Annotated in this window: 85 protein-coding genes and 1 tRNA gene (1 of these 86 running past the window's edge); 34 read left to right on the top strand and 52 right to left on the bottom strand. The window is 50.7% G+C overall.

All coding sequences use genetic code 11. The features are described from left to right. A protein-coding gene (gene thrC / locus ACYVJM_RS22885; protein ID WP_461150551.1) for a threonine synthase crosses the window boundary here: on the top strand, positions 1 to 1,004 show its 3' portion. The gene continues 304 nt to the left of window position 1, outside the view; only the last 1,004 of its 1,308 coding nucleotides appear in the window; its start codon lies beyond the left edge, outside the window; the stop codon is at positions 1,002 to 1,004. A gap of 68 nt (positions 1,005 to 1,072) precedes the next feature. Here the strand turns inward: thrC and ACYVJM_RS22880 are convergent, their stop codons facing one another. From ACYVJM_RS22880 to ACYVJM_RS22860, 5 genes are all read right to left on the bottom strand, one after another. Beyond that, positions 1,073 to 2,896 carry a tetratricopeptide repeat protein gene (locus tag ACYVJM_RS22880; protein WP_461150550.1) on the bottom strand — a complete coding sequence of 608 codons (1,824 nt, stop codon included), beginning with the start codon at positions 2,894 to 2,896 and terminating at the stop codon, positions 1,073 to 1,075. A 487-nt stretch (positions 2,897 to 3,383) separates the two neighbouring features. Continuing rightward, a complete protein-coding gene (locus ACYVJM_RS22875; protein WP_461150549.1) occupies positions 3,384 to 4,265 on the bottom strand; it encodes a class I SAM-dependent methyltransferase in 882 nt (293 codons plus the stop codon). 70 nt (positions 4,266 to 4,335) lie between these two features. Further along, positions 4,336 to 6,198 (bottom strand): tRNA uridine-5-carboxymethylaminomethyl(34) synthesis enzyme MnmG, encoded by a 1,863-nt coding sequence (mnmG, locus tag ACYVJM_RS22870; protein WP_461150563.1) that lies wholly within the window; start codon positions 6,196 to 6,198, stop codon positions 4,336 to 4,338. Between the two features lie 153 nt (positions 6,199 to 6,351). After that, on the bottom strand, positions 6,352 to 9,654 hold the full coding sequence (locus tag ACYVJM_RS22865; protein WP_461150548.1) for a DUF4175 family protein: 3,303 nt from the start codon (positions 9,652 to 9,654) through the stop codon (positions 6,352 to 6,354). 18 nt (positions 9,655 to 9,672) lie between these two features. Continuing rightward, a complete protein-coding gene (locus ACYVJM_RS22860) occupies positions 9,673 to 10,026 on the bottom strand; it encodes a hypothetical protein (protein WP_461150547.1) in 354 nt (117 codons plus the stop codon). Between the two features lie 48 nt (positions 10,027 to 10,074). On the opposite strand from ACYVJM_RS22860, the gene ACYVJM_RS22855 reads away from it, so the two are divergent. Continuing rightward, on the top strand, positions 10,075 to 10,794 hold the full coding sequence (locus ACYVJM_RS22855; RefSeq protein ID WP_461150546.1) for a ComF family protein: 720 nt from the start codon (positions 10,075 to 10,077) through the stop codon (positions 10,792 to 10,794). Between the two features lie 89 nt (positions 10,795 to 10,883). On the opposite strand, the gene ACYVJM_RS22850 is transcribed toward ACYVJM_RS22855, so the two are convergent. The 7 genes from ACYVJM_RS22850 to pdhA all read right to left on the bottom strand — a co-directional run bounded on the left by ACYVJM_RS22850 (position 10,884) and on the right by pdhA (position 19,523). Then, positions 10,884 to 12,146, bottom strand: coding sequence for an SUMF1/EgtB/PvdO family nonheme iron enzyme (locus ACYVJM_RS22850; protein ID WP_461150545.1), 1,263 nt, complete (start codon positions 12,144 to 12,146; stop codon positions 10,884 to 10,886). Positions 12,147 to 12,185: 39 nt separating this feature from the next. Continuing rightward, positions 12,186 to 15,539: a transcription-repair coupling factor gene (mfd, locus tag ACYVJM_RS22845; RefSeq protein WP_461150544.1), complete on the bottom strand. Its 3,354-nt coding sequence runs from the start codon at positions 15,537 to 15,539 to the stop codon at positions 12,186 to 12,188. Between the two features lie 99 nt (positions 15,540 to 15,638). Next, positions 15,639 to 16,085 carry a barstar family protein gene (locus ACYVJM_RS22840; RefSeq protein ID WP_461150543.1) on the bottom strand — a complete coding sequence of 149 codons (447 nt, stop codon included), beginning with the start codon at positions 16,083 to 16,085 and terminating at the stop codon, positions 15,639 to 15,641. 192 nt (positions 16,086 to 16,277) lie between these two features. Continuing rightward, complete coding sequence (locus ACYVJM_RS22835) at positions 16,278 to 16,574, bottom strand: muconolactone Delta-isomerase family protein (RefSeq protein WP_461150542.1); 297 nt, start codon at positions 16,572 to 16,574, stop codon at positions 16,278 to 16,280. Between the two features lie 11 nt (positions 16,575 to 16,585). After that, a complete protein-coding gene (locus ACYVJM_RS22830; RefSeq protein ID WP_461150541.1) occupies positions 16,586 to 17,236 on the bottom strand; it encodes an alpha/beta hydrolase in 651 nt (216 codons plus the stop codon). Between the two features lie 79 nt (positions 17,237 to 17,315). Further along, positions 17,316 to 18,260 carry a ring-cleaving dioxygenase gene (locus ACYVJM_RS22825; protein ID WP_461150540.1) on the bottom strand — a complete coding sequence of 315 codons (945 nt, stop codon included), beginning with the start codon at positions 18,258 to 18,260 and terminating at the stop codon, positions 17,316 to 17,318. Positions 18,261 to 18,464: 204 nt separating this feature from the next. Continuing rightward, a complete protein-coding gene (gene pdhA, locus ACYVJM_RS22820) occupies positions 18,465 to 19,523 on the bottom strand; it encodes a pyruvate dehydrogenase (acetyl-transferring) E1 component subunit alpha (protein WP_461150539.1) in 1,059 nt (352 codons plus the stop codon). Positions 19,524 to 19,711: 188 nt separating this feature from the next. Here pdhA and recF point away from each other — a divergent pair, with 188 nt between their 5' ends. From recF to ACYVJM_RS22795, 5 genes are all read left to right on the top strand, one after another. Beyond that, positions 19,712 to 20,818, top strand: a complete 1,107-nt coding sequence (gene recF, locus ACYVJM_RS22815) for a DNA replication/repair protein RecF (protein WP_461150538.1) — start codon at positions 19,712 to 19,714, stop codon at positions 20,816 to 20,818. A gap of 267 nt (positions 20,819 to 21,085) precedes the next feature. Next, on the top strand, positions 21,086 to 21,712 hold the full coding sequence (locus tag ACYVJM_RS22810) for a TetR/AcrR family transcriptional regulator (protein ID WP_461150537.1): 627 nt from the start codon (positions 21,086 to 21,088) through the stop codon (positions 21,710 to 21,712). Continuing rightward, on the top strand, positions 21,699 to 23,357 hold the full coding sequence (locus ACYVJM_RS22805; RefSeq protein WP_461150536.1) for a TolC family protein: 1,659 nt from the start codon (positions 21,699 to 21,701) through the stop codon (positions 23,355 to 23,357). Before ACYVJM_RS22810 ends, ACYVJM_RS22805 begins: the two co-directional genes overlap by 14 nt. A gap of 18 nt (positions 23,358 to 23,375) precedes the next feature. Continuing rightward, the gene (locus tag ACYVJM_RS22800) at positions 23,376 to 24,503 is read left to right on the top strand and encodes an efflux RND transporter periplasmic adaptor subunit (RefSeq protein ID WP_461150535.1); all 1,128 of its coding nucleotides are present in this window, start codon (positions 23,376 to 23,378) and stop codon (positions 24,501 to 24,503) included. Between the two features lie 87 nt (positions 24,504 to 24,590). After that, positions 24,591 to 28,025 carry an efflux RND transporter permease subunit gene (locus ACYVJM_RS22795; protein WP_461150534.1) on the top strand — a complete coding sequence of 1,145 codons (3,435 nt, stop codon included), beginning with the start codon at positions 24,591 to 24,593 and terminating at the stop codon, positions 28,023 to 28,025. Positions 28,026 to 28,105: 80 nt separating this feature from the next. Here the strand turns inward: ACYVJM_RS22795 and ACYVJM_RS22790 are convergent, their stop codons facing one another. Then, positions 28,106 to 28,897, bottom strand: a complete 792-nt coding sequence (locus ACYVJM_RS22790) for a carbohydrate-binding family 9-like protein (protein ID WP_461150533.1) — start codon at positions 28,895 to 28,897, stop codon at positions 28,106 to 28,108. A gap of 195 nt (positions 28,898 to 29,092) precedes the next feature. Between ACYVJM_RS22790 and ACYVJM_RS22785 the strand changes: the two genes are divergently transcribed. From ACYVJM_RS22785 to ACYVJM_RS22765, 5 genes are all read left to right on the top strand, one after another. Next, positions 29,093 to 30,427 (top strand): hypothetical protein, encoded by a 1,335-nt coding sequence (locus tag ACYVJM_RS22785; protein ID WP_461150532.1) that lies wholly within the window; start codon positions 29,093 to 29,095, stop codon positions 30,425 to 30,427. A gap of 6 nt (positions 30,428 to 30,433) precedes the next feature. Then, positions 30,434 to 31,714, top strand: a complete 1,281-nt coding sequence (locus ACYVJM_RS22780) for a metallophosphoesterase (RefSeq protein WP_461150531.1) — start codon at positions 30,434 to 30,436, stop codon at positions 31,712 to 31,714. Between the two features lie 132 nt (positions 31,715 to 31,846). Beyond that, positions 31,847 to 32,725, top strand: a complete 879-nt coding sequence (locus ACYVJM_RS22775; protein ID WP_461150530.1) for a dienelactone hydrolase family protein — start codon at positions 31,847 to 31,849, stop codon at positions 32,723 to 32,725. Positions 32,726 to 32,877: 152 nt separating this feature from the next. Further along, positions 32,878 to 33,303, top strand: a complete 426-nt coding sequence (locus tag ACYVJM_RS22770; protein ID WP_461150529.1) for a hypothetical protein — start codon at positions 32,878 to 32,880, stop codon at positions 33,301 to 33,303. A 71-nt stretch (positions 33,304 to 33,374) separates the two neighbouring features. After that, positions 33,375 to 33,689, top strand: a complete 315-nt coding sequence (locus tag ACYVJM_RS22765) for a hypothetical protein (protein WP_461150528.1) — start codon at positions 33,375 to 33,377, stop codon at positions 33,687 to 33,689. Between the two features lie 106 nt (positions 33,690 to 33,795). Here the strand turns inward: ACYVJM_RS22765 and ACYVJM_RS22760 are convergent, their stop codons facing one another. Then, a complete protein-coding gene (locus ACYVJM_RS22760; protein WP_461150527.1) occupies positions 33,796 to 34,227 on the bottom strand; it encodes a gamma-glutamylcyclotransferase family protein in 432 nt (143 codons plus the stop codon). A gap of 68 nt (positions 34,228 to 34,295) precedes the next feature. Here ACYVJM_RS22760 and ACYVJM_RS22755 point away from each other — a divergent pair, with 68 nt between their 5' ends. Both ACYVJM_RS22755 and typA read left to right on the top strand, forming a co-directional pair. Next, positions 34,296 to 34,496 (top strand): hypothetical protein, encoded by a 201-nt coding sequence (locus ACYVJM_RS22755; RefSeq protein WP_461150526.1) that lies wholly within the window; start codon positions 34,296 to 34,298, stop codon positions 34,494 to 34,496. A gap of 260 nt (positions 34,497 to 34,756) precedes the next feature. Continuing rightward, positions 34,757 to 36,571, top strand: coding sequence for a translational GTPase TypA (typA, locus tag ACYVJM_RS22750; RefSeq protein ID WP_461150525.1), 1,815 nt, complete (start codon positions 34,757 to 34,759; stop codon positions 36,569 to 36,571). Positions 36,572 to 36,674: 103 nt separating this feature from the next. On the opposite strand, the gene ACYVJM_RS22745 is transcribed toward typA, so the two are convergent. The 7 genes from ACYVJM_RS22745 to ACYVJM_RS22715 form a co-directional block, all read right to left on the bottom strand. Beyond that, positions 36,675 to 36,869, bottom strand: coding sequence for a hypothetical protein (locus ACYVJM_RS22745; RefSeq protein WP_461150524.1), 195 nt, complete (start codon positions 36,867 to 36,869; stop codon positions 36,675 to 36,677). A 73-nt stretch (positions 36,870 to 36,942) separates the two neighbouring features. Further along, on the bottom strand, positions 36,943 to 37,521 hold the full coding sequence (locus ACYVJM_RS22740) for a hypothetical protein (RefSeq protein WP_461150523.1): 579 nt from the start codon (positions 37,519 to 37,521) through the stop codon (positions 36,943 to 36,945). Between the two features lie 7 nt (positions 37,522 to 37,528). Continuing rightward, complete coding sequence (locus ACYVJM_RS22735; protein WP_461150522.1) at positions 37,529 to 38,815, bottom strand: LVIVD repeat-containing protein; 1,287 nt, start codon at positions 38,813 to 38,815, stop codon at positions 37,529 to 37,531. Between the two features lie 155 nt (positions 38,816 to 38,970). Beyond that, a complete protein-coding gene (locus tag ACYVJM_RS22730) occupies positions 38,971 to 40,209 on the bottom strand; it encodes a serpin family protein (protein WP_461150521.1) in 1,239 nt (412 codons plus the stop codon). 55 nt (positions 40,210 to 40,264) lie between these two features. Further along, the gene (locus ACYVJM_RS22725) at positions 40,265 to 40,744 is read right to left on the bottom strand and encodes a hypothetical protein (RefSeq protein WP_461150520.1); all 480 of its coding nucleotides are present in this window, start codon (positions 40,742 to 40,744) and stop codon (positions 40,265 to 40,267) included. Between the two features lie 12 nt (positions 40,745 to 40,756). After that, positions 40,757 to 42,364 (bottom strand): hypothetical protein, encoded by a 1,608-nt coding sequence (locus ACYVJM_RS22720; protein ID WP_461150519.1) that lies wholly within the window; start codon positions 42,362 to 42,364, stop codon positions 40,757 to 40,759. Continuing rightward, positions 42,361 to 42,915 carry an RNA polymerase sigma factor gene (locus tag ACYVJM_RS22715; RefSeq protein WP_461150518.1) on the bottom strand — a complete coding sequence of 185 codons (555 nt, stop codon included), beginning with the start codon at positions 42,913 to 42,915 and terminating at the stop codon, positions 42,361 to 42,363. Before ACYVJM_RS22715 ends, ACYVJM_RS22720 begins: the two co-directional genes overlap by 4 nt. A gap of 210 nt (positions 42,916 to 43,125) precedes the next feature. Here ACYVJM_RS22715 and ACYVJM_RS22710 point away from each other — a divergent pair, with 210 nt between their 5' ends. Then, on the top strand, positions 43,126 to 43,983 hold the full coding sequence (locus tag ACYVJM_RS22710; RefSeq protein WP_461150517.1) for a sugar phosphate isomerase/epimerase family protein: 858 nt from the start codon (positions 43,126 to 43,128) through the stop codon (positions 43,981 to 43,983). Between the two features lie 122 nt (positions 43,984 to 44,105). Beyond that, on the top strand, positions 44,106 to 47,159 hold the full coding sequence (locus ACYVJM_RS22705; RefSeq protein WP_461150516.1) for a PVC-type heme-binding CxxCH protein: 3,054 nt from the start codon (positions 44,106 to 44,108) through the stop codon (positions 47,157 to 47,159). Between the two features lie 50 nt (positions 47,160 to 47,209). Here the strand turns inward: ACYVJM_RS22705 and ACYVJM_RS22700 are convergent, their stop codons facing one another. Together ACYVJM_RS22700 and ACYVJM_RS22695 are read right to left on the bottom strand one after the other, a co-directional pair. Continuing rightward, a complete protein-coding gene (locus ACYVJM_RS22700; protein ID WP_461150515.1) occupies positions 47,210 to 47,794 on the bottom strand; it encodes a peptidylprolyl isomerase in 585 nt (194 codons plus the stop codon). A gap of 55 nt (positions 47,795 to 47,849) precedes the next feature. Further along, a complete protein-coding gene (locus tag ACYVJM_RS22695; protein ID WP_461150514.1) occupies positions 47,850 to 49,535 on the bottom strand; it encodes a PQQ-dependent sugar dehydrogenase in 1,686 nt (561 codons plus the stop codon). Between the two features lie 486 nt (positions 49,536 to 50,021). On the opposite strand from ACYVJM_RS22695, the gene ACYVJM_RS22690 reads away from it, so the two are divergent. Further along, positions 50,022 to 56,516: an alpha-2-macroglobulin family protein gene (locus tag ACYVJM_RS22690; protein WP_461150513.1), complete on the top strand. Its 6,495-nt coding sequence runs from the start codon at positions 50,022 to 50,024 to the stop codon at positions 56,514 to 56,516. A gap of 5 nt (positions 56,517 to 56,521) precedes the next feature. Here the strand turns inward: ACYVJM_RS22690 and ACYVJM_RS22685 are convergent, their stop codons facing one another. The 20 genes from ACYVJM_RS22685 to ACYVJM_RS22590 all read right to left on the bottom strand — a co-directional run bounded on the left by ACYVJM_RS22685 (position 56,522) and on the right by ACYVJM_RS22590 (position 74,275). Next, the gene (locus ACYVJM_RS22685; RefSeq protein WP_461150512.1) at positions 56,522 to 56,899 is read right to left on the bottom strand and encodes a RidA family protein; all 378 of its coding nucleotides are present in this window, start codon (positions 56,897 to 56,899) and stop codon (positions 56,522 to 56,524) included. Positions 56,900 to 56,988: 89 nt separating this feature from the next. After that, positions 56,989 to 57,324: a phage holin family protein gene (locus ACYVJM_RS22680; protein ID WP_461150511.1), complete on the bottom strand. Its 336-nt coding sequence runs from the start codon at positions 57,322 to 57,324 to the stop codon at positions 56,989 to 56,991. A gap of 97 nt (positions 57,325 to 57,421) precedes the next feature. After that, positions 57,422 to 58,030 carry a bifunctional phosphoribosyl-AMP cyclohydrolase/phosphoribosyl-ATP diphosphatase HisIE gene (gene hisIE, locus ACYVJM_RS22675; protein WP_461150510.1) on the bottom strand — a complete coding sequence of 203 codons (609 nt, stop codon included), beginning with the start codon at positions 58,028 to 58,030 and terminating at the stop codon, positions 57,422 to 57,424. A gap of 16 nt (positions 58,031 to 58,046) precedes the next feature. Next, the gene (gene trpA, locus ACYVJM_RS22670; RefSeq protein ID WP_461150509.1) at positions 58,047 to 58,853 is read right to left on the bottom strand and encodes a tryptophan synthase subunit alpha; all 807 of its coding nucleotides are present in this window, start codon (positions 58,851 to 58,853) and stop codon (positions 58,047 to 58,049) included. A gap of 315 nt (positions 58,854 to 59,168) precedes the next feature. After that, entirely contained in the window at positions 59,169 to 60,368 is a 1,200-nt protein-coding gene (gene trpB, locus ACYVJM_RS22665) for a tryptophan synthase subunit beta (protein ID WP_461150508.1), read from the bottom strand. A gap of 106 nt (positions 60,369 to 60,474) precedes the next feature. Beyond that, a complete protein-coding gene (locus ACYVJM_RS22660) occupies positions 60,475 to 60,645 on the bottom strand; it encodes a hypothetical protein (RefSeq protein WP_461150507.1) in 171 nt (56 codons plus the stop codon). Between the two features lie 2 nt (positions 60,646 to 60,647). After that, on the bottom strand, positions 60,648 to 61,103 hold the full coding sequence (locus ACYVJM_RS22655; protein ID WP_461150506.1) for a DUF6934 family protein: 456 nt from the start codon (positions 61,101 to 61,103) through the stop codon (positions 60,648 to 60,650). Positions 61,104 to 61,138: 35 nt separating this feature from the next. Continuing rightward, positions 61,139 to 61,780, bottom strand: coding sequence for a phosphoribosylanthranilate isomerase (locus tag ACYVJM_RS22650; RefSeq protein WP_461150505.1), 642 nt, complete (start codon positions 61,778 to 61,780; stop codon positions 61,139 to 61,141). Positions 61,781 to 61,791: 11 nt separating this feature from the next. Next, a complete protein-coding gene (gene trpC, locus ACYVJM_RS22645; protein WP_461150504.1) occupies positions 61,792 to 62,601 on the bottom strand; it encodes an indole-3-glycerol phosphate synthase TrpC in 810 nt (269 codons plus the stop codon). Beyond that, complete coding sequence (trpD, locus tag ACYVJM_RS22640; protein WP_461150503.1) at positions 62,598 to 63,584, bottom strand: anthranilate phosphoribosyltransferase; 987 nt, start codon at positions 63,582 to 63,584, stop codon at positions 62,598 to 62,600. The genes trpC and trpD overlap by 4 nt, the downstream gene beginning before the upstream one ends. Before the next feature lie 130 nt (positions 63,585 to 63,714). Then, a complete protein-coding gene (locus ACYVJM_RS22635; RefSeq protein WP_297368005.1) occupies positions 63,715 to 64,281 on the bottom strand; it encodes an anthranilate synthase component II in 567 nt (188 codons plus the stop codon). Positions 64,282 to 64,381: 100 nt separating this feature from the next. After that, entirely contained in the window at positions 64,382 to 65,818 is a 1,437-nt protein-coding gene (locus ACYVJM_RS22630; protein WP_461150502.1) for an anthranilate synthase component I family protein, read from the bottom strand. Positions 65,819 to 65,992: 174 nt separating this feature from the next. Next, a tRNA-Pro gene (locus ACYVJM_RS22625) sits at positions 65,993 to 66,066 on the bottom strand. A 45-nt stretch (positions 66,067 to 66,111) separates the two neighbouring features. Then, entirely contained in the window at positions 66,112 to 66,879 is a 768-nt protein-coding gene (locus ACYVJM_RS22620; protein WP_461150501.1) for an alpha/beta fold hydrolase, read from the bottom strand. Further along, positions 66,879 to 68,219 carry a family 1 glycosylhydrolase gene (locus tag ACYVJM_RS22615; RefSeq protein WP_461150500.1) on the bottom strand — a complete coding sequence of 447 codons (1,341 nt, stop codon included), beginning with the start codon at positions 68,217 to 68,219 and terminating at the stop codon, positions 66,879 to 66,881. Before ACYVJM_RS22615 ends, ACYVJM_RS22620 begins: the two co-directional genes overlap by 1 nt. 190 nt (positions 68,220 to 68,409) lie before the next feature. Then, positions 68,410 to 69,963, bottom strand: a complete 1,554-nt coding sequence (locus tag ACYVJM_RS22610; protein WP_461150499.1) for a GMC family oxidoreductase — start codon at positions 69,961 to 69,963, stop codon at positions 68,410 to 68,412. Next, positions 69,963 to 70,553, bottom strand: a complete 591-nt coding sequence (locus ACYVJM_RS22605) for a gluconate 2-dehydrogenase subunit 3 family protein (RefSeq protein ID WP_461150498.1) — start codon at positions 70,551 to 70,553, stop codon at positions 69,963 to 69,965. Before ACYVJM_RS22605 ends, ACYVJM_RS22610 begins: the two co-directional genes overlap by 1 nt. A gap of 156 nt (positions 70,554 to 70,709) precedes the next feature. Continuing rightward, entirely contained in the window at positions 70,710 to 71,576 is an 867-nt protein-coding gene (locus ACYVJM_RS22600) for an SDR family oxidoreductase (RefSeq protein ID WP_461150497.1), read from the bottom strand. A 150-nt stretch (positions 71,577 to 71,726) separates the two neighbouring features. Beyond that, entirely contained in the window at positions 71,727 to 72,197 is a 471-nt protein-coding gene (locus ACYVJM_RS22595) for a DUF2141 domain-containing protein (RefSeq protein ID WP_461150496.1), read from the bottom strand. Positions 72,198 to 72,361: 164 nt separating this feature from the next. Then, entirely contained in the window at positions 72,362 to 74,275 is a 1,914-nt protein-coding gene (locus tag ACYVJM_RS22590) for a RecQ family ATP-dependent DNA helicase (RefSeq protein ID WP_461150495.1), read from the bottom strand. A 172-nt stretch (positions 74,276 to 74,447) separates the two neighbouring features. Between ACYVJM_RS22590 and msrB the strand changes: the two genes are divergently transcribed. Together msrB and ACYVJM_RS22580 are read left to right on the top strand one after the other, a co-directional pair. Then, positions 74,448 to 74,855 (top strand): peptide-methionine (R)-S-oxide reductase MsrB, encoded by a 408-nt coding sequence (gene msrB / locus ACYVJM_RS22585; RefSeq protein WP_461150494.1) that lies wholly within the window; start codon positions 74,448 to 74,450, stop codon positions 74,853 to 74,855. A gap of 133 nt (positions 74,856 to 74,988) precedes the next feature. After that, complete coding sequence (locus ACYVJM_RS22580) at positions 74,989 to 77,628, top strand: T9SS type A sorting domain-containing protein (protein WP_461150493.1); 2,640 nt, start codon at positions 74,989 to 74,991, stop codon at positions 77,626 to 77,628. 31 nt (positions 77,629 to 77,659) lie between these two features. On the opposite strand, the gene ACYVJM_RS22575 is transcribed toward ACYVJM_RS22580, so the two are convergent. Continuing rightward, complete coding sequence (locus ACYVJM_RS22575; protein ID WP_461150492.1) at positions 77,660 to 78,760, bottom strand: alginate O-acetyltransferase AlgX-related protein; 1,101 nt, start codon at positions 78,758 to 78,760, stop codon at positions 77,660 to 77,662. 29 nt (positions 78,761 to 78,789) lie between these two features. Then, complete coding sequence (locus ACYVJM_RS22570; RefSeq protein ID WP_461150491.1) at positions 78,790 to 80,229, bottom strand: MBOAT family O-acyltransferase; 1,440 nt, start codon at positions 80,227 to 80,229, stop codon at positions 78,790 to 78,792. Between the two features lie 326 nt (positions 80,230 to 80,555). On the opposite strand from ACYVJM_RS22570, the gene ACYVJM_RS22565 reads away from it, so the two are divergent. After that, positions 80,556 to 81,584, top strand: coding sequence for an SGNH/GDSL hydrolase family protein (locus ACYVJM_RS22565; RefSeq protein WP_461150490.1), 1,029 nt, complete (start codon positions 80,556 to 80,558; stop codon positions 81,582 to 81,584). 158 nt (positions 81,585 to 81,742) lie between these two features. Here ACYVJM_RS22565 and ACYVJM_RS22560 read toward each other — a convergent pair whose 3' ends face one another. Then, positions 81,743 to 82,381, bottom strand: coding sequence for a hypothetical protein (locus tag ACYVJM_RS22560; RefSeq protein WP_461150489.1), 639 nt, complete (start codon positions 82,379 to 82,381; stop codon positions 81,743 to 81,745). Between the two features lie 41 nt (positions 82,382 to 82,422). Further along, positions 82,423 to 83,052, bottom strand: a complete 630-nt coding sequence (locus ACYVJM_RS22555; protein ID WP_461150488.1) for an MgtC/SapB family protein — start codon at positions 83,050 to 83,052, stop codon at positions 82,423 to 82,425. 150 nt (positions 83,053 to 83,202) lie between these two features. Between ACYVJM_RS22555 and ACYVJM_RS22550 the strand changes: the two genes are divergently transcribed. The 6 genes from ACYVJM_RS22550 (at position 83,203) to ACYVJM_RS22525 (ending at position 94,465) form a co-directional block, all read left to right on the top strand. After that, positions 83,203 to 86,202 (top strand): excinuclease ABC subunit UvrA, encoded by a 3,000-nt coding sequence (locus tag ACYVJM_RS22550; RefSeq protein WP_461150487.1) that lies wholly within the window; start codon positions 83,203 to 83,205, stop codon positions 86,200 to 86,202. A gap of 344 nt (positions 86,203 to 86,546) precedes the next feature. Further along, entirely contained in the window at positions 86,547 to 88,925 is a 2,379-nt protein-coding gene (locus ACYVJM_RS22545) for a sialate O-acetylesterase (RefSeq protein ID WP_461150486.1), read from the top strand. 139 nt (positions 88,926 to 89,064) lie between these two features. Continuing rightward, a complete protein-coding gene (locus ACYVJM_RS22540) occupies positions 89,065 to 91,839 on the top strand; it encodes a DUF1553 domain-containing protein (RefSeq protein WP_461150485.1) in 2,775 nt (924 codons plus the stop codon). 135 nt (positions 91,840 to 91,974) lie between these two features. Then, entirely contained in the window at positions 91,975 to 92,310 is a 336-nt protein-coding gene (locus tag ACYVJM_RS22535) for an endonuclease domain-containing protein (RefSeq protein WP_461150484.1), read from the top strand. 135 nt (positions 92,311 to 92,445) lie between these two features. Continuing rightward, positions 92,446 to 93,948 carry a DUF1501 domain-containing protein gene (locus ACYVJM_RS22530; protein ID WP_461150483.1) on the top strand — a complete coding sequence of 501 codons (1,503 nt, stop codon included), beginning with the start codon at positions 92,446 to 92,448 and terminating at the stop codon, positions 93,946 to 93,948. Between the two features lie 64 nt (positions 93,949 to 94,012). Next, positions 94,013 to 94,465, top strand: a complete 453-nt coding sequence (locus ACYVJM_RS22525) for a DMT family transporter (protein WP_461150482.1) — start codon at positions 94,013 to 94,015, stop codon at positions 94,463 to 94,465. A 113-nt stretch (positions 94,466 to 94,578) separates the two neighbouring features. On the opposite strand, the gene gatC is transcribed toward ACYVJM_RS22525, so the two are convergent. From gatC to purH, 3 genes are all read right to left on the bottom strand, one after another. After that, positions 94,579 to 94,866 (bottom strand): Asp-tRNA(Asn)/Glu-tRNA(Gln) amidotransferase subunit GatC, encoded by a 288-nt coding sequence (gatC, locus tag ACYVJM_RS22520; protein ID WP_461150481.1) that lies wholly within the window; start codon positions 94,864 to 94,866, stop codon positions 94,579 to 94,581. Positions 94,867 to 94,901: 35 nt separating this feature from the next. Further along, positions 94,902 to 95,633, bottom strand: a complete 732-nt coding sequence (locus ACYVJM_RS22515; protein ID WP_461150562.1) for a lysophospholipid acyltransferase family protein — start codon at positions 95,631 to 95,633, stop codon at positions 94,902 to 94,904. Positions 95,634 to 95,734: 101 nt separating this feature from the next. Then, positions 95,735 to 97,282: a bifunctional phosphoribosylaminoimidazolecarboxamide formyltransferase/IMP cyclohydrolase gene (gene purH, locus ACYVJM_RS22510; RefSeq protein WP_461150561.1), complete on the bottom strand. Its 1,548-nt coding sequence runs from the start codon at positions 97,280 to 97,282 to the stop codon at positions 95,735 to 95,737. Positions 97,283 to 97,443: 161 nt separating this feature from the next. Here purH and ACYVJM_RS22505 point away from each other — a divergent pair, with 161 nt between their 5' ends. From ACYVJM_RS22505 to ACYVJM_RS22495, 3 genes are all read left to right on the top strand, one after another. After that, complete coding sequence (locus ACYVJM_RS22505; protein ID WP_461150480.1) at positions 97,444 to 98,979, top strand: lipopolysaccharide biosynthesis protein; 1,536 nt, start codon at positions 97,444 to 97,446, stop codon at positions 98,977 to 98,979. 193 nt (positions 98,980 to 99,172) lie between these two features. Beyond that, positions 99,173 to 102,739 (top strand): CRTAC1 family protein, encoded by a 3,567-nt coding sequence (locus tag ACYVJM_RS22500; protein WP_461150479.1) that lies wholly within the window; start codon positions 99,173 to 99,175, stop codon positions 102,737 to 102,739. Positions 102,740 to 102,824: 85 nt separating this feature from the next. Further along, positions 102,825 to 104,090, top strand: a complete 1,266-nt coding sequence (locus ACYVJM_RS22495; RefSeq protein ID WP_461150478.1) for a D-alanyl-D-alanine carboxypeptidase — start codon at positions 102,825 to 102,827, stop codon at positions 104,088 to 104,090. A 191-nt stretch (positions 104,091 to 104,281) separates the two neighbouring features. On the opposite strand, the gene ACYVJM_RS22490 is transcribed toward ACYVJM_RS22495, so the two are convergent. Together ACYVJM_RS22490 and ACYVJM_RS22485 are read right to left on the bottom strand one after the other, a co-directional pair. After that, positions 104,282 to 104,680 (bottom strand): PEGA domain-containing protein, encoded by a 399-nt coding sequence (locus ACYVJM_RS22490; RefSeq protein WP_461150477.1) that lies wholly within the window; start codon positions 104,678 to 104,680, stop codon positions 104,282 to 104,284. Positions 104,681 to 104,746: 66 nt separating this feature from the next. Then, on the bottom strand, positions 104,747 to 106,051 hold the full coding sequence (locus ACYVJM_RS22485) for an APC family permease (RefSeq protein WP_461150476.1): 1,305 nt from the start codon (positions 106,049 to 106,051) through the stop codon (positions 104,747 to 104,749). A gap of 255 nt (positions 106,052 to 106,306) precedes the next feature. Here ACYVJM_RS22485 and crcB point away from each other — a divergent pair, with 255 nt between their 5' ends. From crcB to ACYVJM_RS22460, 5 genes are all read left to right on the top strand, one after another. Then, entirely contained in the window at positions 106,307 to 106,699 is a 393-nt protein-coding gene (crcB, locus tag ACYVJM_RS22480; RefSeq protein ID WP_461150475.1) for a fluoride efflux transporter CrcB, read from the top strand. 29 nt (positions 106,700 to 106,728) lie between these two features. After that, complete coding sequence (locus tag ACYVJM_RS22475; RefSeq protein ID WP_461150474.1) at positions 106,729 to 108,147, top strand: M14 family zinc carboxypeptidase; 1,419 nt, start codon at positions 106,729 to 106,731, stop codon at positions 108,145 to 108,147. Between the two features lie 405 nt (positions 108,148 to 108,552). Further along, positions 108,553 to 109,776 carry a GAF domain-containing sensor histidine kinase gene (locus ACYVJM_RS22470; RefSeq protein ID WP_461150473.1) on the top strand — a complete coding sequence of 408 codons (1,224 nt, stop codon included), beginning with the start codon at positions 108,553 to 108,555 and terminating at the stop codon, positions 109,774 to 109,776. Between the two features lie 566 nt (positions 109,777 to 110,342). Beyond that, positions 110,343 to 113,231 carry a TonB-dependent receptor gene (locus ACYVJM_RS22465; RefSeq protein WP_461150472.1) on the top strand — a complete coding sequence of 963 codons (2,889 nt, stop codon included), beginning with the start codon at positions 110,343 to 110,345 and terminating at the stop codon, positions 113,229 to 113,231. Positions 113,232 to 113,258: 27 nt separating this feature from the next. After that, the gene (locus ACYVJM_RS22460) at positions 113,259 to 114,947 is read left to right on the top strand and encodes an IPT/TIG domain-containing protein (RefSeq protein WP_461150471.1); all 1,689 of its coding nucleotides are present in this window, start codon (positions 113,259 to 113,261) and stop codon (positions 114,945 to 114,947) included. Positions 114,948 to 115,343 lie beyond the last annotated feature (396 nt).

Raw genomic sequence — 115,343 nt, 5'->3', positions numbered from 1 at the left:
GTCCTTCGCTTGCGTTTAAAGATGTGGGAGCCCGCTATATGGCTGGCCTGATGTCTTACTTTTCTAAACAGGCCGAACAGGAAGTAAATATTTTAGTTGCAACATCGGGTGATACCGGTGGTGCCGTTGCGATGGGCTTCCATAATGTGCCGGGCGTTCGGGTTTCTATTCTTTATCCCAGCGGTCGCGTAAGTGAATTACAGGAAAAGCAATTGACCACTCTTGGTGGAAATATTCAGGCTTTTGAAGTTAATGGTTCTTTCGATGATTGTCAGTCCATCGTGAAACAGGCTTTCGTTGATGCAGAATTGAACGCGCACCTTGCTCTTTCTTCGGCAAATTCAATCAATATCTTTCGCCTTATTCCCCAAAGCTTTTATTACGTAAGTGCTTTCGGTCAAGTGCACTCATCTGGACAACCGGTTGTTTTCTCAACCCCAAGCGGAAACTTCGGAAACTTAAGCGCTGGTGCTCTCGTGCAGAAAATGGGATTACCAGTGGCCCATTTTGTCGCTGCTACCAATCTTAATCAAGTTGTTCCCAACTACCTCAACACCGGGGATTACCTTCCAAAGCCCTCAATAGCTACTATTTCGAATGCGATGGATGTAGGAAGTCCAAGTAATTTTATCCGGCTTGCCCATTTGTATGGTGATAGCTATGATCAATTCAAAGCGAATATGTCCGGCTACTACTTTGATGATGAAGAAACTCGGGCAGGAATGAAACGCATTTACCACGATTATAATTATGTGTCCTGTCCACACACGGCAATTGGTATAATGGGTTTAGAGCAGTATTTGAGTTCTATAAAACAGGATGTAACCGGTGTTGCTTTAGCTACAGCTCACCCATCGAAGTTCAAGCCCTTAGTCGAAGAAGTCCTTAACATAGCTGTTGATGTTCCAGATCGGCTTTCTATTTTATCAGAACGTACCAAAATGAGTATACAAATTCCTGCTACTTACGATGCTTTTAAAGAGTCTTTTTTACAAACTGTTTAGCATAGTTATCCACAAAAAAAGGCCTATTCACATGAATAGGCCTTTTTTTGTGGATAACTATGCTCCTGTTAATTCACAGTATCTCCCCGTAACGCTCTAAATCGTTTGCGAGCTTCAGCCCCATATATACTTCCTGGATACTGAGTTAATACTTTTTGATAAGCCTCCATAGCTGCCTGTTTATCTTTCAAACGCTCCTCATAGATTTTGCCCAAGGTGAATTGTGCATCATCACCCAGAATATCTTTAGGATACGACGTTACTATTTTTTTTAAATCATCCAGTGCCTCTGCGTTCTTTCCTTGCTTCATGTAGGTATTAGCCCGGAGCCAGAGTATTTCATCGACCAGACTATGATCGGCATAGGTTTTAAGCATACCATTCAGCGCTTGAACGGCTTCGTCTGTTTTGTTTTGAAATAACATTAGATCGATGTCAGCATACTCCCGCATTGCTGCTTCAGTACTGTCCATACCGGTATTATCTACAATCAATAAGCTCAATTGCTCAGCATCGTTAGCAATTTCACGTGAGGTTGCCAGCTTCAATACATCCAGCAAATCCTTCGCTACTGCCATATTACCCCGATAATATTGCAGTTTGGCATTCTTTAATTTGGCTTCATATCCCAATAACTCTTCCTTTTGAGACTTCTCTACTTGTGAGTATAGCAATGTCGATTCCCAGGGTTCACCTTTCAGGAGGTAGATGTCTCCTTTATCCAGTTTGCAGCGATCGACGAAGTTTTTATCAGTTTTCCCCAGATCAATTGCTAAATCTAAAACTGTAAGCGCTGTGTCTTTACTATCCAGGTAATTTCCATACAGGTTTGCTGTACTTCGTAATGCTTCGAGTGTTTTCAGGTTCGTGCCAATTTCCTGAAGCATTTTCTGGTAATCAGTAATCAATTTTCTTATTTCAAGTTTATCAACTGGATAAGTGTTCTTTACCTGTTCCTCTCTGGCACTAATTACCAGTCGGCGTGCAAAGGGGTATAGCTGTCCTTGTGGATATGTTGTGCATACATACTCAAACGACTCGGCCGCTGTTTTGTATTCTTTGTTATTCATGGCCAGCATACCTAGATCGTACACCCGGCTTCCGTTTAACTTAAGGCGTTTATCCGTTGCTTTTTCCTGGAGCAGTGCACGGCTAAATTTTTGTTTTTGGACAAAGTACCAAATCAAAAGTTCATTGTAGGATAACTCGTTCGGCTCCTGTTGAATTTTGGAATAAAGCGCTTTTTCTACAAGTGGTTCATCTTTAGTGTTTATAAACCCTTGTAAAGCGGCTAACACAGCTTCTTTCTTTTCAGGTTGTTTACCCGTTAGAATTATTTCGTCGATGGCTTTTTCAATTTGGCCTGTCGATCGATACAGCGTCATTAATTCTTCACTGTAGGCCGTTGGGTCCTTACTTACTTCACGGGCCATTTCCAGAGATCGGATAGCCCAGCGGCTCTCTCCTGCTTCGCTAAAGGCAGATGCCAGCTTTTCCAGCTTGGCAATCGATGACTTACTCGATTGCACTGCGGCTGCGAACTGGTTTTTAGCTTGGGTCGTATCGCCCTGCTGGCTGGCCAGTTGCCCACTTATCAGTTCGTAATACGATTTGTTGGCCTCATCGCTCCGTTGTTGTTTGCGCAGGTACTTTACAGCTTCCTCGGTCTTTTTTGTTTTTTGGAGACTATTTACATACCTCGATAGTCTTGGCCATGTCACTTCAGCTTTCAGCAGCTTTGCATACTCGTTCGCGGCCTTTTCAAATTCGCCAGCTTTATAGTATTCATCAGCCAGCGTCGCTCCGCTTGATGTGATTCCAACCTGTGCATACGCTACCCCAGCAGATAGCACCCACAATAATGCAATAATGACTTTTGACCTTATTAACATTTTATAAAAAGGCTTTTTAAAAAGAACGTTGTTTCAACTATTAGTGATGTGGAAATGTGCATAAACAAGTTGTCCACTAATCAATTTACTCAATGTGGATAAAACGATCAAGATATCCACTCTTTTAACTTTAATTATCCACGTATAATCTGTTAGTATTTAGATAATTAACACTTTATCCACAATATGTGTGTTGAAATCGTGTGGATTTGTTTATAAACTTAATGCACAACTTCAACTGGGGAAAATGTGTGGAGCTAACGGGTATATGTTGTAGTTTCTCCACACTTGATCCCTTTCTTTTTGCTTCTGTGGATTACTTCATAAGTCGTCCACACTCATTATTCCCTTTGTGAACATATTATCCACCTGTGTGGATGAGTTATTCACATGGTTATTCACATAAAAGTTTAACTTTTTTTATTTAGAATAGACCTTTCCCTGAATCAAGAAAAGATGCCTGTTTACACGTCTGGTATTACAATAATTATGCCTTCTTGAAGAGGTAGATCAGGCTGGAGTAATTGCCCGTCTTTCCAGCCTCTGCGTTTGATGATAATCCGATTTGTACGCTTTTTAGGTAATCGGTCTTTCCTGTTTTGTAGCGGGTGCTTAACATGGCAATGTAAAATGCATCGAATACCATGGGTAATTGCTTAACTAGTTTGAAACCGTATTTGTTAAATAGTGGCTGTATAGTTGAAGGAGTAAAATGATGTAAGTGACGGGGTACATCATATGCTGCCCAGTATTCTTTAAAAAATTGGGCATCGTAGGAGTCAGAATTTGGCACAGCAATGATTAACGTCCCCTGCTCGGCCAATAAATAATGGAGTTGATTTATTGATTCGTTAAGATTTGGAATATGTTCGAGTACATGCCAGAGTGAAATAATATCGAAGGGCTCTGTTCCTTTTAAAGCTTCCAGATTTGGTTTAACATTTCCTTTTAATTTCTTTTCAGCTAAAACTCGTGCGTCTGGATCTGGCTCCATGCCAGTTACCGACCAACCACTCTTCTGGCAGCTTTCCAGGAAAGCGCCTGTTCCACAGCCAACGTCTAATATTCTTCCCTGTTTGCCATTAAGCTCGCTGATCAAGTTTACCTTCGATCGTAAGGTGTAATTTCTCACCATTCGGTAAGCCGTATTGACTAACCCACCACCCTGATCATTATGTGAAACATACTGGTCTGATTTATAATATGCACCTATCGAATTGCCGTCTGGTCTGGGATTCGTTAATCGAAATCCACACTGCTGACACTGCTGGATATCAAAATTTTGGTTGCTCACTAGGTAGTCTTCACAAACTAGATAAGGGCTAAAGGTGCTGTTTTCGCAGACCGGGCATTGTGTTACTGTTTCCAAAGCAGGTATCAGAAATGAGTGAATACAATTCGGGTGTCAATTTTCTAATAAAACTGACACCCGTAATTTTTTAGCGGCCCATGTAGACCAATAGAATTGAGACATCTGACGGACTGACTCCACTAATTCGAGAAGCCTGACCAATCGTTGATGGCCGGAGACGTTTAAGCTTTTCTTTACCTTCGAATGAAAGTGCTTTCAACCGGTCATAATCGAAGGTTGGATTAATTACAAGACTCTCCCATTTGTCGAGTTTATCCGCATTTTGCTTTTCCCGATTTAGGTAATCTTCGTATTTTATTTCAATGACTGTTTGTTCAATCGTCTCCTCTCCTACCCCACTCGGCATATCCGGAAGAGTGTTTAAGATACCTTTTACGTCTGATTGATCAATTTCAGGGCGCTTTAATAAGGTATATAAACTGCCTTTTTCTCGAAGTAGCGCACTGCCTTTTGATTCTAAAAAGCCATTTATTTCTTCAGGCTTTACTTTAGTTAAACGAATAGCTTCTGTTAATTGGGCGATTCCTTCCCGCTTTGCAACCATTGTATCATAGCGTTCCTGCGAAGCCAGACCAATAGCATAACCTTTTTCGGTAAGTCGCAAATCTGCATTATCCTGCCTCAACAGTGTTCGATACTCCGCCCTTGACGTGAACATTCGGTAAGGTTCTTCAGTACCTTTTGTGATCAAATCGTCGATCAACACGCCTATATAACCTTCCGATCGCTTGATCGTAAATTCAGCTTCTTCGTTGCTATTTCTGTGTGCGTTAATGCCGGCCATCAGTCCCTGACATGCGGCTTCTTCGTACCCGGTCGTCCCGTTTATTTGTCCTGCGAAGAAAAGATTATGAACTAATTGAGTTTCAAGTGTAGGCTTTAATTGAGTTGGCGGAAAGAAGTCATATTCAACAGCGTAGCCTGGACGAAACATCCGCACGTTCTCAAAACCCTGAATTTTGCGGAGGGCGTTGTATTGTACGGTTTCGGGCAATGAAGTTGAAAACCCATTAACATACACTTCTACCGTGTCCCATCCTTCGGGTTCCACAAAAATCTGGTGTCGATCTTTATCAGCAAACCGATTTATTTTGTCCTCTACTGATGGGCAGTATCTTGGTCCAAGCCCTTTAATCCGACCTGTAAACATTGGTGATTTATCGAAGCCAGTTTTCAGTTCATCATGTACAGCCTGGTTTGTATACGTAATCCAGCAACTCCTTTGCGTTGTTAATGCAGGTGTATTTGTGTAGGAAAACTTACCAGGGTTTTCGTCCCCAAGTTGTTCTTCCATCAACTTATAGTTAAGGCTTCGACCATCAACACGGGGTGGAGTACCGGTTTTCATTCGGCCAGCCTCAAAGCCTAATTGTACTAGTTGTTCTGTTAATCCAGTGGCCGAACGTTCAGCTGTACGCCCACCGCCAAAAACTTTCTCGCCTATAAACATCTGGCCGTTCAGGAATGTACCATTTGTCAATACCACCGCTTTTGCGTTGAACTCAACACCTAAACTTGTTTTAACTCCCCTCACACGATCACCTTTTACAATAACTTCATTGACGGTGTCCTGCCAAAAATCGACATTTTGGTTCTCTTCTAACGCTTTTCGCCACTCCCATGCAAACACATTTCGATCACTTTGACATCGTGGGCTCCACATGGCCGGGCCTTTTGAGCGATTTAGCATTCTGAATTGAATCATGCTTTTATCACTTATTATTCCCGATAAACCTCCGAGTGCGTCAACTTCACGCACAATTTGCCCCTTTGCAACCCCGCCCATTGCCGGGTTACAAGACATCTGTGCAATGGTTTGCATATTCATTGTAATCAGTAAAACCTTGGAGCCCATGGTTGCCGCAGCATTTGCTGCCTCGCATCCGGCATGGCCTGCCCCTACTACAATGACATCGTATGAAGAATACATTTTTGTGTTTTTTGAAAAATGTTTCACGTGGAAACTTTTCACAAAATTGTTGAAAGTTGTTGAAAAGGTAAAACGTGACAATGATTTGATAAAAAAGCAACAAAAAACCGCCGACCTTAGTGCAAAGTCGGCGGTTTAAAAAGAGTCTTCAGATTACTTACTTACCTTCTGTAAATACTGATTAGCTTCTTTTTTGTAAAAAAGGTTATAATTAGGGGTTACAGAGCGTAAAACTTCAACTTGCTTCGTTTTTTGCTGAAAATTTGTAGAATCAAAGAAAGAGGGCGTACTTTTCTTCGTCGTCTTAGCGGCTTCTGCCTGACGTTTAGGATCTTCTTCCTGTTGTTTCAAAGCTTTTTCAGATTCAAGCAGACGCGTCAGGATTTCATTCTGGCGATTAATGGTATTCGGGTTCACACGCTTATTGACAAGGTCTGTTTCAGCTTCATCCATTTTTTCCATTAACTCTTTCACTTGTTTCTCTTGCTGCTTGCCAGCTTCAGTGCCTTTAGCATTTTCTTCAAGCTTTTTAAGCATACTGCGGATCATCGCCTGTTCCGCAGCCATCTGCGAAAGTTCTTCAGAGAGCCCCCTGCCTGTCTTACCTTCCTTCTGCATTTGCTGCATTTTTGCATTTAACTGCTTTTGCATTTCCCCCATTCCACTAGGTTTTTCGCCTTTTTTACCCCCTTTTCCTTTACCAGGCATTGCCATAGCATTCATTTGCTGCTGCATATTTTTCAATACATCACTTAGCATAAGCGCTAAATTATTGATTGATGTCATAGCAAATTGCTGTTTGGAAGATGCCATACTTAACCGACGATCTTTCAACTGCTGAACACTTTCGTCCATATAAAACTTCATATTCGTTAACTCCCGGGTTACGAACGATTGTATTTGCACGACCCGACTAGCAAGGGCATTTAAGCTATCTTCAATAATTTTAGCATCATCCTGTAGCTTCAATTGTTCCTGCGATAATTTAGTAACGCGTGGGTCCTGAAGACTCATACCACGAAAATCTTTCATGACACGTTCCTGGCCAAAAGATAGAGTAATCAGGTTATCTAAAATGTTTCTAAGATCGTCCATGTTTTCCTGCATCTCTTCCATCTCGGATGACTGCATGGATTCTTTCATAGATTTGCTCATCTGTTTCATGGCCTTCGCCGACTTTTTTTGTTTCGAAGCAGCCTGTTTTCCCTGGTTACTCTTCATGTCTTTAGCCGCATCATCCATCTCTTTATCAATTTCCTGCTGCTCCTTTTCAGTTGATTCGGGCTTATTGAGATCATCCTTCTCGGCTTCTTTCTCAAGTTCTTTTATCTGTTCTTTCGTGTTTTTAAAGTCTTCCTGAGACTTCTCTTGTTGTTTCTGCTGCTCTTGTGTCGTCTCGTTTTTCTTGGCGTTCTCCTCAGCTTGCTTCTCCAATTGTTCAGCTTGCTTCTCCAAATTTTCCGCAACATTGTTAACTTTTTGCTCAAGCTGCATCTGCTTAAAAAGCTTGAGTGCCCGGTCTAGATCACGCTCCAAATTCTTCTCTTTACGAGTTAAACGGTCAAGCATATCAGATGCTTTTTCATCCTGCTTACGTTCCAGGAGTTGCTTCAACTGCTCATACAATTGCTTCGATTCCGGATCTAACAAGTCTTTAAACAGCTTTTGAAGCTGCTCCATCTTGTCTTGTAAGGCCTGATTTTTTTCGGCGAAACGTTGCTGAGTGTCATTCGTTTTCTGCATCTGCTCCTGCAGTTTCTGAACCTCTTTCATCAACTCTTCCCGCTTTTGCAGAATTTCCTGTAGCTGCTTCTTGTCCTGAAAATCGGATGACTTCTTTGTCCGCATCCGGTCTTCCATAGTCTGAAGCTCTTTTTTGATCTCCTGCGTTTTGCTCAGTGCGTTATCAATCTGCTGCTCCGTTTTTTCAGCCGATTTGTCAACTTGCTTTTGAATCTCTGCATTAGAAGGAATGACAAAATTGAGCTGATTCGATCGGATGGACTTTGCACCATTGACACCGTCATTATCCCAAACTTGTACGAAATACTCCAGCCGATCCTCCTGACCAAGTTTAAGGCTATCGAGCGACCAGTTATATACGAAGTTCTGTGAGGTAGTTGATCTGTTTACCGGAATGTCCTTCACATACGTTTGAGACACCTTGCCATTACGGTTAATTTTATAATTCAGTTTCAGTTTAGAAAAGCCATAATCGTCTGATATTAAGCCGGAAAGAGCTATATAATTATAGGTTACGGTATCCTGAATTCGATCGACGGAGATTTGCGGATAACGGTCTGGAATCACCTGAACGTTATATTGGATAGTGGACGGAGATGCAACTTGTCCATTTTTTAAAGACACCGTATACGCTGCATTTTGCATTAGGCGTCGATTTAAAATGAAAGTATTATCATCAACTAGTCGAGCAGGAGTTTGCTTGTTTTCGGTATTGAACTTAAATAAAAGTGAATCTGTATGATCGGCTGCAAACTCCCAATTAACAACAGTTCCCTGCGGAACAAGCAGGTTACCGACGTTTGAAAGCTGCTCAGAAGGTTTGTTCAGATAAGCGGGATAATCGAGCTTAACATTGAATGAAAGGACAGCCGGCCGGTCAATAAGGGATACTTTATACGCTGGAGAGTTATAACCGGAAGCCTCTAACCGAAAGTCCAGATCGCGCTGAAGATTATCAAAATTATAAGAATATTGATTGCCTGACTGTTCGAGCTTAAACCGAGTTCCGTTAGCCACAACGTAGACGGACTGCGGTAATACATCGCCTACCAGTTTGACCGAAAGAGGAAAGTCTTCGTTCCGGAAAGCTTTAAGCTCCTTATTCTGAACGACGAACTGGAAAGGAGCCTCTTCTACAAATTCTTTATTGTAGTTAACCAGCCGAGTCGATGACTTTGCAAAAAAAGCCGGATTGAGAATCAGAATTAGCAGTATAATTGCTAATGGTGGAATGGCATACTTTAAAAACTGCCGGTTCCGACTAATTTGAATAGCATTAGCGAATCGGTTGATTAGGAGCTGCTGTGACCGCTGATTCAAACTAGCTTGTAGCAAATCACTTTGATCATTTGATATACGCTGTAATTGAAGTGTATTCAACAACTTATCCCCTACTTCAGGAAAAAACATACCAATCTGACGAGCAGCTTCATCATTAGACAATGGTTTGTTCAACCCATACAGATTAAATAATGGCCGTAGAACCAGAAGATAGAGTCCAACCAAAACCGTGAGTAAAAAGCCGAAAAACAACGCGCCCCGACCCACTGAGTTAAAACGGCCGACAAACTCAGCCGTGTTTATAAACAGGTAACCAGTACAAAGCAGTGCTATAAAGAAGAGACTGCCCTTTACTAACTGATTCTGAAAATAACGTTTTTTATACTCATCAATTCGCTGAAGCAGCGTGGTATAAGCAGATGAAGCTTGCATAAAATTCAGATTGAGCAGTTAAAATAATAGAGACTCGAAGTACTGAATGACGTGTTGTTTTAAGAAATTCTCCTGCGCTAATAAATCCCCGTGAGGAATTGGCTTTACCAAATTCCACTGGGGCCATCCGTCCTTGTCCTGACCTTCAAACACATAATAACCATCTATACTCAGTACCCGGCAAACGGCAATATGCATTAAGTCTTGTTTCGCTTCTTTAGAAAAACGTTTAGGACCTGTACCCAACTCCTGCACGCCAATCAGAAAGAGCACAGCATTGAGATCGGCAGGACGTTTTCCTACAAGAGCCTGTAACTGATCCAGTAATTCTTCCCACCGTTTATCGAGACTATTTTCCGTTTCTGAAAGCATAAATTTTATTCTTCTTCCTAAATTACAACGTTTTATCTTATCAAACGAATGCATGCCATCGTTCAAAGAATATATCTAATCATAGCAGATTTTGTTGATCTGCTCTACCCTTCTCTATGTGTTGGCTGTGCTAAATCTTTAGGATTTAACGAAAAGATTTTATGTACCAAATGCCGGATTAATCTTCCTGAAACGAATCAACACAAGGAGCCGTATGATGAAAGTCTCCTCAATAAGTTTGCCGGAAAATTGCCGGTTCAGTTTTTAGCTTCGTTTGTGTATTTTAAAAAAGGTGGAATTGTCCAGAAACTAATCCATACAATTAAGTACAAAGGACAAAAGGAAGCTGCTAAAGAATTAGGTAACTGGTACGGTTATCAATTAGCAACTGAAAGTACTTTATTAACAGAAATAGACGTATTAATAAGTGTTCCGTTGCATAAGAGCCGTCTTCGACAACGTGGTTACAACCAGGCAGATTGGATTGCAAAAGGGCTCTCTGAAGCCCTTAACATACCAGTAGCAGAAGATGTTTTGGTTTGTTGGAAAATGAAGGATTCGCAGACTCGAAAAAATAGAATGGAGCGTTGGGAAAATGTTAAAACGGTCTTTTCAGTGCAGCAATCCGACGAAGTGCTAGGTAAAAATATTGTGCTTGTTGATGATGTGCTAACTACCGGCGCTACCCTCGAAGCCTGTGCCGGCGAACTACTGAGATCTGGCTGTAAGACTGTTGGAATTCTAACACTGGCTACAGTAAATCGGTAACGCAACACTTTGGTTGCCAATCTGATAAGGTTATAAATAAAATAGCGGGCAATCTTTACAGATTGCCCGCTATTAATAAAATGGTTCGCTTATTTGTTTCGGCCAACTCCAATCATAGCACAGCGGAAACCAATCATAGCCGTAGCAGAATCCTGATCCAGGAAACGGCGAGTACCCGGCGACAACCAGTAAGCAACATCGTTCCAGGAGCCACCTTTGTAGACCCGCAGTTTATCGTCGATCAGTGATTGCTTGTTCTTTGTGTCATAGTTTTTGGAATCATCCAGATAACCATTCCGACGAATTGGGTTCAGGTCGTTCACATCCTGATAAGACAATGGACGGTATACGTCATATACCCATTCATTCACGTTACCTGCCATGTTGTACAAACCAAAATCGTTGGCTGGATATGCGTAAATTTCAGCAGTGATGATGGCACCATCGTTTGAACGACCGGCGATACCGGCATAGTCACCACGGCCACGCTTGAAGTTTGCCAGCATTTGGCCCTGTTTGCGGCCTTTCTTGGGGTTACGTACCGAAGAACCATCCCACGGATAGATTCGCTGATTGATTTGATTCTCGTCCATGTACTGCGTTCCTATGAGCGCTTTAGCAGCATATTCCCATTCGGCTTCAGTTGGTAGACGGTAATCTGGCAGTATAAGTCCGCTTTCCAGACTTGGTTTAGTTGGAGTTGTAGAAGCGGTTGCTTCTGCCAAAGCCGGTTCAGCCGGGGCTTTAGATTTACGCTTTAGGGAGAAGCCGCCACCTTTTGCCTTGGGAGCACCTCCTTTGGCTAGTTCATTATTAACGGCATTTGACCGCCATACTGCATAATCACTAGCCTGTACCCACGATACACCCACGACCGGATAATACCGGAAGGCAGGGTAACGGAGGTATTGAGTTACGTAAGAGTCATTAAACGAAAGCGGATTCGCCCAAACGGTTGTATCTGGCAAGGCTGCCTTAACAACTTCTTCAGATGAATCGCGAGTAATGGCGTTCAGATATTCAAGGTAGTGAACGTTAGCCATTTCGGTTTCATCCATGTAGAACGATTGAATGGAAACCGTGCGCTCCCGGTTGTCCCGGCTGTTCATCACGTCCTCTTCGAGGGCGCCCATAGTAAAACGGCCTCCCTCAATAAAAACAAGGTTTGGACCTGCTTTCTGTCCTGCAAATTTCTTTACCTGGAAACCTTCTTTCTGGTTGTAAGCAATTCCCGTCGCCGTACTCTTTTTACCGGGCTGCACACTGGTCGGGTGCTTGGACTTACAAGATGCCAGGGCCGCCGTTGCCAGGAGCACAAAAGCCGCTCGCTGCAGGTGATACTTTTGAATCATTGCTCTTATTTGTGTAAAACGTAGGTGCAAAAATCGTAATTAATTTGTCAATGCGCCCATTATTTCGTCTAATTGCTCGACTGAATAAACGTCGGAGTGCGTTATAATTGGCCTTCCCTTTGACTCCTTTAATGAACCTTTGGTTGGGTTTCGCTTGATGTGCTCAATTACCTTGCCAAACTGGTCGGATTTAAAGAACTCATCGTTCCCGTTAAAAACGAAGTATCCTTTCATGATATTATTCTTAAGCGTCAGTTTTTCAAGGTATAATTGCTCTGCCTTCCAGCGAACATTTACCATTTTGATCAGGTTTTCTACTTCTTCTGGCATTGGCCCGAACCGGTCGATCACTTCCTGCCGGAATGCCTGAACTTCATCATTATTCTGCAAACTGTCCAGGCGAGTATATAACGCCAATCGCTCCGAAATATTCGATACGTACTTTTCCGGAATAACAACTTGTAAATCAGTTTCTATAACCGTGTCTGGCAGGGATAGTTTCAGATCGCCTGGCTTTGTTTCAAACAGGTCTTTAAATTCATTTTCCCGCAGTTCCTGAACGGCTTCGTCGAGTACTTTGTGGTACATCTCGAAGCCAAGATCATTAACGAAACCACTCTGCTCAGCTCCCAGTAAATTTCCAGCCCCCCGTATGTCCAGATCGCGCATGGCTATCTTGAATCCTTCGCCTAAATCAGAGAAATCCTCAAGGGTCTGCAGGCGTTTGCGGGCATCGGCCGTCAGGACTGATGGTGGTGGGGTTAAGAGATAACAAAACGCCTTACGATTTGACCGCCCTACCCTGCCGCGCATCTGGTGAAGGTCTGATAAACCAAAGTAATGTGCGTTGTTGATCAGAATTGTGTTCGCATTGGGTATATCAAGACCTGATTCGATGATATTCGTTGAGATCAGCACATCATAATCACCTTCAATGAATCGGGTCATCATTCGCTCCAGCCGATCGCCTTCCATCTGGCCGTGTGCTACCCCAATACGGGCTTCCGGAACAAGGCGCATGATCAGGTTGCCAATCGACTCGATGTCATTGACCCGATTGTGGACGAAAAACACTTGTCCACCACGACGAATTTCATAACTCACTGCATCCCTGATCGTTGCTTCGTTAAACGCGTGTACCTCTGTTGTAACAGGCTGGCGGTTGGGTGGAGGTGTGGCGATCACCGATAGATCCCGTGCCCCCATGAGTGAAAAGTGCAGCGTGCGAGGTATAGGCGTGGCGGTGAGCGTAAGTACGTCGACCTCCACACGCATCTCTTTCAACCGGTCTTTGGTTTTTACCCCAAATTTCTGTTCCTCATCAATGACCAGAAGGCCCAAATCTTTAAATTTTATGTCTTTGTTAACGATGCGATGAGTACCAATCAGAATACCAATTTCGCCAGACGCTACACCTTTTAATATCTCCTTGATCTGTCCGGCCGATCTAAACCGATTGATGTACTCAATTTTAACCGGAAAGTCGGCCATACGCTCCGAGAACGTCTTGAAGTGCTGCATGGCCAGAATGGTCGTCGGGACAAGAACAGCCACCTGTTTATTATCCGTTACGGCCTTAAAGGCGGCCCGTATGGCTATCTCTGTTTTACCAAAGCCAACGTCGCCACAAACCAGGCGGTCCATTGGGTGCGGACGTTCCATGTCATCCTTAACGTCGTTGGTCGCTTTGGCTTGATCTGGGGTATCCTCGTAAAGAAATGACGATTCGAGTTCGGCTTGTAGGAAACTATCGCGGCTGTAGGCATAACCGGGGGCTGTACGGCGCTTGGCATACAGGGCAATCAGCTCACGCGCAATGTCTTTTACCTGCTTTCTGATGCGGGATTTCTTCTGCTCCCATTCCTGAGAGCCAAGCTTACTCATGGTTGGTGGGCCACCCTCCCGACCGCTGTACTTTGCTATCTTATGAAGGCTGTGAATACTGACCAGCAAGATGTCATTATCACGGTAGATCAGTCGGATTGCTTCCTGTTCATTACCCGAATGATCTACTTTTTCCAAGCCCGCAAACCGACCGATTCCATAATCAACGTGCGTAACGTAATCGCCCGGTTGAAGGGTTTTCAGCTCACGAAGTGTTAAGGCTTTAGATTTCGAGAATTTGTCCTGAACGCGGTATTTGTAGTAGCGGTCGAAGATCTGGTGATCGGTGAAGCAGGCGATTTTTAAGGCCTCATCCATGAAGCCTTCACGTAACCCAATATTCATGGGTTGAAACTTCACGAACGGATCGAGTTCTTCAAAAATCGTACGCAAACGGTCAAGTTGTTTGTACGATTCACCCGCAATAATGTTGGTAAACCCTTTGGCTTGGTTTTCGCCCAAGGTATCGATCAACCGCCTGAAATCTTTATTGAAAGACGGCTGAGGTTTCGAATTATACTGTTGACGTCCCTCGGTTTTGAAGTAAAATTTACGGCCAAACTCAACCGTTCTGAAGCGTTTTAACTCATTCAAAAAACTGCGACGCGTTTCAAAAAGAGCGTTTGGATCAGACACAACCTGGATTCCACCGCTATTGGCCAGCACAGTGGCAAAACTCTGCTCTGCTTTTTCGAAGCATTTCTCGATGATCTCAAGTGTAAACTCAACATCCTTTGCCCAGATGTTTGTGGCTTCGGGCAAAAAGTCAAAGAAAGGCTCCCGGGTTTCCTGAACCAGTTTTGTCTGAATGTTCGGGATGATGTTGATAAACTCAACCGGGTCTGTTGATAACTGCGACTCCGGGTTGAATTTTCGAATGCTTTCTACTTCATCGTCGAACAGATCGATTCTAAACGGAAATTCGCTGGCAAACGAAAAGACATCAATAATACCCCCACGTACGGAGAACTGACCGGCTTCGTATACGAAATCTGTCTTCTCAAATTCATATGTCTGCAGTAGTTCTGAGACGAAATGGGTATCCAGCTTCTCTCCTACCCGTATGGTTAAGGTGTTGGCCTGTAATGAGCGTTTATTGATTACTTTTTCCGACAGTGCTTCGGGATAGGTAACCATCAATAAGCCATCCTTTGGTGCCGGGTTCAGTTTGTTTAATACTTCAGCCCGCATCAACACGTTGGCATTTTCAATCTCCTCGTACTGGTACGGCTTTTTGTACGACATCGGGAACAGCAGCACTTCCCGCCCCAACAAGTTTTGCAGATCGTTGAAGAAGTAAGCCGCTTCGTCTCTATCGGTCAAAATATACAGGTGATTCCCGCCAACCGACTTAAAGATTGCCGATGCCAGTACAGCGTCCAGACTTCCGGCCAGGCCTTTGATTTGTAACCGTTGTGGGTCACTGGACGGTTTATGACCGAACGGTTCTGCCAGTAGTTTAATAAAACTATCGTCGGCATACAGGCCGAGTAATTCGTCAGGTTTCAAGCGCAAGTCAGGTTGTATGACACACAAATAGCCGCTGGAAGGTCTTTCCGGCGGCTATTTGTGTAACAGCAGGTTTTGAAATTTTGTTGCGTTCGGTGGTTATTTAGGCGTTGATAATTGGGCATAGGCTATGCTCTCAGCATCCAGCATCTTACTGATTCTTGGACTGTCTTCAAATACTATAATTATTTCCTTTTTCTCAAGTCCTTCGTCCTCATCCACCCATTTCCAATCTTCAGCGGTAGCATCCAGGATACTGAGTACACTGCCTATTTTGGCGGGGTCGCGCTCTTTATTGATGAATTCACTCGTGTTAGTGAAGTACAGAACTACTCGTTCATCCTCCAGCCATTGCAAATCATTCAGTGCGTCATTTAGGGCTTCCAGTGTAAAACCAAAGTTTGGAATCTCCAGTAAATCAGCCATTTCTTCGTAAAACTGACGTAGTGTTACAGCGTGTTTACCATCGATGTTAGCGATGAAATCGTTAGCAAAATGGGCTTCAAGTTCACGTTCGCTCTGGCAAATGAGGATATTGGGTGTCATGAGATCGTTATAAAGAAACGCTTGAAATGATGTTGAAGAGAAGTTTCACGTGGAACTGAAAATCAAGCAGTTATGCAGCTAAGTAACCAGTTTTACCCTGGTTACTTAAGTGAATCAGGATACAAAGTACTTACAAAAGTACAATTTTAGTAAATAAAAAACCCTCCATGTTGAGAGGGTTTTTCGGGATACTTAGTTAAGAGAAAAAAGCGGAATTCGAGCGGCCACCATATTGTGAAACATCAGTTCCGTGATCATGGGTGTCATATACTTGATAAGGGGAAATTCAGATATAGATTCAATGACTTCCAATTCTGAATCCGCTTTACAAATGCACCAAAGTTTATGTCGGTCGATAGAGAGTGAATATGACAGTAAAAAACCCTTCTCCATCAACTCATCCACTTTGAGCCGTTGGGCAGGAATTCGATTCTCGAATCCTTCATCAAGCACGGTCGGAAGATCAAATTCAACCATATATTGGCTCATAGGCATTATCGTTAGGTAGCAGCCAGGCTAGGACGTTCACCGGCTATTAGCAAATTAACAATGTTTAGCTCATCTTCGTTAATAGTGTGCGGAAAATTTGGATACAATTTAGTCGTCACGTCAGCACCAAGGTTCTGAAAAACGATCTCAGATTCCAGAACCCGCTTTTTAGGAACGTGAGAATCTGCATCGCTGCACCCTAAAAAAATCAGTGTTTTATCTAATGAACCCCCATATTGGCGAGGGGTATCGTCCGGACCGATCAACCCGCCACTCAACCCGAATACACCGCCATATTCCGATGCATGGCGGGCAACGAATTCGAGCATCAGGCAAGCTCCCTGCGAAAACCCAAGCCAGTATATCTGAGGCAGTTTAAAATTAAAGTCAGCCTGAAGTCTGCCGCGTAAGCTTGCCAGCACTTCGAGAGCAGAGGATAAGTAAGGCTCGTTTTCGTTCATGGGCCGTAGAAACGAGTACGGATACCAGGTGTTTCCCTGAGCTTCGGGCGCAATAAATGCAAAGTCCTTATCCTGTATATGGTTGGATAAGGACAAGATATCCTTTGCTGAACCACCACGTCCATGCACCATAACCATAACTTTAGTGGCTTCTTCCAGCGGTTTACCAGCCGTAAGAATGTTATTTGGATTGTGTATCATAAGAGGATGAACACAAAGTCATGGAGAACACAAAGTTTAAATAAATATCAATTATGTGTGTTCTCCATGACTCTATGTATTAAAATCTGTTCAGACTAATTAAGGGCAACTCAGCTTCAATTTTGGCCCGTCGGGGTTCGTATTGTGAGGGCAGTTTTAAGGCTGTACCCAACTCAGCCAGCGGCTCATCAACGGTAAATCCGGGAGGATTGGTAGCTATTTCGAACAGAATTCCGCCCGGCTCCCGGAAATAAATACTGTTAAAATAATTTCGGTCCTGAACGGGAGTAACATGATAACCGGATTCGGATAACTGCTGTTGAATAATCAACTGCGTTTCATCGGAGTCCGTCGAAAAAGCAACGTGGTGAACCGAACCAGCCCCTTGCAAGGCATGCACATCTTTAGGCGAATGCAGTACGTCAACGAAGTTACCGGAACCACCAACACCCGCTTTAAACCGTAAACGTCCTTCCTCCTCACCTACCAGCGTATGCTGCATTGTTTCCGTTAACAGTTTAACCGTCCGGTCGGGGTTGAGTTCGTTCAGTGTAACGGTGTGAAAACCCCGAACGGCATACTCGGCAGGGATACGGCCATTGTCCCAACCCGGGCGATTGTCATCATCCGTAAAGACGAGTTCGATGCCCATGCCGTCGAAATCCTCAAAACGCACGTAGGTTTCCGAAAACCGTTTATACGGACCAGCGTATGGAATATTCCGCTCGTGCAATCGATCCATCCAGAAGCTGAGGGCCGCAATAGGAGCCGAAAACGCCGTGTAGGTTAGCTGACCAACTCCTTTCCGACCACGGGGCAAATTACCATAAGGGAAAAATGTTAGTATGGTGCCGGGCGAACCCGTTTCATTTCCATAATACAAATGGTAAACATCCGGGGCATCGAAATTGACGGTCTTTTTTACCAGACGTAAGCCAAGTATGTCTGTATAATAGTCAACATTGCGTTGTGTATCGCCAGCAAGGGTAGTGACGTGATGTAAGCCGTTTATGAGCGTTTCCATATGTGTTGAATGTTTTTAACTGGTTAAAAGGATTTAAATGTTTCTACATTTGATGTATATACATTTAATTTTGATAAAATGTTCAAAACTAGTGAAGCAAAAATACAAGTAGTTGAGAAATAGCTATTATCAGGCAAAAAACAAAAATGAGAGCGTTCGGAAGATCATCCAAACGCTCTCATTAACCTTAATTTCAGAAAGGTTCTATTCCATCAGGAATGGATAATCTTCCTGCATATAAACGTCTTTAAATGCTTCTTCAGGCGCCGGATAAGGAGACTCTTCGGCAAACTTGACGGATTCATCAACAATGACTTTTATTTTCTGATCAATGGCATTCAAATCATCTTCCGTAGCAAGACCTTTTTCGAGGATAGCGGCTTTTACCTGCTCAATTGGATCGCGGAGTTTGTATTCTTCCACTTCTTCCTTCTTGCGGTATTTCTGGGGGTCAGACATCGAGTGACCACGATACCGGTACGTCCGAAACTCCAGGAACGTTGGGCCCTCTCCGGCGCGCGCGCGCTCGGCGGCACGACTTACTGCTTCGTGAACCGCTTCAACGCTCATCGCGTCGACCGGCTCGGATGGCATGTCGTAAGCCTCTGCCAGAGTATACAGATCGGTTACGTTCGACGTACGTGCAACGGAGGTTCCCATGGCGTATCCGTTATTCTCAACCACGAAAATTACGGGTAGCTTCCACAGCATGGCCATGTTGAAGGCCTCGTGCAAGGCACCCTGACGAACGGCACCATCGCCCATGAAGGTGATGCAAAGATTACCGGTCTTGTTATATTTTTCAGAGAAGGCAATACCCGCTCCCATTGGAATCTGAGCACCTACGATGCCGTGACCGCCAATGAAATTGACTGATTTATCGAAGATGTGCATCGAACCACCTTTCCCTTTCGATGAACCGGTTTGTTTGGCAAACAACTCGGCCATAATTGCTTTCGGGTCGGAGCCCAGGGCAATTGGGATACCATGGTCGCGGTAAGCGGTAATCCACTTGTCATCTTTGGTCAGGGCCGTAAAAGAACCTGACGAGCAGGCTTCCTGACCAATGTAAAGATGGCAAAACCCACGAATTTTCTGTTGACCGTACAGTTGACCGGCTTTCTCTTCAAATTTCCGCTGCAACTGCATGGATTCATACCAATACATGTACCGCTCTTTGGGGTGCTGTATTTTCTCGGCTACGGCTGCCGGAGCTGCCGGAGCTTTACCATTCTGTTTGGATTTCTCTTTGACGCTTGCCATGAGGAATGTGTTCGATAAAATGAGCTATCGCAGGCGCTCTGCCGTACCTGGCTAACCGGCTAAGGGTCTGTTAACCTAACAAACCGACCGTATCTTTGTTGCCAAATTGATTGCGCACGCGGTTATAGTGACCAAAAGCGCAACTAATTCCCGCGAAATTACGCATTATCGCGTTATCTGCTACTCTCATGCATCTTGAAAAGCTAAGCCTGACCAATTTTAAGAACTATGAAGATGTTCGGTACACCTTTAGCAGGCAGGTAAATGTGCTGGTAGGGCCTAATGGAAGCGGAAAAACCAACTTACTGGATGCCGTCTATTTCCTGTCGCTGAGCAAGAGTGCTTTCCAAAGCCAGGATGCAATGAGCATTTTGCACGATACGGACTACTTTATCATCGACGGAATATTTGAAGAACACGACGACCGCACCGTTCAGATTACCATCAGTCTGCAAAGAGGACAGCGCAAGGTGCTGATGGCCGACAAGAAACCGTATGAGCGAATAAGTGAGCATATTGGCCGGTTTCCGGTTGTGCTGGTTGCGCCCAACGATACAGACCTTGTTCGGGAACATAGCGAAGATCGACGGCACTTTTTCGATGGGGTCCTCTCCCAGCTCGACCCGGAGTACCTCCGTAATTACCTCATGTACCAGCAGATACTGAAACAGCGAAACAGTCTGCTCAAGCTTTTTGCGGAGCGAAATCAGGTGGATAATGACTTGCTGGATACGTACGACGAACCCCTGCTGGACCTGGGACAGAAGATTCACGACCGTCGGCGTCTGTTCATAGACGAGTTTTTGCCCGGTTTCCGGTCGCATTACGCTTACCTGAGCGACGACCGGGAAGAGGTAACGATCCTGTACGAGTCGGAGGTGAGTAACCCTGCCTTTGCCGACGAGTTCAGGCACTTTCGTCGGCGCGATACCGTGCTCCAGCGAACAACGATGGGGATTCATAAGGATGATTACTCATTCATTATTGAATCAGGAAATGGCCGGCCGCCCGTACCGCTAAAGAAGTTTGGGTCGCAGGGGCAGCAGAAAACGTTTGTTATTGCCCTCAAACTAGCCCAGTTTGCTCAATTAGAGGCTGAGAAAGGAATAAAGCCCATTCTGTTGCTGGATGATATTTTCGACAAACTGGACGACCGGCGTATTGGTAAACTGATTCAGCAAATGGACGAAGGCGTATTTGGACAACTCTTCATCACCGACGCTCGCCCCGAGCGCACACGCGAACTGCTTACGAATGTCAAGGCTGATATCAAGTTCTTTGAGATTGGCAGTTGAACAGGTCGAAGCACGAAAATTATTCATAGGTTAACTAAAGGTGAGTAACGGCCAGGCGTCGTAACTCGGTCATTGGTCAGGTTAGATCACGCAAACAGCTGGAAACAGTCAGGTACTAAAAAAGCCCGGAGCCGGAGAGGTTCGTCGGGCTTTTTGGTTGTTTCACTCTGTCATTTCGGCCGTTCATCATATTCTCCAAACTTACTTCGGAAACTGCGAACTATATTTGAGTTTCCGGAGTTCATCCAGCAAAAGTTCTATTCATTGATGAAAGAAAGAATTCTGGAAGAGGCTGAGCGATTGTTTTGGAAGTACGGCGTCCGGTCGGTAACGATGGAGGATATTGCCCGAAATCTGGGTATATCCAAGAGAACAATTTACCAGCATTTTTCTGATAAAGAACAGATTCTGTATCAGGTTATTGAGAGTAAAATTGGCCGAAATCTCTCAGAAATGAACTGTATGGTGGTTGAGACGGCAAATCCGGTGGAGGAGCTTCTGAGTGTTTTGAACATGATGCAGCGAAACGCCGACCATGTGAGCCCAAACTTACTTATTGATGTAAAACGATACTATCCCCAGGCATTCACACTATTCAGTAAGTATAAAGAGGATGCGATAATGCGATCTATTCTTGAAAATATCCAAAAAGGTATTTCTCAAGGACTATACCGCGCCGACATAAGCCCGGCTATTTTAGCCCGTTTGCGGGTCGAACAAATTGAGCTGGCTTTCAATGACGAGATTTTCCCCACCGACCAGTACACTATGCACGACATACAGTACGAACTGATTCATCACTTCGTGCGCGGCATGCTTACCGAAAAAGGCTTCACCATTTACAATCAGTTTTTGAATAAAGGAGTACAACCGATTATTTATGAAGACAAATAGTATACTTTTTGTGGCTGCACTTTGGCTACCTAGCGTCTGGCTTGGGGCTGGAGCCAGGGCGCAAGTGCCTACACAGCCTTCTGTTGGGCAGCAGCCAACCGGGGCTGCAGCAAGCGGCCAGCAACCGGGAGCACAGCAACCTGCAGGTACCGGAGCTATAGTAGCTCAACCAGGCACTACACCGGGTACGGGTGTGTCGGTCCCGTCGCAGCCAGGGATCAATTCGCAGACCGAAGGACCTTCCATAAATTCGTCAAACGGCCCCGTAAATCTTCAGCCTAACGTAATTACAACATTTAACTCTGGCTTGGGACTGTCTCCAACTGGCTTAACGCCATCGGGTCAGCAAGGTGCGGGTAAATCATTTACCTTACAGGAAGCAATAGATTTCGCTATTAACCAGAACATCAATGTCCGGAATAGTAAACTTGATGGAGCCAGTGCGGAAGCACGCATTCGGGAGATTAAGGCATCGGCATTACCGCAGGTATCGATTAGTTCCTCGCTGACCGATAATGTAATTATTCAGAAAGCATTCTTACCTGCCAACACGTTTGATCCGACGGCACCAGCTGATCTTTCCATTCCGGTAAAGTTTGGTGTTAATTACTCGGCTAATGCCACGGCTAGTGTGAATCAGGTTATTTACAGCGCCAGTCTGAATGTTGGGCTGCGAGCCGCTGCCACGTATCGTGAACTGGCTCAGCGGAACTTACAGTCTAGCAAAGTAACTGTGGCAGAGCAAGTTGCCAAAGCTTACTATGGCGTGCTGGTTGCGTTGGAACGAGCCAAATTGCTCGATTACAACATAGGTCGCCTGGATACACTGCTGAAGGAAACCGGTGCCATGAATAAGCAGGGTTTTGTAGAACGGCTAGATGTACAACGTCTGGAGGTACAGGCGAACAATCTACAGGCCGAGCGACAGAATGTGCAGAACCTCATTGAATTAAGCTACACCTTATTGAAATACCAGATGGGGTTGGGCATTAACGACGAGATTACACTCGCCGAGCAGTTGCAGGATCGTAATATAGAGGACCTCCGGCTCTTAGTTTCGCCTGATCCAACCTTCAGATATAGTAGCCGTATTGAATATTCGACCTTGGAAACACAAATCAAACTGGCTGAGCAGGATGTTGAATTAACACAAAAAGGCTACTTCCCTTCTCTTTCTGCTTTTGCTAACTATGGTTACAATAGTGGTCGAAATACGTTTGGTCAGCTCATCACAGCGCCCTGGCTTAACTTTTCGACTATTGGGCTGAGTTTACAGGTTCCTATTTTCGACGGTTTTCAGAAGAAGTATCAGATTGTTCAGAAACGGATTACGTTGCAAAAAGCCCAGAATAGCGGTGAGTTGCTTCGTAACTCAATTGATCTACAGATCCGGCAATCAAGTATCACGTTGAAAAATAGTTTACAGACGCTTCAGACCCAGCAACGTAACCGCGACCTGGCTCAGGAGATTGTTCGGGTAACACAGATCAAGTACAAAGAAGGCGTTGGATCGAGTATCGAAGTTCTCAACGCCGAATCGTCACTTCGCGAAGCACAGACCAATTACTTCGCATCTTTATACGATTTTCTAATCACAAAGGTTGACCAGGACAGATCCTTAGGTCGGCTTTATATAGGAAACTAAAACTTTAAAACACCTGAAATGAAATCATACTACGCAATTGCCCTGGTGAGCTTATTAGCGGCCTGCTCGGGAGAAAAGAAAACAGATGTACAGGGTAAACGGGAGGAACTGACCGAGCTGAAATCCCAGCAAACGGAGTTGACTACCAAAATCAAGACGCTGGAGGCCGAACTGGCAAAACTGGAACCAAAAAAGAAAGAAGACGAGCGGGTCAAAGACGTAACGGTATCGCCGGTTGCTGCCACAACGTTTAAGCACTTTGTGGAATTACAGGGTACGATTGATGCAAAAAACAACGTGCAGGTATCGCCCAAATCGGGGGGTGTCGTCACGGCGGTTTATGTGAAAGAAGGGGATCAGGTACGGGCCGGACAGGCGATCGCCAAAATTGATGATCAACTGCTGCGGGAGTCGATGGCCGAGGTGAAAACCCAGCTATCACTGGTAAACACGGTTTATGAAAAACAGGCGGCTTTGTGGAATCAGCAGATCGGTACGGAAATTCAGTACCTGCAGGCGAAAAACAACAAAGAATCGCTCGAGCGCCGATTGGCCACCCTCAACGCGCAACTGGGCCAGTCAACGGTAACAGCACCGATATCCGGCGTTGTGGATCAGGTAATGGTCAAGATTGGTCAGTCGGCAGCACCCGGCATGGGACTTGTTCGAGTGGTGAATTTGTCCCAGCTGAAAGTGGTAGCCAAAGTATCGGATAACTATTCGGGCAGCGTTCACAAAGGGGATGCTGTGCTAATCGACTTTCCGGACTTACAGAGAAGCCTGAACTCGCGTATCTCGTTTGTGGCAACAACGGTAGACCCGCTGACCCGGACGTTCACCATTGAGGCCCCTCTCCCATCCGACAATGCGCTCAAACCAAACATGCTGGCGCGCATCAAGATCAACGACGACACAAAAGCCAACGCCATTGTGATCAACCAGAACCTGATTCAAAGCACAGAAAACGGGCAACTGGTGTATGTAGCCGTGAGCGAAGGCGGTAAGAAAGTAGCCAAAGCGCGGACCATTAAAACGGGACCATCGTACGGCGGTCAGATTGCCATCACGCAGGGATTACAGGCCGGTGACCAGATCGTGACCACGGGCTACCAGGATTTGGTTGACGGACAGGCGATCAATTTTTAATCAGGTTTTGGTTGTTGATTTCGGATGGCTCATCCACAGATTAGTACACCCGAAAATCAACAACCATAGACCGAAAACTCCTTCTTTATGAAATTTGAACAGTACAAAACCCTCGGATTCACCAACTGGTGCGTGGAGAACCGAACGGCGATTTACATCTTCACCTTCCTGATTACCATTGGTGGGCTGTTCGTTTATAACAACCTGCCGAAAGAGCAGTTTCCGGACATCAAGGTGCCGCAGGTGTACATCAACACGGTGTATGTAGGAACGGCACCGGCCGATATTGAAAATACCATCAATAAGCAGATCGAGAAGCAGCTGAAGTCCATTTCGGGCGTTAAGCGCATTAAATCGAATGCCTTACAGGACGTTTCGGTTATTCTAATCGAATTTAACCCGGATGTCAATTCGGCGGAGGCCCTGCAACGGGTTCGCGATGCCATTGACAAAGCAAAGCCCGATCTGCCGCAAAAGCTCGATGCCGGTCCAACGGCGCAGGATGTTGACTTCTCCGAAATGGCGATCATGAACATAAACATGGCCGGTAATTTCTCGCTGAAACAACTGAAAGAGTACGCCGAGGATTTACAGGACGTCATTGAAGGGATGCCCGAAATTCGGCGAGTCGACATCGTTGGGGCACTGGATCGCGAAATTCAGATCAACGTCGATCTTCCCCGCATGCAGTCGGCGGGTCTGGCATTCTCGGACATTCAACAGGCGATACAAGGCGAAAACGTGAACGTATCGGGCGGGGAACTGCCCATTGACGGCGTTCGTCGGACGGTGCGCGTGAAAGGTGAATTTACCGATGTTACCCAGCTACAGAATCTGCAGATTCGGACGGCAACGGGTGCTACGGTACGGCTCGGCGACATTGCTGATGTTCGTGATAACTTCGAAGAACAGCAGAACTTCGCCCGGTTGAACAACAAATCGGTTGTTACGTTGAACGTGATCAAACGCGCCGGAGCCAACCTGATTTCAGCCGCCGACCGGATCGAGAAAACAATTGAAGACTATAAAGAGACCCGTTTCCCTGAAGGTCTGGAAGTGAAAATCACCGCTGACCAATCAGAGCGGACGCGCGAAAACGTCAATGACCTGATTAACACTGTCGTATTGGGCTTCATTTTCGTGGTATTGATTCTGATGTTCTTCATGGGCGTTCGGGATGCCATCTTCGTGGGTCTGTCAGTACCGCTGTCGGCCCTGGTGGCTTTCGTCCTGATGCCGATTTTGGGACCAGCGGTTGGTGCTTCGTTTACACTGAACACCATGGTGCTCTTTGCCTTCCTGCTTGGATTGGGGCTCGTGGTCGATGATGCCATTGTGGTTATCGAAAACTCGCACCGACTTTTCAACGAGAACAAAGACTGGAACATCAAACAGGCCGTAAAAGCGGCTGCGGGTGAGGTATTCGTGCCGGTTTTATCGGGAACACTAACGACCATTGCGCCGTTCTTTCCGCTGCTGTTCTGGCCGGGTATCGTGGGCGAGTTCATGAAATTCCTACCCCTGACGCTTATCCTAACACTGTTCGCTTCCCTTTTCGTTGCCTACGTGATCAACCCGGTATTTGCCGTAACGTTCATGAAACGGCATGACGACGACAACCACGAAGACAAGCAGACCTTCCAGGAAATTAAGCGACCGCTCATGATCATGACGGTGCTGGCGGGTGTTGGCTACGTCGTTGACCGGGGTATTGGCAACCTGTTCGTGCTGTTCATCATTCTGTATGTGTTCAACCACTACGTACTGACGCCGAAACTGATTGTGCCTTTCCAGGAGCGGTTATTACCCGCGCTCAAGAATGGATATCGTCGGTTGATTTCGTGGATATTGACGGGATGGCGTCCGGTTGGGGCTATTGGTGCGGCTTTTGGTTTGCTGATACTGACCTTCATCATCGTCGGTATCGCCAAGCCTAAAGTGCTATTCTTCCCGAGTGGTGAGCCCGATTACATTTACGTGTACAACGTAATGCCCATTGGTACGGATGCCCGCGTAACCGATTCCATCACAAGGGTTATTGAGAAGCGCGTCTTTAAGGTACTGGAAGAGAACAAGGCAACCGATATTGTTAACTCCGTTATTTCTAACGTGGGTAAGAATGCCGGTGACCCAATGAACCCCGACCGTTCGGCTACGCCACAAAAGTCGAAAGTGACGATTGCGTTCAAGCCAAACGAAGAACGGAATGGTATTTCGACGGACTCGCTGCTGGCCAAAGTACGGGTGGCGGTGAGTGGTTTGCCGGGTACGGAGCTATCCGTAGAGCGGGAATCGAACGGACCGCCAACGGGTAAACCAATTGCCATTGAAATTGCCGGTGAGGAATTTGATGAACTTCAGAAACTCGAAAAACAGGTTCGGCAGAAGATTTCTCAGGCCGGCATTAAGGGAATTGATCAGCTGAAATCGGATCTGATCACGAACAAACCCGAAATCGTTATCAACATCGACCGGGAAAAAGCAGAGCGTGAAGGCATTTCGTCGGGCCAGGTGGCGCTGGCCATCCGGACTGCCCTATTTGGTTTAGAGGTGTCGAAGTTCCGCGATGCGAAGGACGAATACCCGATCATGGTGCGTTTGAAATCCGACGACCGGAGCCAGATCGACAAGTTGTTAAGTCTGAATGTGGTCTATCGGGACATGGTTATGGGCGGGCAACTGCGTCAGGTGCCGATTACGTCGGTCGCTAACATCAGCTATTCGACAACCTTTAGCCAGATCAACCGGAAAAACCAGCAGCGCCTTGTTACGTTAAGTTCCGACGTAGTGCCGGGCTATAACGCTAACCAGATTGTGGCTCAGATTCAGGAAGTCATCAAAGAAATTGACGTTCCGAATGGCTATACGCTCAAAATGGGTGGCGAACAGGAAGACCAGCAGGAGTCGATGAACTTCCTGGTGTCAGCTTTCGGCATTGCCATGATGCTTATCTACCTGATTATGGCAACCCAGTTCAACTCGGTGGTGAAACCGCTGATTATCTTCGTAACTATTCTCTTCTCGCTGATTGGCGTACTGCTCGGGTTCGTGATTTTCAATAAGGAGTTCTCCGTCATCATGTCGGGTGTAGGTATTATCGCCCTCGCCGGAATTGTGGTGAAAAACGGGATTCTGCTGATCGAATTCATCGAAGAGCTGCGTGGACGGGGCGTTCCCTTACGTGAGGCCATTATCGAAGCGGGCGGTATTCGTCTGACGCCGGTATTGCTAACCGCTTCGGCCGCCGTACTGGGTCTGATTCCGTTAGCCCTGGGCATCACGGTCGATTTCGTGGGCCTGTTCCGTGATTTCGATCCGCACATCATTGTTGGTGGCGACAGTTCCGTGTTCTGGAACATCCTGGCCTGGACCATCATCTTCGGCTTGACGTTCTCTACCATTCTAACACTGGTCATTGTGCCCTGTATGTATTGGGTCAACGAGCGCATCCGGATGAAGTGGTTCGGCAAAAAGGACCCGGCTCTGGAACGTAAGGAGGAGTTGGAAGAAGAGTTGGTTTAATTGGTTTAGCTTTATAAAGAGTGAAAGGCGAAAGAGCGATGAGTCCCGTGGGGATTTATCGCTCTTTCGCCTTTCACTCTTTATTTAAACACAACTCGGCTCCATTTCTCAGGCTGATGGGTGTCGTAAACGCCGTGGGGCGTCATAACCATGGCCGGATGCGGCTGCACTTCGCTGCCTGACGCCATCAATTTCTGGAATCGGCCCAGAAACATGCGCCATTCATCGCCGGGTTGAGGAGGCAGGTTACGACCGTTAGCCAGCCACGTTAGGCTGTCCCACGGAATAGCTATTTCCAGCGACCAGCCTTTGTCAATGTCGCTGTTGTCGTTCAGGGTGCCATCAATCTGAACGGCCGTTTCCAGGCCGGGCATGTCGTAGTTCAGGAATGCCCAGCGCAGGCCGCGCGGGTGCGTGCCGTACCAGAAGGAGGGGCCGCTGCGGTCGAGGTCACCGCCGAAGGTGAGCGCCTGCGGGGCGAATACATCGAATTGAGGAGTGTCGAACCGGCTGCCACGCTGGTAGGCATCTTTCCAGATGAAAAATACTTCGTACACCGTGTTTCGGGCATTCACTTCCAGTTCGTAATAACAGTCGCTCCCATCAATGAAGAGTTCGAGGTCGCTTTCCAGAAAGATGATGGAATCCCGTTCGGTCAAGTGCGCTTCCACGAAAGGCTCTTCGGCCTGAAAGGCAACGTACAGGTGCGTGTTGTTCCAGACGATAGCCGCTTTGGTGTCGTACATGCCCGGCGCTCCCGAGGCCATATCTACAAAGCGGGGGCTCCAGACGGCCTGTTTCCAGATCTGTTTTGATAAATCCCCGTCGACTGTTATTGACTCCGTTATTTTGGTGGCAGTGTATGAATCCATATAGAGTTAAAGGGCTTACAGTGTAAACCGGATAGTTCACATGACAAACGGACTATTGAACTATTAAACATAACGCATTTTTGTCATCCCGGCGCCAGAAGGAAATCTTCGTTCGGGCCTGCGTTTCTCCTGCCGTCGGAATGACAAAAATACGATTGTGTAATTACAGTGAACCGCCTACCTTTAGCAACTATCATGGAGACACAAAATCACATCGTAACTACACTGATTGTAGGGGCTTTAGCCGCTCTATCGTTCATTGGCTGTTCCGGCAAAAAAGAGGCTGATCAGCAAACCATCGCTGTGCCGGCGTACAAACTCATTCCCGCCAAACGGGTATTATTCAACTCCTTCGTGGACTGTAACATGGCCGAAGCCTGGGTGGGAGATACGTTCCGGATTTTTCCGGGCAAGTACGGCGAAGACCCGCTTTGGGGCAACGCCCGCGACCTGAAATATGCCGATGGGAAAAACGCTGAGGAAGCCTTTGCCCGCCAGGGAAAAGATTTCACAGAACCCCAAATGCCCTCGAACGTACCGATTGGGCAGACAGGGTTACACGGTGCCGTCTGGTTCGAGACCGTTTATCAGGACACTACCGACACGTCCGGCAAAACACTTTACGCTGTTTACCACAACGAAAACTACCCGGCTACCCTTCCCTACGACCCGAAAACCGGCGAAGGGTATATCGACAAAAAATGGCCGCAGGGCCTGACCGGTCCAAAGTCGCCCGCTGCGGTTTGCCGGATCGGTATCATGAAATCGACTAATGGCGGGAAAGCCTGGGAAAACAAAGGACTCTTTATCGAAGACCTGCAGCCCCGCATGATTCTTAAGCCACATAATACCTCTAAAACCTTCGCTGGGGGTGTTGGCGATCCCTCTGCCGTAGCCAGTGGCGGCTATCTGTACTTGTTTTACGGGGAGTATGGTTATCCCGGCCAATATGACGAGGCAACTTACGACCGGAAGAAAGAATGGAGCGGACAGTGCATCAGCGTGGCCCGCATTAAACTGAGCGATCTGGATAACCCCGTTGGTAAAGCCCGACGGTGGGATGGCAAAGGCTTCAATGCGCCTTACAATGGTGTGGGCGCACCTATTGCCTCCCTGCAAATTCCGGAAGGTGAAGGCGGTGGGGCCGCTTCCTCGCCAACGGGCGGCTTTCACTGGGGGCCATCCGTAAGTTGGAACACCTATCTTAATTGTTGGGTTATGCTCATGGGCAAAGTTGTAGGGCAGTCGTGGGCAGGAAGCAGCATTCACATTTCGTTCAATCAAAACCGTGATCTGGGCGAAGCTCTTCAATCGCAGGCCTGGTCGAAACCGAAGTTATTGCTCGATAAACCGGGCTTTTTCCTGTGGTATCCATCCCTGCAACCCATGAATACGCCGGACGATATTACCCATAAACATACCTGCCTGCGATTAGGCCGGCGGGCGCGGTTGTTCGTTAAAAATATCAAGCCCGAAAAAAGCGAATACCTGTCCGAATACATCCTTGAATTCAGCAAGAGCACTAACTAAACATTCATGAATCGTACTGCCTTATTTTTCATTCTTCCCGCTATTCTGCTGCTGATCGACTGGTACGTTTTTCAGGCCGTCAAGACCCTCAGCCGGTCGGCTACAGAAAGCACCCAACGGATCATTACTATTGCCTTCTGGGGGTTTACAGCGCTATCGCTGGTGTTGTACGTCATTATGCAGCTGCTCCCCCCCGACTCCATCAGCCGCAACACGCGCACGTTTTTGTGGGCGGCTATTGCCATTCCGTACTTCTCGAAAATTTTCGCCGTACTCATTATCCTGATCGACGACATTGGTCGGTTTTTCCGGTGGATTGTTTCGCTCTTCTACAAGCCTGAGGTTCGGGAAGCGGTTGAAGATTCAACCCGTCAGACGATGCCCGCTACGGACACCATTACCCGCTCCGATTTTCTGATGAAAACGGCGTTGGTAGTCAGTGCTGTGCCGCTGGTTGGTTTTACGTGGGGTATCGTTTCGGGGGCGCACGATTATCGAATTAGGCGCATTAAACTACCGCTGAAGAACCTTCCCTCCGGCTTCAACGGCATGACCATCGCTCAGATATCAGATATTCATTCGGGTAGCTTTTTTAATAAAACAGCTGTGAAAGGGGGTGTCGATATGCTCCTCGGCCAGAAACCGGATATGGTATTCTTCACCGGCGATCTGGTCAACAGCCATGCCGAAGAGGTGAATAGCTACATTGATATTTTCAATAAGGTAAAGGCCCCGTTGGGTGTATACTCCACGCTGGGAAATCACGATTATGGGAAATACGTACAATGGCCAAGCGCGCAGGCCGAACGGCAGAACGTAATGAACGTGGTGGCGGCACACAAGCAGATGGGCTGGAATATTATGCTGGACGAGAATAAAATTCTGGAGCAGAACGGCGATAAGATTGCGCTGATTGGTGTACAGAATCTTGGCTTTGGTCCGGCGGCCTTGCGAGCGGGCAATCTGGCTAAAGCTTACGAAGGCACGCAGGATTACCCCGTCAAGCTGCTCCTATCTCACGACCCCACACACTGGGATGCCGAAGTTCGGCCGAAGTACCCGGACATCGACGTACAGTTCAGCGGCCACACGCACGGCGCTCAGTTTGGCGTCGACCTGGGCGATGTGCGGTGGAGTCCGGCCCAGTATTTCTACAAACAATGGGCGGGCTTGTACCAGGATGGCGACCAACGCTTGTACGTGAACCGTGGCTACGGCTATATCGGCTATCCCGGCCGCGTGGGCATCCTACCCGAAATCACCATTTTCGAGCTGGTGAAAGCCTGATACATGAGCCAATCGCATGTATCGACATCAATTAATAAAAAGCTTGTATTAAATTGCCGTAGCCAATACAATATCGGCCAACTTATTCCCTACTCATTCAGTTACCCTTATCAATTAACCATCATATACTATATGAAAATCGTATTCATTACCGGACTTTCGTTCTTCATGTCGTTGCTGTCGTTGCTGAATATCAAGCCAGCGCAACCTCAGGAAACGGCGATCCCGCTTTGCCATACAACCGCTACCGACGGCGAGGGCAACGACATGTCGGCGATGGCCGCTGACCCGGCTTTCCAGCGACTGCACGAAGCTCCCCTACCCTTTACTTACGTTGGTGCGGGCGAGATGATCAAGTTCTCAACGCCCGACGGTCAATCGGCAAACGGGTTTCTGCTGAAATCGAAAAAGAACTCTAACAAATGGCTGCTCGTGTACCAGGAATGGTGGGGCTTGAACGACAACATCAAGCAACAGGCCGAAACGTTTTACAACGACCTGAAAGACGTGAATGTACTGGCCGTTGACATGTATGATGGGAAAGTGGCGACCGAGCCATCGGAAGCAGGCAAACTGATGCAGGGCGCTAACAAAGACCGGCTGGCCAGTATTATGAAAGGCGCGATCGAATATGCGGGGCCTAAAGCTGAATTTGCCAGCGTAGGCTGGTGTTTCGGTGGCATGCTGTCGTTGCAGTCGGCTATGCTTGAAGGCAAAAAAGCAAAGGGTTGCGTGATGTACTACGGTCGGCCGGAGCAGGACGTGGAGAAGCTGAAAACGCTCGACACCGACGTACTGGGCATTTTTGGTAGCCAGGATAAAGGCATCACGACCGAGGCCGTCAAAATGTTCGAAGAAAACATGGCGAAAGCCGGTGAGAAAGTGACTGTGAAGATGTACGACGCCGGTCACGGCTTTGCCAACCCCAGCAACCCGGTTTATAACAAAGAAGCTGCCGCGGACGCCTACAAACTGGCGCTGAATTATCTGAAAGATAAATTGAAAGCATAAAAACAAACCATCTTATCTTAAATTGAACGCCTGACTACTGCCTAGTAGTCAGGCTTTTTAATTAAACTTTAAGCAGATTCTTTACGTTTTCATTAAACGCCGGGGCCGGTAATCTGTCTAATTGACAAATCGGGTGAAAACCTGCCTCAGCGATGAAAACGATCAAGTGGAGTGGAGTTTTAGCTGGTTTGCTGTTGGGCATAGCCAGTGTTAGTTTTGGACAGGTTTACGGACCCGGTAGTGGCTACGGTCAAGCCTATCCCAATGGAAACGGATACAATCCGAATTACCCAAATGGATACGGAAACGGCCAGGCTTACCCGAACCAGTCCTACCCAAATGGTTATAACAACGGCTACGGGCAGCCTTATCCGAATGGCAATGTGCTATACGATCAGTATGGCCGGCCTTATCCGGTGCAGCCACCCGTGGTAATTGTGCCGCCCAGGGTTGTGATCGTTCCGCCACCGCCACGGGTAGTGTACGCTCCTCCGGTCATTGTCCGGCCGTATGGCGGGTATGGAGCTTACGGTTACGGCCATAGAGGTGGCCGGGGGGGCTACGGCCGCCGTTGGTAATGAGCAGCCTGAACGGTTGCTCAGATCAAACAATAGATTGGTTCAATACGTTAATAATCAAAGAGAAGATCATGAAAACAATAAAAATATTGCCGGTATTTGTGGCTGCTTTATTAGCTGTTCTACTCACCAGCTGCGGACCATCCTACGTAAGTACGGGCGTTGGTTACGGCCCTGGTTATTATGGTGCACGCCCTTATTATGGGTATGGCAGCCCTTATGGCTACTATCGTCCACCCGTAGTGGTACGTCCGCCGGTGGTCGTTCGTCCACGCTATTATTCGCCTTCACCCCGTTATTACGGCGGTAGCCCACGCGGTGGCTATAACGGAGGCCGCAGTGGAGGTGCCTACAGCGGAGGCAACCGTTCGCGCGGACCAAGGTAGTTTCTGGAAATCAGTGGACTGTATGAAATGAGTGGGGTAGTCAGGTGGTGAAGTAGTTGGAATTACAGTTCTTACTTCATCACTTGACTACCCCACTAATAACCAATTAAGCAGGCCAGGAGAAGGGCTTGCCAATGTGAATGGAATAATCGCCGGATTCGATTTGGGGTTTATCGTCTGTCGACAGGTTGTAAAGGTAGATCCAGCAATCGGCGGTTTGGTCGTTGAACTGAACGGGAATGACCGCCCGGATATATTCGGTGGGCTGTTCAAATCCCTCGCCAACACCTTCGTAATAATCCAGATAGGTTAAGATGGCCGCTTTCTGGTTGCTGATGTCGAACACGGAGCCATGAACATGCTGTTGGCTATCGAACTGATAAACAGCGCCGGGGTAGCTTCCCATATCGAACGACTGGCCTGTAAAAGATCCTTCACCCACATAACGACCGCGTTGCCGAAGGTACTGCGAAAACGTGTTATCGAAAGGAGGGCGGAGTGTACCGTAAACGATCAGGAAGTCTGGGTTGTGGGTCATCTAATAAAAAAAATGGAGCAGCGCGACGAAAATAGGCTTTTTGACGTTACGTATGAAATTGCCGGGTCATGAAAAAGACAAAAATCATTCTGCTCATTGCTGCTTCACTGGTTTTAACGACCGCTCCGCTGGAGCTCATGGCAGCTAAAAATACTTCGGAAACAGCGGCTATCGGTCGTAAACGAAAGGGCTATAAACCAAAGCGGGGAGGCTTATTTAATACAGGTCTTTTCCGCAAGAAAAACGGCTGTGGTTGCCCGAATCATTAAGCAATTGTTAAGAAATTGTACTTATAACATAGCCAGGCCCTTACATGGGCCTTTTTTCGTTAAATTAGTTGTAAAAATCTGTGTTTCAGCGTAAAATTTTGTACCTTTGCGGCTTGAAATAGCTGAACCATCGGGTTACCCGGTAGAATTTATTTGATTTTTCATGGTTTTCATGACTGCTTATAAACGGGTTCAGAGAAATACAACCAAATCATGAAAGTCAAACGAATCAGGAAAATCCGGGTTCAGACAACAATTGTATGCAATCAATTCGCAATATAGCAATCATCGCCCACGTTGACCACGGCAAAACGACTCTGGTTGACAAGATTATTCACGCATCGAAGCTCTTTCGGGACAATCAGGAATTTGGCGACCTGATCCTGGACAACAATGACCTTGAGCGTGAGCGGGGCATTACTATCGTTTCTAAAAACGTATCGGTACGTTACAAAGACGTAAAAATCAACATCATCGACACACCGGGCCACAGTGACTTTGGCGGTGAAGTTGAACGCGTTCTGAAAATGGCCGACGGTGTGTGTCTGCTGGTTGATGCCTTCGAAGGCGCCATGCCACAAACACGTTTCGTATTAGGCAAAGCGCTTCAACTGGGTTTGAAGCCAATCGTAATCGTTAACAAAGTCGACAAAGAAAACTGCCGGCCCGACGAAGTACACGAACAGGTTTTTGACCTGATGTTCAACCTCGGTGCTACCGAAGACCAACTGGATTTTCCAACGGTATACGGTTCGTCGAAACAGGGCTGGATGGGGCCGGATTGGAAAACCCCAACCGACAACATTACGTATCTGCTCGACACCATCGTTGAGAACATTCCAGCTTCGCCAATAAACGAAGGTCTGCCACAAATGCAGATCACATCGCTGGATTATTCGGCCTTCGTTGGTCGGATCGCCATCGGTCGTGTGCATCGCGGTACGCTGAAGGAAGGTGCTACCATGGGCCTGATCAAAGGCGATGGTACGGTGAAGCGGGTGAAAGTTAAAGAACTGCAAACGTTCGAAGGACTTGGCAAACTGAAAGTAGCCGAAGTTCAGTGCGGAGATATCTGTGCGGTTACGGGTCTGGAAGAGTTTGAGATCGGTGATACATTGACCGACCTGGAAAATCCGGAAGCTCTGGAGCGTATTTCTGTTGATGAGCCGACGATGAACATGTTGTTCACGATCAACAACTCGCCGTTCTTCGGTAAGGAAGGCAAGTTCGTTACCTCGCGTCACCTGCGTGATCGTCTCTATAAAGAGATTGAAAAGAACCTGGCCTTACGTGTTGAAGCCACGGATAGTGAAGACCGCTTCCTGGTGTATGGCCGTGGTATTCTTCACCTTTCTGTTCTGATCGAAACCATGCGTCGTGAAGGCTACGAATTGCAGGTTGGTCAGCCACAGGTGCTCTATAAAGAAGACGAGAACGGTCATAAACTGGAGCCGATCGAAACCCTCGTGGTCGACGTTCCGGAAGAAACGGCCGGTAAAGTAATCGAATTGGCAACCCAGCGTAAAGGTGAGCTGCTGATCATGGAACCAAAAGGCGATCTGCAACACCTGGAATTCGATATTCCATCGCGTGGTCTGATTGGTCTGCGTTCCAACGTCCTGACGGCAACCTTCGGTGAAGCCGTTATGAGCCACCGCTTTAAAGAGTATCAGGAATACAAAGGACCAATCCCCGAGCGGATCAACGGTTCGTTGATCTCGATGACCAGCGGTCAGGCAACGGCTTACTCGATTGACAAACTTCAGGATCGGGGATCTTTTTTCATAGAGCCGGGCGATGAAATTTACACGGGTCAGGTAATTGGCGAACATAACCGTCAGAACGATATCGTTGTCAATGTTATCACCGCCAAGCAGCTGACCAACATGCGTGCTTCGGGTTCAGACAATAACGTAAAGATTGCTCCGAAAATCTCGTTCTCACTTGAGGAGAATATGGAATACATCCAGAAGGATGAATACCTGGAGGTAACGCCGAAATCGATGCGTATTCGTAAAATCTACCTCGATGAAAACGAGCGGAAACGGAACCAGAATAAATTTGCCATGGCTTAATTGCCGGCTTGGTATCGATCAATAAAAAATCCCCCTCCGAATTTCGGAGGGGGATTTTTTATTGATCGAAGCGTTCCCGAGAACGTATGGATAAACAGCCTCATTAATTAGACCGTAAAGCAAAAGCGGGGATTGTTTTAAGCGAGAATAAAGACACCGGAGTTGCGGGTGCAGCAGCCGGTGTTACAAAGCCAGCCTGAGCGTTTTGTGTGTCTATGTAAGCAGCCTGATGATGAACATGGTAATAACCAGCTATAAACAGCGAGCCGCCAATAACTGATAAAGCAACTTTTTTCATAGGGGATTGAGTGTAAGTAATTTACGAATGGCGAAGCAATATGAGTATGAACATTGCTTCAAGATGAATTGTTTTAGAACGCTACTCCCACCCGGAAGCACATTCGGTTATAGATACGATGTTCATCGCGCTGAATATCAACGCCAGAGAGCGGTTTTTGTACATCTACGGTCTGACGTTTGTACGATAAGGACATCACAAAAGCCGTTGAGGATGGTTTACCAACACGCAAAGCTAAGCCCGGATTAACCATCCATCCTCCATTAAGTTCGTAACCGGTCGAGTTTTTGTTAAACCAGGTAAACCCATAACCTGCATCAGCAATGGCTAGTAAACGCACATTTCGCTGTGGATAGGGGAGTAAGTCGAACCGTAGTCCGGCCCCAACAGGCGTCAGTAATGCGGTCTTATACCAGTCTACGCCCACCAGGCCGCCTATGGCCAACTGCCGGCTTATCTGAGCACCGTTAAATGTCTGCATGGTAAAACTTAATCGACTATCAACGGTTTGTGCGGTCGAAGGCCCAAAAGCCACGCGTCCGAACAAGCCGCCAAATTCTGTATAGTTCACGTAAGTGAACCGCCTTACAGGACTTTGTGCGTAACTGGTTCCAACCAGTGCCGCCAGTATGTACGGAAGAAGTCGTTTCATGGTTTCCTTAGTAATACGATGGACGACTGATGGGAATGCGGCTGATCTGGCGTAACTGCCGAGGGTTACTGATATCAAATTGATAGAAGCCATCCTTGCCAATCATAAGCAGTGATTTTTCCAACGGAATAACGTCAAATGCGTTCATGCCTTCGAGGTGCTGTAACAGATTCCGGTCGATGTTCAGCGCGTCGCGCATATCGAATGACTTCAGGCCATAGGCCCCTTCGCAGATAAACAGATTCGGAAAGGAGATACCCAGCCCGTGCGGGTTGCGCATCGGGTAGCTCTTAAGCAGTTTGGGGTTCGTCAGGTTTGTTACATCCACCACATCGAGCTGGTTTGTAAACCCACCACACTGGTTTCCTGACCGAAGGGTAACGTAAGCCAGATTATCATGAACGACTACCGGGTCGCAAACGCGGGCGTGCTGAAAAACCGATAGGAGGGATGGCTTCTCCGGATTGGCGTTGTCGTAAATGTGCATACCCGACTGCGAGCCGATGAACAGTTTATCTTTATATGGGAAAATGGTCTCGATGCCCCAGCCCAGCTGCACCTGGTTTCCCAGTTGTGGATTTGCCGGATTGCTGATGTTGAACAGCTGCATGGCCGACTGATTGACGGTATAAAGGTAATTGTCGTACAGAGCAAACCGCGCCATTGAACCCGCTACGCCGTTCGTTGTTGAACTGCCCGATTTGTCATTAAACACAGTAGAGGTTTGCGCGTTGAAGAGTACACCACCCCAGAAATTAGTGGGTGTGACATTGTCTTCACAGTTGGTTTCTGTGGTTTCCGTAACGTAGCTTACCTTCTGGTCGTAAAGCATCTGACTGGTTGGGTCGAAACTCCACCAACCCCCTTCGAACGAGCCATTCGGGAATACATTCGTGACGCGTTTTACGGCCTGAATAGCCGTTGGATTGCTAATGTCGAACGCGATAAGATCCATATAGCTATCAGCATACAGGATGTTATTCCGGATGGCTATATCGCCGTTTCCGGGAATTCGCAGGAAGGCTACCGGTTTGGGGTCAGACGGGTTACGGTTATCAATGATATGAATGCCTTCTTTCAACTCATTGATAAACAGAAACTGATCTTTCGTGTAAATCTTACCGGGGTTGATCAGTGCCTGCGGGGGCTCTGTCTGAACGCCCTGCCGGAGTTGTGCCGCCGTGAACGAAACAGGCGAATATCGTCGGAAAGTGCGGGTTTCTTTGCAGGTGTCCGTACAGCCCGTCAGGGAAAGCAGGGGCAGCACAAAAAGAAGTAGACGGTTCGGTTTCATAGGCAAAACAAGTAGGGTTTGTTGTCAGGACTCTCAAGGCGGTCAAACCGTTGGAACTCAACAAAAAATTACCCGGCTGTCCTGATTACGGCCGGGTAATACTGATCTTACACAAAAAGAGTAATATGTATTGTCGTTGATAGCTAATGCGCTTTTTAAGAGTTGGTTTTAGTCGGGTCCGCAATTTTGCCGACGAAGAGAACGGTACCTGATGCTTTTTCATGAATGACGAACGCAAAAGGCCGGTCGCACAGGGTTGGCAACTGCACGGAGGTTGTTGAAATACCACCCGTTGTTACGGCAGCGGCTTCGGTTCCTGCTTCGTCGACGGCCACGAATGTATTCTGCTTAACGAAGCTCAGTAACAGGCCGCCCCCGGCGTTTATTTTGGTAAAATCGGCCCGATCTGTAAAGGCCGTTGGCATACCGAGCGCACTAAGCACATTATTGAGTTTCGCTTCGTAGTTTACCGTGAATTTAGGTAAACCAATATCGAGCTTACTTTTGACCATATCTTTCTGAAGCTGCGTCCACTCACTACTATCCAGGGTGTTGAGCAGTGCATCGGCCGTCGTGTTTCCGGTAGGTAGCAATACCGTCATGACGTAATTACCCGCACCGTAGGGAAGTTCGAATGCGGTATAGGTTGACCGGAACGTGTGGTTCAGTTCTGTATTCAGCCTCATCATCCGAACGGTTGTCTGAGCGTCGGAAGCCAGCGTGAAGGGCCAATCGGTGGTTTTGGCGGCATCGAAGCGCGTGGTCCAGTCGCCTTTGAAATACAGCGCGTTCATCAAGAACAGGACCTCATTGGGCTGTATCTGATCGATCACCTTCGGGATTTTGCCATTGGTCTTCTGGCTCGCCCAGTTATTGATCGTACCAACGGTGGCTGGGTTAGTAAAATCCTGAGCCGAAATCTCCGCGCTGAATGTTTGCTTCAGCAAATCCTGAAAAGCCGTTTCAACCGGGAAGGTATTCCGGTACCAAACAGAGTTGGCCAGCCTCATCGTAACCTTCGGATCGATTCCAGGCAGATTGGCCATCAGGTTTTGGTAGGTCGAATTGGCTTCGGCCAGCGTTTGGGCGTCTAATTTGAGGGTCTTTTGGATCTCCTGAGCCGTTTGGCCGTTGGCACCGTTCAAGATCATACCCAAAGCTATATGAAGGCTCAGGGGCGAAATGAACACGTTTTTGGCAGGCCCATCCTGTGCATTCACCTGCTTGGCCAGATCGAAGGCAAACTGGGTCGTTTGCGCACTAAATGGCGCCGAGATCCGCAGTTCAGCAGCTGTACCGGGCGATGGGGCAACCGTTGAGGTGTTGCAACCCACTGCCGTAAGCAGAATACCCGTTACGGCTGCGGAAACGGTTGAAAAAAGGGTTGTTTTCATGGCAATAGTTGAATTATAACGAGCAATACACGTTTGTAAGACGCTGAAACCAGCCTTACTTGCATTCGTTGAAAACCTCACGTTGAGCGCGCAGGCTGGTAACCAGCGTCTCAAATCCCGGAATGGTCTTGCCAAACTCAAAAATAACCCGGTGCTTCCTGCCATCGGCTTCCAGTTCGATGTATTCGGCACCGCCATCGGCACAATCAGGGCAACCCAGCTGCTCTGGTTGCTGGAAAAACAGGTTGGGGTTAGCCGCTGCTCTGAGCGTGTCCCAAGCGGCCTGAGAAATCGTTGTCTGGCAGTTCTTTGGCGGATTTTGGGTCTGTGTTCTCGACTGACTGGTTTGTGTCAGCATGAGGGTCGTACCGCTAATGACATAATCATTCTTACAATAGCCAACACACATACCAAACGATGCACCGGTGCGAATAATAAGCCCATCCGTCGATAAAGGCTCTGCCAGCGCTGATTTGTCCGGCGAGCAGCGGCCCAGCAGGCTTATAAACAACAGGCAAATTCCCAGAAACTTCATGGTTGAAAGCAGTTAAAAATGATAATCGACACCAAAACTCATACCGGCCGATGTTGGGTGGTTCTGCACCTGTGCGTCAGACCGGGTGCTGGATTCCAGCGAAGGTTGGTAAACGCCGGCAACGGAAGCCGACCATTGCCGCGAGGGCCGGTAGCGTACCCGTGCGCCCATCGTAGCCGCCAGCGATACCGGCCGATAAACGCCATCTTTACTGGTTATAACCAACGCGTCGCCAACGGTGTTTTTGACAAAAATATTCGTGAGCAAACCACCCAACACGGCCATACTCAGCTTCTTACGCGGCCGGAACTGATAACCCACCTGAACCGGGACCTGTACGAATTGGTAGTCATTCGTTACCGCCTGAATGTTTCGGCTGTCGTAAGCTGATTTGTAGTTGTTGGCTGCGATGCCTGAGTAATTGGCCTGGGGAGCGTTCGCCAGATCACTGCTGCGTACACTACTCCGCAGGGCATCTGCGTACAAATTATTCAAGCCGGTGTTCCGATTGGACAGGGCATCCATTTGTACCGAAGCCAAATACTGTTGAGCCGGTGTCTCCACCGTTGACCGCCCAGACAGGTAACCAACCCCCGACTCAACCGACCAGTGATCAGTCAATTGAACCCCCGCACCGGCCTGGTACGCTACCGAAAAACTAGCGCGGCTGCTGACCGCCGATTGGTTCGAGCTCGTCGGAGACGCAATCAGGCTGTTGGAAAAAGAAGGTTGAGCTTCCTTAACCGCTACCGCCGGATTGAACGAACCCGGCATCATACTCACCGAAGCCCATAATTCGCGGGATTTCTGTTTCGACTTCGTGATCTCCGGGTCCATACTGGCCTCTGCCGGACGCGCCCAGACAATCCGCTGAATGGCACCAACGGTACGTAGCCGCATGGGTCTGCCCGCCAGTTTATCGAAAGCAACTGCGGTGTTCGCCCCAAATGCCTGAATACCTGATCTGGCGTGATGGTCGGCTGAATAAGAAACAGCTGCCATCCTGGAAACTACCGATTGTGTGCGCTGCGACATATCAACGGTGGCTATATGCTGTTGAAAAGTCGCTAATCCTGAATCAAATACGTGTTCAGTTGGGCCAGTGGTTTCGCTGGCATCCTTCCGGCGTGCTGGTCGCCCGGTTGCATCACGCTGGAAACGTCCCGGATTTAACCGGAAGGGCGCGCTCGAAGAGGCTATCGCATGTTGACGCGCAGCGTTCCCGGTCGTTGTTGAGCCGTTGGCCAGGCCACTTTCCGGCGATCTGGCCGCTGTCAGCTCCTTCTGTTTCGATAAGGCGATTGCATTTTCTGACGAAGCCGTCCGCTGCGAATGGGCGAGGGGAGTGGTAGGTGTCGATGCGGTACGAATGGCCCACCAGCCAACAAGCAGTAATGCCACCGCAGCCGCCAGTCCCGAACCCCAGATAAGTGGACGGGATGAAGCCAGTCCCGAACCCCACAGCGGGATCACTTTAGGACCGTCAGCCTCGTCCAGCTTGCGCTCTATAGCCGCCCAAACGCGGGGTGGGGGCGTTTCGGCGGCTTCGTCAAAGGTCTTTCGCCAGAAATCGTCCGGCAAATTCTTATCTAACTCATCCATTTCTGTCGTATGGTTCATTTTGAACGGCCCTGTACCGGGTGTCCGTCCGATTGTAGTTTCTGTTGTAGTAGTCCTCTGGCGCGGGCAAATTGGGATTTAGATGTTCCTTCAGCAATGTCGAGCATTTCGGCAATTTCCGGGTGGTTGTACCCTTCAATAGCATACAGGTTGAAGACCGCCCGGCAACCGGGTGGCAGTTCCTGAATCAATTGCAGCAGGTATTTATAATTCAATGACGGTAAACTTTCGTCGGCCTGGGGTAATACGGGTGCCAGCTCCTGGATGTCGGCCGTGTGTTCCCACGGTTTTTGTTTGCGTATTGCTTTTAGGGCTGTGTTAATCACAATTCGTTTTAACCAGGCTTCCAGCGGACACTCGAACCGGAACGAATCGATGTGTCGGTATATCTTCACGAATGCATCCTGTAACACATCTTCGGCTTCGTCCGGGTCATTAATGTACCGCTTACAAACGACAAAGAGCTTCCCGGCAAACCGCTCGTAGAGCTGTCGCTGCACAATTCGGTCTTGCCGACGGCACCCTTCAACTAGTTCGTATTCATCCTGCATAACAACGTGGACAGTACAAAGACCTCATTCAGAGGTAAACGGTTGGAAATGATCTGAAAAAATTTTGCCTTGTGTATTCCCTCAATCAGTAATCCCAGGATTTGTGCTCTTAGAAAGGCTATTCTATAACGCAGAACATGATTTTAAGATAGTTCATGTTGGATATTTTATAGACATGTATATTTGAGAAACCTTTTTCGGCAACTACAGATGAATCGACGTGATGCGTTGCGGTACTCACTTGGAGCGGGCGTTTCTGCATTGACCTACACGGCTTTTGGACAAACAAAAGCAGCCAGCAACCGATTCCGGATTGGGGCCTGCGATTGGTCTATTGGCCCGGCGGGCGATATAAAGGCGTTTGCCGTAGCCAGGCAGATTGGGTTGGACGGAGTGCAGGTAAGCCTGAATACCGTATCGGACCATGAGCACCTGCGCAAGCCGGAACTTCAGCGGTTAGTGAAGGAGGCTGCGCAACAGGCAGGTGTGCAGATTGGCGGACTGGCCATCGGCATGCTCAACCAGATTCCGTACAAGTCAGACCCACGTACCGAAGCGTGGGTGCAGGACAGTGTTGACGTTGCCAAAGCCCTGGGGGTGAAGAACATTCTGCTGGCATTCTTCTCGAACAACGACTTGAAAAATGACCCCAAAGGCACGCAGGTCGTGATCGAACGTTTAAAAGCCGTTGCGCCCAAGGCCGAAAAAGCCGGGGTGGTGCTGGGTATAGAATCCTGGTTATCGGCTCCCGAACATTTGGCTATTCTGGATGCTGTTGGCTCCCCGGCGGTGAAAGTATATTACGATGTCTGCAACTCATCGGATATGGGGTATGATATTTTCAGCGAAATTCGGACGTTGGGTAAAGACCGAATCTGCGAAGTTCATCTGAAAGAAAACGGCTACCTCATTGGACACGGAAAAGTCGATTTGCCCAAAGTTAAACAGGCTCTGGACGACATTGGCTACGCGGGTTGGTTACACATTGAAGGCGCCGTGCCCAAAGGAAAGCCGATGCTGGAAAGTTATATTGAGAACAACAAAACGGTACGGACACTATTCGTCTGAATCAACTATTCTGGCGCGGGTATTCGCTCGTGTCTATCAACGTAGCGAGTACATGCTCGCATTTAAAAATAAGGCACGGGCGAATGCTCGCGCCAGAAGGCATCTGACGTTTGACTTAAATTATGAAGGCAACCTTCTCTTCGAACCCCGTCCCATTCGTTCTGACAACGCTTGGTTTTCTATATCTGGCTGGGCAGACATTCGAGCCAACTACGCGATTTGGCCATCCATCGTCCGGGGAAGAGCCCTCCCGGCAGCATATGGTCGTTGGTGCGGACTCCAATACGCTCTATCTGCCCAACGACCTGGAAGCTACTCTCTGGGCCGAAGCGCCTATGTTCTATAATCCGACCAACATGGATATCGACGCCAAAGGGCGGGTCTGGATTACGGAAGCCGTGAATTACCGGAAGTTCAATAACAAACCGGAAAGTCGGCTCAACCATGCTGAAGGGGAGCGAATCGTTATTCTGGAAGATACGGATGGCGATGGTAAAGCCGATGACAGTAAAGTCTTCGTAACAGACCCGGATCTGGTATCGCCCCTGGGCATTGCCGTGATCGGAAATAAAGTTATTGTATCAGCTGCTCCGAATCTGGTGGTATATACCGATGAGAACGGCGACGATAAACCCGATAAGAAAGAGGTGATGCTGACGGGTTTCGGTGGGCTGGATCATGACCATTCGCTGCATGCCGTGGTAGCCGGGCCGGATGGTAAATACTATTTCAACACCGGAAACGCGGGCCCGCATGTCGTAAGCGACAAAGACGGCTGGACGTTACGCTCGGGTAGTTTGTATGTGGGCGGAACACCCTATAATAAGCTCAACAAGGGCAACCAGGTGAGCGATGACGGGCGCGTCTGGACGGGTGGTATGGCCCTGCGGATTAACCCGGACGGGTCGAACCTGAAGGTGATGGCGCATAACTTCCGGAACAACTACGAAACGGCGCTGGACTCGTACGGCAATATGTGGCAGAATGACAATGATGACCAGGTTGTTGCCTGCCGCACGAGCTTCTTGATGGAAGGGGCTAATGCCGGGTATTTCAGCAGCGATGGTACCCGCTACTGGCAGGGCGATCAGCGGCCGGGGCAGACCATTCCAATTGCTCACTGGCACCAGGAAGACCCCGGCGTTATGCCCGTCGGCGACATTAGTGGGGCCGGTTCGCCAACGGGTATGGTTATGTACGAAGGGGATGAACTCGGGCCGCAGTACCGGGGCATGTTGCTCAGCGCCGAAGCGGGTCGCAACGTGATTTTCAGCTACAAGCCCGAGCCAATGGGTGCCGGTTACCGGATGCCCCGAACCGATTTTATCAGCACTTTCCCGGAAGTAGACCCCAATTACAAGTGGGATGCCGCCACCGACGATACCCGCAAGTGGTTTCGGCCCAGCGACGTGACCGTTGGTCCTGACGGCGCTATTTATATTGCCGACTGGTACGATCCCGTAGTAGGGGGCCATCAGATGAAAGATGCCAAAGGCTACGGGCGTATCTACCGGATTACACCCAAAGGCAAGAAACTGAAAACACCAAAAATCGATCTTCGCTCAACTCAGGGGCAGATTGCGGCTCTTCTAAACCCCGCCGTAAATGTACGGATGCTGGGTTTCGAGGCATTGGTGGCGCAGGGCGAGAAAGCTGTTGAACCGGTTATGGGTATTCTGTCGTCTGCAAACCCATTCCACCGGGCCCGTGCTATCTACCTGCTGGCGCAACTCGGTGCCGAGGGTCAGTTTGAGGTGGAGCGCTTGCTTAAAGCCGTTGATGCCCCGGTTCGAATGACCGCCTTCCGGGCACTGCGGAGTATCACCCCCGAAAATTCTAAATCTATACCCGCCCTTACGGCGTCGCAAAAGGCTTTGCTACCGCTCATGGGCAACTTGTCTATCGATAAAAGTGCGGCTGTTCGTCGGGAAGTGGCGATCGCTCTCCGCGATGTTCCATTTGATAACTGCCGGTTTTTATTGATGAATCTGGTAAAAGGATACGACGGGCAGGACCCCTGGTATCTGGACGCACTCGGAAAGGCCGCCGATGGGAAGGAAGAAGCGTTATTTTTCGAACTTCAGCAGACAATGCCCAAGAACCCCCTGGAGTGGGACCCGCGGACGGCGAATCTGGTTTGGGAGCTTCACCCGCCCTCTGCCGTAACGATGCTGAAGAAACGGGCCGCCAGTCCCTCGTTATCGGCCGATGCCCGCAAGCAATCGATCGTCGCGCTTGGCTTCATTAAAACGCCACAGGCGGCTCAGGCAATGGCTGAATTATCGAAACTGACGGATAAAGAGGTGGCCGATCAGGCGCTGTACTGGCTGAGTTTCCGGCGCGGCAACGACTGGGCCAAATTCCTGAACTGGGAAGAGGTAATGCCAACAAAAGTATCGTCGCAGGAGCAAAAGATGCTGGCGAACCGGCAAATTCTGCTGGATGAATACAAGTCGGACACCGAAAAGCGGAAGATAGCTCTGGAAATGGCCCACGACACGGAAGGTGGCAAAATCCTGGTGGGTCTGGTTGCGGATAAGAAACTGTCAACTAAATTAATAAAAGCGGTCACGCCAACACTGCTCAAAAATCCGGATCAGAGCGTTCGGACGATGGCCAAAGAATATGTCTCCGAAAAACAGGAAGCCCCCGCATCCGTTGAAACGGCTTCGGTTGCGGCCAAACCGGCGGAGGTAGCCACGGCTAAACCGGCGGAGGTCGCTACCAGCACCAGCTCGGACCCTGTATTGACGCAGATTGCAATGCTGTCGGGGAATGAGCGGACTGGCAAGACGGTTTTCAGTGCCAACTGTGCCACCTGCCATAAGCATGGTCAGTTAGGAAGTGACGTTGGTCCGGAGCTAACCAAGATTCACCAGAAGTTCGATAAGAACGGCTTGTTAGATGCCATTCTGCACCCCAGCGCGGGCATTGCGTTTGGTTACGAGCCCTGGCTGATCACGACCAAAACGGGGCAGACTTATTACGGATTTCTGGTAAGCGATAACGATCAGGCTGTTGTTGTCAGGGGAATAAAAGGACCTAAGCACACCATCCCCGCCGATCAGGTTTCGTCAAAGCGGCAGTACAAAACCAGCCTCATGCCCGATCCCGTGGCTATGGGTCTAAGCAACCAGCAAGTTGCTGATTTGACAGCCTTTCTATTGAAGCAGTAAGGTAATTTACCCACAGAGACGGTCCGTCTCTGTGGGTATAAACTTCGAAACTAGTTTGTTACTGTATAGCCTGCCTTTTTCAACTCAGCGGCTGTGAGGTTAATTATATTCACGTCCAGCTTGATCGGCTCCAGGGGTGTATCAGTTTTATCGGTCTTGACGGCAACGATGGCATCCACCACGTCCATGCCTTTAAAAACCTGCCCGAAAACGGTGAATTTATCGTCCAGACGAGCCAGCCCCTTTTTATTCTGCACAATGTAAAACTGGCATCCCGCCGACAGCATTTCTGGGTTGTTGTCTCGCCCGGCACCCACCGCGCCATACACGTGCCGTATCGTTGGCACAAACTCCGGTTTTAACAGGTAAGGCGAGTCCGAAAACCCGGCTGGCGTATCCGGGCAACCGCCCTGCGCCACGAAGTTGTTGATAACCCGGTTAAACGTCAATGTGTCCCAATAATTTGCCTTCGCCAGTTTCATGAAGCTGGCTTTGTGCGTTGGCGTTTCGTCGTAGAGCCAGAAAAGAATCTCGCCTTTAGGGGTTTTTATTTGCCCGACGGGATAGGTTTTTGGGGGTGGTGGCGGTGCGAAAAAGGAAGACAAACAGGCTAGTAGAAGGAGAAGTGTGGGCATGATTGTAGGGATTGACAGGTCAGCAATAAGACTCAATGAATCGATAATATACGGATTACTTGACCACCTTATACATCATGCCGTCTGATTTGGTCATCAGGTAGAGCTCGCCGGCGGCATCTTGCCCAATACGTAAATCGACTTTACTGACTTTGCTTAGCTCTTTCAATGTCGTTTGTTGCCCATCCAGCATGAGCGGAAATTCATGGATGGTTGCCTGCGAGCCTTCCCTGATCTCGTTCAGATTGACGTAGAAAACCCGCCCCCGAACAATCTCGCCGAAAACGTATTTCCCCCTTAATTGCGGAAGTTGCTTACCGGTGTACTCGAACCCACCCATAATGGCGTTGCCCTCGTCGTGGTCGAACTGGGCCGCCGGATAGGTGTAGCCATAGCGGGCATCATGCTGAGGTAGCGGATACACGCTGTTTACATTGGCGGTCGAGTCGATCAGGAACGTGCCTTCACGGTCGGGCCAGCCGTAGTTTTTGCCCGGTTTGACCAGATATACGGATTCAATCTGCCGCTGACCGATGTTGGTAACCAGCATTTTCCCGTCTTTGGTCCACGAAATTCGGTTGGGGTTCCGAAAACCGGCCGCATACACTTCATCCAGGCCGTCTTTACCGACAAACGGATTGGTTTTAGGGATACCGTACTGCCCGTTTTTACTCGTTCGGCCGGTGGGGTCAATACGTAGTACTTTGCCCCAGACGTGATTTTTGTCCCGCGCAATAAATGGATGCCCTTTCTCAACAGCCCCGCCGTCGCCTATGCCAATGTAAAGCAACCCATAGTCGGGGCTTTTGGGCGTTGCGTACGGGTTGAACGCAATTTCCTGCATGCCATGAATCTGATCGACCACGTTGACCCGGAGCAGTTCGCGTGGCTTTCCGGTCAATACACGCGACCGCGGGTCTGTGACTGTCCACTCATTGACCACCCACTGCAAGCGAACGGGAATGCTGTCGGCATAGGAAAAGTCAGCCATGGCAGAGTTTTTGGGTTCGGTGTGAGTGGTGTAAACGAGCCCGTTTCTGGCATAATCCGGATGGAAAGCGAAACTGCCCAGTCCCGTCGCCAGACCGGGCGTATTCGTGAAATTCTTGAAATGCTCCGTAACGTCAAAAAACACATCGGGCTGGTTGCTGGCCGTCAGGATATAGATTTTACCTTGTAGATCGGCTACCATCGTTTCCTTCGTGATCGGATGGACACCCATCTTGTTGATCCGTGTACGGGGCTGTGTTTTGTTCGTAAACGGAAACTGCATGACTTTTTGCAAGTTCAGCGCAACAGGCGACAAGGATATGGAAGGGACGATAGGGTTTTCCAGTGCCGTTTTTCCGGAAGAAACAGGCGCGGCAGGGGCGGGTTTCTCAAGAATGTAAGCCACCAGATCATCGAGTTCGGTAGCCGTCAGGTGTTTGAAATCCGGCATAACGGTGCCGAATTTCCTGGCTTTTTCGACAGCCCGCGCCACCCGCGCATCAATCTGGGCCTTGGGGCTTTTGATAAACTCGGTCAAATAATGACGGTCAACAGCATTCTTCAGTCCACCTAACTGAGGCCCAATGCCATCCTGTTTGAAATTATGGCAACCGGCACAATTGGCGTCGAAGAGTTTTTCACCTGTACGGGCGTCCTGCGCAATGGAAGACGCATTGGGCAGGATAACGAAAGCAGAAAAAACAATAAGCCGACAAAGCACTGCGAGAGATGTGTAGCGAAACGGCTGCATACGGGGAGTAATGGAATTTGTCTGATGAGAAAACGCACGAGTCGGCCGCTGTGAGTTGACGGCCGTATTTCTTAACAAAGCCTGCTAGCTGGTCTTATCTAATTCTTTACTGTAAACTATTTTATCTGAACACCGGATGTATTGAATACAATCGCCGACCGTCGGCGGCTGCGGTGCGATTCTTGCCGTGTGGTCAGTTTCTTAAAACTGACCGGCGAGGTTTCTCAAAACCTCATTAAGTTAATAGCCTATGCAGTAGGTTTCTTAAAACCTATCGTGTCAGTTTTATCGATCGCATCGGCAACCCGGCTGACAGCACGGCAATAAAATTTGCATCAATATACTAACTAGTACCTCATACAGCGTCTATGCCTTAAATCAAACACTGGTTAAACCCTTGACCCTAAATCGGAATCATACCGGTAACTGTTGTGGAAAAATAGATTTACATTCATCCATCCCAACAACCTGCCATTTCTACCAACTATGAACGCCTATTTGTCTCTCTTTTTCATGCTGGTCGCCATGGCGGTATCCGCACAAAACCGTCCGCAGCCCAATTATACCCGCGACTGGAAACGGGCGGACTCGCTGGTGGCCAAAGGCTTGCCAAAGTCCGCCCTCGCTATTGCCAGCCAGATTTACAGAGAGGCCAGGGATCAGAAGAATTACCCGCAGGTTGCCAAAGCCGCGATAGCCCGACAGATCTTTCGAAGCTTTTCCGATGAGGATTCGTACGTCGAACTCGTTCGTTCGCTGCAAACCGACATTCAGGACACGCCCGAACCAGCCCGGTCGGTGCTGCAATCGGTGTTGGCCGACATTTACTGGCAGTATTTCCAACAAAACCGCTACAAATTCTACAATAGAACGACAGTTGGACGCGCCAATCCAGGCCGGACCCTAACAGGAAAAGGTACCTCCAGAACAGAAGTTAAACCTGCCGATTCAACAGCCACGGATTTCACGACCTGGGATGCTCCTCACCTCATCGGGGTAATTACATCTGCTTATCTGGCTTCCGGTCAGGACAAAGCGTTGTTACAGAAAACGCCCATCGCTGAGTATGATGTACTTATCGACAAAGGCGATGCCGATGCCCGGCCACTTCGGCCCACCCTGTATGATCTACTGGCCCACCGCGCTATTGATTTCTTCCAGAATACCGAGCCTGATCTGCTGAAGCCGGTCTTTAAATTCGAGCTGAATCAGCCCGGCTACCTTGCCGGGCCAGCGGAGTTTGCAAAACTGTCCATCCAGAGTCAGGATTCATTGTCGGGCCGTTATCAGGCGTTGATGCTCTATCAGCAATTGCTCGCTTTTCATTTATCGGACGCAAATTCCGACGCGCTGGCCGATGTTGATGCGCTTCGACTGGCGTTTGTGCATCGGCATAGTGTGTTGCCCAACAAAGATGCCTTGTTTCAGCAGACGCTCGAAAAGCAGATAACAGCCAATAAAGGCAAACCCGCCGAAGCGATGTATGCCTACCAGCTGGCGGAGTTTCTGACTAATCAGGGTGGTATGGTTCGTCCGCTGGAGGATACAGATGACCCGGACTCCGCTAAACCGAATCCCTTTCGCTGGAACCGCAAACGAGCCGCTGACCTTTGCCGGGATCTGATCAAACGCTTTCCGAACACGCTTGCCCGTAAGCAGGCTGATGGATTGTTGACGCAGTTGCTGGCTGCGTCTTATTCGGTACAACTTGAACAGGTGAACTTACCGGAAAAGCCGTTTCGAGCACTGGTCAACTACCAGAATACGTCGAAGATCACCTACCGGATCATCCGCTTGCCGTTGTCTGAAGCTCGACAGCCGTTCGACCAGTTTGAAAACAGGGATGATCAGCGAAAGAAGAGCGTTGCCAAGTGGATAAAGCGACCAGCTGTTGCTGAAAAGTCCGTAACCCTCCCCGACGATGGCGACCTGAACAGTCATTCGGTCGAAATACCGATAGACGGTTTACCCCTTGGCCAGTATGTGCTGTTGCTTACCTCGGAGAATAGCTTTAGCGAGACTTCGGAACAGCTGCAGCTATCGCTTTTCACGGTATCGACGCTGAGCTATCTGGCCCGGCAGGACAATAGAAGCGATAAAACACAAACGTTGTTCGTCATGAACCGGCTTACGGGCGAGCCCATAGCCAACGCGTCGGTAACGCTGATCGATGTGGAGAATTTCAGGCTGACAAACACGAAAAAGTCATTCATGACCGATGCCGCTGGCCTGCTTGCCCTACCCGAAAGCCAAACCCCAACGGCCCAGCGGTTTGGATACCTGATTGCCTCAGGTCGCGACACCTTACTTTCCGGCACCCTATACAACTACAACAACCCCCCTCAGCAAGAGCGGGAGCAGACCTACGCCCGGCTCTTCACCGACCGCGCCATCTACCGCCCCGGGCAGCCAATTTATGTGAAAGGCTTGCTCTACGACGGGAAAGTGAACCAGTATGCTGTGCTGGCTAACGAAGAGGTAGACGTCGAGTTTCTCGATCAGAACGGCGAACGAATAGCCGAGAAAACGCTCAAAACCAACGAATTTGGCACGTTCGAAGCCTCGTTCATAGCCCCTGTGGCACGGCTTACTGGAAACATGACCATTCGGACGAGTGACGGCAGCACCAGCATCCGGGTTGAGGACTACAAACGCCCAACCTTCGAGGTGAAGGTCGATCCCATAAAAGAGTCGTTCAAGCTAGAGCAGACCGTTACGCTTTCGGCATCGGCCAAAACATTCTCAGGTGCGGTGGTCGATGGAGCCGAGGTGCGGTATCGGGTAGTACGGAGCCTGCGGCCACGCTGGGAGTGGTGGTACGGTTACCGCATGGGTGGCCGACCGGTGAGCCAGGCCGAAATTGCCAGTGGCGTAGCACAAACCGACGCTCAGGGTAATCTGCATTTATCTTTCCCGGCCACCCCCGACCGGGAGCAGTCCCGCGAGAGCAACCCTGTTTTCGATTTCGATGTAACGATTGATGTTACTGACCGGGCGGGGGAAACGCGAACGACCACAAAAACATTGCGTATTGGTTATTCGGCCATACAGGTCAGTCTGGCCATTCCGCCCCAGATTGAGAGCAATGCCCCTGCGACTTTTCCGGTAAACATCACGAACCAATCCGGCGAGAGAGTGGCGGCAAAAGGGCAGTTGACCGTGTATCGGTTACAACCGCCAGCGCGGCCGTTGCGAAACCGGCTGTGGAGCCGCCCCGATCGGCATTTTCTGAGCCGGGATGAGTTTCAACGGCTGTTTCCCCATGATCTCTATGCCAATGAAAACGACCCACGCATTTGGCCGAAGGGCGATGTCGTGCAACAGCAGGCTATTACCAGCCCGGCCGATTCATTGATAAAAGCAGACCTTAGCCGATACACTCCCGGTGAATATGTGGCCGAGATCACCGTAACCGATGCCAATGGGGAAACCGCCAAAGAGCGGGCTTTTTTCGCCGTTGTCAACGATAAACAGCCAACGGCATCGGCCCGGCCGGAGAATTGGGTACAGGTCCGCAAAGCCACGGTCGAGCCCGGTGAGGAAGCCGTTTTCTGGGTGGGTAATGGTCAGTCGTCCTGGATTTTGATGAGTGTTGAGGAAAATCAGACGATTGTGCGGAACGAGTGGCTGAAAACCGATGGTCAGCCCCGTCGTATCACTGTCCCTGTTACCGAAAAACAGCGGGGTGGATTTGCCGTACATTTCGCTATGGTGCAGAACGGGCGATTATCCGAAAAATCGCAGACGATTGCGGTGCCGTTTACCAATAAAGAGCTGAAGATCGAAACGCAGACTTTCCGTAACAAGCTCAAGCCCGGCGAACGGGAGCAGTGGACGCTGAAAATCAGTGGCCTCGGTAAGTCACCGGCCGAGCTTGTCGCCACGCTGTATGATGCGTCGCTGGATGTATTCGACCGGCTCGACTGGACGACATCCTTTTATCAACCTTACTCTCTGGCTTTCGGTAATTGGGAATCGCAGGCATTTAATGTGCTGGGTAGTCAGGTGATCGCTTACCGGTATCGCCCACAGCCGCCTGTAGCTGTGCGTCAGTATGACCAATTGGGCTGGCTGGGGTATCGGTTCAGTGTTTACGGAAGTCACCCGTTTGGGCTGAGTCCATTACAGATCGCCAACGATGCTATCCGGCTGAACGTCAGTCGGACGGAAAAAACGATTTCCGGAACGGCGAGCTATAAAGATGGGTCAGCTGCAGCGGGAGTTAGTGTGTTGGTAAAAGGAACGACTATTGGAACCAATACGGATGCAAAAGGAAGGTTTTCGATCAGTACATCTTCGGCCAGTAAAGAGGTTACCCTTATCTTTTCCTGGGTTGGCTACAAATCGCAGGAAGTAGTGCTTGGACAGAAACCAAAGTCGATCCAGTTGTTGCCCGATGCCATGGCACTGAGCGAAGTCGTCGTGACTGGATATGGCACGCAACGTAGAAGAGAGGTTACCGGTGCCGTCGCCAAGATGGCGGCACCAGCGGCAGTAGGTGGCGATCTTCAGTATCTTGCCGCTAATAGAGTCGCGTCTAATTCACAGAGTGAGATCAGCCGGTCAGCGCCACAACCGGTTGTCCCGTCTATCAACCCCCGCAAAAATTTCAACGAAACGGCTTTTTTCATCCCACAGGCGCAAACGGATAAAGACGGGCGGGTGGTGCTTAAATTCACTATGCCCGAAGCCCTGACCCGCTGGCGGCTGCTGGCCTTTGCGCATACCAAAGACATGAAAACGGGCGCCCTCGAACGGGAAATCATCACGCAGAAAGAACTGATGATTACGGCCAACGCGCCCCGGTTCTTCCGCGAAGGTGACACCATTCGCGTAACGGCCCGTATCAACAACCTGAGCGACAAGAGTTTGTCCGTAACAGCCAGTCTGGCGTTGCTGGATGCGCTTACCGGCGAGCCGATCCATCAGAAACTGAAGCTGAGCAATCTCCAAACGGGCGTGACGGTAGCCGCCGGACAAGGCCAGGCCGTGGGTTGGACGTTGATCGTTCCGGCTAATCTGGATGCCGTAACCTGTCGGCTAACGGCCCAGGCGGGCAGCTTCACCGATGGCGAAGAGTTCACCGTTCCTGTGTTGCCCAACCGAATGCTCGTGACCGACACGAAACCGGTTTGGGTGAATGGTAAAGAAACGAAGTCGTTTACCCTGAAACCGTTAGCCAATCTGAACCCGGAGCTGCCCGTTCAGCACGAGCGGCTCACGGTGGAGGTGACGAGTAACCCGAGTTGGTATGCGCTGCAATCGCTGCCGTACCTGATGGAATACCGCTACGAATGCGCCGAGCAGCTGTTCAGCCGGTTGTACGCCAACAGCCTGGCCGCTCACATTGTCAACAGCAAACCGGCCTTTAAGCAAGTGATTGCCGAGTGGCAAAAGACACCCCTTCGTAGCCCCCTGCAATCGAACGAGGAATTGAAAGCCATAACGCTGGAAAACTCGCCCTGGCTGGCCGACGCCCGCTCCGAAAGCGAACGGCAGGCAAAATTAGGCCAATTGCTGGACGGCAATCGGATGGAGAACGAGCAGCTGCAGACGTTTGAGAAATTGAAGCAGTTGCAAACGGAGGATGGTGGTTTTCGTTGGTTCGGCGGTATGGAGCCGAATTTATCCATGACCCTGCATATCCTGAGTGGGTTAGGCCACTTGCAGAAGCTGGGCGTTCAATTCCCGACCGACCTGAACGCTAATCTGGCCGATATGCAAACCCGCGCCATCCAATACGCCGATGCCGACCTGAAGAAATGGTTTATGGAGCAAAAAAAGATGGAGACACAGAATAAAGGAAAAATCGCTGGTCCCTGGTACTTTTCGGCCACCCAGTATCTGTACGCCCGTAGTTTCTACCTCGATAAACCCATTGATAAAGACGTATTGGCATACCTGAAACAGCGTATTGCCGCCGAGTGGCTCACGCAAAGTTTACAGGGCCAGGCGCTTTCAGCCATGGCGCTCAACCGCTTTGGCGATACCAAAACGGCGGCCGGTATCCTGCAATCCTTACTGGAACACTCGAAAATGTCGGAAGAAATGGGCCTGTACTGGCCCGATAACACCGCCGGGTTGAACTGGTATCAAACACCCATCGAAACGCAGGCGTATCTGATCGAGATGATTGACGAAGTGGGTCATACGCCACAGGGACAGGCCTGTTTTGAGTGGATGGGTCAGCAATCGAAGCGGACACTGGGCCCTCAAATCATCGTCGACGAAATGAAACGCTGGCTCCTTCGGCAGAAGCAGACCCAGTCGTGGTCGTCTACCAAAGCCACAACGGAGGCCATTTACGCACTTCTGCTACGAGGCAGTGACTGGCTTGGAACGGGCGTAAGTACGCAGGTCAGTCTGGGCGGGAAATCGATCCAAAGCCGCGTGTCGAAAGCCGATGCCATTACGGGCTACGAAAAAGTGACGTATGCGGCTTCGGAGATCAAACCAGAAATGGGCGCGGTTCAGATCACGAAAACCAGCGATGGCCCGGCTTGGGGGGCACTTTACTGGCAGCACTTCGAACCGCTCGACCAGGTGATGCCGGGGAGCGCGGGCTTATCGGTTCAAAAAACGCTTTACGTGCAACGCGACTCGCCCAGTGGTCCGGTCATCTCAACGGTGGCATCGCAGTCAGCGCTCAAACCAGGTGATCTGATCAAAGTCCGGCTTGTGCTCAAAACCGACCGCGCTATGGAGTATGTGCATCTGAAAGACGGGCGGGCGTCGGGTTTTGAGCCGGTAGCGGTTTTGTCGGGCTACAAATACCAGAACGGACTCGGTTACTACGAATCCCCCCGCGACGCCAGCACCGATTTCTTCATGAGTTACCTGCCCGTAGGCACGCATGTATTCGAGTACGACCTGCGCGTGGCTCAATCCGGCGATTTCTCGGCGGGTGTTGCGACGGTTCAATGCTTCTACGCCCCCGAGTTTTCGGCCCATTCGTCGGGCGAACGGGTACGGGTGAAGTAAGTTGGTTACTCAAGAAAGGCAATGGCTTCCAGCTCAATACCAAAACCGTAATGCAGTGGATTGCAAGGCACAACGGACCGCGCCGGGCGATGATCGCCGAAGAACCGGGCATATACTTGGTTGACCGCGCCCCAGGCATTAATGTCGGCGATGAAGACCGTTACTTTCAGTACCTTGTTATGCTGGCTGCCGGCGGCTTTCAGAATAGCGTCGAGGTTGGCCAGAATCTGCTCTGTCTGTTCGGCAATCGGCGCGCTGGTTAGTTTCTCTCCGGCGGGTGTAATGGGCAGAATACCGGATACATAAACCTGTCCGTTATGGACAATGGCCTGAGAATAATGGCCACCCGGAACCGGGGCGTCAGGAGTTTGGATAAGGGTCATGGGTTTAAAAGCTAATGAGGGCAATAAGAAAAGACAAACGCCATTCCGTAAAGAAATGGCGTTTGTCTCAATACGCTAAAGTTAATCAGCTACACAATAGCATCGATTAACGAGGTGACAACAGAAACGACAATACTGAACAGCAGAGCCGCTATAAAGCCAGTGACGTGAAAATTAGGAATTAAATACGCCGTCAGATACACCATCAGCACGTTCAGTACCAGCAGAAACAGCCCAAGCGTGACAATCGTGATCGGAATGGTCAATACCGTCAGGATTGGCTTGATGAAAGCGTTTAGAAAGCCCAGCACGATCGCTACGATCAGGTACGTACCGGCACCACCTGTTACAGAAACACCAGGAATAAAATAGGCGGCCACCCAAACGGCCACGGCACTAATCAGAATACGGATAATCAGACCCATGAATGATAGGAGTTTAATGATCAATAAGTACGGTTACCTGTGGCAGAACAACGCCCGGCAAACAGGGAACACGGAATCTTGAACATGAAACCCGAATCTATTGTTTGACGTGGCGCGATTGCAACACGGCAACAATATCGTCTAAATTCATATTTTTCTGTTCCAGCAGGACCAGAAAATGAAACAACAGGTCGGCGGCTTCGCCTTTGAAGAGGTCGTCGTTATCGTCTTTTGCTTCGATAACGAGCTCAACGGCTTCTTCACCGACTTTCTGCGCAATCTTATTGACACCCCGTCCGAACAGGCTGGCTGTGTACGATTTATCGGATGGATTTACCTTCCGGTCGTGGATAATGCTTTGCAGGTAGTTCAGAAACTGCCCTTTGCCCTTGTTGACTTCATCAAAGCAGGTATCGGCCCCCGTATGGCAGGTTGGCCCGGCGGGTGCTGATTTTATCAAAAGGGTATCCCCGTCGCAGTCGATCAATATTTCCCGAACGTGCAGGAAGTTATTAGAGGTTTCGCCCTTGGTCCAGAGCCGCTGTTTGCTCCGGCTGAAGAACGTCACAATATTTTCGGCAACGGTTTTGTCGTAAGCCTCGCGGTTCATATACCCCAGCATCAGGACCTTACCGGTTTCGGCATCCTGAATCACCGCCGGAATGAGGCCGTCGGGGGACTTGTCAAAGTTAATCTCGGAATTCATGCCGCAAAGGTAGTCGTTACGACCGAATCGTTTCTACAAAGGCGCGAATGCTCTCGGGCGATGTGCCTTTTTCGGCCAAATGCCGGATGAACGCGCTACCGACAATAGCACCGTTGGCAAATTGACTGGCCGTATCGAAGGTCTCGTGGTCGTTGATACCAAAACCGATCAAACGCGGGTTACGCAGATTCATGGCCTGAATGCGGTCGAAGTACGCTCTCATGGTGTCGCTGACCCCCTTTACCGAGCCGGTGATGCTGGCCGACGAAACCATGTAAATGAACCCATCCGATTCGGCATCAATAAACCGAATACGTTCGTCGGTGGTCTGGGGCGTAATGAGGTGTACGTTCAGAATGCCATACTTGCGGAAGGTCGGGGCGTATTCTTCCAGAAACAAGTCCAGCGGGAGGTCGGGGAGGATAACGCCATCGACACCCACTTCCTGACATTTCTGGCAGAAATTCTCGACACCAAATTGCAATACGGGGTTAATATAGCCCATCAGCAGAATGGGGACCGTAATGGGTTCGCCGTGAGCAGCGTTCCGGCAATCGGCCAGTTGGGCAAAAAGCGTTTTGATCGACATGCCGTTGTCCAGCGCGACGCCGTTGCTCTGCTGAATGGTTTCGCCATCGGCAACGGGATCGGAGTAGGGCATACCAATTTCAACGATGTCTACCCCTGCAGCCTGTAAGCCCCGCAGAATGGTGGTGGTATCGTTCAGGCTCGGGTATCCGGCCGTAAAATATACGTTCAGCAGCCGTTCGCTCTTCTGAGCGAACAGGCTGGAAATGCGGTTTTGAGTAAGTTCCTGGGTCATTGGTTCTGTAAAACGGAAAGGTTTCGCACTGGCGATCCGGCCCGTTTAGCCGTCAGGCTTATTATTCAACGTGAATAATGGGAAAATCTAAATTAAGCGATTGAAAAACAGTTAGTTATTTAAGCGCATTTTTAGTCATCCCAACGAAAGGAAGGATTTGCGGACAAGACAGGTAATTCAACCTACAGAAAATCCCCCTCCGGCGGCCCGGTCCTTTCGTCGGGATGACTAAAAATGCGTTACGTTTTATCGTTCAATAGCGCATTACTGAGGGTTTCAGCGAAAAGGTTAGCCTAACAGCTAAACGGAGCGGTACTACAAAAACTTCGAATACGTGCTTAGATCCTTATCGCCACGGCCCGAGAGGCACACGACTACCACATCATCGGCGTTGAGGTTCATTTTCTCCAAAGCGGCCAGCGCGTGGGCTGTTTCCAGTGCCGGAATGATGCCTTCGAGTTTGCTGAGCTGGAAACCGGCTTGCAGGGCTTCATCATCCGTAATGGCGTAAAAATCACCCCGACCCGATTCGAACAGGTGCGCGTGGAGCGGACCAATGCCCGGATAGTCCAGACCCGCCGAAATCGAATAAGGCTCCGTTACCTGGCCATCTTCGGTTTGCATCAGAATCGTGCGGCTACCGTGCAGCACACCAGGCTTGCCCAGTGCCGTAGTCGCGGCCGAATGTCCCGTGCTGATTCCCTGACCCGCAGCCTCAGCCGCCACCAGACGCACGGTTGGCTCGTTCAGGTAATGATAGAACGCACCGGCGGCATTGCTGCCACCACCTACGCAGGCGACCATGTAATCGGGGTTTTCGCTGCCTGTTTTGGCGAACAGCTGCTTCTTCACTTCTTCGGAAATGACCGACTGGAAGCGGGCTACCATGTCCGGGTAGGGGTGAGGGCCTACTACCGAACCAATGATATAGTGCGTATCGACCGGGTTATTGATCCAGTGACGCATGGCTTCATTAGTCGCGTCTTTCAACGTCTGGCTGCCCGACGTCGCCGGTACCACTTTGGCCCCCAGCATCCGCATCCGGTCGACGTTGGGTTTTTGCCGTTCCATGTCGATGCTGCCCATGTACACAATGCACTCCAGTCCCATCAGGGCGCAAACCGTAGCGGTGGCCACGCCATGCTGACCGGCACCCGTTTCGGCCACGATGCGCTTTTTGCCCAGCCGTTGCGCCACCAGAATCTGTCCGATGGTGTTGTTGATCTTGTGGGCACCGGTATGGCAAAGGTCTTCGCGTTTGAGGTAAATCGTAGCCCCGATATGGGCGGACAGACGTTTCGCCAGAAACAACGGCGTTGGCCGACCAACATACTCTTCGAGCAACTGCCAGAACTCCGCCTGAAATGTCGGATCGGCGATGATATTCAGGTAGTTTTGTCGTAATTCTTCAACATTAGGGTAGAGCATTTCAGGGATGAACGCTCCACCGAAGTGGCCGTAAAAGCCTTTATTTGATACCTCGAATGAGGTTTGTGGTTCAAGAGTGGTTTGCATGATACTCAATGCTTTAGTAAGCGTATTTTATTGGAAGAACGTCATCGTCTGGAGACATTGTCGTTACCATTGACACTGTCGTTATGTAATGTGGCAGAAAAGTTAGCTATTCAACATGCCCGTTCTTTCTGAAAAGCGTCATATCGAGGTTAGCAACGAACTCTTTAGCCGACTCCATTTTGGCAGCTGATAATTCATCCATCGAGCGATACCGACCAACCGACCTTTTAGTTGTTACATTCTTTTTGTTTCGCTCTTGTTTTTTTGTCTGCTCCATGATCAACTTGTTCTTCGTTGAAAAATAAATCCTGTGTAATCTCGATTGGGAGTAAATTCTTCAATGGATTTACTTGCATCGCATCCGTAAATCGTAAATAATTCAGTTGCTTTATCAAGTTCACGCGTAATCAATACTCTATAAAGTCGTGTTCGAATTCCGGCTTCATCGCTTCCTTGAAAATAGACCAATTTTGATGGATATCGGTCAAAAAAAGACAGTATCGCCTGAAACACCGTTGATATTACCCGATTTAAATCTTGATTATTACTAACAATTGAATCATCTAGATTACCATCTGGCATTACATCACCCAACGCTAAGTTGTATAGCAGGGCATTGTCTGGAAAAGGCGTAAATTGAATACGCTTTGGAATGGTATGCTCTCTACTTACACTAATAAACTGGTAGTTTAGCGCATCATTGGATACATCAAACGGATAGGCGGGCTCATTCATAAGCTCAAATATACTTATGAATAAAATAGGTTGACTTACTCCACCTCTTCCTCAATAGGCCGGAGCCGGTTGATGAGTTCCTTCACCTTTTCTACGTCTTTCACCCCCGGCGATGTTTCGACCTGGCTGTTTACATCGACGCCGTAGAGCTTCATGCCTTTCAGCGCGGCCAACTGGTCGAGGTTGCCGAGGCCGATGCCGCCACTGATGAAAAACGGCTTCTCGTCGTCGTAACGGCTCAAAATACTCCAGTCGAAAGTGTGTCCGTTGCCGCCGGGTTGTTCGCCTTTCGCGTCGAACAGGAAAAAGTCGCACTGGGCTTTGTAGTTGTTCAGCATGGAGAAGTTGAACGACTCATCGACCCGGAACGCTTTAATAATGTTGATGCCCCGGTTGCGTAGGCTTCGACAATAGTCAGGCGTTTCGTTGCCGTGTAACTGTACATACTGAAAGTCGTATTTCTTCACCGACCGCAGAATCAGATCCGGGCTGGCATTCACGAACACGCCTACCTTCCGAATTGAGCGGGGCAATGATTTAACCACATCAGCATCTAACTCTTCGCCAACAAAGCGTGGGGACTGGTCGTAGAAGATGAATCCTACGAAGTCTGGACCAAGGGCGGCAATCTCTTTCAGGTTGTCGGCATCACGCAGACCGCACACTTTGATTTTCATGGTTGTACAAGTTAAAGAGTTAGTGTGTTATTGATGGAGTATTGAGTCACTAAGTTGGCTAAGGCTTTAGCCGGATCGTCTGTCTTCATGAATGCTTCGCCGATCAGGAACCCGTCGAAGCCCGCCCGGAACAGCGTCAGCATGGTATCCGCATCGTGCAGGCCGCTTTCGGTGATCTTGGCGAAGGTGTCCGGGATTTTCTCAATCAGTCGCAGCGACGTTTCGATGGAGGTGGTGAACGTTTTGAGATCGCGGTTATTAACGCCCACCAGATCGATGTTATAATTCAGCGAGCGGTCGAGTTCTTCCTCGTCGTGTACTTCGAGCAGCACCTGTAGGCTCAGGTCATGGGCCTGCATACTGAGTTCCGTAATTTCCTCGGGTGTCAGACAGGCGGCAATGAGCAACACGACATCCGCTCCCCACGCTTTGGCTTCAATCAATTGGTATCGATCAACGATGAAGTCCTTCCGCAGAATCGGTGTTCCGGGATTGGCCAACCGGGCAGCCTGTAAATCAGCGAACGTACCCCCAAAAAACGGTTCATCGGTAAGGACCGACAACACGGCAGCACCGGCTTTTACGTACCCCTGCGTAGTAGTGGCTACGTCGGCGCGGTCGTTGATAATGCCTTTGGAGGGCGACTTTCGTTTGAACTCGGCAATGATGCCCGTCGAGTGTAGATCCTGAATGGCATCCCGTGCCGACAGGGTTTCCCGTCGGAAGTCGGGCATTTGTTCCAGCGCCTGAATGGTGGTGGCGGCTTTGCGCTCGGCTACTTCGATGCGCTTCTGGGCAATTATCTGGTCAAGAATGGTCATGCTATTAACTTCTTAAAACACGCCAACGCCCGTTTACTCTCCAGCGACTCGCGAGCCATGGCGACGGCGTCTTCGCGGGTGTCGGCCTTACCGGCAGCCAGTAACGCCATCGCGGAGTTGGCTAACACGGCCTGCTTTTGCGCCGACGTGGATTCGTTGTTCAGTACGTTCAAAAATATCTGCGCCGACTCGTCCAATGTATGCCCGCCAGCCAGTGATTCGGGGGTTTGACTATCCAAGCCTAAGTCCTCTGGTTCAAGTACTTGCTCGGTCTTGTTGCTGATGACCTTGAAAGCACCCGTCAGTGAGATTTCATCGTACCCGTCGAGGGCGTGCAGAATCATAAACCGCTTATCGGTTTGCTGATAAAGGTACGCATATAATCGCGCCAATTCAAGATTAAACACGCCAACGAGCTGTTTTGCAGGCTTTGCCGGGTTGATCATCGGCCCCAGCACGTTGAAGAATGTTTTGACACCCAAATCCCGACGGATAGGCGCTACGTTCTTCATGGCCGGGTGAAACAAAGGGGCGTGTAAAAAGCAGATACCCGCCGTCTCCATCTTCCGCTGCAACTCGCCCACATCGTTGGTAAACTGGTACCCCAGCTTTTCCATCACCGTCGACGAACCAACCAGCGACGAGACGCCGTGGTTCCCGTGCTTGGCCACGCATTGACCCGCCCCAGCCACCACAAAAGAGGATAGCGTTGAGATGTTGAACGTATCCTTGCCATCACCCCCGGTGCCGCAAAGGTCCATCGGGTCGTAAGCGTCGAGGTCGACGGGCAGGCAGAGTTCCAGCATGGCGTCGCGGAAGCCTTCCAGCTCTTCCAGCCGCAGGCTCCGCATCATGTATACGGTCAGGAACGAGGCAATCTGGGCGGGGTTATATTCGCCCCGGCCAATGCCCAGCAACACCTCCCGCGCCTGATCTTTCGCGAGGTGTTTGTATTCAAATAAGTGGTTTAGAATGGCTTTCATAATTGTTTTTTTGTAGAAACGCGATACCTCGCGTCTATTGGCCGGATGGTTTTGTCTGACCGAAAAATTGCTGACACACATGAGACGCAAAGGCCGGGCTGCCGGTGCGGTCGCGTCTCTACACATTGCATCAAATGGCCAACCAGTTCTCCAGCATCTTCACGCCATTCTCGGTCAATACCGATTCGGGGTGGAATTGCAGGCCTTTGACATCAAAACGTACGTGCGATAAGCCCATCACGCGGCCCTGCTCGTCGACGGCAGTGGTGCGCAGATCGGCGGGCATCGAATCGGGGACAACGGTCCAGGAGTGATACCGGCCCACAGTAAGCTCCTCAGGGATGCCCGCGAAGAGTCGTTCCGAGCGATCTGTGACGGTCGCTTTGTGGCCGACGCCATGCAGCACATCGCCCAGGTTTTCCAGCGATGCGCCGTAAACTTCGCCGATACCCTGATGCCCGAGGCAAATGCCCAGAATACTCTTCGTCGGCCCATATTCGGCTACCAGATCCTGCATAATGCCCGCTTCGGAGGGGATGCCCGGCCCCGGCGACAGCATGATTTTGTCGTACTGCCCAACGGCATCGAGGGCGATTTTATCATTCCGAATCACATCGGGCCGATGTCCCAACTCCCGCAGAATATACACGAGGTTGTACGTGAATGAATCGTAGTTATCTAATACCAGGAGTTTCATATTTTTTGAAGGAGTTGGGCGTGAGGAGCGAGAAGTGAGGAGCCATCCGGCGGCATAACATACGTCAGCCCTCCTCACTTCTCGCTCCTCACGCCTGATACTAAATCATTTTCGCTTGCTCAATGGCCGTCCGTAAGGCGGCCAGTTTGTTGTGTACTTCCTGTAGTTCGCTTTCGACGGCCGACTTGGCGACGACACCGGCACCCGCCTGATAGTAGAGCGTATTGTCTTTGCTCATAAATGTCCGGATCATGATGCAGTGATTAAACTCACCGTCGAAACCCATGTAGCCGATGCTGCCGGCGTAGAAACTCCGGCTGATGTTCTCGTAGCGGTCGATCAACTGCATGGCGTTGTGCTTGGGGGCACCCGAAAGCGTTCCGGCCGGGAAGGTTTCGGCCACGATCTGGAGCGGGTCGGCGGTTTCGGTCAGGTCGCCCACCACTTTTGAAACAAGGTGAATCACGTGCGAATAATACTGCACTTCCTTGAAGGTCTCGACGTTCACCACGTCGCAGTTGCGGCTCAGGTCGTTGCGGGCCAGGTCGACCAGCATCACGTGCTCGGCCGATTCTTTCGGGTCGTCGTAGAGTTTCTGGGCCAGTTCGGCATCGTGGATATCATCGCCGGTGCGCCGGAACGTTCCGGCAATGGGGTAGATGGTCGCTTTGCGGTCTTTAACGACAATCTGCGATTCGGGCGAGGAGCCGAACAGTTTGTAGTTGCCGTAGTCGAAGTAGAACAGGTAAGGGGAGGGGTTCAGCGAGCGAAGTGCCCGATAGACATTGAACTCGTCGCCGAGGAAAGGGGTGGAGAACCGGCGGGATAACACAATCTGGAACACATCGCCCCGCTGGCAGTGGTCTTTTCCTTTTTGGATAACCGCCCGAAACTCGTCGTCCGTAAAATTCGATTCCTCCGCCCCGTTCGAGTTGAATGAGTAAGTTGGGTAATTGCGGCCGGTAATCAGATCGCTGATGTAATCCAACGTGCTCTCGGCTTCGGTTTCGCCCTCGCGTAAGTAGCTGTGCTCAAATAAAAACAGCTCGTCTTTAAAGTGGTTTATCGCCAGTACATACCGGTATACCGTGAAAACGGCGGCCGGAATCTGGTTCTCCGTCGGAACGGGCGCATGCAGGGAAATGTCTTCAAAACTTTGCACCGCCGGGTAGCCAAAGTAGCCGAACAGGCCATTGGTGATGAACGGAAAGGGCGCTTTCTCGTGCTGGAAGCTGTCTTTGAAGTGCTGAAGCGCGTCGAGCACATCGTGGACGGCTACGGAACTCGTCTGCTCTTCCTCGCCCGGCATTCGAACCGTCAACTGACCCAGATTGTACGAAAAGCTGGAGACAGGGTCGAAAGCGATATACGAAAAGCTGTTGTCGTTGCCGTGGTAGTCGGAGCTTTCGAGCAGAATGCTGTTCAGGAACCGGTCGCGGATGCGCAGGTAAATGCTCACCGGCGTAATGATGTCGGCCAGCATCCGTTTGTGGCGGCTAACAACGCGGTAGGTGGTTGGGACTGTGAGGGTTGGCATTGGCTTTCTGTGGTTATAGGCAAAAAAATAAGGCTCACCGGGATGACGGTGAGCCTTTGTATATGTGTTGGTAAACAACAATAGCGGCAACCTCATCCCTGCTGAGAAGAGTGCCACCACCAAATCATGTTGTTAACCGAAGTATTCATGTCTTTGAAATTTTTCTTTCTTGTGTCGGGGTGGCGGGATTCGAACCCACGACCTCTACGTCCCGAACGTAGCGCGCTACCAGGCTGCGCTACACCCCGCCTTGCGGCCACAAATATAAAACCTTTGTTTTGTCCCGAACAAGACTAGTCTATATTTTTCTGAATAAAAGTTGCCAGCTCATCGGGTACCTCCCACGGCAGCAGGTGCCCAGCGTTCTCTATCGTGTCAAATGAAGCGTTTTTCAGATAAGGTAAAACCAGTCGATGCTGTACGTCGGGTGGTAAAGCCCGGTCTTCCTGGCCAACGATGCTATGAACGGGAACGTTGATCGCCTTCATCCTATCCGAAATATCTTCTTTGCTCCCTTCCAGCAGCCACGCATCCCAAGCCGGTTTCGCGGTGCGTAGATCGTCGGCAATGATCTGCTCGCGAATGGCTTTGGAAACGGGTGCTTCGGTGATGTTCTTCAGTGTCTTCTCGGCCGATGACCGCTTGCCATGCCCCGTCAGCAGCTTTTCGCGCTCATCGTCGGGGATGGGCTCCGGTACGGGGGGCGATGGCGACACCAGCACCAACGCCCGAAGACCGGCGGGTTGTCTGGCCGCGAAAGCCAGCGCCACTTTGCCACTCATCGAATGCCCGACCAGTACAAATTCGCCTACATGAAGCAAACCGATCAATTCCGAAATATCATCAGCCATTGTATCGACCGAATAGCCCGTTTCCGGCGCTTCTGAGTCGCCATGCCCGCGCAGGTCGACAGCTAAACATCGGTATTGACCCGAAAGCTGGCTCATCACCGACTCCCATTCCAGCGCCGATCCACCGAAGTAGTGTAAAAAAATTAAGGTCAGCCTGCCGTTGCCCTGTTCCAGCACATTCAGGGAAATACCGTTAATGGAGTGTTTCATCAGACCTGAACTTTAAGCCGGGCGGGCCGGTCGGTTAGTTCAAGCACCTCGCCATAGGGCACAACGGTAATTTGTCCGAATTCCTTAAGCAGGTTTTTGTAGGCCTGAGCTACTGGTCGCGGTTTCCGGTCGAGGTCGAACAAGCCGCATTCATTGACGTTGTTGTTCAACTCGCCCAACTGCGAATCCCAGTCGATCTGGTCGATCAAACTATACCAGGTAAAGCCCAGCACCGGCACGCCGTCCCGACGCATTTTCATCACGCCAACCCACTGTTTGTTGAGCCAGACGGGTGCCTGGTCAGCCTCGAACACATTGGTTTCAGTGTGCATCACGGGCATGCGGTAGCGCTCGTAATAGTCTTTCGTGATTTCATACCAGCCCAATACATCCATTGAGGTCTGAATAGTACCATCGGATAAGCGAATACGCTCGTTTCGACCGTAATAATCGTTCCCCATAATCTGGTAGCCCGGCGGTTTGCCTGCCATGAACCAGTTGTACTCTTCGCGGCTCATACCATTGTCCATCAGGTACATACCCACCGTTGCTGAGGGTGCATTGGCATATAATAAGTCCAGTGACAGAAATCGGAGTTCATTTTCCAGGGTGATCTGGGGCGATGGTTTGGCACACAGCTCGTGGGTGTATTCGGCGCTCTCGCTCTGCACGATCACGCAATCGTTCCGGCGTTTGGCAATCTGCTGATTGGCCATAATACTGGCAGCCGCGCAGTGTTTAAGGGCCGTAACAAACCCTTTGTCGGTTTTGAGTTGCTCATTCCAGACGCCATCTTTCGCACTGATGCGGGCTGTGACGTAGATTTCATTGACCGGCGTATAAAAACGCACCCACGGATAGCGCTCGGCCACGGCGTCAGCGTAATCCGCAAAATGAATGGGTAACTCTGGGTTCTGAAAGTTCTCGATCCAGTCGGGTACGCCAAAGTGCATCAGGTCCAGAATGGGCGTAATCTTCAGTCGCTTGATTTCCCGCATGACGTCATCCGCAAAGCTCCAGTCGAACTTACCCGGTGCCTGATGGATACTGTAGTAGGGGAGACCGTAGCGGAGAACGTTCAGCCCCATTTCTTTTACAAGGCCCAAGTCTTCTTTCCAGCGGTCGTAGTGTCCGCACTCGCGCAACTGATCCCGGCGTACTTTCCCTTTCTGAATAGTGGGGTACGAGCATTCGATACCCGTGGCAAACATGAAATTGGCCGGGTTGTCTTGCGGTGGACCGCTGCCGTCGTGGCCACCGGCCCCACCAAACTGGTCGCCGTCATAATTGCCGTCGCCGTATTTTTTCTTTATGATATCGAGAAATCCTTTGTTTGCCATTTGTTGTGCGGGTGTTGATGATTGCCCGCTTTTAGTTTGTGTGATCTATCCGACGGCAGCGGCCGCCCGGCTTGAAAAAAGGGGAGGGGGACCACTGTTCCCTTTTTCAGGTTTGGTTTATGTAAGTCATGTTTCCTTTTAGCCCCTCCCCTTTTTTCAAGGGGAGGGGTTGGGGTGAGGTAGACTTCCGTCACCTATTTAAAAACCCATCCGCCGTTCGCAACGCTACCGCCATGATGGTCAGGGCGGGGTTTACACTCAAAGCACTGGGAAACGTTGAGTTGTCACTGATGTATAGATTCGGAATGTCGAACGATTGGCCATTGGCGTTGACGACGGACGTTTCGGGGTCGTTGCCCATGCGGCAGGTGCCAATCACGTGGGCGTTTCGCTGGAAAGCCCATATGTTTTTCGCGCCCGCAGCGGTCCAAATGTCGCGCATGATCTTGTCGGCATGAGCGGTCATCCGTTTTTCGTTTTCGCCGTTGGTGAAATAGATACGCGGTTTAGGTAGCCCGCGTATGTCTTTTTCGTCCGATAATTCCAGATAGTTGTGGTCATAAGGCAGGCAGTCGCCGAGGATGTTGATCCCTGCCACATGGTTGTAAGCCAGTGCGGCCTGTTTGAGCGCCTGACCCCACAAACCCCGTCCCCGCGCCATCTGGGTCATGTAGGTAACGGGCATCACGCCAATTGACTGAAGCAGGTAGCCCCCCGCAAAGTCGACCGGCCCGCCGGTATGGTCTTTCGGACGGTGAGTATCTTCCGAAATCAGGGCGCCGGGAATGCCTTTGTACGGCCGAACGTCTTCTTCAAACTCACCCCATATCTGCAGGCCGGGGTGCGCCATCACGTTTCGTCCCACCTGCCCACTGCTGTTGGCTAAGTCATTCATCAACAGCAGACGAGCGGTTTCAATCGTGCCCGCGCATAGGAACACATACCGGCATCGCTGCCGTATTTCCTGGCCGTTATGCATATAAACGACTTCGCTGATTTTACCGGATGATGATTTCACCAACTGCGTGACAAAGCATTCCGGCCGGATTTCGGCTCCATGATGAACCGCCAACGGGAGGTAGGTAACGTCCATACTGGCCTTTGCGCCAATGTTACACCCCGCCTGGCAGAAACCCCGATTCGCACAGGCGGGCCGGTGTCCGACGCCTTCCTGATAATACCCCGCCGACAAAGCCGCATTGGCCGCCGGAGATGTTTTGATGCCCAAGGATTTACAACCCCGCTCCATCAACTGACCTGCCCCGTTTATGGGCAGTGGTCCCAAGGCATAAGACCGGTTGCGTGATGGTCCCCACGGATAGGGTGAAGGTCCCGAAACGCCCAGAAACTGCTCAACCTCTTCATAGTAAGGCTCAAGCTGGTCGAAGCCAATAGGCCAGTCGACGCCTACACCGAAATCAGTATGAAGTTGAAAATCATCGCGTTGGGCACGGGGCGTGTAAGCCGTATAATGAAGCGTCGAACCGCCAACGCCGGTACCTGAATTGTTACTGCCGAAAGGCAGCGGATCGTTTCCGGCGCTGAGCCGTTCGTCGTTCCAGAATAGCTTTTCCTGCGCTTTTTCGTCGGTGGCGAAGTCACGGGCCGGGTTCCATTGTTTACCCGCTTCGAGGGCCACGACGCTTAAACCTGCTTTGGCAAGTCGGGCCAGGAGAGGGGCTCCACCGGCTCCGGTGCCAATGATGACTGCATCGACGGTTTCTGTAGTTGAGTACGTTTTCATTATATGCCCTTCGGCTCGCGGTCTTCCAGTTGATTCAAGCCAATGCGCTTCCAGGTGGGTACATCGGCCATACCGACATAGCCAATTTCTTCCTGAGCGAGTGGGTGGCTGTAATAATTCTCGGTTGCTTCGGTCAATAATTCCTCGAAAAAGCGGTCGGCGGGCAGTTGCTGCCAGATTGGGCCCGGTGCCTCATTCTTTTGAACGGCTCCAAGAAGAATGTCCTGCTGCTCGGTTGATAGACTTTGAAAGGGCTGCTGAAACAGCAACAGCGCGCTTTCGTCAATGCCTTTGAGGCCTAGTTTGTAGGCGTCACCGTCGGCAGGCATAACATCATAGCGCCAGCCGTCAGATTTCTGTTGACTCAGCCGTTTGTCGATATTGCCCGCAATGTCGATCGACCCGGTGTGGTCATCCTGTGGAATGAGTCGCCTGCAAATAGCCTGCAGAAAGTCGCACTCCTGAGTTGTAAAAAACGTCGGCGGGTGCGTAGGAGCTTCTAATCGCTCCGTCAGCGCCTGACGTGTGGCGTCCGTAACCTGATCAGTTTTGAGCAAGTCACGCACCGTATTGGGTGGGTAATGGGTCATAGTAAGCTGGCGCGAGGTAAGCTGGCGCAGGTAGTTACCTGTGCCTTTTTATAAAGTCAGCATTCGCTGACGCAGAGGCATGCATAATTTTTCCCGTCAGCGAATGCTGACGTATAAAAGGCACGGGCGAATGCCCGCGCCAGCACATACCAGTTGTTATCCTAATTTCCCCCCCGTTACTTCCACGATGCTGCCAGTCATGAAGCTTCCTTCGCTAGAGGCTAGCAGGACATAAGCCGGGGCCAGTTCTTCGGGTTGGCCGGGACGGGCAAGGGCTACCTCATGACCAAAGTTTTTGACTTCGTCTTCGGGCATGGTAGCCGGAATGTTAGGTGTCCAGACGGGGCCGGGGGCTACACAGTTGACCCGAATATTGCGCTTGCCTAACTGAATTGCCAACGATTTGGTGAACGCATGAATGGCTCCCTTTGTAGCCGTATAATCGACCAGAATCGGGTTGCCAACAATGCCGACAATACTACCCGTGTTCACAATGGCGTCGCCTTCGTGCAGATGCGGCAGAGCGGCCTGTGCCATGAAAAAATACGCCAGAATATTGGTGTCGAAGGTACGACGGAGCTGCTCTTCGGTAATGTCCTCCAGTTTCTCCTGCGCCATCTGAAAAGCCGCATTGTTGACCAGAATATTCAGCTTGCCGTACTTGTCGACCGTTTGCTGAACGGCGTCTTTGCAGGCGGCTGAGCTACGCACATCGGCCTGAATGACCAGACACGAGCGCCCTTTGCTCTCCACCATCCGCTTCGTGTATTTGGCATCGTCGGTGTTTTCGTTGTAAACGATGGCAACGTCGGCTCCTTCCATGGCAAAAGCAATGGCCACCGCCCGCCCAATGCCCGAATCGGCTCCGGTGATGATAGCTACTTTATCGGTGAGTTTACCGGCGGGTTTGTAATTGGATAGATCGCTGTCGGGGGCCGGATTCATATCCGACTGGCGGGCCGGGTAGGGCAGTTGCTGACCGGGAATCTCTTTAGCGTCCGGCCGAAATTCAGTTGTTTCCATAAGATCGTCGAGTCGAGTGCTTTCCGCCGGGTTGGGGCTGGCTTAAGCATGTTGGAATAAACGGACGTTTATCGTTTTTGTTAAGCCACAAAAAAAAGCCTCTTTAACGGGAGGCTTTTGGGGTACTAATGGAACGTAATGAGTATGTGCTTATAAACTCATCATCCCGACCTGAATGGTTTTGTTGCCGTCGAGGGTAAAGGCGCATTGGTCGAAGGTAGGTGGCCCCATGAGCATGGTTACGCTCGAGAAACCAAAGGGTTCGGCGGGCATCTGGCCCGAGAAATCCATCTTCTTGTTGTCGTTCAGATCCTGGTAGATACGCACGGCATAGCGCCCGGCCGGAATACCTTCAAAATTTACAGTGATATCGCCCGAAGCAGGCACGTCGGCTACGGCGGTGGCTTTCGACTCGCCGTTGAAGGTCTCGCTGCTGTTGGCCAGACCAACGTACAGCTTGCCCGAACGCTTTTCTACGCTGGAAATAACAACCGTTAATTTGTAAGCAGCCGTTGCTGCGGTTGTCGATGTGGTGGCTGTTGTCTGCTGAGCCAGACAGGGTTTGGCCAGGTTACCAATGACTAAAGCGAGTACAAGAAGGCTGGTGATGATCGTTTTCATAGTTGATAGCAGAAATGTTTATGGCTGTTGCCGTTTGTTTGACAGCACAAACATAGAGACTGTGCAATCCCGCCAAAAACAAGTGGGACAAATAACAAGAGTATGGTATGAATGACAAGGTTTGGGATGAACTGATGCCCGTCTGGGGCGGATAGAGCCACAACTCAGCCCAGATTTAGCGTCAGGTTGCCGTTTTTGTTGTACTGAATTTCTTCTTCGGCCAGCATTTGTTTCACTGTTTTGGCGAGGGTATCGGCATCCATCTGGGCAAAGTGGTAGGATAACTGCTTGGGCGATACACCGGGTCCGTTGGCCAGCGCCACATAGTCGCGCACCTGTTCCCGCACGGCCGACAAAGCCGCTTCGGCCTTTTTCTTTTTCTTGATGCAGTTGTCGCAGATGCCGCAGGCTTCGCCCGGTTTTTCGCCGAAATACGCTTGCAGGAGCCGGGTGCGGCACTGGGTTGGGTGTTCGGTATACAGGATAGCGGCCTGCACTTTACGCATCGCCAGCTCTTTCCGGCGAGCCAGTTCCTGAAAGTTGATGGGCAGTGAGGCCGCATCGTAGCGGGGCGTCAGAAAAGTGAGCTGGGGTTTATCCTTCTGCTTTTCGTAAATAACTACATTGCGCTCGTGCAGTTGCTGGAGAAGGGCTTCGATCTCGGGCTGATTGATCAGAAACGTTCGTGCCAGCGTCGATTCGGAAATAGTGATAAAATCGGTAAATAACTCCCCGCCATACATCCGAAGCAATAATTTCAGGAATGAATCGAAGCGCGGGTGCAGCACCTGAAATTCGTATAACTGCCGGTTGTCCAGCACAATTGTCAGGCGGGAGGGATGGTAATAGTTTTCGTTCAGCTGAATGAAGCCTTCGAGCTGAAGCTGTTTGAGGGCATAGTGCGTTTCCTGTGGGGGCAATTTAAATGTATTGGCAAATGCGCTCAGGTCGAAGTCATAACTGCTGAACTCGCCCCCGCCAACGGGCACGGCGGTATAGTTGGCAAGGGCCTGATAGACCCGGCGCAGCATCTCGACAGGCTGGTAAAGCTGTTCGGTCCGGAAGGTGAGGTTTTCCAGATCGCCCGCTGTGTATAACATAACGGCATAGGCTTTCTTTCCATCGCGCCCGGCCCGGCCCGCTTCCTGATAATAGGCTTCGAGCGAATCGGGCACGTCGAGGTGAACCACCACCCGAACGTCGGGTTTGTCGATGCCCATTCCGAACGCGTTGGTGGCTACCATAACGCGCGTGCGGTCCTGAATCCAGGCGTCCTGTTTTTCGGCCCGCTGCTGGGTGGTGAGACCGGCATGGTAGAAATCGGCGGAAATACCCTGCCTGACGAGCCATTGGGCGATATTCTGGGTTTGTTTCCGACTGCGGACGTAGACAATGGCGCAGCCCGGCACATTTTGTAAAGCGCGCAACAGCCGGGCTTCTTTATTCTCTTCCAGCACGGCAGAATACGACAGATTGGCCCGCGCAAAAGACTGCCTGAATACCTGGGGCGTTTTTAGGGCCAGTTTTTCAACGATATCCGTTTGCACATCGGGCGTGGCCGATGCGGTGAGGGCAATAACGGGCGTATCGGGAATTAACTCCCGAAACTCGGCAATTTGCAAATACGGGGGCCGGAAGTCATATCCCCAGGCCGAAATACAGTGCGCTTCGTCTACCGCCAGCAAGCAAACGGTCATCTGTTTCACCCGCTCAATGACCAGCTCAGTACGCAGCCGTTCGGGCGATACGTAGAGAAATTTGGTGTTGCCATAGATGCAGTTGTCGAGGGCGGTGTCGATTTCGCGGTAGTGCATTCCGGAATAGATGGCCGCTGCCGGAATCCCGCGTCGGCGCAGTTGTTCCACCTGGTCTTTCATCAGGGCAATGAGGGGCGTCACGACGATGCAAACGCCTTTCATGGCCAGTGTGGGTACCTGAAAACAAATTGACTTACCTCCGCCGGTGGGCATCAGCACCAGCGAATCCTGCCGGGCCAGCACCGTATTGACCACGTCTTCCTGCATGGGCCGGAAGTCGGGGTATCCCCAAAACTGCTGTAAAATCTGCCGGATGGTCAATGTCTTACGGGTTTAACTAGTCGGTTTACGGTAGCTGCCAGATGCGTGGCGGGTCCGGTTAAGGTTCCTCCTCTTATCTCACCGCTGCAAATTTACGGTAGGGAAAAGACAAATTAGTTGACTATGGGGTTTAGCAGTATAAACAAAGACGTGAACAGTAACGAATAGGACTATGATTCAAAAAGTTATCAAGACGGACGAAGAGTGGCGGCAGCTGCTAACGCCGGAACAGTATCGGGTTGCGCGCGGCAAAGGCACCGAGCGTGCATTTTCGGGTGAGTACTGCGAAGCACATGACCCCGGTCTCTATGCCTGCGTATGCTGCGGCACGGAGTTGTTTGAGTCTACGACCAAGTTTGAGTCGGGAACGGGCTGGCCAAGTTTTACGGAGCCCATCGAGCAGGAGCGTATCCGTCTCGAAAAAGATTACAGCCACGGTATGTCGCGGGTTGAGGTGCTGTGCAATATCTGCGATGCTCATCTGGGGCACGTGTTTAACGATGGCCCGCCACCGGGCGGCCTGCGCTATTGCCTGAACTCCGTATCGCTGGTGCTTAAGCGGGCCGCCGACACTGCCTGAAGATAACCGTGAGCGTTCAGGTTCTGAGAGCCGTTGGGTCGTATATATATCTTTTTGTTGCCTTTGGTCGATTGATGTCGAAATTCGCACGTCGATCAATACGAACTTGCGTGGCCGAAAGATTTACTACGATATGAAGTACTGGAACATGTTCCGGCTGACCAGCGCAATCGGATTACTGGGGGCGCATCTGGGCGTGGCGCAGACGACGGGTTCATCCAAATTACCCGAATCGGTCGCAAAACCGGTAAGTCTGTCGATAGAAGGAAATAAAGTCAGCTATTATTCAACAGGGCAGGATGGGTCGGGGCAGGTTCCGGCACCGGCATCATTTCTCCGGCAAACAAGCCCTAATGCGCGGCCATTGGCACCTACGGCACAATTCGTTGTCAACTACACCAATTTTACCGCCGAAGCCCGGCACGCTTTTCAATATGCCGTCGATATCTGGTCGACGCTGATTGCCTCGCCGGTGCCCATTCGGATTCAGGCGAACTGGGTTTCTCAGGAACCTAATCTGCTGGGCTCGGCGGGGCCGGCGTCGTATCGTTACAGCTTCGACGGTAGTCAGAAGGTACGCGCCTTTTACCCGGTGGCTCTGGCCGAAAAAATCGCCCGACGCGATCTCAATAGCCCAACGGACGCTGATATCGTTGCTGATTTTAACCGGAACAATAACTGGTATTACGGAACGGATGGCAAAACGCCCAAAGGGCAAACCGATCTGGTCACGGCGGTGCTCCACGAACTGGCCCATGGACTTGGTTTCATTGGGTTCTTCAGTGTTGAGAGTGGTAAGGGGGACCAGGGGAATGGTCAATACCTGGCCGCTCTGCCTTCTGTCTATGATTGTTTCATCGAAAATGGACTGAGAAAGCGGTTAATTACGTCGCAGGCCGACTATCCGAACAATTCCATTGCCCTGAACCGGCAGCTGACGGGTGGGGATTTATACCTGAACGGAACGATACTGCGACAAACGAGCGGCCTTAAACTGAAATTGAACGCGCAGGCCCAGTTTGATCGGGCAGCCAATATTTACCATTTGAATGAGGACACTTATCCCGCCGGTACCATCAACTCGCTCATGAGTGCCCGGCTGGCGCAGGGGCAGTCGATGCACACGCCCGGTCCGCTGGTACTGGCGTTCTTCGCTGATCTGGAGTGGAAAACGACTTCGATACTGCACGAGCCCATACTGAACGTTGAAGATACCCGCGATTTTGTGTTCAGTGCGCGGGTTGTCAGCGATACCACGCTCACACCCGGTTCTGTTCGCTTGTTCTACCGGAAAAATGCCCCAACCGCTACTGATTCGGCCGCCACAGCGGTATCGCCCGTTCTGGTGGGCAGTACCAATGAGTACCGGTATACCTTACCGGCTTCCCAGGCTTCGGGCGACACCTGGTACTATTTTCAGGCGCAGGACGCTTCGGGTAGGACGTTTACCAATCCGGGCAAGTTCACGACCGGCTCGCAAACCTGGCATCACATGCGGGTTGGCCCCGACAATGTACCACCCGGCATTCAATACAGCCCATCCAAATACACGATCCTGTCAACGACGGTAGCGGATAGTCTACCCATCTACGCCCGTATCGCCGACGACCGGAGTGGGATCGAAAGCGCCTATGTCGAATACCAGCTGAATGGAGTGGCCCAGCCTAACCGAGTACTGCGATATGGTCGCCGGACGGTCAATAATGTTGTCTACGATAGCGTCTATTCTACCCGTATCGACTTCCCGGCCAACTCGTTAAAGGTGGGCGATAAGCTTTCGTATCGGATTGTTGCCAGAGATTCGTCGAGGGCCAGAAACCAGCGGGTTAGTCCGGCCAGCGGCTTTCATGAACTGAGGGTTGTGGCGCAGCAGCCGGTGCGCGATCAATACATCAATACCTTCGATAACGCAGCAACGGCAAGTGATTTCGCTGGTGCGGGCTTTAGTCTGGCTACCCCGGTAGGGTTTGGCACCGGTGCCATTCATTCCGAGCATCCGTATCGAAACGGCACTGATTTTCGGGGCCAAAGTAGTTTTGAGTATGTGTTGCTGTCACCCATCCGGGTGACAGCCAATCCGGATAGCGCCGTTATCCGGTTCGACGAGGTGGTACTGGTTGAACCCGGCAACCCCGGAAGCAAGCCCGGCGATGCCACCTTTTACGATTATGTGGTTGTAGAAGGCTCTACTGATGATGGCCGAACCTGGACGGCATTGGTAGACGGCTACAGCTCGGTGGACAAAACCGACTGGCTCAATGCTTACAAGGCCAGGCTGGTTTCTGGAGAGAATAACGAGCAAAATTCCGAAACAATGGGCGTTCCGGCCCTTTATCGGCATCGGGATATACCTCTTCTGAAAGCCGGCAGCCCTTTCCGGGCGGGCGACCGGCTACTGATTCGTTTCCGGCTGGTGTCCGATCAACTGGCGTACGGCTGGGGCTGGGCCATTGACAACCTTCGGATACAGGCACCTCCCGCCCCGCTCGTACTGGCCGAGGAACCCGCTTCGGCAGGATTCTTTCAGGTTTACCCTAATCCGGTTACCGGCCGAGTTGTACACCTGAACGCCGACCTGACAACCCGTGTTTCAGCCGTTCAATTGCGTATTATCAGTTCCACCGGGCAGGTATTGCGCAACGAAATGCTACCCGTTAACGGCAGAAAAGTGCGTGAGCAGCTTGACCTGAGCCGTATGGCTTCGGGTGTATACATTTGCCAACTGTTTGTTGGTAATACCTTCCTGACGCAGAAAGTAGTGCTGTTGAATTAGATATTGGTAATCTGTGATACAAGCACTACGCCTAAAAAGTGGCTAGCTGATTGATGTTGCGTTCTACGACTTCAATAACGACAACGGTTGGCTTCTCCGCTTTGATGACCGCCGGGTCCAGGTAGCGGCCCCGGATAAAGTAAGATTCACGAAAATAGCCGGGCAGGTAGTTCATAAGCCCGTGGCTGAACGAGTCGCCGATCACTAGCAGGCGCCCTGTACCCGGACCTGAAAAGCGGGTGGAGGGGTAGCCAAGTTCTTCATTCGGGATAAGCGCCGTTTGCCGCCCCGCCCGGCTGGCAATGGGTTTTATGTAATAATAGATCGGATCTTTCTGCTCATCCTGGAGCGTAAGCATGGTGGTCAGGTCACCGGCTCCACCCGATTGCTTTTCGATGTGATAATCTGACAGAAGAACGGGGGGGACAGTCGGTTGTTCCTGCCGAATCCGGTTCAGCAGGGCTGCACTACCAATCAGGGTTCCGTATTCGTTCCAGTGGGTATCCGTCTGGTAGTAGACTACATGGTCCCGTTTGGCGGTCCGGAGTGTATCCCGGATATCGACAAAGCGCAGGTTGGTCTGCGCAATGGCTTGCTTGAGAATATCCAGGCGCGACGGATCGGTGCTTTGCTGCAAGTTGTCGGGAAGGTACTCGGGGTAGATCGTATGCGAATCGGGAGCAACCAGAATATACAGTTGGGCACCCTGCCGGGCCAGTTCCTGCTGTCGCTGCACGAGGTGGCTGGCAATGCGCCGGGCCGAATCCAGCGACAGCGGCTGTAAGCCCCGGTGCTGGTCAATAACCTTGTTGTAGCTGTTACCCAGATACAGCCAGCCATTTTTGCCGACAACAACTTTTTCGGGAAGGGGAGATTCGCCTAGCACATTGAATTTCCATCGGCTATACACATAGAACAGTGCATTCCGCCAGCCAAAATTTTCCTTGTAATAGCGGTCGAATTGCTTGACAAAGCTACGCAGATGCGGAAAATTCAGTGCGGGCATCTTATTCAGCTCCCGGTTCTCGGTGCTGCTGAACCGGGATGAAAGACCCAGTAGCTGATCGAGCGTTGGTAGAATGAGGAAAAGTGCAAAAACGACAGCGATTATTCGGGTGCGGCTGCTATTCATAATGTCTTTCGGTAGCTACAACTGACCCCTTAAAATCGAAAATAAATAAACGGATTATATGTATCAGCGGCCAGGTACATAACGGCTAATACAAACAGGCTGAACAGACCGGCCATGTACAGCGAATTGATCAGCGACCCGATTGGAGCCAGCCGGGCAGTCAGGCGCTCAATAGCTCGCTGGAAATAAGGATAAACGGGTGTTGTCAGGGTAATGCCAACCACTAGCGAAACGATTAATTCAACATTTAAAAAGTAAGCGGGTGGGTAAGCTATAGTTGCCGTAGGCTGAATGCCCAGCCCAACCATTTTCTGTAGATAGTGAATGGCTTCGGGTAAGGTCTCGACCCGAAAGAATACCCAGCCAACCAATACCACCAGAACCGTGTAGCCGTGCGCAAGGGGTGGCCAGATCCGTTCCAGACGTTTGCCTAGTCCCGCCCGCTCGATCAGCAGAAACAAGCCGTGGAATAAGCCCCAGATGATGAAGTTCCAACTGGCTCCATGCCATAATCCGGTTACAAAAAATACGATCAGCAGGTTGCGGTAGGTTCGCATTTTGCTGGCCCGGCTGCCACCCAATGGAATGTACACATAATCGCGGAACCAACTCGACAGCGAAATATGCCACCGACGCCAAAAGTCCTGAATGGACCGGGCCACGTAGGGGTAATTGAAGTTTTCTTTAAAGTCGAATCCTACCATTTTGCCCAGACCAATGGCCATATCGGAGTAACCCGAGAAGTCGAAGTAAATCTGGAGCGAATACGCGAGAATACCCAGCCAGGCCGTTGCGGTACCGTAGCTATTGGCGGGGGCATTGAAGATAGTGTCGGCCAGACTGGCGAAGGTGTTGGCCAGCAGTACTTTCTTGGCCAGCCCCAATATGAACCGTTCTGCCCCGACACCAAACTTTTCCATGGTAGTAGACCGATCCGCCAGTTCGGGGGCAATATCCGCATAACGGACAATGGGGCCGGCAATCTGGTGCGGAAACATGGCTACATAAGTGCCGTAATCCAGAAAGCTCCGGTTGGCCTTTATGCGTCCCCAGTAAATATCGAGGGTATAAGAAATACCCTGAAACGTGTAGAAGCTAATGCCGATTGGCAAGGCAATATGACCCAGCGTCAGGCTATGGGCAATCGGTAAGGCAAAGATTTCGGCCGTGCCCCGAATGGAATCAACGAAGAAATTAGCGTACTTGTAGTAAAAAAGCAGGGATATACTGCCGATGAGCGATACCCATAAGCCCGTTTGGCGACGGCCCTGCTCAATCAGGCGACCTGCTAGGTAGTTTATCAACGCTGATAGTAAAAGCACCAGCACCACCGGTCCTTCGCCCCAGGCATAAAAGAGTAGACTCGCGAAAAACAGAAAGGTATTATGCCAGCGCTTCGGTAATAGATAATAAACGATTAAGAAGAATGGCAGGTACAGAAACAGAAATATTGCTGAGCTAAACAGCATAATAGTTGTAAATAGAAATAAGCGTAAAAGTATATGTTTTACAGTATTTGGAGGCTACTGCTTTCTGGATATTACAAGTAAATAGGCTCATAAAGCCAAAAACGTTTACTAGCAAATATACTATAAAAAAAACAGCTCCTATTTTTTCCATTACTGCAGGACCATTTGCCTATAGACACCTGCTTTAAGTACGTATAAGAAGCTGCGGGGTGTATCAGTACCCTAAGATCATGCTAAACAGCATCATGATACAATGGGTTAATAGAACATGCTGCTTTTGGATTGACTGAGTCAATAGGGTAAAAAGAGGATTATATTTGTACATAATGAAGTATTACATTTTTAGTCGAAACTTACGCGTACTGGTTCTATTGATGGCTGTGATCGGCTGCACGCGGGATTACCCGTCGCTGGATGGACCGCGCGTTGTTATTCCGCCACCGGTATCAACGACACCGGGGAGTAGCACGAGTCTGCCCGGTTCATCGACCGCTGTCCCGGCGGTGTCGCCAGCCCCTTTTGATACACTCAAGGTGTCGCCACCTCGCTTTTCGCCCGATGGCGGCACTTTTTATATGAATACGGCGGTGAAGCTAACCGCCGACACCCTGCCTGCCGGAGCGGTAATCGAGTATTCGCTGGATAATGGCAGCAACTGGCTCACGGGTAGCCAGTTTACCGTAGTTTCGGGCGGAACGGTACTTTCGCGGATTCGGTCGGGCAGTAAGCTGTCTATCAGCCGGGGGGCTTCGTTTTCGCTCTATTACAAACGGATGCTGATTCTTGGTAACAGCATCATGAGCCACGGCCCCGTGCCCGATTTAGGCTGGTTCAATTCCAACGGTATGGCCGCTTCGGCACCCGAAAAAGATTTTGTTCATCTGTTAACGGGGCGATTACGGGTGCTGTACCCCGCTATTACCGTCGATCTGGAATCGGGAGGGGGTTTTGAACGGGATTTTGGAACGGCAGCGTACAGTATTGATGAATTTACGCCCATCCTGCAACGGGTTAAGCCCGATCTGATCGTATTGCGGATTGGCGAAAATATCGATCAGGGTGTGGTTGCACAGCGCAATTTCGAAAAACAGTACCGGCAGCTTCTCGATCTGCTCGCCAGCTATGGCCAGCCGGTAAGACTCGTCTGTACTACCAGTGTCTGGAACAAACCCCAGTCCGACGCCATAGTTCGGGCTGTTACGCTGGAAAAAGGACATGCCCTTGTCGATCTGAGTCCGTTGGTAGGGCAGGGGGGCTACTTCGCCAGCCAGTATAAGGACCCCGGTGTAGCGGCTCACCCCAACGATGCCGGTATGCAGCGCATCGCTGATTTGATCTGGGAGAAGATTCAGTAATTGTTATTAACCGCATCGGACCGCCGAAGCGGAGGCACAGAGAGCACAGAGGTTCTTATACGAATTGCTCTGTATTCTTTGTACCTCCGCTTCGGCGGTCCGATGTGGTGAAAAAACCTTGGGTAGTTTACTACCCCGGAGGATGTACGTATACCGACTTAAAAGAACGACAGGCGGAGTACAAAAGGGCTGCTGTAAATCAAGCTGGCCGCCAGACTATTTGAATAATTCAAATTGTACAGGGCCGTCAAATTGACACCGAACCGTCGGGTGATAGGCTGAGAGTACGTTACGCCTACCAGGGGGGCTGTCAGGCTATACGTAGCTGGAGCTGGTAAACCAGGCTGTTCAAACTTGTCTTTTATTGTAGTGCTCTCTACTTCGCCGTGTAAATAGAGGTTCGGCAGAATGGATGGAATGAACTCATACATCAAAAAGCCCCGTCCACCGTATTGATTGAGTGTTCGATAGGGAACGGTTGTATTTGTACTTGTATACGCCTTGTAACGGGTATAGGTATAAGTCCCGCCAACTCCGACAATCATTCGTTCGGTGGCCTGATAAGCAACTACCGGCGAAACCCCCAGGCTGAATGGATTGCCGAACCGAAAGCCGTTGATGCCGCCACCAAACCGCAGCCGCTGGCCGAAAGGTAACGGTCTGCCCTCCGGCGTTTGGGTCCGAAGCGGGTCTTTGCCCTGATCCCGACGGTCGTCAGGATCTTCGGTAAGTTGGCCGAAGGCTACGCTGCTGGTTAGTAAAGCCGTGATAAAGAGTAACTTTTGGATATGATTCATGGTGTTTTATGCGAAATAATAACTCTGTGTATGTAACGAAATCAAAAGGTGAATTCTTTTACCTCAGGGTCTCTCAGCAAACGTTTAATGCACTTTTCATGATTTTGCTCGGAACCGCTAACCCGCCAGTTGCCAATAATTTCGGTCCCGATTCGCTGTTGCTGATTACGGGTCGACTTAAGTTTAAACTCACTGAAAAGGTCTTCATACTGCTTCAGCGTCTTGTTATGAAACGCTGTTACAATCTTATAATCACGTGTTTGGTTCATTTTCTGGATACGGCTCGATAAACCCAGCAGCAGAAGCAGCGATCCAAGAATAAAAATAAACCCGATTACGGCAATATCGTAATGGCCCGCCCCTACGCACATACCCAGTGCCGAGACCGCCCAAACGGTAGCGGCCGTGGTTAGCCCTTTGATCCGGTTGTCTTCCCGAAAAATAATGCCCGCGCCCAGAAAACCGATACCATTTACAATGTTAGCCGCAATGCGGTCGCCGGTGCCGCCGATACGACCCGAAATCATCGTAAACAGTGCGGAGCCGACGCAAATCATGATCATCGTACGTAAACCCGCTGACTTGCCGTTGTATTCGCGTTCGGCACCAATGGTTCCGCCGATGACCAGCGCCACAACCAGCCGAATAATGTCTTCCTGCGCAAAATCCATTTCTTTCGTTACTCAATACGGCATTAAACCGACTCCCGTTGCAAAGCAGATTATTATTAGACTCCCCAGCCCGTTTTAACCAGTCAGGAGAAACCATATTCTGAAATAAACCGTTAAAATTTAGATAGAGTTTACCCTCATTACTTCAGAATGACTCAGACCACGGAAACCGAACGATTAAGTTCCGTTGACCAGCTCAACCCCAAACAGTTTATTATCATTAAAGGGGCGAAAGTACATAATCTTAAAGGAATTGATGTTGCCATTCCGCGCAACAAATTAGTTGTCCTGACCGGGCTGTCTGGTTCCGGTAAATCATCGCTGGCGTTCGATACCCTTTTTGCCGAGGGCCAGCGGATGTATGTCGAAAGCCTGAGCAGTTACGCCCGGCAGTTTCTGGGACGGATGGAGAAGCCCGAGGTCGAGTACATCAAGGGAGTGTCGCCCGCTATTGCCATTGAGCAAAAAGTATCGACCCGTAACCCCCGCTCAACCGTAGGCACGTCTACCGAGATTTACGACTACCTGAAACTGCTCTTCGCCCGCTCGGGAGTAACCTACTCGCCTATTTCGGGTCACGAAGTCCGGAGAGACACGGTTACGGACGTTGTCAATTACATGTACGCGTACGAAGCCGGTCAGCGGGTGATGATCATGGCGCCCCTGCGTATCCGCGAAGACCGGACACTGCCTTACGAACTCAATATCCTGCTCCAGAAAGGCTACACGCGTGTTGTGGTGGATGGCCGGGTACTGCAGATCGAAGATATTTTAGAGAACGAAGAGTTAAGGGCCAGGAATGAAGATTATAACAGTGAGTATGCTTCACTCTTAACGGATCACGCTTCGCTGGATTCGCTGGAAATTCTGGTCGACCGCGGAACGGTGCTGTACGACGCCGGCGGTAACCCGGACGAAGACAACCAGTACCGTTTCTCAGACTCCGTGCAAACGGCGTTCAGCGAGGGAGAAGGGACTTGCCGGGTAGATATTGTCGGCAAAGAGTCGCGGGTTTTCTCTGATAAATTTGAACTCGACGGGATTGCCTTCGAAGAGCCAAGCGTAAACCTGTTCACATTCAACAATCCGTACGGAGCCTGCCGCCGGTGCGATGGCTTCGGTAAGGTGTTGGGTATCGACCCCGATCTGGTCATTCCCGACAAAAATCTATCGGTTTTTGAAGGGGCCATCGCACCCTGGCGCAGCGAGAAAATGAGCGAGGAGTTTTTGAAACCGCTACTCAAAAACGGCATCCGGTTCGACTTCCCGATTCACCGCCCGTACAAAGACCTCACGCCCGCCGAGCAGGAGCTGCTCTGGACCGGAAATAAGTATTTCGACGGGATCAACGCATTCTTTGCCTTCGTTGAAAGCCAGACATTCAAGGTGCAGTACCGCGTAATGCTGTCGCGCTATCGGGGCAAAACAACCTGTCCGGAGTGTCGGGGTTCGCGGCTGCGGAAAGATGCAGGCTACGTAAAAGTGGGCGGGAAGTCTATTACCGACCTGGTGCTGATGCCCCTGACACACGTTACGGCTTTCTTTAAAGGCCTGGAACTGCCCGCGCATCAGCAGCAAATAGCCAATCGTATCCTGATTGAGATTCGTAACCGGCTCGATTACATGGAGCGCGTCGGGCTTGGCTACCTCACGCTCAACCGCCTGACCAACACGCTGTCGGGGGGCGAATACCAGCGTATCAAGCTGGCTACGTCCCTTGGTTCGGCGCTGGTGGGGTCTATGTACATCCTCGACGAACCGAGCATTGGGTTGCATCCCCGCGATACCCAGCGGCTGGTGAGCGTTCTGGAAACGCTCCGCGACATGGGTAACACCGTGATCGTGGTAGAGCACGAAGAAGAGGTAATGCGTGCCGCCGACCAGCTCATCGACATCGGCCCCGACGCCGGATCGCTGGGCGGACACCTGATGTTCCAGGGAACATGGCAGGATATTAAGGAGTTAGGAGCGAGCGGCCGGCGTTCCGGGAGCCAGGAGCCAGGAGTCGCTGACGCATCTATTGTTGCTGACGCGTCAGCAACTCTTCACTCCTCACTCCTTACTCCCTTCTCTTCTTCACACACCATCGACTTCCTGACGGGGAGGGAAACGGTTCCGGTGCCGGGTTTCCGAAGGAGGGCGACAAACTTCATTGAGCTGAAGGGCGCTCGTGAGAATAACCTTAAGGATGTAGACGTGCGGTTTCCGCTCAATACGCTTACGGTTGTTACGGGGGTATCGGGTTCGGGAAAGAGTACGCTGATTCGGAAAGTTCTGTACCCGGCCCTGATGCGGCAACGGGGCGAAGGCACCGAAGAAGCCGGTAAGTACGACAGCCTGGGCGGTTCGCTCGACCGGATTTTGTCGGTTGAGATGATCGACCAGAACCCGATCGGCAAATCGAGCCGGTCTAACCCAGTCACGTATATCAAAGCCTACGATTACCTCCGGCAGGTAATGGCCGACCAGCCCGTATCGAAGTCGCGCGGGTACAAGCCCAGTCATTTTTCATTCAACGTGGATGGCGGGCGCTGCGAGGTGTGCCAGGGTGAAGGCGAAGTGAAGATCGAGATGCAGTTCATGGCCGACATTTACCTCAAATGCGAAGGCTGTGGCGGCAAACGCTTCAAGCAGGAAGTGCTGGAAGTAACATTGCACGATAAAAACATCTCCAATATTCTGGACATGACCGTCGATGAAGCCATCGAGTTCTTCCGCAAAGTCGATAACAAAATGGCCGACAAACTGCAGCCTTTACAGGATGTAGGGCTGGGGTATATCGGTCTGGGGCAATCTGCCAATACTCTTTCGGGTGGTGAAGCCCAACGGGTAAAACTGGCGTCGTTCCTGGGTAAAGGAAACCCGAACAAAGGCAGCACGCTGTTTATTTTCGACGAACCCACAACGGGACTGCACTTCCACGACATACGTAAGTTACTGTCGGCTATCAACGCGCTGGTCGATCAAGGCGACTCGGTAATCATCATTGAGCACAACATGGAAGTCATCAAAAACGCCGATCATATCATCGACATCGGCCCGGAAGGGGGCGAAACGGGGGGCTACATTACCTTTACCGGAACACCGGAAGAGATGGTGAAACTGGACGATAGCAACCATACCGCCCGTTACCTCAAGGGTAAAGTGTAGGTGCCCGGACAACCCGCTCACTCGTTTCGTTTCGTAACGCCAACTGCTTCCAATAAACGAGAGAGGTCTCTCAAAACCTGGTGTAATTCGGTTTTGAGAGACCTCTCTCGTTTATTGGACCTAACCCAAATCGGCGCAGGTCAGACGCGACGGGGAGTTTCTTTGATCTGTCTGAACGATCGAAAAAATAGGATTTAGCTGTTTGTGTAAAGTAGGTCACACTCAGTACATTAAATAGGCTATTCAGGTTAGTTGTTCGCCAAGAAGTGGGTCGGTTGGTTTCCCGTTCGCTGTATAAACTATCTTTCATGTATTTTCGCGGTAATTTTATCTACCCACCGCGAATGCTCAGGTTTATTAAGTGGGCGCTTTTGCTCGTTAGCTGTCCAGTTGTCGTCATGGCTCAGCTTCAGATTTCCCACCCAATGGCACGGCTTGTGGTGCAGCGTGGGACCGACGGCAACGGTCGGCTGTATCTGTCAGGACGATTTACCGGTACGGTAGACAAGATTGAGGCCCGACTAACGCCCGCTGTGGCGGGTCAGGGGGTGGCTACGGACTGGCAAACGGTACAAACAGCCCCTACTACTAATCTTTTTCTGGGTTATGTTACGGCTGCCGGAGGCTGGTATGTACTCACCGTCCGTACGCTCGTGGGCAGTACCGTAGTGGAACAGGCCAGTGTACAGCCGGTTGGCATTGGCGAAGTGTTCATTACGGCAGGGCAGTCAAACTCGCGCGGGCTGGGCATTGGCGATAATGACCTCGGTACCAACACCGACCGCGTCAATTCCATCGACTCGATCAACCATTATTACCCGCAACCGCCATCGTTACCGGCCCTGGTTTCGTCAGGCGACCCGATGCCGGTGCCCCGGTATAAAGCACTTACGGCCGCCCGACGAATTTTTCCGATGGCTGAAAGTTCGTGGGGATGGGGGGAGCTAGGCGATTACATAGTGAATCGCTACAACGTGCCCGTTGCGTTTTACGTAGCTGGCTGGGATGCATCCACCATTGATAACTGGTACAAAACGGCAAATGGCATCGCGGCCTGTAACGCCTACTTCTGCGTTGGTGGCGACTGGCCCAACTTACAGCCGTACACGAACCTGAAAAATGTGCTCCGCTATTACGGGTCGGTAGCCGGTGTACGGGCTGTGTTGTGGCATCAGGGCGAGGCTGAAGGCGATATTTCGGCGTCGAGTATTCCAAATTATGCCAACCTGCTCCGGGCCGTCATTGCCAAGTCGCGGGCCGATTTTAACGGATGGAGCCTGCCCTGGATGGTGGCACGGGTATCATTTAACGGTCGCATTACCAACCCTGATGTTGTCGCTCAACAGCAGGCGGTGATCGATACCCCCGAATTCAATGTTTTTCAGGGGCCCCTCAACGACACCATCCAGAACCGGGCCGCTGGCACGGTTGACGGGCACTTTCGCAATGTGTCGCGCCTGTCGCCCCACCCGCAGTATTACCTGAACAAGCCCATCCCGACCGAAATGGGCCTGTCGAGGTTTGCCCGAAACTGGAGCAACAGTCTCACTAATTCATTCTTTCAAAATGCGCAGCCGATTACCCCGTCCCAGTTTGCGGTGACCGGCAATGTCGCGGCTTATGTACCGCCGGGCACAACGATTCCCGTTTCGTTTTCTACGCTGGGCACGTTCAAGGCCGACAATAAGTGGGAGGTACAGTTGCTGGACTCTTTGGGTCAATACATGAGTGTGCTGGGCAACGGTACCGGCAGCCCGATTTCTGTCACCTTGTCGAGTTCCCTCCCGAGCGGCCGGTATCAGATTCGGGTGGTGGCTTCCTCGCCCGCCATGCCCGCCGTGCCTTCTAATCTTTTTCTGCTGACAAACAAAGCCGATGTAAGTCTGGCGATGGGCGCTGACCAGCGAACACCGGACGTGAACAAACCCGTAAGTATAAGTCTGGCTGTTCGGAACGACGGGCCGGGTCTGGCAAGAGGCATTGTTGTGCGCAACCGCCTTCCCGCAAACCTGACGTTTATTTCGTCGAGCGATTTTACGCTTTCGGGAGCTGTCCTTACCAGTTCGGGCATCGACGTTATTCCCGGTGCAACCCGAACGTTGAGTTTCCTTGCGAAGCCAACGCTGGCGGGTACCTTTCAAAACGCGGCCGAAATTTCCAGTGCTGCCAGTGTCGACACCGACAGCCAGCCCGATTCCGGTACCGGCGATGGACAGGACGATGCGGCTCAGCTGGATTTTCGGACTCGGCAGGCCAGTTCAGCCGTATTTACGTCGCCCAACCCAAGCCAGGTGCCTCTGCCGGCCGTCAGCAGTAGTCAACCCACACCCGATCCCGCCAAAGCCGATGTGAGTATTTCGCTTTCAGTCAACAAACGGACACCTGCCGTTGGCGATACCATCTTGTATACGCTAACGATAACGAACCAGGGCGGGTTGGCGGCAACGGGCTTGAGCCTGTCGGCTTATCTGCCAGCAGGCCAAACATTCGTTCCGGGCAATGATTTTATACTGTCCGGCGGCAGTCCGGTCGTTGGCGTGAGCAGTGTGGCGGTGGGCAGTAATCGCTCGCTTCGTTTCCGGGCCAGAGTTACCGCTGTTGGCCGGGGTGTCTGTTCGGCCCAGGTCGTGACCGCCAGCGTACCCGACCCCGACTCCATACCGGGTAATGGCGTAACCAATGGTGAAGATGATACGGCGCAGATTGACATACGGGCGAGGTGATTTCGCCCAGCGTTAGTGCTTCATACAGAATACTTTATAGCGAAGATTCGTTTAAATTGCAGGTAATCGGCATTTGGATGGTTACAAATGCCTGCTTTGCTGCTTTTACTAGTCGCAACTCGCTATATGTCTGAATCGTATGAAAACTAGCTGGGTTCTTTTAGGCGCATTGGGGGCCGGTGCTACGGTGATGCTGTCGTCGTTTCTCGGCTTTTTTGAGAAACGGGTGGACTATAATACCCAGATCAAGCCGCTGCTCAATAAGAACTGCATTGTGTGCCATGGCGGAGTCAAAAAAGCCGCCGACTTCTCCCTGCTTTTCAAACACGAAGCGCTGGCACCCGCCAAATCCGGTAAACCCGCCATCATTCCCGGCGATGCCGATAACAGCGAGATGATTCGTCGCCTGACCCTGTCGGACCCCGACGAGCGTATGCCGCTGGACCATCCGGCCCTGAAACCGGACGAAATTGACCTCCTTCGAAAATGGATCGATCAGGGTGCCGAGTGGGGCGACCATTGGGCGTATCAACCCGTTCAGAGGCCTGATGTGCCCAAGATAGGGACGTTTCTCAGCCGACTGGGTATTGCCGAAAACGACGAAACGAACTGGGCGAAAAACGAAATAGACCCGTTCATCCTGGATAAGCTTAAGCAGGATGGCCTCAAACCATCGCCGGAAGCCGATCGGGCTACGCTTATCCGACGCCTTTCTCTCGATCTGACCGGCTTACCCCCTACAGAAAAAGAAGCCGCCGATTTTCTGGCGGATAAATCGGCGAACGCTTACGAAAAAGTCGTTGACCGATTGCTGAAATCGCCCGCTTACGGTGAACGCTGGACGGGTATGTGGCTCGATCTGGCCCGCTATGCCGATACCAAAGGCTACGAACGCGATCCCGGTCGCAAGATATGGCGTTACCGCGACTGGCTCATCAAAGCATTCAACGAAGACAAGCCCTTCAATCAATTCACGATTGAGCAACTGGCGGGCGATCTGCTGCCCAAGCCCACCGATGACCAACTCGTTGCGACGGGTTTTCACCGCAACACCATGACCAATGATGAGGGCGGTACGCAGGATGAAGAGTTCCGGACGGCTGCCGTGATCGACCGGGTCAACACAACCTGGGATGTGTTTCAGGGAACGACCTTCGCCTGTATTCAATGCCACAGCCACCCCTACGACCCCTTCACGCACGACGAATATTATAAGTACCTGGCGTTCTTCAACAACACCCGCGACGAAGACGTAACGAGTGATACGCCAACGCTGCGGTTCTACAAACCCGCCGATTCGCTCAAGGTGCTTGACTTACAGCACTACATCGCATCGGCCGTATCTACGCCCAACCAGGCACAGGCCACCATCGCGCAGGTTACGCATTTGCTGCGAACCGTTGAACCCAAAATCAACTCGCACGACTTCGACCAGTACGTCAACGCGTCGCTGCTGGACGCCAAGTACTTCGGTTTTCAGGACAGGGGAGCCTGCCGGATCAGGAACGTGACCCTCACCGGCCGCCCTCGTTTGCTGATCAAGTGGGGCACCAAAGCGACGAACGCCACAGTTACCCTGCGTCAGGATAAGCCGGATGGACCTGTTCTGGCCCAGATTCCGACACCGAAGCCGGGTAAAGACACTGTGCAGATGATTGCGCTGCCCGCCGTTCAGGGTCGGCACAACCTGTACTTATCGCTGAACAGCCCCGAAAAGCCGAAAGAATGGGTGCAGATAAAATGGGTGGCTTTTACGCCCGTTTTACCCGGACAGCCTCAGAACGCCATCGGTCCAAAGGACAAACTGCTGCTGGAGCTACTGAACGCCGATGCCGAGCAAACACCTATTATGCTCGACGGTTCGGGCGATCTGGCCCGCGAAACGCATATTTTTGAACGCGGCAACTGGATGGTGAAAGGCAAGCGTGTTTTGCCCGACGTGCCGAAGTCGTTTCCCGCCATGGAGCCTAAACTGCCTAAAAACCGGCTGGGCCTCGCCCGCTGGATGGTGAGTCGGGAGCATCCGCTCACGGCGCGGGTGGCCGTAAACCGTTTCTGGGAACAGTTGTTCGGGACGGGTATTGTCGAAACGGTGGAGGACATGGGTACGCAGGGTATCCAGCCAACGCACCGGGAGTTGCTGGACTATCTGGCGGTTGAGTTCATGGAAACCGATCAGTGGAGCGTTAAAAAACTGCTGAAGAAAATGGTGATGTCGGCAACCTACCGGCAGCAGTCCAGCGCCACGCCCGAGATGCTGGCTAAAGACCCGTTCAACAGGCTTTTGGCGCGTGGGCCGCGGGTTCGGCTATCGGCCGAGGCTGTTCACGACCAGGCGCTGGCGGTGAGTAAGCTGCTGAGCCAGAAAATGTACGGACCCAGCGTAATGCCTATCCAGCCCGACGGCATCTGGCAGTCGCCCTACGACGGCGAATCCTGGAAGCAAAGTACGGGCGAAGACCTGCACCGGCGCGCGCTGTACACATACTGGAAACGCACCGCGCCCTATCCGTCGATGGTTACCTTCGACAGCCCGAGCCGGGAGTTTTGCCAGCTTCGGCGATTACGTACCAACACACCGTTGCAGGCGCTGGTAACGCTGAACGACCCGGTATATGTAGAAGCCGCCGAGCATCTGGCCAGCTACATGCGGTCGCAGGGACGAACGCCGGAGCAACAGATTCAGGCCGGTTTCCGGCAGGTCATGCTGCGCGACTTACCGTCCAGGAAACTGGCTGTGCTGGTCCGACTTTACCGAACGACCGAAGCATACTACCGCCAAAAACCCGGTGAAGTGGATAAGCTGCTGGATCGCCCCGGTGCTGACTGTTCTGCCGTCTCGCCCCAATTGGCCGCGCTGACGGTTACGGCCAACACGATGCTGAATCTGGATGAGGTGATCACGAAGGAGTAGTTGGGAGCTACCCCACCCCAAACGGTACGCCGTCGCGGCCCTCCCCTGAAAACAGGGAAGGAGCTTTACAGAGTGAAAAGGGTCTCTTTTTTAGTTAGACAGGCTTAAGAAAGCCATTGTAAGGAGAAGTGCTGTATGGGTCAGATTATTCATAATCGAAAAGGCATGGAGGAATATCGGCGGGAGCTGAGGAAGACGCCTACGCCTTTCGAGTCGTTGCTGTGGGAGCGGTTACGGAACAATCAGCTCAATGGGCGCAAGTTTCGGCGGCAGCATAGCATCGGAGTGTATATTCTTGATTTCTATTGCCCGGCTGAACGCCTTTGCGTTGAAGTGGATGGACGCGTTCATAAAACAGCGGAGGCAGCGGTCCATGATGAGATACGCGACGCCACTTTGGCGCAGTTGGACATAAACACATTACACGTCAATAACTACGAAGTTGAGGAAGATATTGAAGCGGTGCTTTAGAAGATTAGAAACTGTTTTAGCGGGTAATGTGATAGCATTTAGAAATAGCAAAGCTCGTTTTAAGAACTAAAATCCGCACATTCCCCCCTCCCCTTTTTTCAAGGGGAGGGGCCGGAGGTGGGGTAGCAACATAACATGAACAAACTCATTCAGGAACTCCGGCACGCTGCTGCCGAGCGCGAAACCCGGCGGCATTTCTTACATACCTGCTCAACAGGCCTGGGCGCTATGGCCCTTAGTTCGGTGTTGAGTAGCTGTGGTTTTTTCGGGAAAGAAGACCCGCAGACCAATGCCGTTGGGGCTGCGTCGCTATCCGGTGAGCCGACGGCCCCGCATCCGTCGCAGTACATTCCCAAAGCCAAACGGATCATCTACATCCACATGGCCGGTTCGCCGAGTCAACTGGAGTTATTCGATTATAAGCCCGAACTGGCGAAGTACAACGGTAAAGACTGTCCGCAGGCATTGCTGGAAGGAAAGAAGTTCGCCTTTATCCGGGGCACGCCCAAAATGCTGGGGCCACAGGGGAAATTTGCCCAGCGCGGACAGTCCGGGGCGTGGGTGTCGGACTACCTGCCCCATTTGCAGGGCGTAGTCGATGACATTTCGTTCCTGAAAGCCATGCATACCGACCAGTTCAACCATGCCCCGGCCCAACTGCTTATGCATACCGGCAGCGCCCGGCTGGGTCGCCCCAGCATGGGCTCATGGGTGACCTACGGGCTGGGAACCGAAAATGACAACCTGCCCGGCTATATCGTGCTGGCTTCCGGCGGCAAACAACCCGATGCGGGGAAGTCGGTTTGGGGAAGCGGCTTTCTGCCAACGGTTTATCAGGGGGTTCAGTGCCGCACCGATGGAGACCCCGTCCTGTTTGCCTCCGATCCGTCGGGCATTAGCCGCGACATTCGGAAGCAAACCATCGACGCCATCAGCCAGATCAATCAGCAACAGTACGACGAGGTCAAAGATCCCGAAATCCTGACCCGTATTGCCCAGTATGAACTGGCTTTCCGAATGCAGATGTCTGTGCCCGATGCAATGGACATCAAGAGCGAGCCGCAATATATGCTGGATAGCTACGGCGTCGATCCGAACAAGGGGTCGTTTGCCCGAAACTGCCTGCTGGCCCGGCGGCTGGTGGAGCGGGGTGTCCGGTTCGTGCAACTCTTCGACTGGGGTTGGGATACCCACGGAACCAGCGCCGACGGTTCTATCGATATTGGACTGAAGGCCAAATGCCATGAGTCAGATCAGGCCGTAGCGGCTCTGCTAAACGATTTGAAACAGCGCGGATTGCTGGACGATACGCTGGTGGTTTGGGGCGGTGAGTTTGGCCGGACACCGATGCAGGAAAACCGCGACGGGCAAACGCTGCCGTTCATGGGGCGCGACCATCACCTCGAAGCGTTCACCGTGTGGATGGCCGGGGGCGGGGTGAAGAAAGGCTTCTCGTTTGGCGAAACCGACGATATTGGCTACTACGGTGTCAAAGATAAAGTACATGTCCACGACTTGCAGGCTACCATTTTGCACCTCCTTGGCTTCGATCATACCAAACTAACCTACCAGTTTCAGGGGCGACCGTTCCGGCTGACCGATGTAGCCGGAAAGATTGTGAAGCCGATTCTTGCTTAGTGTTCGGTAGTTGGACTGGCCGATGGGCGTAAACTCGTAACAATTTCTTAATCATCTTGTTACAGTGGCAAGTTGCATTGGCTGGCGGTTGGCCACTTTCTTTGCGGCTGCGTACTGCCGGGCCATTATGAAGGAAAATATACTGTCGTGGATCTATCTGATCGGTGCAGCCGCCTGCCAGATGGCGTGGATGTACTCGCTGAAGTATATTCGGATAGACGCGCTTAAAGCGCTTCGATGGGATACATTCTACAAACCTGATGTAGGATTGCCAGCCTTGCTCCCCTGGGTGGCTTACGTTGCCTTTGGGATTGTCAATACCGTTCTGCTGGCTGTTGCCATGCGGACCATTCCAACCACAACAGCTTTTGCGGTATGGATGGCGCTTTCACTTATGTTTTTGAAAATTACGGACATCCTCTGGTTCAAGACCAGCTGGTCGTGGAGCGAGTTGTTCTTTATCCTGCTGATTGCCGCCGGGGTCATCGGTTTGAAAACCGTTGGGCCAGTTGATTAGTGTTTGGTGGAGTGCGTTCCGGGGTGTCGGCTCCTGAAACGCCAGCCCGGTCAGACCCGACGCCCCGAAACGTACTCCACCTGCTTCACCAAGCATCAATCCTCATACCACCACTACTCCAGCACTTTGGGTACTTCAAAGAACTGCTCGTTGTGCTGGGGCGCGTTAGACAGGGCCTTCTCCCGTGATAAATGATTACCGGCAAGATCTTCCCGCAACACGTTGACTTCAGCCGACATGTGCGTTAGTGGCTCAACGCCCGTGGTATTAACTTCATTAAGCTGCTCCATCCACGTCAGTACGCCGTTCAGACTGTTCAGCAAAGCCGCTTCTTCGTCGGGTTTCACCTCCAGACGAGCCAAATGAGCGATTTTATGTAAGGTTTCGTGATCTACTTTCATGAGTAAAAGAATAATTGAGCGAAAGAGTGAATGCACTAAGCGGGCACTCTAGTCTTGCTCATTAACTCTGCGTTTATGATTCGATAGGTTTCTTCTTTCAACTGCTTCACATCTGCCTGGGTCATGCCGGTTGTTTCGATGGGCGGATGAACTACGGCTTTCATCGGATACCAGTGAAAGCGAACCGGGCTTCGATCCGGCAAAATCAGGTAATTGGTTAGTAACGTTACCGGCATAATGGGCACCTGCTGCTGAATGGCCATGGTAAACGCTCCATCTTTAAACGGCACCATCTGGGGCGGCTCCGGCGCCCGGATACCACCTTCGGGAAAAATCATGATGCTTCGGCCCGAGGCCAGCGTCCGGATGGACTTTGCCAGCGAATACGCCCGGCTGTTCGGCCGATCCCGGTCGACCTGCACATGCAACTTCGCGAACATATAACCCAGCAGCGGAATAGTCTTCACATCACTCTTCCCGACAAAGGCGTAATAGTTTTTCACGATGACCCCCATCACGGCTATATCCAGATACGAAAAGTGATTGGCGCAGAAAACGTACGTCCGTTTCGGGTCGGGTTTGAATCGATGCTCTACGCGAACCGGCATCCCGATACCCCAGAAAAACAGCTTTCCCCAGATAGCATTGATCTTGTGCGCCAGCGGTTTCCAGCTGTCACGTTGGAGGAACACAAACTGGACAGGAAACAGCACCAGGTATAAGACAACAAGATACATAGCGCACCAGATCGTGTAAAGTAGCCGCATATGGTTGGCTTTCGTCATGCTGAGGAACGAAGTAGCTTAATGCATACGAACGCCCAAGTGCAAGTACGTTAAGCTACTTCGTTCCTCAGCATGACAAAAAATCAATGTTTAAAATGCCTCACGCCCGTCGTCACCATTGCCAGGCCGTGCTGGTTGCAGTAGTCGATCGAATCCTGGTCGCGGATGGAGCCGCCGGGTTGAACAACAGCCGTGATACCCGCGTTCCCGGCGATTTCGACACAGTCGGGGAAAGGAAAAAACGCGTCAGACGCCATCACTGAGCCGGTCAGGTCGAAGCCGAACGAATGAGCTTTTTCAATTGCCTGGCGGAGCGCATCCACGCGAGACGTTTGTCCGACGCCACTGGCCAGCAACTGGCCTTCTTTTGCCAGAACGATGGTGTTCGACTTTGTGTGCTTACACACCTTCAATGCGAACTCCAGCGCCCGAACTTCGCTGTCGGTTGGGGCTTTGTCGGTAACGGTGGTGAACTGACTGGCCGTTTCGGTCTGGTTGTCTTTATCCTGTTCCAGAACGCCATTCAGGATCGTTTTGAACATAACCGAAGGCAGTTCAACCGCATTGCGCTTCAGCAGAATCCGGTTCTTTTTCGATTTTAAGAGTGTGAGGGCTTCCGGGGCGTAATCGGGAGCGATCAGGATTTCCATGAACAGCTTGTTCAACTCTTCGGCGGTTTCCAGATCGACCGTAGCCGTTGTGATGACCACGCCCCCAAACGCAGAGACCGGATCGCAGGCGAGGGCGTTCAGATACGCTTCTTTGGCGGTTGGGGCGGTGGCAATACCACAGGCGTTGGTATGCTTGATGATGGCAAACGCCTTCTGGTCCAAACCCGCAAATTCATCGATCAGGCTCACGCAGGCGTCCACATCGACCAGATTATTATACGAAAGCTCTTTCCCGTGCAGTTTATCGAACATGGCTTCCAGATCACCGTAGAACGTTGCCTGCTGGTGTGGGTTCTCACCATAACGCAGATGACTGGCGGGCATCGTTCTGAAGTCATAAACCGTGCCGGTGGCGTCTGCCTTAGGGGCCTGTTCTCCCGCGAAATACGCCTGAATGGCAGTGTCGTAGTGTGAGGTGACGGTAAACGCTTTGCCGGCGTACTCACGACGGTCGGACAGATCGGTCGTTCCGTTTTTCTCAGACAGCAGCGTTACCACGTCGCCGTACTGGCTCCGCGACGACACGATCAGCACGTCATTGTAATTCTTGGCAGCGGCCCGAATGAGCGAAATACCGCCAATGTCTATTTTTTCGATGATGTCCTCATCCGACGCGCCCGACGCTACCGTTTCTTCGAACGGATACAGGTCAACAATCACCAGATCGATAGGGGGGATCTGATGCCGTTCGGCCTGGGCCAGGTCTTCCGGCATTTCCCGACGGTACAGAATACCACCCATAACGGCCGGGTGAAGCGTTTTAACACGTCCGCCAAAAATAGATGGGTAGCCCGTGAGGTCTTCGACAGCCGTAACCGGAATACCAAGTTGTTCTATAAATGCCTGAGTGCCGCCCGTCGAATATAGTTTGACGTTCTGCTCGTGTAAAAGTCGGACCAGGGGCTCGAGACCGTCTTTATAAAAAACGGAAATCAGCGCGGAGGAGATTTTGAGAGACATGGACATGGCCGGAACGCGCTCCGGCTGTTTCAGTAGATAAGTAGCAATTTTCGCGAAACAGGCTTCGGGCTGTTTCGACCTGAGGTGCAAAGATAACCAAAGGTCTTAACTTTGTCAGCCCGGTGGCCTGAAAGCCGAAACCAGAAGGTGGGTATTTCTACATGAGTACGTTTAAAAAATTAGCGAGTGATACCGCACTGTATGGTGTCAGTACAATTCTGGGTCGTTTACTCAACTACGCCCTGCTGCCCATTCAGACATACGCCTTTGTGAAACCGGCTGCTATGGCCTCCAATGTCGAATTTTATAGTTGGATCGGCGTTTTACTGGTGGTGTACACCCTGGGTCTGGAAACGGCTTTCTTCCGGTTTATGGCCCGTTCCAAAGACCAGCCGGTTGAAGAACGCAACCGGATTTTCAGTCAATCCCTCAGTATTGTCATCACGATTAGCGTACTAACGACCATTTTGCTGTGCAGTTTAGCGACGCAAATCACCCAGTGGCTTAATTATCCGGGTCAGGAGCGGTTCGTGTACTGGTCGGCCCTACTGGTGGCGATAGATGCCATTGTCGCAATTCCGTTTGCCCGGCTGCGGGTCGAGAACCGGGCTCGTGAGTTCGTATGGGCCAAAATCACGAACATTGTCATTGTCGTTGCGCTGAACGTCTTTTTCATCGTGCTGGCGAAAGACATTCACGAAGGCAAATACCTGACAGCGCTGAAGCCAATCGCCGATTTCATCTACCGGCCGTCCATTGGTCCGGGTTATATTTTTCTGGCCAATCTACTTGGTAATGGGTTATACTTTGTCATCATCCGAAAAGCTTTCGCCGGGTTTCGTTTTCAGCTCAGTGGCACACAGAGCCGGGCGTTGATCGTCTATGCATTCCCCATCATGCTCACCAACCTGGCTAGTGTGCTGAATACGCTGACCGACCGCCTGTTTTTACGGCATTCGTTGCCGCCCGATTTTTATCCGGGACTATCGCCGGAAGCCGTACTGGGTATTTATGGCAGTTGCCTGAAACTATCGGTCTTTATGGCGCTGGCGATTCAGTCGTTCAAGTTTGCCGCCGACCCCTTCTTTTTTTCCCAGGCCGAAGATAAAAAAGCTCCTGCCTTACTGGCAATGGTTACGAAGTGGTTCATTATCGTCTGCGTAGTGATCTGGGTGGGCGTTAGCCTGAACCTCGATTTGCTGGGGCAGTTATTCCTGCGCTCGAAAGCGTACCGGGTGGGACTGGATATTGTGCCGCTGCTGCTGCTGGGGAACCTGCTGCTGGGCGTGTATTACAATATTTCGTTCTGGTTCAAGCTGAGCGACAAAACGTATTACGGTACACTCATTACAGTGGTTGGCGTAACGGTAACGATTGTGCTGAACCTGGTACTCATTCCCGTTATTGGCTACATGGGCTGCGCCGTTGCCTTCGTTACGTCGACGTTCGTTATGACGGCGCTGTGTTACCTGCTGGGCGAAAAATACTACCCCGTGCCCTACCATGTAAGCTCGGCGGTGGGGTATATTGGGGGAGCCGGGCTGCTCATCTGGGCGTGCTGGCAGTATCCCATCGCCAATCTCTGGGTTGCCGTGCCGGTTCACATGGCGCTATTCGGGCTGTTCATCGGCCTCATGCTGTTCATTGAACGGAACACTCTCCAGCCGATGGTGGCGCGATTTCGAAAACGGAAATAGAGGTTTATTGAACTCATGTAAAGAGTATCATTAGGTTTTGAGAAACCTAACGTGCCAGGTTAAAGAACCTGACATCACTCGAACCTTTGTTCGGGTATTAAAAACCGGCCAATTATGATTTTGGGGATTTTTTATAGGTAAATTTGGGGATAAACTGATTCGTCTGCCACCGTAAAAAGGCACATTAGTATTCATGAAATCATCTTTTCGAAATAGCGGTTGGGTAGTACCCGTCGCGTTTCTGTTTCTACTGACCGGCTGCCGTGAGAAGCCCCTTTTTGAGCGGCTCGATTCGTCGGATACGGGTATTACCTTCGCCAATACCATCACCGATAGTGATACGCTTAATATTCTGAACTATCAATACATCTACAATGGTGGGGGCGTGGGCGTGGGTGACTTCAACGGCGACCAGAAGCCGGACGTATTCTTCGCCGGGAACCAGGTATCGAATCGACTGTATATCAACGAGACCGAAACGGGCCAGAGCCTTCATTTTAAAGATGTTACACAAACGGCTGGCGTTGGCGGTAATGGCCGCTGGTGTTCGGGTGTATCTGTAGTGGATGTAAATGCGGATGGGAAACTGGACGTCTATATCTCCACAACCCTTCACAAAAAAGCCGCGAATCGGACCAATCTGCTGTATGTCAATCAGGGGAATGACGACAGCGGTGCCCCCAAATTCCGGGAAATGGCCGCAGACTATGGCGTTGCTGATACGACCTTCTCGACCCACTCCGCCTTTTTCGACTACGATAACGACGGCGATTTGGACCTGTTCGTGCTGGTCGACCAAATTGACGATCCCAAAAATCCGACCAATTTACGGGCGCGGGTCAATGACGGGACATCGCCCAACATCGACCGGCTCTACCGGAATGATTTCGACTCGACCCGTGGTCATGCCTACTTCACCGATGTGACGCTAAAAGCGGGGTTACTGGCCGAAGGCTTCGGTTTAGGGGTGAACATCTGCGACATTAACCGCGATGGCTGGAAGGATATTTACGTTACCAACGACTTCGCCAGTAGTGATGTGCTCTACGTCAACAACCATGATGGCACCTTCACGAACCGGGCGCATGAGTCCTTCAAACATACCAGCTCGTCGGCAATGGGAAATGACGTGGCGGATATCAATGGCGACGGTCTGGCCGACATCATTGTGATGGATATGCTGCCCGAAGACAACCTTCGCAAGAAGAGCCTGATGGGTCCCAGCAGTTACTATGCCTACCAGGAATGGGACCGGCTGGGCTACGAGCATCAGTATGCCCGCAATACCCTGCAACTAAATCAGGGCGTACGGCCCAGAGATACATCGAAAGTCGGCATGCCGGTTTTCAGCGAGATCAGCATGCTGTCGGGTGTGGCCGAAACGGAGTGGAGCTGGTCGCCGTTGCTGGCCGATTTCGATCAGGATGGCTACCGGGACTTGCTGGTAACCAATGGGTTTCCCCGAGATATTACAGACCGCGACTTCACGAACTACTACAGTTCGGTGAACACGTACCTGACCGATGCCCTTCGTAAAGAACTGACCGAGAAGATGCCGAGGGTTAAAGTAAGCGATTACGCTTACCGCAACCGGGGCGATGCCACGTTTGAGAATGTAACCGAACGCTGGGGTATGAGTGAGCCCAACTTCGCTAATGGAGCGGCTTATGCGGACTTCGACGGCGATGGCGACCTCGATTATGTCGTGAGCAACATTGACGACGAAGCTTTCGTATACCGCAACACGCTGGTCGATAAAAAGGCGGAACAGGCGCATTACCTCCGGATTCAATTCAAGGGCGATGGCGCTAACCCAATGGGCCTGGGCGCTCTGATCGAATATGAATTGCCCGATGGCCGGAAAGAATTTTACGAGCATACGCCCTACCGGGGTTTCCTGTCGAGTGTCGACCCGATTGCTCATTTCGGACTGGGCAAGCATACAACTATAAAAAACCTGAAAGTAACCTGGCCCGGTGGTCGGGTGCAGATTCTGCCCGCCGTTAACGCCAACCAAACCATCATGCTCAAGGCAGCCGATGCGAAACCCGGCGAAACCAACGAGACGATTTCGGCACCAAAAACCCTGCTACAGGATATTACTGCCGATTTAGGAGTAACCTACAAGCACGAGGAAAATGACATCATTGATTTCAACGGGCAGAAAACCCTGTTGCATAAGCTTACTGAATATGGTCCGGCGCTGGCCGTCGGTGACGTAAATGGCGATGGCCTTGCCGATATGGTGGTGGGCGGAAGCTCCAAATACTCGACAGAGTTGCTGCTGCAACAGCCAACGGGCCGCTTCGTGCTGAAACCGATGCCAACCAAGCTATCGGAGGATGCCGGTCTGCTGCTGTTTGATGCCGATGCTGATGGTGATCTTGACCTGTACATTGCCAGCGGCAGTCCCGAATTCTCGCCCGAGCAGATGAAGGAGGCCATGCGTCACCGGCTCTACGTGAACGACGGCAAAGGAAACTTTACCCTGGCCCCCAATGCGCTGCCCGACTTCCGCGTCAATGGCTCCTGCGTAAAAGCCGGAGATTTTGACAACGATGGTGATCTCGACCTGTTCGTTGGCGGGCGGGTTGAACCGAACAAATACCCCATGGGCGTGCCGAGCTACCTGCTACGGAATGATGGGTCCGCCGTCGCGGGTCAGAAAGGAAGTCCGAAATTTACGGATGTTACGGCGCAGGTAGCGCCAACGCTCGCCAAAGCGGGTTTGACCTGCGATGCGCTTTGGACCGACTATGACAACGACGGCTACCCTGACCTGATGTTGGCCAGCGAGTGGGGCCCCATAACCATGCTTCACAATGTGAAAGGGAAGTTGCAACCTCTCGAAAACAGCGGACTCAACGACAAACTCGGCTTCTGGAACTCACTAACTCCCGGCGACTTCGATAATGACGGCGACATTGATTATCTGGCCGGAAACATTGGTCTGAACACCTTACTCCGCGCCAGCAACGAACGCCCGGTACGGATTTACGCCGGTGACTTCGACAACAACGGCTTCTACGATGCATTTACATCGGTCTACTTCAAAAACGCCAAAGGTCAGTACGAAGAATACCCCTATTTCGGTTGGGACGATATGGTGAAGCAAATGATTGGTATCAAAAAACGGTACGTGAATTATGCGCCGTTCGGCGAAGCCACCATAAGCCAGATATTGACTGAAGAGGAACGGGCTCAGGCACTGAAACTGACGGCCAACTACATGCAGAGCAGTTATGTTGAAAATCAGGGAAATGGAAAGTTTGCTGTGCGACCACTTCCGGTTATGGCGCAAATGGCCCCACTCTTCGGCATGCTGGCGCAGGACGTCGACGGCGACGGTAATCTGGACGCCGTTCTGGTCGGCAATGAGCACGGCAGCGATCTGGTAGCCGGACGCATGGACGCCTTTAACGGCCTCGTGCTCAAAGGCGACGGAAAAGGTAATTTCAGGCCACTGCCCATCGACCAATCCGGTTTTTACGCCCCTGGCAATGCGAAAGCCCTGGTGAGCCTGCCCGATGCAAAAGGGCATTCGCTTCTGGCCGTTACGGAAAATCGGGGGCCACTGCGCCTGTTTGCCGTGCAGCAACCAGAAACATTTACCCCCGTCGATGCCACTACAACATCGGTTACGATACGGTTGAAAAACGGGAAAGTTCGGCGGCAGGAGATTCCGTTCGGCACGTCTTTCTACGGTCAGTCAGCGCGGGGCGTGTGGCTGCTTCCGGGTGAGCAGATCGTTAAGAAGTAAACCGCTTGTCTGGGCCAAGCTCCAGCCTGGTCCTAGGTCTCCATTCTGGTATACAAGGCCAAGCTGGAGCTTGGCCCAGACAGGTATGAAATTAAGCTTATTCCTTTTTTTTTCGCTAACGATCATTGGTTGTTCGCCAGCCCGGCGTATCAGCCGTGAACTGCGAACCAATCCGGCCTATACCGATCACTTTACAGGAGTAGCCCTGTATGCCCCCGGTCAGAAGCGGGCGTTGATTCAGCACAATGCTGACAAGCCGTTTACACCCGCATCGAATACCAAGCTGTTCAGCTTTTACGCGGGCCTGCTTTCCCTCCGGGACTCGTTGCCGGCTCTCCGCTACATTGTCCGAAACGATTCGCTGATTTTCTGGGGCACGGGCAACCCGTTGCTGCTGCACCCGGATTTGCCCGATACAACGGCGCTGGCGTTTCTGCGAAGTCGAACCGAGCGATTGTTTTTCTCCCCCGCAAATTACAGCGGCCCGCGTTTTGGGCCGGGTTGGGCCTGGGATGATTATAATGACGACTACTCGCCCGAACTGGCCCCGTTGCCGATATATGGTAACGTTGTGCGCTTTTCTGCCGGAAAAATAAGCCCTGCCCGCTTTAGCGATAGTACGCGTACCTTGGTCGATGCGCCCAATGGCATTCGTCGGGCCGAGTTTTCGAACCAGTTCGTTCGTCCGGCCAATGGGACTATTAAACGGCAGGATGTCCCCTTTCGATGGGCGGGTGAATTAGCGGCTCAGTTGCTGGCCGATACGCTCCATCGGGCGGTGGACGTTGTGAATATACCGATGGCGGCAAACGCCCGGCTGCTGCGCGGCTCATCTACTGATTCGCTCTACAAACGGATGCTCTATGTGAGCGATAATCAATTTGCGGAGCAGGTGCTGTTCATGGCCTCCGCCGAACACAGTACAGGGCCGCTCAAGCCACTAACGGAGTTGGGTCGAACGGCCGATAGCCTTCAGCATTCAACCCGGCTGGCCGGTTTAGCCCGTTGGGTCGATGGGTCGGGTTTGTCACGGTACAATCTGTTTACGCCTAACGTGCTGATTGACTTACTTGGCCGGATTTATGCCAAAGTGCCGCAGCAACGGTTGTTTGCCCTATTGCCAGCCGCCGGACAGTCGGGTACGCTGAAGAGCCTGAATATGGACGGGAAACCGTACGTATTCGCCAAATCCGGCTCCATGACCGGCGTGTATAACCTGAGCGGATACATACTGACAAAGCGGAACAAGCTGCTTTATTTCAGCATCATGCACAACAACTTCACCCAAACCGTGAGTGAAATGCGCCAACGAACAGCTGAGTTGCTCAAGGAAATTCACGAACGGTTTTGACTTGTAGCTAACGAGAGGAATAGCCGCGTGGCGGACTACTATTCGTAGAAGCAGGTAGTGGCGAACTCAATTGGCGTGCCATAGGTACGCAACCTATCGATAGTAAACAACGAAATCACATCGTTCACCTTAGCTGATTAAATGCGGTGATTAGATGGTTTATTCTCCGCGTACTATGCGGAGAATAAGGCTTAATTCGTCTCTTTCTTCTTTTCTAACTCCATCGAATACGCCTTTTGGTCATACTTCATGACGGCTCCGGTGGCAACGTCGATGCCCCAGCCCAAAATACCGAACAGGTTCAAGACACTGACGGCGTTAAACTCTTTGGTTAAATCGAACGTACGGGGATGGTATCCGTCGAGGTTCATCGTCACTGTTCGGGCTGCGATGCTGCGCGTTACGGGTACATCGACGGGTGTGCGCCCAACGTCGAGGCCTTGGATCTGAACTTTAGCGCCCGATGGCTGACTCTCGAAGTGAATGGTGTCTTTAGTACCGGTAAATAGTGTAGCACAGCTTTGGAGGCTAAGTAAACTAATTGCTGCGGTGACGACGAAAAAGTGTTTGGACGTACTGGTGTTATCCATAGCGTAAATACAAGATTAGTTTTTACAAATAAACCAATCAAATATTCACATACAAACATGTTATAGTTATTTTTTTATGAACAAATACACCGGGTAACTCACCGCTATAAAGCCAAGTGCATACATACTACTCGAAAAATCGCCGATCACGACGCCGAGTAGAAACGCCAGGGAAGCGATGAGTAACGTCCAGGTTGAAAAAGGATAACCCCACGCGTGAACGGGCCGGGCAAGTTCCGGCTCGGCTTGGCGCAGGCGAATTAAAGCCGCAAAAGCCGAAGCGTAGCAGAGTACGAAGAAGAAGGTGGCAATATCCGAGAGTTTGCTGTACGTATTGGTCAGAATCATCAGAATAGATGCACCGGCCGTCAGCAGCGTAGCGTTCAGCGGGGTGCCCCCCGAATTGACCTGCGTCACAAAGCGGAAAAAGAGACCGTCGCGGCCCATGGCGAAAATAACGCGGGGGTTGAACATGATTTGGGCATTGATGATCCCCATTATGGAAATCATCAATAGAAACGTAACAACCTGTGCACTGCCCGGCCCGAATAGCACCTGCACGGCATCGGCCGCCGGTAGTTTCGTGCCCGCCAATGCCGAAACGGGCAGTACATAGAGCAAAGCCAGATTCACCAGCACATAGATGCCGATGATCAGCAGCACCCCGCTAATCATGGAACGGGGGAGGTTCCGGCTGGGGTCAACATCTTCTTCGGTAAAATAAGCTGCGGTATGCCAGCCATCGTAGGTATAAAAAACCGCCTGTAAAGCGGCTAGCACACCCAGCCAAACGCCACCCTCGGCCAGTGGTCGGATGGTTTCGGCGGTAGCGGCAACCGGCTGATCGGGTTTAACAACGAAGCAAACGACAACGAACACCAGCAAGCCTACCCCCTTCAGCACGCTCATAACCTCCTGCGCCCGGCTCGCCAGTTTTACTCCCACAGAATGGAAGGCTACAAAAGCCGCTAGAATGCCGATGGCAATAATTTTCTGGTAGTCTGCCAGCGAAGGGGCCAGCAGACTGGTGTATTCGCTCATAACGGCGGCTCCAAACGCCATAGCAGACACACTGCCGAGCCAGCTGCTGATGCCGATGATGAAGCCCGCGTAATTGCCGAACGCCCGCCGGGCATATACATACCAGCCCCCGGCTTTGGGCAGCATGGTACCCAGTTCCATGACCGAGAGCGACCCCGCCAACGCATACACGCCCACAATCAGCCAGACGGCAATGATCAGAATCGGGTTGCCGATGTCCTGCGCAATGGGGCCGGGCTTCCGTAAAATGCCGGTGCCAATAGTGCCGCCAATTGTAACGGCCACGCCGAAACCGACGCCTAATAGTTTCTTAAGTTGATTTTGGGCCATAGTCGGGAGGTGGGGCAGCGTTTGGGGCTATTTTACAATGATAGCGAAAAAAACGGCCCATCTGTGATTCTAATGGGTGTTCCGCCGTTCAGCGTTGCCGATTTTCGTAAGTTTGGTTTTTGGTACTGTAATGCAAGCGTCAGCCCGGCAACCGTCCCGGTCGGGCGTAACACCCTATAGCTTCAGGTTGGGTGTTAGTCGCGTTAGCGACAAGATGGTTGTAGTATTGGAATCTCATAAATTAATTGCTTCCCTATGCGAGCTTTGCTGATGCATTCGTACATACTGGTTTTTGTGGGGGGTGGGGCCGGGAGTCTGCTTCGGTACGTTACGGGCAGGCTGCTGCCGGCAACCCTGCTGGGTGCGCCCTTCCCAGCCGCTATTCTGGCCGTAAATGTTTTCGCGAGCCTAATACTTGGTGCCGTTACAGGCTGGGTGCTCAGCCGCGTTACGGGCGACGATATGCGTCTGCTGATTGGTGTCGGCTTTTGCGGGGGGCTCAGCACCTTTTCCAGCTTTAGTAACGATACCGTCGCGCTTCTGCAGAACAACCGGCTGGGAGCCGCCTTTATGAATATTGGTCTTAATGTAACCCTTTGTTTACTGGCTTCGGCTGGCGGGCTCTGGCTTGGACAAAAAACAGCATGAAGCTACCCCTCTTTCTCCCTCTATTTCTAATGATCTCAACTCACTTGCCCGCTCAGGAAGAAGCCCGTCGGTTACACGACGCCCACGACACCTACAAAGAAAAAGCCTTTACCCACCGCCGATTCAAACATGCCGAAATGGTGCCCGTTTTGCAGGCAGTTGGGCAACCGCTGTCGGTGAGTCAGGTAGGGGAGTCGCTGGAGAAACGAGCCATTTACCAGGTGAAGGCCGGGACGGGTACAACAAAGGTTCTGCTCTGGAGCCAAATGCACGGCGACGAAGCTACAGCCACCATGGCGCTGTTCGACATTTTCAATTTCCTACAGGCCAAAAATGACGGTTTTGACGCCTTCCGGCAGACTATTCTGGATAAGACAACGCTCTATTTCGTGCCGATGCTCAATCCCGACGGTGCCGAGCGTTTCCAGCGCCGGACAGCTACGGACATCGACATGAACCGGGATGCGTTGCGGCTCCAGACGCCGGAAGGGGCTTTGCTCAAGCAGATGCAGCAGACGCTCAAGCCACTGGTTGGCTTTAACCTGCACGACCAGAATCCGCGTTACGGGGTGGGCAAAACCGGCAGGCAGGCGGTGGTGTCTTTCCTGGCTACGGCCTACGACGAAGACCGGAACATCAACGACGTACGCCAGCGATCCATGCAGCTCATTACGGGCATGAACCGCGTGTTGCAGCAATTCATACCCGGTCAGGTGGCGCGTTACGACGATGAGTTCGAGCCCAGGGCTTTTGGTGATAATATTCAGAAATGGGGAACAACGCTGATTCTTATCGAATCGGGTGGGTTCAAGGGCGACTCAGAGAAGATGACGATTCGGCGGCTGAATTTTGTGGCTATCCTGTCAGCGTTAAAATCCATTGCCGATGGGTCGTACCGGCAGGAAGGCGTTGCCGAATATCAGGCTATTCCCGAAAACGGCCGTGCGCTGTTCGATGTGCTTATTCGCAACGCAACGGTCGTGCGTGAAGGCAAAAACGTAGTAGTTGATGTGGGTATCAATTACAGTGAGGTCAATGACAAGGAAGCCAGAACGTTTCAGTACAAAAGCAGCATCGACGATATCGGCGATTTATCGACTTTTTATGGGCTGGACGAAATCGATGCCACTGGCCTGACCCTCGTTCCGGCGAAAACATATGCCGATGTACTCAACGCTGCCGCTGATCTGGACAAACTCGATTTACCTGCCCTCCGGCGCGAGGGTATTGTGTTGTTTAAACTAAAGCAGGCTGACAAAGAAAGTCAGCCGAAGCAATTGGTGCATCTATTGTATGAGGGGGAAGCTCCGGCGCAACCGCTTCAACTAGAACAGGTGCCTACCTTTCTGTTAATGAAAGGGAAACAAATTCGATACACCTTCATAAACGGATTCTGGCAGGAGAAACGTGAAGGTATCAACAGCCCGCAGAATGGTATAATCGACTAGGTCTGGAGGTGTTGTAGTATATATAACGTTAACGTAACTGTATCGTAATATTGATGTAATACGGGGTGCCTACCTTTACTGCATAGATCGTCGCCGGAAGGCGGCAAGTAAAATTCTTATATTGGTGTCGCCGGAAAGGCCAGCGCATTGCACTGGCTTTTTTCTTTTTCTAAGCGGGTCAGTGCATTCCAGTGCACAGCGTAAACAATTGCGCCTTGTCAGTAAACGTAGTTTCAGGTCAGTCGGTAAAATAGTTAGATGAAAAGTAGCATTAAATTCTATACAAATAATAGATTAAATACTAGGCTTTTATAGTATATTTATTGTTCTTACCTATATATTTACCGAACCTAAAGGTATATATAAATAATATATTATAAACCGTACTGTACTTCTTATCAAGAAATGAAAACTAATTACTTAGTTCCTGAGAACGAATTCCAACGACTTGTTGACCTGGCTGATCTGGATCTGGATTATTCAGGGCTGCAGGACAAATTTAAAGACCTTACCCGGCTGGCAGCCAAAGTAACCGGAACAGAAATCTCCCTGATTAATCTTATCGATTCCTACACACAGTGGACTGTTACCAATCATGGGTTGGACCTGGATTCCATGCCTCGTGAAAACTCCGTTTGTCAGTATACCATTCTGGAGCCTGACAGCTTTGAAGTCAAAGACTTACGACTCGATAGCCGTTTTTCAGGCCAATCTTACGTGGCCGACGATCCTCGTTTGCGTTATTATTTCGGTATACCGTTAAAATCGAGCAACGGCCACCACCTTGGTGCTCTTTGTGTTCTCGACACAGACACAAAAGAGCTTGATCCGGAAAAAATCGATCTGCTGCGAATAATAGCGGCTGAGGTTGTTAGCCGACTGAACACGATTCGGGAAATTCAATATTTAAAACAGCAGGCATCTGACCTCAACGAATCTCGAAAACGGGCAGCGCACGACATTCGGGGGCCTTTGGGAGGTATTATCAGCATGGCTCAGCTCGTTACCAACGGGGGAGACAGTTTTAAACTCAAAGAGATACTGGATTTTATCCAAATGATTCAAATGAGCAGTAAATCACTGCTTGAACTGGCGGACGAGATTCTGGTTAACGATGATAAGTGGAAGCACGAAAACGAAACTTCTTATCAAAAAGAGGTCTTCCATCAGGCAAAACTGAAAGCGGGTCTGGAAAAACTGTACGCTCCGCAGGCACTCGCCAAGGGAATTAAATTCTCAGTTTCGACCGAAGCATCGACGGAATTGATTCCGTTCTCCCGCAATAAGATCGCTCAGATTGCCGGTAATTTGATTTCCAATGCCATTAAGTTTACGCAGGAAGGCGGTGAGGTGCAGGTTAAAACCAAGTTGGCAGTGGAGGGCTCATACAACATCCTCAGCCTTACCGTTCAGGATTCCGGTACAGGCATGACAAGCGAAAAAATAGCTACCATATTGAACGGGCAGAATCGTTCGAGTAACGGAACTGCCGGCGAATCGGGCTATGGGTTTGGACTTCCGCTGGTCAAACACCTGGTCGATACCTTAAACGGACAGATTACGGTTACATCTACCCCCGGGGCCGGAACCTGTTTTGAGGTAAGCCTACTGCAACAGAAGACAAGTTGATACTTTTTGAGAGTGATGTCCACTCAACGGATGTCACTCTCCTTCTTCCTCCCAGCTAAACTACTTCAGGTTGAAATAGTAGAAAATAGGCTGTGTTAACAACGGATCTAGGCATTACGAAGGAGCAGCGTGAAAAAATTACGTCTATCCGAATGTATACTATTACCTGAATGTTACGAAAACGTGTTTTCTGATAACCACGATTCAAATTTACTTTTATCGCTATTTTTATTGCAATTTGTTGATTAGTAGGTGTTTATAGCGTAGTATTCTTTTTTTGCGTATAATTTGGTCTACATCATATCAATAGGTAAAGGAAGAGTAAGCTGGTCTTCGCTTGTTTAATCAATCAAAACAAAAATGAACTAAAAGGTGAGTTTAGCCAATAAAAAGTGGCTGATAGTAATGCAATTGGGCCAAAAAACGCCTGATTTTAGTTGAAGCGTAACTTTGATAATCAACCGGTTGTGTTATTAATAACTCGCCAAAAGTTAATATTCGTGTAATATTAAGGTAATACTGTGCAGGTAGTTTTGCAGCGCTTAAAAGCGATACCAAAACTAAAAATGAACCGCAACGTATTACTTATCCTCTTCTCCCTGCTGTCAACGGCTCTTTTTGCGCAGACCGGCATTATCCGGGGAACCGTTAAAGACGGAAAAACAAAAGAATCTCTTATTGGCTGTACCGTGCGTGTAGACGGTACCCAACTCGGCAGCACTACCGACATCGAAGGCAACTTCAATCTGGCCAACGTGCCCGCCGGTACACACAAAATTGTTATTTCGTACGTCTCTTACAAGACTCGGGAAATTCCTAACGTTCGGGTTGAGTCAGGCAACACCACGGCCATCGAAACCGAACTGGACGAAGAAGGCACATCCCTTCAGGAAGTAGTAGTCCGGGCCAATAAGGCAACCAATACCGAAATTGCCGTTATCACCGAAATCAAGCAGCTGAAGCCGATTGCCGTTGGTATTTCGGCCCAGCAGATTCAGAAGTCACAGGACAGGGATGCCGCAGCGGCCATTCGTCGGGTGCCGGGTGTAAGTATTGTCGACAATCGCTTCGTGCTCATTCGCGGGTTGGCCGCTCGCTACAATTCGGTACTGATCAACGATGTGATCACCCCCTCTACTGAGGTAGATACCCGTTCATTCTCCTTCGATCTTGTTCCCAGCAACATCATCGACCGGATGATCGTCTATAAATCAGGCTCGGCGGATCTGCCCGGTGACTTTGCCGGTGGTATTGTTAAAATTTACACCAAGCGCCGTCCCGACCAGAACTTCATGGATGCCGGACTGACCTTCGGTTATCGCGGTAATACAACATTCCAGACAGTGCAGTCGCAAAGCCGCTCGGGTTTAAACGCACTGGGGCTTTGGGATGCCAGCCAGCAACTACCAACGAGCTTTCCGGCAAAATCCGCTGACTTTAACGCGTTGAATCCGTTGCAGCGGGCAGCTTATGCCCGGTTGTTGCCGAATACATGGGCACTGAAAGACTTGTCTATATCGCCTGATGTCCGCTTCGCTCTTAATCTGGGCCGCCGGTTCGATGTTGGCGATGTGCGGGTCAGTAACCTGACGAGTATTAACTATTCGATGACGAACCAGTTTTCGAACATCGACCTCAAGTTGTACGATAATGGTACCATTGCCAATGCCGTTACCCAGCAATATAACGATGCGAACTACGCTCGACAGACTCGTCTGGGTATTCTTCATAACTGGTCGGCGCGGTTCTCGCCCGGTTTCACGCTGGAATGGAAAACGTTGTTCAATCAGCTGAGCACGACCGAAACGGTGGTTCGGACGGGGGCACAAGTAGCTGAGGGGTACGACGTTCGGAGTTACTCACAACGTTTTGAAAACCGGAGTATACTGACCACACAACTGGCGGGTGAGCACACTATCAGTCCGCTGACAAAAATTAACTGGGTAGGTAGCTTTGGCTACACGGGTCGCTGGGAGCCGGATTGGAAACGGGCTCGTTACCTTCGTCCAACGGGTACAATGGGCAGTGATGGCCGGCCAGCTCCCTTCCTGATCGCTACCCCGAACGACCCAACACCAACAGAAGTGGGTCGGTTTAATTCAAAACTGCACGAGTATGTGATCTCGGCCATTGGTAACGGTGAGCACACGTTTGGCAACCCCACAGACCGTGAGCCCAACAAAATCCGGTTTGGCGTCTATGCCGAGCAGAAAAACCGCGATTATGCCGCCCGCTTTTATGGCTACCAGGCCATCGGCGGTGCATCGGCTGCCAAACAGCGCGATATCGCCACGGCTTTTGCCCCACAAAATGTAACGGGTTCGGAAGGGGGATTCTCCATGCTCGACGGCACCCGCGACCGCGATGCTTACAAAGGCCTGAATACCTATCTGGCGGGTTATGTTAGTGGCGACGTGTACTTTGGGCCGAAGGCAAACCTGACGCTGGGTTTCCGGGGCGAATACAACGATCAGGGTATCAAATCGAACGTCAACGGTGTTGAAACCCGGCTCGTTACCAACCGGATTTTCAGTCCGCTGCCCTCACTCAACTTTACCTATAAACTCAGCGACCGCATGAACCTGCGTTTTGCTTACTCTTCATCGGTAAACCGGCCGGAGTTCCGCGAGCTGGCTCCGTTCAACTACTACGATTTCAACCTGCTGGCCGATATTCAGGGGAATACGACCCTCACCACGGCGAAAATTCAGAACGTCGATGCCAAGTGGGAATTTTACCCAAGCCAGAACGAGCTGATTTCGGTAACGGGTTTTTACAAGCACTTTACGAACCCGATCGAGTCCTACCTGTTATTTCAGGGCAATGGCCTGGCCTATACCTTCACCAATGCGCAGTCGGCACAGAACTACGGCGTAGAACTTGAGTTTCGGAAAGGCTTCCAGAATTCGGCGAGTGCATTCCTGCAGAATCTGTCGGTAGTGGGTAATGTATCGCTTATCAAGAGCCAGGTGAACGTGGGAGACATCGTAACCGCTCCCGACCTGAGCGGAACGATTCAGCAATACGATATTCGAAATATTGCCGATACCAAACGGGCACTGGCGGGTCAATCGCCTTACCTGATCAATGCGGGTATATACTATGCCGCGCCTAACTCCGGCTGGCAGTGGAATGTGCTCTATAACGTATTCGGTCAGCGGATTTTCACGGTGGGCAACAGCCAGAACCCAACCGTTTATGAAATGCCCCGTAACGTCATTGACCTCAATCTGACCAAGCAATTCAACAAGAAGCTCGAACTGCGATTCGGCGTGCAGGATCTCCTGAACCAGTATGTACGGTTCGCGCAGGATTTCAACCGCGACGGTAAAATTGGCAGCGACGTGACCTCGCAAACGGCCGGTGCTGATCAGATGGTTCGCAAGTTCAAGCGTGGAAGTTATTACACCGTCAGTGCTATTTATACGTTCGGCCGTCGAACGGTCATTCCTTAATTACCTCTGTTTATTTACTCCAAATCAATGTTTATGCAATTTTCTCAATCACGTCGTCGGACTTGGTTACAGATGCTGGTTCTCATCGTGGGCTTGTTTGTGGCCGTCGCTTCCTGTAAAAATGAAGATACGCCCGCTCCTGTTCTGAGCATTACAAGCTTCTCTCCATCCTCTGCGCCGGTAGGTTCCACCGTTGTCATCACCGGTACAGCTTTCAGTGCTACACCCGCCAGCAACACGGTTACGTTTGGTAGCGTCCCTGCCGCCGTGACAGGTGCATCGACTACTTCTTTAACCGTTGTTGTACCCACAGGTGCAGGTACTCCTATTGCGGTAACCTCGGGTGGGGCAACGGTAACCAGTACAACGGCGTTTCAATTGGGAAACAAGCCCATTGTAGAAGTAACCGGCGATATCTCGGCGGATACGAAATGGACAGCCAATACTATCTATTACATGAAGGGTTTTGTGCAGGTAAAAGCACCGGCTACCCTGACCATTGAGCCCGGAACTATCATTAAAGGGGGAGGGAAAGACGTTGACCCGGCGGGTAAACAGCAAGGGGCTACCCTGATTATTCTGCCCGGTGCCAAGATCAATGCGGTGGGTACGGCGTCGGCGCCAATCGTGTTTACTTCCGCTAAAGCTGCTGGCTCCCGGGGGTATGGCGACTGGGGTGGCATTGTTTTGTTCGGTAAAGCACCGGTCAACCAGCCAAGTGCAACGGGCTTCGAAGGTGGACTGCCCGGAACGGTCGGTTCTTACTCTGATGTGAATGACAATTCAGGAGTGCTGCAGTATGTGCGTATTGAGTTTGGCGGTATTGCGCTGCTGGCTAACAGCGAAATAAACGGCCTCTCCTTATATGGTGTAGGTGCCGGTACCACGCTGGATCACATCCAGGTCTCCTACAGCGGTGACGATTCGTACGAGTGGTTTGGCGGTACGGTTAATGCCAAATACCTGATTGCTTTCCGGGGCTGGGATGATGATTGGGATACCGACTGGGGCTGGTCTGGTAAAGTACAGTACGGTCTGGCCTTGCGTGATCCTGATGTTGCTGACCAATCGGCTTCCAACGGGTTCGAATCAGATAACTTCAATCCAGGATTACCCGCTACGGGCGCAAATGCCGGCCTGCCACTAACGGCTGGTGTGTTTGCCAACATGAGCAACTTTGCCTTTAGCGGTACGCCGTCAAACGCAACGTCGTCGAAAGGTAGTGGCGCGTATCAGTCGGCCATGCACCTCCGCCGGAATACATCGCTCAGCATTTTCAATTCGTTGATGGTGGGCTATCCGGAAGGGCTCCGTCTGGATGCGCCAACGGGTACAACCGGTACCCTGGATAATGCCACGGCAGGTAACCTTCAACTACGGGGTATCGTGCTGGCGAATATGAATACGCCCGTTCGGGGAGCGGGTGCCATCACGAACGATCAGGCGCTGGCCTTCTTTAACACGGCGGCCTTCAAAAATCAGGTTATCGCCAGTACAGATGTGGCTAAGCTGCTGCTTAACTCGGCCAGCTTCAACCTGACGGCGCCCAATTTCCTGCCGCAAACCGGTTCGCCCTTACTGACGGGCGCTGTCTGGGACGGGAAAGGTGCTGACGCCTTCTTTACAAAAGAACCATTTATTGGCGCGTTCGGTACAACCGACTGGACCAAAGGCTGGGCCAACTGGGATCCGCAAAATGCCAATTACGATAAATAGTAAGAAAGAATAGACAATTTTTATATTGGTGTCGCAAGAAAAGGCCGGGGCTCTGCACCGGCTTTTTTTCGTTTGGTATGTACCGTTGGATATAAATTAAGAAATGAATTATTTGGATTAAAGGGCCTATAATCAGTAGTTAGTGAAAAAATATGTTACTTCTGGTATCCTTATAAGTCTAATACCCAACTAAATCCATGAACTTTTAGGTCAAATTGCAATGTTTGGCAATAGATTTAACTACACGTTACGGAAGAGTAGGTGACTGCGTAAAAACGCTCCTTTTTTTCTTTTAGATAATATCGTTGACTTTTTGACTGATAGTTAAGGACTTATTAATTTGCATACTTGTTCTGGCCAAAAGCCAGTTCGGGAGGTGAACATGTTCATTTCCAA

It is taken from the genome of Spirosoma pulveris, assembly GCF_054781875.1.
The sequence above is the reverse complement of the archived record's forward strand: the minus strand, read 5'-3'. Positions and strand labels throughout refer to the sequence as shown.

What these genes read in the sequence shown, in the direction of transcription:
- ACYVJM_RS22880 (WP_461150550.1), bottom strand. Translation starts at nt 2,896, where the DNA reads ATGTTAATAAGGTCAAAAGTCATTATTGCATTATTGTGGGTGCTATCT.
- mnmG (WP_461150563.1), bottom strand. Translation starts at nt 6,198, where the DNA reads ATGTATTCTTCATACGATGTCATTGTAGTAGGGGCAGGCCATGCCGGA.
- ACYVJM_RS22865 (WP_461150548.1), bottom strand. Translation starts at nt 9,654, where the DNA reads ATGCAAGCTTCATCTGCTTATACCACGCTGCTTCAGCGAATTGATGAG.
- ACYVJM_RS22860 (WP_461150547.1), bottom strand. Translation starts at nt 10,026, where the DNA reads ATGCTTTCAGAAACGGAAAATAGTCTCGATAAACGGTGGGAAGAATTA.
- ACYVJM_RS22855 (WP_461150546.1), top strand. Translation starts at nt 10,075, where the DNA reads ATGCATGCCATCGTTCAAAGAATATATCTAATCATAGCAGATTTTGTT.
- ACYVJM_RS22850 (WP_461150545.1), bottom strand. Translation starts at nt 12,146, where the DNA reads ATGATTCAAAAGTATCACCTGCAGCGAGCGGCTTTTGTGCTCCTGGCA.
- ACYVJM_RS22840 (WP_461150543.1), bottom strand. Translation starts at nt 16,085, where the DNA reads ATGACACCCAATATCCTCATTTGCCAGAGCGAACGTGAACTTGAAGCC.
- ACYVJM_RS22835 (WP_461150542.1), bottom strand. Translation starts at nt 16,574, where the DNA reads ATGAGCCAATATATGGTTGAATTTGATCTTCCGACCGTGCTTGATGAA.
- ACYVJM_RS22830 (WP_461150541.1), bottom strand. Translation starts at nt 17,236, where the DNA reads ATGATACACAATCCAAATAACATTCTTACGGCTGGTAAACCGCTGGAA.
- ACYVJM_RS22825 (WP_461150540.1), bottom strand. Translation starts at nt 18,260, where the DNA reads ATGGAAACGCTCATAAACGGCTTACATCACGTCACTACCCTTGCTGGC.
- pdhA (WP_461150539.1), bottom strand. Translation starts at nt 19,523, where the DNA reads ATGGCAAGCGTCAAAGAGAAATCCAAACAGAATGGTAAAGCTCCGGCA.
- recF (WP_461150538.1), top strand. Translation starts at nt 19,712, where the DNA reads ATGCATCTTGAAAAGCTAAGCCTGACCAATTTTAAGAACTATGAAGAT.
- ACYVJM_RS22810 (WP_461150537.1), top strand. Translation starts at nt 21,086, where the DNA reads ATGAAAGAAAGAATTCTGGAAGAGGCTGAGCGATTGTTTTGGAAGTAC.
- ACYVJM_RS22805 (WP_461150536.1), top strand. Translation starts at nt 21,699, where the DNA reads ATGAAGACAAATAGTATACTTTTTGTGGCTGCACTTTGGCTACCTAGC.
- ACYVJM_RS22800 (WP_461150535.1), top strand. Translation starts at nt 23,376, where the DNA reads ATGAAATCATACTACGCAATTGCCCTGGTGAGCTTATTAGCGGCCTGC.
- ACYVJM_RS22795 (WP_461150534.1), top strand. Translation starts at nt 24,591, where the DNA reads ATGAAATTTGAACAGTACAAAACCCTCGGATTCACCAACTGGTGCGTG.
- ACYVJM_RS22790 (WP_461150533.1), bottom strand. Translation starts at nt 28,897, where the DNA reads ATGGATTCATACACTGCCACCAAAATAACGGAGTCAATAACAGTCGAC.
- ACYVJM_RS22785 (WP_461150532.1), top strand. Translation starts at nt 29,093, where the DNA reads ATGGAGACACAAAATCACATCGTAACTACACTGATTGTAGGGGCTTTA.
- ACYVJM_RS22780 (WP_461150531.1), top strand. Translation starts at nt 30,434, where the DNA reads ATGAATCGTACTGCCTTATTTTTCATTCTTCCCGCTATTCTGCTGCTG.
- ACYVJM_RS22775 (WP_461150530.1), top strand. Translation starts at nt 31,847, where the DNA reads ATGAAAATCGTATTCATTACCGGACTTTCGTTCTTCATGTCGTTGCTG.
- ACYVJM_RS22770 (WP_461150529.1), top strand. Translation starts at nt 32,878, where the DNA reads ATGAAAACGATCAAGTGGAGTGGAGTTTTAGCTGGTTTGCTGTTGGGC.
- ACYVJM_RS22765 (WP_461150528.1), top strand. Translation starts at nt 33,375, where the DNA reads ATGAAAACAATAAAAATATTGCCGGTATTTGTGGCTGCTTTATTAGCT.
- ACYVJM_RS22760 (WP_461150527.1), bottom strand. Translation starts at nt 34,227, where the DNA reads ATGACCCACAACCCAGACTTCCTGATCGTTTACGGTACACTCCGCCCT.
- ACYVJM_RS22755 (WP_461150526.1), top strand. Translation starts at nt 34,296, where the DNA reads ATGAAAAAGACAAAAATCATTCTGCTCATTGCTGCTTCACTGGTTTTA.
- typA (WP_461150525.1), top strand. Translation starts at nt 34,757, where the DNA reads ATGCAATCAATTCGCAATATAGCAATCATCGCCCACGTTGACCACGGC.
- ACYVJM_RS22745 (WP_461150524.1), bottom strand. Translation starts at nt 36,869, where the DNA reads ATGAAAAAAGTTGCTTTATCAGTTATTGGCGGCTCGCTGTTTATAGCT.
- ACYVJM_RS22740 (WP_461150523.1), bottom strand. Translation starts at nt 37,521, where the DNA reads ATGAAACGACTTCTTCCGTACATACTGGCGGCACTGGTTGGAACCAGT.
- ACYVJM_RS22735 (WP_461150522.1), bottom strand. Translation starts at nt 38,815, where the DNA reads ATGAAACCGAACCGTCTACTTCTTTTTGTGCTGCCCCTGCTTTCCCTG.
- ACYVJM_RS22730 (WP_461150521.1), bottom strand. Translation starts at nt 40,209, where the DNA reads ATGAAAACAACCCTTTTTTCAACCGTTTCCGCAGCCGTAACGGGTATT.
- ACYVJM_RS22725 (WP_461150520.1), bottom strand. Translation starts at nt 40,744, where the DNA reads ATGAAGTTTCTGGGAATTTGCCTGTTGTTTATAAGCCTGCTGGGCCGC.
- ACYVJM_RS22720 (WP_461150519.1), bottom strand. Translation starts at nt 42,364, where the DNA reads ATGAACCATACGACAGAAATGGATGAGTTAGATAAGAATTTGCCGGAC.
- ACYVJM_RS22715 (WP_461150518.1), bottom strand. Translation starts at nt 42,915, where the DNA reads ATGCAGGATGAATACGAACTAGTTGAAGGGTGCCGTCGGCAAGACCGA.
- ACYVJM_RS22710 (WP_461150517.1), top strand. Translation starts at nt 43,126, where the DNA reads ATGAATCGACGTGATGCGTTGCGGTACTCACTTGGAGCGGGCGTTTCT.
- ACYVJM_RS22705 (WP_461150516.1), top strand. Translation starts at nt 44,106, where the DNA reads ATGAAGGCAACCTTCTCTTCGAACCCCGTCCCATTCGTTCTGACAACG.
- ACYVJM_RS22700 (WP_461150515.1), bottom strand. Translation starts at nt 47,794, where the DNA reads ATGCCCACACTTCTCCTTCTACTAGCCTGTTTGTCTTCCTTTTTCGCA.
- ACYVJM_RS22695 (WP_461150514.1), bottom strand. Translation starts at nt 49,535, where the DNA reads ATGCAGCCGTTTCGCTACACATCTCTCGCAGTGCTTTGTCGGCTTATT.
- ACYVJM_RS22690 (WP_461150513.1), top strand. Translation starts at nt 50,022, where the DNA reads ATGAACGCCTATTTGTCTCTCTTTTTCATGCTGGTCGCCATGGCGGTA.
- ACYVJM_RS22685 (WP_461150512.1), bottom strand. Translation starts at nt 56,899, where the DNA reads ATGACCCTTATCCAAACTCCTGACGCCCCGGTTCCGGGTGGCCATTAT.
- ACYVJM_RS22680 (WP_461150511.1), bottom strand. Translation starts at nt 57,324, where the DNA reads ATGGGTCTGATTATCCGTATTCTGATTAGTGCCGTGGCCGTTTGGGTG.
- hisIE (WP_461150510.1), bottom strand. Translation starts at nt 58,030, where the DNA reads ATGAATTCCGAGATTAACTTTGACAAGTCCCCCGACGGCCTCATTCCG.
- trpA (WP_461150509.1), bottom strand. Translation starts at nt 58,853, where the DNA reads ATGACCCAGGAACTTACTCAAAACCGCATTTCCAGCCTGTTCGCTCAG.
- trpB (WP_461150508.1), bottom strand. Translation starts at nt 60,368, where the DNA reads ATGCAAACCACTCTTGAACCACAAACCTCATTCGAGGTATCAAATAAA.
- ACYVJM_RS22660 (WP_461150507.1), bottom strand. Translation starts at nt 60,645, where the DNA reads ATGGAGCAGACAAAAAAACAAGAGCGAAACAAAAAGAATGTAACAACT.
- ACYVJM_RS22655 (WP_461150506.1), bottom strand. Translation starts at nt 61,103, where the DNA reads ATGAATGAGCCCGCCTATCCGTTTGATGTATCCAATGATGCGCTAAAC.
- ACYVJM_RS22650 (WP_461150505.1), bottom strand. Translation starts at nt 61,780, where the DNA reads ATGAAAATCAAAGTGTGCGGTCTGCGTGATGCCGACAACCTGAAAGAG.
- trpC (WP_461150504.1), bottom strand. Translation starts at nt 62,601, where the DNA reads ATGACCATTCTTGACCAGATAATTGCCCAGAAGCGCATCGAAGTAGCC.
- trpD (WP_461150503.1), bottom strand. Translation starts at nt 63,584, where the DNA reads ATGAAAGCCATTCTAAACCACTTATTTGAATACAAACACCTCGCGAAA.
- ACYVJM_RS22635 (WP_297368005.1), bottom strand. Translation starts at nt 64,281, where the DNA reads ATGAAACTCCTGGTATTAGATAACTACGATTCATTCACGTACAACCTC.
- ACYVJM_RS22630 (WP_461150502.1), bottom strand. Translation starts at nt 65,818, where the DNA reads ATGCCAACCCTCACAGTCCCAACCACCTACCGCGTTGTTAGCCGCCAC.
- ACYVJM_RS22620 (WP_461150501.1), bottom strand. Translation starts at nt 66,879, where the DNA reads ATGAAACACTCCATTAACGGTATTTCCCTGAATGTGCTGGAACAGGGC.
- ACYVJM_RS22615 (WP_461150500.1), bottom strand. Translation starts at nt 68,219, where the DNA reads ATGGCAAACAAAGGATTTCTCGATATCATAAAGAAAAAATACGGCGAC.
- ACYVJM_RS22610 (WP_461150499.1), bottom strand. Translation starts at nt 69,963, where the DNA reads ATGAAAACGTACTCAACTACAGAAACCGTCGATGCAGTCATCATTGGC.
- ACYVJM_RS22605 (WP_461150498.1), bottom strand. Translation starts at nt 70,553, where the DNA reads ATGACCCATTACCCACCCAATACGGTGCGTGACTTGCTCAAAACTGAT.
- ACYVJM_RS22600 (WP_461150497.1), bottom strand. Translation starts at nt 71,576, where the DNA reads ATGGAAACAACTGAATTTCGGCCGGACGCTAAAGAGATTCCCGGTCAG.
- ACYVJM_RS22595 (WP_461150496.1), bottom strand. Translation starts at nt 72,197, where the DNA reads ATGAAAACGATCATCACCAGCCTTCTTGTACTCGCTTTAGTCATTGGT.
- msrB (WP_461150494.1), top strand. Translation starts at nt 74,448, where the DNA reads ATGATTCAAAAAGTTATCAAGACGGACGAAGAGTGGCGGCAGCTGCTA.
- ACYVJM_RS22580 (WP_461150493.1), top strand. Translation starts at nt 74,989, where the DNA reads ATGAAGTACTGGAACATGTTCCGGCTGACCAGCGCAATCGGATTACTG.
- ACYVJM_RS22575 (WP_461150492.1), bottom strand. Translation starts at nt 78,760, where the DNA reads ATGAATAGCAGCCGCACCCGAATAATCGCTGTCGTTTTTGCACTTTTC.
- ACYVJM_RS22570 (WP_461150491.1), bottom strand. Translation starts at nt 80,229, where the DNA reads ATGCTGTTTAGCTCAGCAATATTTCTGTTTCTGTACCTGCCATTCTTC.
- ACYVJM_RS22565 (WP_461150490.1), top strand. Translation starts at nt 80,556, where the DNA reads ATGAAGTATTACATTTTTAGTCGAAACTTACGCGTACTGGTTCTATTG.
- ACYVJM_RS22560 (WP_461150489.1), bottom strand. Translation starts at nt 82,381, where the DNA reads ATGAATCATATCCAAAAGTTACTCTTTATCACGGCTTTACTAACCAGC.
- ACYVJM_RS22555 (WP_461150488.1), bottom strand. Translation starts at nt 83,052, where the DNA reads ATGGATTTTGCGCAGGAAGACATTATTCGGCTGGTTGTGGCGCTGGTC.
- ACYVJM_RS22550 (WP_461150487.1), top strand. Translation starts at nt 83,203, where the DNA reads ATGACTCAGACCACGGAAACCGAACGATTAAGTTCCGTTGACCAGCTC.
- ACYVJM_RS22545 (WP_461150486.1), top strand. Translation starts at nt 86,547, where the DNA reads ATGCTCAGGTTTATTAAGTGGGCGCTTTTGCTCGTTAGCTGTCCAGTT.
- ACYVJM_RS22540 (WP_461150485.1), top strand. Translation starts at nt 89,065, where the DNA reads ATGAAAACTAGCTGGGTTCTTTTAGGCGCATTGGGGGCCGGTGCTACG.
- ACYVJM_RS22535 (WP_461150484.1), top strand. Translation starts at nt 91,975, where the DNA reads ATGGGTCAGATTATTCATAATCGAAAAGGCATGGAGGAATATCGGCGG.
- ACYVJM_RS22530 (WP_461150483.1), top strand. Translation starts at nt 92,446, where the DNA reads ATGAACAAACTCATTCAGGAACTCCGGCACGCTGCTGCCGAGCGCGAA.
- gatC (WP_461150481.1), bottom strand. Translation starts at nt 94,866, where the DNA reads ATGAAAGTAGATCACGAAACCTTACATAAAATCGCTCATTTGGCTCGT.
- ACYVJM_RS22515 (WP_461150562.1), bottom strand. Translation starts at nt 95,633, where the DNA reads ATGCGGCTACTTTACACGATCTGGTGCGCTATGTATCTTGTTGTCTTA.
- purH (WP_461150561.1), bottom strand. Translation starts at nt 97,282, where the DNA reads ATGTCTCTCAAAATCTCCTCCGCGCTGATTTCCGTTTTTTATAAAGAC.
- ACYVJM_RS22505 (WP_461150480.1), top strand. Translation starts at nt 97,444, where the DNA reads ATGAGTACGTTTAAAAAATTAGCGAGTGATACCGCACTGTATGGTGTC.
- ACYVJM_RS22500 (WP_461150479.1), top strand. Translation starts at nt 99,173, where the DNA reads ATGAAATCATCTTTTCGAAATAGCGGTTGGGTAGTACCCGTCGCGTTT.
- ACYVJM_RS22495 (WP_461150478.1), top strand. Translation starts at nt 102,825, where the DNA reads ATGAAATTAAGCTTATTCCTTTTTTTTTCGCTAACGATCATTGGTTGT.
- ACYVJM_RS22490 (WP_461150477.1), bottom strand. Translation starts at nt 104,680, where the DNA reads ATGGATAACACCAGTACGTCCAAACACTTTTTCGTCGTCACCGCAGCA.
- ACYVJM_RS22485 (WP_461150476.1), bottom strand. Translation starts at nt 106,051, where the DNA reads ATGGCCCAAAATCAACTTAAGAAACTATTAGGCGTCGGTTTCGGCGTG.
- crcB (WP_461150475.1), top strand. Translation starts at nt 106,307, where the DNA reads ATGCGAGCTTTGCTGATGCATTCGTACATACTGGTTTTTGTGGGGGGT.
- ACYVJM_RS22475 (WP_461150474.1), top strand. Translation starts at nt 106,729, where the DNA reads ATGATCTCAACTCACTTGCCCGCTCAGGAAGAAGCCCGTCGGTTACAC.
- ACYVJM_RS22470 (WP_461150473.1), top strand. Translation starts at nt 108,553, where the DNA reads ATGAAAACTAATTACTTAGTTCCTGAGAACGAATTCCAACGACTTGTT.
- ACYVJM_RS22465 (WP_461150472.1), top strand. Translation starts at nt 110,343, where the DNA reads ATGAACCGCAACGTATTACTTATCCTCTTCTCCCTGCTGTCAACGGCT.
- ACYVJM_RS22460 (WP_461150471.1), top strand. Translation starts at nt 113,259, where the DNA reads ATGTTTATGCAATTTTCTCAATCACGTCGTCGGACTTGGTTACAGATG.